The sequence below is a fragment of the Hydrocarboniphaga sp. FW305-C-57 genome (genome assembly GCF_058783045.1).
In genome coordinates this window covers 28619-143961 of record NZ_JBYSYG010000008.1, presented here as the reverse complement: position 1 = coordinate 143961, position 115343 = coordinate 28619, and the positions used below count along the sequence as shown (strand labels likewise).

Below are 115343 nucleotides of genomic sequence, written 5' to 3'. Positions count from 1 at the left end.
TTCGCGCTTACGTTCGGCGGAGCAGCGGCCTCCCTGCTGTGGCGAGCTGGACTCGCGTTCGTTTCGTTTTGCCTTTGCGCATCGAGCATTTACCTGCTCAATGACCTGCTGGACCTCTCTGCTGACCGGCGTCATCCGCACAAGCGCCAACGGGCACTGGCATCCGGGCGTCTGCCGTTGTGGCATGCACTGGCGATGATTCCCCTGCTGACCTTTACGGCGCTGTTGATCGCTTGGCCCTTGAGCACGGCGTTCGTCCAGGTCTTGGCCGCATACTTCGTTCTGATGTCGATCTATTCGCTGGGATTGAAAGACATCGCGCTACTCGATGTCTTGATCCTGAGTGCCGGCTACAGTCTGCGCGTGGTCGGCGGCGCCTGGGCGGTGGGACTCGAGCCCTCGATGTGGCTCGTCGCGTCTACCATGATGTTGTTTTTCAGCTTGGCCCTGATCAAACGCTACGCCGAACTCGGCCTCATGGAATCGATGTCGGCCACCGCCGCCCGAGGCTACCGGATCGAAGAGCGTGACTTGCTTGCAGCCCAGGGTGTGGGTGCGGGGTATCTGGCCGTAATGTTGCTGGCGCTCGTCGGGCACGGTGTGGTCGATTCGACCCGTCCCGTGGATGCACATTACTTCTGGCCCTTGCTCGGGCTCTTGTTCTACTGGATCAGTTATCTGTGGTTGATGGCGCGTCGCGGCGGTCTGGCCAATGATCCGCTCGCATTCGCCGTGACCGACCGCATCAGCCTGGGCTTGCTCGCCGCAATGGGTGCGGCGACGGTGATGGCGAAATGAGCGGCAGGTCTTGGGCGTTGTCGCTGCTGTTGCTGCTCGGCTCGGCCGCGATCGCACAGGATGGACGCGAGGAACTGTCACGACAGTGGGCCGAGTATGAGAGGCCGGGCGCCAAGACGGTGCTGGAGCTTCAGCCCTATCGCAGCAGCCAGAGCCTGCAGAGCCGTGACCGAAACGGCAAGCCGCTGCACCTTGCGCTGGTGAATCTGAACCCGGCGGTGAACAGCTGGCATCTGCTGACACTGACCGACAGCGCCGGTGTCGCGAGGCAGTTCCATCTGGAAAACGCGCAGCCTGCCGCACAGCGGCTGAGGCTGATGGCTGACGCACCCGCCGGCCTGCTGCTGGAGACTGCGGAAGGTCGTCGCACATGCGCTTTGTGGGATGCGACCGACAGGCTCTCGCAGGCGCGTGCCGGCGGCTTGGCCTATGCCCCATTGTGCAAGGGCGCGCTGTTTCTGCGGAACTCGGTGCGCGGCACCTACACGCAAATCGAGAGGACCACTGATTTTCTGCGTGACTACGTCTGGGGCGGAGAACAGATCGTGGTGCTGGTCCGTGACCGCTTCTTCTCCGATGCTTATCGCCAGCAGGCCGAAGCCGGCCCGCCAACGCGCGATGGATTCGTGGCACTCCCCGATGCACCTCGCCCTGCGAAAGTGAATCCGGAAGCGGGCAAGCGTGACGTCGTTCCGCAGGGCTTGGGCCTTTCTCTGCAAGACGTCGGTACCTCCGTACACCTGGGCCATTGGTATGCGGTGCAGGAACAGCCGGGTGCGTATGCGAGCGCCATCACGCCCGAGGCGATCGGTGCGCTCGGCGATGATGCGGGCATGGCGCCGCTGGACGACATCGAAGCCTCGGCGCTCGATTATCTGGTCGCCTTCGATCTCGACACATTTGAACTCGGCTTCGCGTTGGGCACGGATCACCCACGAGTGGACTGGTCGACACGTGCTCCGAGACAGCCGCGTGATTCCGCGTTGCCGGGGCCGGACGGCATTGGCTCCATTGCTCCGCTCGTCGCCAACGGAATGGTCAGTCCGGTCGTGGCACCGCATGTGGCAGCCGCTTTCACGGGAGGCTTCAAGCGTGAACATGGAGCCTTTCGCGCCGGCGATCTCGCACGGCGCAATCATGGCAGCCATTACGGCTTCATCGAACAGGGGGTCATCCTCAGCAAGCTCCAGCCCGGCTTGTCGACGCTGTACGTGCTCGACGACGGCCACGTCGACATGAAGACCTGGGTTGAGTCCGACGAGGCACTGCTGCCTCGCATTCTTCATGCGCGTCAGAACGGGGTGGCGGTGCTGGAGTACGACGCGGACTCCGATCGCACCAGGCCGGGCCCACTGCTGACCCGATGGGAGCTGGGCAACTGGTCCGGCTCGAAGGACTCGCATCTGCGCACCTTGCGCGCCGGCGCCTGTATTCAACAAAGCGGCGCTCGACGCTTCCTGATCTATGGGTACTTCTCGAGTGCGACGCCCTCCGCGATGGCGCGTGTGTTTGAGGCTTATCACTGTCGCTACGCCATGCATCTGGACATGAATGCGCTCGAGCACACCTATCTGGCGATCTATACGCACCGCGGACGCGAATTGCAGGTGCAGCATCTCATCGAGGGCATGGCGGCCGTCGATCGCAAAGGAGGCGGCGGCATGCTGGCCCCACGCTTCATCGGCTTTCCCGACGACCGGGATTTCTTCTATCTGGTCCGGAAGCGAGTTCCGTGATCAAGCGACACCGTCATGTTCGAGGCTCCGCCCTGGGTTTGATATTGATGTCTCTGTCGTCGTGGACATCGGCGTCGCCGTTGTCGGAGCAGAACGAGCTGATGTTCGAACGGATGCAGCAGGCGCATGGCTACAGTGCAGAGCAGATGGATCGCCTGAGGCGTGTGTTCGAGCGGTCGGGTTATGCCGGGCAGGGCAATCCCGCCATCGCGCGTCATCCGATGACGCCCGGACAATGCGAGCAGGTGACGGGAGGCTCGGCGCGGTATGCCGATGCCGGCTTCCTGCGCATCTGCGGCGATGCGTTCATGGCCCCGTTGTACGACCCTGCGACCCAGACACCGGGCGACGCCACCGCCTGCATCGACCAGTTCGAGTTTCCCGACGTTCCGTGCACCTATCCGGTGGTGTGGATACGGGCCGTCGAGGCCGAGCAGGCCTGCGAGGCGCTGGGCAAGCGCCTGTGCGATGCGCATGAATGGGAAGGCGCCTGCGAAGGTGATCTGCAGCCGCCGGACTACCGTTTCGACCTGGCGCGCGGAGTCGATGCCGGAGCGGCTGTGAGCCGCATGCGCGCGGCTCATAACGCGGCGAACGAGGCGCACAAGCGCTGGAGCTACGGTCCGCAGTACCAGTATGGGATATGTGCCGCCAACAGCGAGAAGACGCCCGGCTGCGAAGGTGGAGGCTGGAACCGCTGCGGCTCCAACACCTATCCAACGGGATCCTTTCCCGAGTGCCGCAGCGCGCTCGGTGTCTACGACATCAACGGCAACGCCGCGGAGCACATGAACTTGCCGCTGTCATCGGAGCAGATGGCCAGCCGGGGCAGCCGTTCGCTTGGGGTCACTGAAATGAAAGGCAGCTGGTTCATCTTCGATCGCTATCGTGCGCACGAGGACTGGTGCCGCTGGCGTGCGCCGTACTGGCACGGCACGCGAGTCATGGATTCCCGTAGCCACGCGAACTATCACTTGGGCTTTCGCTGTTGCAAGGATCGCTGACAGGGGCGCGGGTATCGCCACAAGCCAAGGATCTACGGTGACCGCGAAGGCGGAGTGGACAGTTTCGCGATCAGTTCGCCCAGTCTGGGCAGCGGCCCTTCGTCGCTGAGCAGAGGGGCGTATGCCGGGTCCTGCAACAACCGCAGCAATGACCGGGGCTCGCCATCCACATATGCGGTTTGGCTTACCAGACGTACACCATGGCTGTAGTCGGCGTAGCGCTTGTCGTGCACGGTGCTCAGCGGCTGGATCGGCCGGCCATCAGGGCGATGCCAGCCGTAGATCGCCACCCGATCCGGCCGGCTCCAGAGCAGGCTCGTCAGCACGAGGTCCTTCTTGTCACCGGCCAATAGCGTGTCTCCTGCGGTCGTCCAGTTCGCTCGCTGCGCCTGCACCAGTTCGTTGTGGCGACGGTAATAGTGCGCCGAGCGCATCTCATCGCTCGCCGGAAGTGGTTGTGGGCTCAGCTTGATCGAGGACTGCCGGTAGATGGCATCGACGATCCGCCGAGTCGGCAGTAAAAAGCCGTAACGGCTCGCAACTTCCAGTGCCGTGGCGAGGCGCATCGGGATCAGCAACGGGTCCTCGTCGCTGCCGACGGCCAGATAGTCCGGCATGACGCACAAAGTGATCTCGTGCGCGGTGGCCGGGTCGCGCAAGCGCACGGGCTTGAGTCCGCGCAGTCCATTGGGCAGATCGCCGTCGAGCAGTGCAGCGCGGATGGCATCCTCGCGCGCGTCCTCGCCGAGGACTGAGATGGTTTGCAAGAAGACGCTACCCGAAGCGGCCGACATCGGGCGTGGAGGAATGGAGGCGGACAGTGTTTCTGCGCAGAAGGGCTCGGCCGCAATCGCTGCAAAGGTGAAAAACTGACAGCAGGCAAGCAGTAACAGACGCGCCAAACTCAGTGGAAGGTCGCGCCGAATCGTCGCGCCAGCGTGTCTTCTACTGCCTGCGCCACGCGACCGGAACCCGGTGGGCTGTGTCAATCACCGCTCCCGGAGTGGAAAGGAAATGAGGTCGGAATTGCGACATGACCGAGAAAGCATGATCGAGGGCCTGGAAACAGGAGGGGATCAGAATAGCCACTTCGCCATGGCAAGCATGCCATGCCGCCAAGGCAGGCGATGGGACACGCCGTGGCGGCCCTGATACTCCGCGTAGTGACCGAGATACCAGTCGTAGTTGTGAAGCAGCGCGACACGATTTGAGTAGCGCGGGGTGAAGTCTAATGCCTTTTCGATTTTCTCGGTCGATACCACACTCTCCTGTCCGGCTGACTCGTAAATCCAACGATAAAGCGGAGACAGGTGCAGAAATTCCAGCAGCCGCAAGATGGTGATCGCGGGGCCGAGGGGGAGCGCGATCACGTGTTTGCCGTGACCGGCCCGGTCGAGGACGGCCTGGATGTTCTCACGCATGCTTCCGAACTCGGTGGCGGCAACGTTGAAGGTTTCGTTGACATGCTCCGCGTCCTTCGTGAGGCAACGGTAGATCGCTTCGCAGAGATCTTCGACATCCAGTAGCTGATAGTGATTTTCGCCGGAGCCCAGCACGGGGAAATTGCGACCCTCCCTGGCCCAGCTGTACAGAAGCTCGAATGCGCCGAGGCGCTCGGGTCCGACGAAGCTCTTCGGCCGCAGGATGGATACGCAAAGGCCGAGTCGGCGAAAGTCGACACACAGCTTCTCGGCCTCGATCTTGGATTCGCCATAAGGCCCCACACCGCTCAGCGGGTCATCCTCCGCGATCGGATGGTGATCCGGAATGCCGTATACCGCAGTCGACGACAGGTAGACGAAACGGCCGACGTTGCCGCGCAAGGCCGCATCGAGCAGCAGCCGCGTGCCGTTGATTTCGGTCGAGAAGATTTCTTCGCGCGGGCTCAATGGCAGGGCCGCCGCCGCGTGCACGACCAGATCGATGTCGTGCATCGCCTCCTCGACCGCGACCGGATCGCGGATGTCGCCGAGAAGCGCTTCGACCCTGTCGCATTCCGGGTAGTCGAAGGGGGCGATGTCGAGCGAGCGCACGCGATGGCCGCGCGCCAGCAGATAGCGGCTCAGGTTGATGCCGAGAAATCCGGCTCCACCGGTGACCAGGATATGCATGGGGCCCTCCAGCTGCTCATGACAGGAACCCGGCATGCGCCTGGGTTCCCGTGGGTCCGTCGATATTGGGCAGCCGGGGGGCGGCATGCATTGATACTCATCAACATCCGGTCCGGTGGCTTTGCGCAGCCTGTCCTGCATCAATGCCGAACCGCGGCATTTCACATTCAATGGAGACCGGTCATCGTCGGATCACGCCATGCCACCTCGTTCCCGCTTCCACGTCCGGTACTGGATCATTGCGATCGTCGCCTTGCTGCTACTTCAGCTTTTTCTCAGCGCAAGCCGCCAGATACGCGTCGTTCCGTACAGTGAGTTCCGCCAGCTGCTGGAACAGAAGCAAATCTCCGAGGTCGCCGTATCGCCCAAAGTACTCGAAGGGCGGCTGACCCAGCCCAAGGACGGCGAACCGGCGCGGGTGTCGACACTCAGAGTGGATGCGGACGCGGCCCAATGGCTCGACAAAGCGGATGTGCGCTACTACGCGGTGCAGCAGGATGATTTCCTGTGGCAGCTGATCGGATGGGTCGCGCCCGCGGCGATCCTGTTGCTGCTGTGGCTCTACATCGCGCCCCGCATCGCGCAGCGGCAGTCGTTGGGCGGAGGGCTCATGGCCATCGGCAAGAGCAAGGCAAAGGTGTACGTCGAAACCGATACCAAGCTTACGTTCGCGGACGTTGCAGGCGTGGACGAGGTGAAGGCCGAGCTGCAGGAAGTCGTCAGCTTTCTCAAGGATCCGAAGCGCTACGGCAGGCTGGGCGCTCGATTGCCGAAGGGCATCCTGCTGGTCGGGCCGCCCGGCACCGGCAAGACGCTGCTCGCGCGTGCCGTGGCCGGCGAAGCCGGCGTACGGTTCTTCTCGATCAACGGATCGGAGTTCGTCGAAATGTTCGTCGGTGTCGGCGCCGCACGCGTACGCGATCTGTTCGAGCAGGCGCGCGCGCAATCGCCGGCGATCATCTTCATCGACGAACTGGACGCCTTGGGGCGTGCGCGCGGCGCCTATCCTTTCGGTGGGCACGACGAGAAGGAGCAGACGCTCAACCAGCTGCTGTCCGAGCTCGACGGCTTCGATCCCAGCGGTGGATTGGTGCTGCTGGCGGCGACCAACCGGCCCGAGATACTGGACCCGGCGCTGCTGCGCGCGGGCCGCTTCGATCGCCAGGTGCTGGTCGATCGGCCGGACAAGGTCGGGCGCGTGCAGATATTGAACGTGCACATGCGTAAAGTGCATCTCGACACCGGCGTCAAGGCCGAGCAGATCGCCGCGCTGACTCCGGGTTTCTCCGGTGCCGATCTCGCCAACCTGGTCAACGAAGCCGCGCTGCTGGCGACGCGTCGCGATGCCGGGGCCGTGGTGCAGGACGACTTCATCCAGGCGATCGAGCGCATCGTCGCAGGGCTCGAAAAAAAGAACCGCCTGCTGAACCCGGCGGAGCGTTCCTACGTGGCGTATCACGAGATCGGCCATGCCTTCGTCTCGCTCGCGCTCGCGAGTGGTGAGCATGTGCAGAAAGTATCGATCATTCCGCGCGGAGTCGGCTCGCTCGGCTACACCATCCGCCGGCCGACGGAAGACCGTTACCTGATGTCGCGCACCGAACTCGAGAACAAAATGGCGGTGCTGCTGGGCGGGCGGGCCGCAGAAGAGCTGGCCTTCAAGGATGTCTCGACCGGTGCGGCGGACGACCTGGTGAAGGCGACCGACATCGCACGCGCAATGGTGGCGCGGTACGGCATGGTGGAGGACATCGGGCCGGTCGTGTTCAAGGAGGAGGCGCATCCGGTACTCGACCAGCACGCCGGCCCCAGCGAAACCTACTTCGATCACGTGTCCGAGCAATCGCTGCAGAGCATCGATCGCGCCGTCAGCGTGCTGGTGAAGAGCGCGCATTCGCGAGCGGCCGAGCTGCTGAAGCAGCGTTGGCCCGCGGTCGAAGCCGCGGCTCATCGGCTTCTGGAACAGGAAACGATGAGCGAAGCCGAACTGCAAGCGCTGTTCTCCACCTCGTCCGAAAAGGCGGTTCCGTCCGGCTAGACCGAGCGCCGGCGTTCATGCCGGCCGTGGCACGCCGAGCGCGGGATTGCGCATGCAGTGGCGCTTCAGCCGCGCGCCACGCTCGCGCGAAAGCGCTGCAACGCCAGGACGTAGCAGGCAGCGCCGAGTCCGAGCAGCGTGAGCAGTTGCGGCCATACCGTGGTCCAGCCGGCACCGCGATACAGAATGGCTTGGGCGAACGAGACGAAATGCGTGGTCGGCGAGGCGAGCATGATCCGCTGGAGCAGCTCCGGCATCGATTCGCGCGGGGTGGAGCCACCCGACAGCATTTCCATCGGCAGCACGATGAGAATCATCAGCAGGCCGAGCTGCGGCATCGAGCGTGCGATGGTGGACAGCAGTATCCCCAGCGATGCCGAGGCGAACGCGTGCAGCGCGCAGCCAAACATGAACAGCGTCAGCGATCCGGTCACGGGAACCTGCAGCGCTGCGCGGATCACCAGGTTTACCGACAGCAGCACGCCGAGCAGGACCACGGCACCGCTGGCGAGCACTTTGGCCAGCATGATTTCGTTGGGACGCACCGGCATGACCAGTAGATGCTCCAGCGTGCCGTGTTCGCGCTCGCGCAGGACGGCGGCGCCGGCCAGGATGATCGACAGCAGGGTGACGTTGTTGACCAGTTCCATCACCGCAATGAATCGACCGCCGTCGAGATTGGGATTGAATTGGCTGCGAATGCGCAGGTCGACGTTCGCCCCCGCCGCGGAGCCGACGAAGCGCTTCATCTCGCGATCGACGATGCTCTGGATATAGCCCGCACCGAGCATCGTCTGCGACATCGCGGTGGCATCGAGATCGATCTGCAGGCGCGGGTCGCGGCCGTCGGCCAGATCGCGCTGGAAGCCGGCCGGAATGATCAGCACGAAGGTATAACGACCTTCCTCCATGAGGCGGTCGACCTCGTCGAAGCGAACGTAGTCGGCCGGCAGGAATTCCGGCGGAGCCAGCGCCTGTGCGATCGAGCGTGACAGCGGCGAGCGGTCTTCGTCGACGATCGCCAGGGGCGCACGTCGCATTTCCTGCCCGCCCGAGCGGCCAGCGATCCAGACGGCTCCCACCAGCGCGAACAGGACGAACGCGAGCAGGCCTTTGTCGGCCCAAAGACTGCGCCACTCCTTGAGCGTGAGCTGCCACAGCGGAAGCCAGGCGGCCCGGATCCCTTGCTGCCGATGCGAATCCAACGCGGGCTGGGCAGGGTTTCCCACGTTCAGCGCTCCTGCTTGCGCAGCAGCAGCACCGAGGCGGTGGTGATCGCCGGAATGAAAAGCGCGATCGGCAGCAACGCGGAGCGCACGTCCGCAAGCCCGAGGTTCTTGGCGAAGATGCCGCGCGAGACTTGCAGGAAGTAGGTGGTGGGAAACACTTTGGAGATCAGCGCGCCCGTGCCTTCGAGCGACGCCACCGGGTAGATCATTCCGGAGAACTGCATGGCAGGGATCATGGTTCCGATGGCGGCCGCCACCAGCGCCGCGATCTGGCTTCTGGTCAGTGTCGATACGAACAGCCCGATGCCTGTCGTGGCGATCAGATAGAGCGTCGTCGCCAGCCCCAGCGCCAGCAAATCGCCCTTGATCGGCACATGAAAGACGAAGACCGCCTGCAGGGCCAGCACGCAGGCGCTCAACAGCGATACCGCCACATAAGGCAATTGCTTGCCGATCAGGAATTCGAAACGCCGCGTGGGCGTCACGTAGAGGTTGGTGATCGAGCCGAGCTCCTTCTCGCGGACCACCGACAGCGCGATCAGAATCGCCGGAACGAATACGAGCAAGAGTGGAATCACCCCGGGCACCATCGCGTAGAGACTCTTGAACGCCTGGTTGTAGCGATAGCGCGGAGCCAGATCGCCGGTGCGGATGGAAGCGACGCCGTTCTCGGTATTCCGAGTCGCGAGCCATTTCGCATGCAAGCCCTGCAGATAGCCACGTATGACCTCTCCGCGGAAAGGCATCGCGCCATCGATGTAGGCGCCGACTTCGGTTGCACGGCCGCGACGCACGTCGCGGCCGAACCCGGACGGGATCTCGATGGCCAGGCTGATGCGTGCCGACTGCAAGGCCGCATCGAGATCGCGATTGCCGGACAGCGGAGCCTGCTCGAGGAAGTAGCGCGAGCCGGCGATCTGTTGAACGTAATCGCGGCTCTCGGGCGTGTGATCGCGATCGAGCACGGCGAAGCGCAAATCCTCCACGTCCATCGAAATGCCGTACCCGAGCACGAACATCAGCAGCACCGACCCTGCCAGGGCGAAGGTGAGACGGATGGGATCGCGCAGCAGCTCCAGCGTTTCGCGACGCGCGTGCGCCCAAAGCCGGCGCAGGCTGTTCACGGCGTCGGCACTGGTGCGCCGGCTCGCCGCCGATATGGCCGCCGCTTCCGGTGCCGTCGCCTCGCCCGCACCCGCGCTGCGAAGCCGCTGGACGAAGGCCTCCTCGAGGCTTGCCACGCCGTTGGCCTTGATCAGTGCGGCAGGCGTGTCACAGGCCAGGATGCGTCCGGCATGCATCAGGGCGACGCGGTCGCAGCGTTCGCCTTCGTTCATGAAATGGGTGGAGATGAAAATGGTCACGTGTTCTTCGCGTGCGAGCTGGCCGAGGAGCTCCCAGAAGCGATCGCGGGCGATCGGATCGACGCCGGAAGTGGGCTCGTCGAGAATCAGCACGTCCGGACGGTGGATCACCGCCACCGCGAGCGACAGGCGCTGGCGGATGCCCAGGGGCAGCGAGCCTGCGGTCGCATCGGCATGCTCCTGCAGCTCGAACTGGGCCAGCAGCTGTTCGCAGCGCTGACGGGTGGCCTCGGTATCGAGCAGAAACAAGCGCGCATGCAGGCGCAGATTCTGGCGCACCGACAGTTCGCCGTAGAGCGAGAACGATTGCGAGACATAGCCGACGCGCCGTCGCGTGCTGCGGTCGCCCGGTGCCAGCGGCTGGCCCAGCAGACGCGCCTGGCCGACGCTCGACGGAAGCAGGCCGCAGAGCATCTTGATCGTCGTCGTCTTGCCGCAGCCGTTGGAGCCGAGAAAGCCGAAGATTTCCCCACGCTCGACGCGCAGGCTGACGTCGTCCACGGCCAGGAAGCTGCCGAAGCGCTTGCTCAGCCCGCTGGCTTCGATCGCCGGCTGGTCCCCGTCCGCCGGTCTCGGCGGAATGCTGAAGCGATGATGGCGGCTGCGCACCGCCTCCGGCAGCAGAGCGATGAATGCCTCGTCGAGATTGTCCGTGCCGGTGCGGTCACACAACTCGCGCGGTGCGCCCCGAGCCAGGATGCGCCCCGCATGCAAGGCCAGGAGCTGGCCGAAGCGCTCCGCCTCGCCGATGTAGGCGGTCGAAACCAGCACGCTCATTTGCGGGCGTCTCGTGCGGATGCGCTCGATCAACTCCCAGAACTGCAGTCTCGACAGCGGATCCACTCCGGTAGTGGGTTCATCGAGGATCAGCAGGTCGGGGTCGTGTACCAGCGAGCAGCACAGACCCAGTTTCTGTTTCATGCCGCCGGAGAGCTTGCCTGCCGGGCGATCATCGAAGCCGCTCAGGTTGGTCGCCGCCAGCAACTCGTCGATGCGCCTGCGGCGCACATCCGGCGGATGCCCGAACAGGCGTGCGAAGAAGTCGATGTTGTCGCGTACCGACAGCGAGGCGTAGAGATTGCGGCCCAGGCCTTGCGGCATGTAGGCGATGCATGGCGCCACGCTACGGCGATACGACGCGGAGCGCATCGAGCCGCCGAGTACCGAGACGTCTCCGGTCTGCAGCCGCCGCGCTCCGGCGATCAGCGACAGCAAGGTCGATTTGCCGACGCCGTCCGGTCCGATCAGGCCTAGTATCTGGCCGGCCGGAAGTTCGAGGCTCACTCCCTGCAGTGCGAGCACACCGCCGTAACGGTGGGAGACCCCGTCGCAGCGAACGACGATCCCGTTCACGGAGGCAGCTTCACGGCCAGCGGTGCCGGCCACGCCGTCTCCGTGCGAGTGCGGACATAGGCCAGGCCGGGCATGCCGGGTTTGACGCGCGAGGAGTACCGCCGAAGCAGCTCGCGATCGATCTGTACCTTGACGCGGAACATCAGCTTGTCACGCTCGCTGCGGGTTTCCACTTCCTTGGGCGTGAATTGCGCTTCGGGAGAAACGAAGGACACGCGGGCCGGAAACACGTAGGCGTCGGCTGCATCGAGCACGACCCGGGCCTCGGCTCCGACCGAGAGCCGGCCGACCTGATCGGTGGGCAGGAACACGGTGATGAACACGTCGCTGAGGTCGAGTACGGTGGCCACGCGGCCACCGACGGCGAGCACTTCGCCGGGCTCGGCGAGCCGATACAGAACACGGCCGTCCACCGGGGCGCGCAGCTCCGCTTCGTCGAGATAGGTCTGGATCCGCCGTACCGTCGCGGCGCTGGCTTCCATCGTCGCCTGCGCGGCGGTGACCTGCGCCCGCGCCGCGCGAACGGCCACGCTGGCGGCGACGTCGCTGGTGCGTGCGCGATCCAGCTGCTCGGTGGAAACCGCCAACAGCTTGTGCAGACGGTCGGCACGCCCCAATTCGAGTTGCGCGAGCGCGCGTTCGGACTCGCGTTGCCGCACCATCACGCTGGCGCTTTCGGCGGCTGCGGCGGCCTGCCGCCGCTGCGCCTGTGCCTCCTCGAGCTGGGCGAGGAGTTCGGCGGTATCGATACGGCCGACGATCTGACCGGCGCGCACTTCATCGCCTTCGGTGATCGTCAGATCCGCGAGTCGCCCGGCGATACGCGTGGCGATGTCGTATTCGCGCGCTTCCAGTCGCCCGTTGCCGCTTTCGATTCCGTCCACGAGTACCGACTGCGGCTCACGCTGCCAGGCGCGAGTGACGATTCCGGCGGTGATGGCGACGACGGCGATCGCGATCGCCGCGGCGGCCAGGACCCACATCAGCAGTGCATGGCTTTTTTTGATGACACGACTCCGATCATGCGCAGTCGTAGCATCGCGTGGGCCCGTGCCGCGCTCATTGATCTCCATCAAGTCGCGCGGCCGGGCCGGAGTCGCTTCGAAGGCTCAGCTTCCCGGGCCGGCCGGATCGCCGTCTCGGGCCGCAGCGTAGAAGCGTCGCTTCGCGAGTTCGGAGGCGAGAGCGTAGAGCAGGGTGATCAGCAGCAGGGTCGCCAGCAGGGACGCGGGTAGCGGCACCAGTCCGAACCAGTCCGCCACAGGCGAGGAGTAGGGCAGGGCGATGGCCAATGCGGCGATCACCAGCGACGCCAGCGTCAGCCAGCGGCCGGCCCGGCTGCGATACAGCGGCCGATGGGTGCGCACCACGAAGATGATCAGCAGCTCGGTCAAGAGCGACTCCACGAACCAGCCGGTGCGGAACAGCTCGGGCACGTGATCGGCCATCTTCAGGAGCACGGTGAAGGTGAGCAGGTCGAACAGCGTGCTGATCAGGCCGAAAACGATCATGAAATCGCGCACCAGGCGGATGTCCCAGCGATGCGGCGTGGATTCCCACTCCGCATCGACGTTGTCGCTGGCGATGCCGATGGCGGGAATGTCGGAGAGGAAATTGTTGAGCAGGATCTGAGTGGCCAGCATCGGCAGGAACGGCAGGAACAGCGTGGCGATGGCCATGCTGATCATGTTGCCGAAGTTCGCGCTGGTGGTGATGAAAATGTACTTGAGCGTGTTCGCGAAGGTCCGCCGGCCTTCCTCGATGCCTTGGCGCAGGACGTCGAGATCGTGCTCCAGCAGCACGATGTCCGCGGCTTCCTTGGCCACGTCCACGGCGTTGTCGACGGAGACGCCGACATCCGCGGTATGCAGCGCCGGAGCGTCGTTGATTCCGTCGCCCATGTATCCGACCACCCGACCGCTACGCCGCAGGGCGAGGATGATGCGCTCCTTCTGGTTGGGGTCCACCTCGGCGAACACCGCGGTCTTCGGCGCCAGGTGCCACAGCGCCTCGTCCTTCATCTCGTCGAGCTCGCCGCCCGTGAGCACCTGCGGTTGCGTCATGCCCACGGCCTCGGCGACATGGGCGGCGACCCAGCGGTTGTCGCCGGTGATGATCTTCACCTCCACGCCCAGCGCCGAAAGCGCCGACAGGACCGGCGCAACGCCGGGCTCCGGAGGATCGAGAAACAGCAGGAAACCCGCGAAGCTCATTTCCCGCTCGTCTGCGCGGCCGTATCTGGGTTGTTCGGGCAGCGTCCGGGTTGCGATGCCGAGCACGCGATATCCCTGCAGGCTCCAGCGTGTGTAACGCTCGCGGATGGCGGCGATCCGTGAGGCATCGAGCGCTTGCGGGACATCGGCTTCCTGCACGCTGGTGCAGATGGAAAGCACATTGTCGAGCGCGCCCTTGCAGATGAGCTGTGCCTGGCCATCGGCCGTGCGCAACGCCACGCTCAAGCGCTTGCGCACGAAATCGTAGGGAATCTCGTCGAGCTTTCGCCGCGTGTCGATCTGCAAGCCACGAGCGGAGGCGGTGTCGACCACCGCCTGATCGAGCGCGTTCGGCAGGCCGGTCTGCAGGGCCGCGTTGGCCAGGGCGATCTCCAGCACGGCCGGGCTGTCGTGGCCCTGTGCGTCGAGCGTGGCGTCGAGCTGAACGATTCCGCGCGTGAGCGTGCCGGTCTTGTCGGTGCACAGAACGTTCATGGAGCCGAGGTTTTCGATGGCGTTGAGGCGGCGCACGATCACGCCTCGATGCGCCATGCGCTGCGCACCCTTGGACAAGGTCGCCGCGAGGATCGCAGGCAGCAACTCGGGCGAAAGACCGACCGCGAGCGCGACCGCGAACAGCAGCGTCTCGAAAGCGGGCCGCTCCAACAGAATGTTGACGGCCAGTACCGCCAGCACGACCAGCACCATGATCTGAAGCAACAGGTGGCCGAAACGGCGCAAGCCGAGTTCGAAGTCGGTCTCCGGTGGCGGCCGCGTCAGCTTCCGGGCGATACGACCGAGTTCGGTATCCGCTCCGCAACGCACGGCGAGCATGATCGCGGTACCGCTACGCAGCGACGTTCCGGCGTACAAGCACTGGGTTCGACCGCTCAATGCAGTCGCTGCCGCCACGGTGCCAGGCTGTTTCTCCACCGGGAAGGTTTCCCCGGTGAGCAACGCCTGCATCACGAAGCAGTCCTTGGCTTCCAGGACCACGCCGTCGGCCGGAATCAAGCTGCCTGCGGCGAGTTCCACGATGTCGCCGGGAACCACCTCATCGCTCGTGACTTCGTGCACCTGGCCCTCCCGGCGCACACGAGTTCTTGCGGCGATGCGCTGGCGCAATGCGGCAACTGCCTGGGTCGCCCGATGTTCGTGCCAGCTGCCCAACATGGTGCTTACGATGACGATGCCGAGCACGATGCCGGCATCAATCCACTCGCGCGCCAGCAGCGCGACCAGAGCGCCGAAGATCAGGATCAGCAACAAAGGGCTGGCCAGCGTCCTCAGCGTACGACCTATGAAGGCGAGCGCCGCGGCGCCATGCTGCGGCGATTCTCGGGGGCGTGCGGAACGCTTGGCGGCCGCCTGAGCCAGGCTCAGTCCACCCGGCTTGGTATCCAGTGAGGCCAGCAGTTGTTCGGCTGGCAGACTCCAGTAAGCGCCAGGACCGTCAGCCGGCTGTGCCGCTTCAGTGCGCTTCATCGCGCAACATCGTCTCAAGTTCGCCTTCGAAAGCCTCGACCACACGGTGGGGTTCGGCAATGACGTTGCGATCACAGCACAAGCCCAGCGTCAGGGCGCCCGCATAGCTCAGCAGGCTGATGCCGATGCCGACGTCTCCTGTTTGCGGAGGCCAGAACACCATCTGACGAATACGTGCCCCGCAGAACCGAAGCTCGTCCGTCGGGCCCGGAAGATTCGACACCACCGCAGCAGCCTTGCCTGCCACGAAGCGCACCAGGCGCTTCTCCAGAGCGGCCGGAAGCTGGCCGATCGCGGCGAGGCTCAGCAACATCGCACGAGCTTCGCCCGATTGCTTGAGTCGCCGCATGCGGCGACTGACTTCGGCGAGACGCTGCGCTCGATCCTTGATGCCGATAGGCAGATCCAGCAGCACCAAGCCGAAACAATTGCCCAGATGGTCGTCGTTCGCCTGCCGCAAATTGACCGGAATCGAGACGCGCAGCGTTTGATGACTCGGGATGGGGCCTCGCTCTTGAAGGTGACGGCCGATCGCGCCGGCCAATGTCGAGAGGAACACGTCGTTGACGCTCGTGCTCAACTTGTGTGCGAGGCCATGTACGGGTTGCAGCGGGATCGGCCTGCTCCAGTCGACCACGCGGCTCCCGGACAACGCGATACGGAACGCCTGTGGATTGCGGTCGGGTAATGCGAGCACGCGTCCGATAGCGAATGCTCCCTTGCCGACGTCCCGGATCAGGGGCAGGGCTTGCCAGGGTTGCTGGCGCAACAACTCGTAGGCGGCATTCCACCGCTCGGTCGTGCGATTCAGGGCTTCCAGTCGATCGATCAGTGGCCCCAGCGCTCCCGCGCGAGGCGTCCGACGCGCAGCGGCGCCGTCTAGGGATGACGTTGTAAGGGGCCCGTCTCCATCAACGATTTTCAACAGCATGCGCAGCAGTGAGATGCCATCTGCCATCGCATGATGGGCCCGGAACAGGACGCTGACACGGCTGCGGCCATGGGCGAACAGGTGCAGGCGCCACAGCGGATGCTTGCGATCGAGTGCTTTGCTCATCTCTTCGGAGATGGCGTCGAGCAGTCGGGCATGCTGGTCGCCGGAACTCATCCGATATATCGGCAGGTGATAGTCCCAGTCGAGATCCGGATGGGCTTTCCAGCGCGCCGGCGTGCAGCTGTCATCGGCGCATTGAACGAATCGTTCGTGCGCACTCAGTCGCTCGGCCAAGGTCCGACGAAGCCGACGAAGGTCGTGTACCTGATCGAGTTCGATCATGGCGCCGACGATCATCGGATTGCGCGGCGCATCCATCTCCAGCCACGCCCGGTCCGTGGCGCTCATTCTCTCGTCGGCTGCGATATGTCCGGTGCGTGATTCGTGCGCGCCGGCACGTACCTTCGGCGCAGGCAGGCTCCTGGACTGATGTGAGCGCCTGCGTCGGCCGGAGCGGTTGTCAGCGACCATGAAATTCTCCGATCGAGGGCTCCTGTCCGAGCATCTCGGGCGTCACGAGGGTGATCCCGCCTTCGCTGACTTCGAAGCGGGAACGATCGTCCGCTTCGTTGTGGCCGATGACGGTTCCCGATGGAATTTCACAACCGCTTTCGATCACCGCGCGCCGGATGCGGGAGCGTGGTCCGATGCGCACCTCTGGAAGAATCACGCATTCGTCGATCTCCGCCCCCTCTTCGACGCGAGAGAACGGAAACAGCAGCGAGCGCTCGACGAGCCCGCCGGAGATCACGCAACCACCCGCGATCATCGAATCGACGGCCATGCCGCGTCGATCGCGTTCGTTGAGGATGAATTTTGCCGGCGGTGCCTGGACCTGATAGGTCCAGATCGGCCAGTGACGATCGTAGACGTTGAGCGCGGGCGTCACCTGGGTGAGTTCGAGGTTCGCTCTCCAATAGGAATCGAGGGTCCCGACGTCTCTCCAGTATCCCAGGGCGTTGCCGGCCAGATCGCGGAATGGAAACGCATACACCGCATCGTCGTTGGACAGCGCGTCGGGTATTACATCGTGACCGAAGTCGTGACTGGATTCCGCGCGGTCGCGATCGCGCGCAAGGATGCGCAGCAAGAAGTCGGTGTTGAAGACGTACACACCCATCGAAGCGAGCGCCCGGTCTGGCCGAGCTGGAATCGGCGGTGGAACCTCCGGCTTTTCGCGAAAGTCGATGACGCGGCCGGCCCCGTCGGTATGCATCACGCCGAACGCCCGGGCTTCGGCCAGCGGCACCTCGATGCAGGCTACGGTCACGTCCGCCTGGCGATCGACGTGATATCCGAGCATAGCGCCGTAATCCATCTTGTAGACGTGGTCGCCGCCGAGTATGAGCACGAACTGAGGGGCATGCGCCTCGATGAAATCCAGGTTCTGGAAAACGGCATCCGCCGTACCTTCGTACCACCCCGGCCCGGTTCTTTGCTGGGCCGGTAGCACATCGACGAATTCGTAGAATTCGCGCGGCAGGAAGTTCCAGGCGCCGTGCAAGTGGGTGATCAGGGATTGCGCCTTGTACTGGGTGAGCACCCCGACGCGGCGGATTCCGGAATTGATGCAGTTCGACAGCGGAAAGTCGATGAGCCGGTACTTCCCACCGAATGGAACCGCAGGTTTGACGCGGTGATGCGTCAATGCACCGAGTCGCGTGCCGCGGCCTCCTGCCAGCACAAGGGCCAGGGTGTCACGCGTGAGCAGACCGGCAAATCGCGGCTGAGCTGTGAAACCCGTCGATGTCATCGCAGCCAATCCGCTCTCAGCTGTTGGCACTCCTCATACCAGCGACAAGCGTTGCTGTCACAGTAGCGTCGATCCGATGCGAAGCAGGGTTCGCCGCCGGATTGCAGTTGCTCCATCCGGATTTGCCAGCGCCGCTGCGTTCGCTGCAACGCCGACGCACAGGTCGCCGAATGCTTGATTTGAGCGTCTTGATGCTTCGTCGGCACTGGAGAACGACGTGCCGCGATGGGCGCGTTCTGCGTTGTCGAACGCTTGACGTTCGTCGATGCGACGGGCGACGGTCGCTCGATCTCGCGATAGTGGTTCAAGAATTTCTCCTTCCGGTAAAGAAAGCCGCTCCTCTCAAGATGGAAAGTTCGCGAGATTCGCGCATTGACCGGCGTCAACAGCAAGCGGCCCGGCAGTGTCGGGCCCCGTGCGATCGAGTGTCTTTGTGAGCGATCTAACACAAGCTGCCCAAACGCTGCGCTCAAGCCCCATTTCGTTGACTTGCGTCAATTTCGGCGACTTGGTTTGGCGAAAAGAATCGGTCCCCGGCGGCAGGAACGCCGCATCACGATGGAGCAGTGGGATGAAATCCGATATCGAATTGAAAAAGGACGTAGAAGCGGAACTCCAATGGGATCCGCAGATCAATGCGGCGACGGTCGGTGTCGAAGTCAAAGACGGCATCGTCACCCTGGAGGGAAAGGTGCGCAGTTATGCCGAGAAGTTCGCGGCCGAACGGGCGGCTCAGCGCATACAGGGCGTCAAGGGCATCGCACTGGAACTCCACGTCTCCGTGCCCGGCAGCAGTCGCCGCGACGATGCCGATATCGCCAAGGCGGCGCGCGACGCGCTGCATTGGAACAGTCTGGTGCCGGACGAAAGGATCAAGGTGCTCGTGGAAGACGGATTCGTAACCCTTTCGGGAGAGGTCGAGTGGCTGTACGAGAAAACGGCATCGGAAGCCGCCGTGCGCCCGTTGACGGCGGTGCGCGCCGTCATCAACAACATCGTCGTCAAGCCGAAGGCGAAACCCGAAAACGTCAAGGAAAAGATCGAAGCGGCGCTGCGTCGAATGGCCGAGAGCGAAATCAAGAACGTGCAGGTTTCCGTCGACGGCGGCAAGGTCACGCTTGACGGTCGTGTCCACTCTTACCACGAGCGGCAACTGGTGGAGGGCGCGGCCTGGGCTGCTCCGGGCGTGTTCTCGGTCGTAGACCATCTGCGCATCGGTTGATTCCCGGGCCCCGGTGGCAGAGGGGCGAAGGCGGGATTCGCTCCGCCACCTCCGCCATGCTCGGGAGGCGCGTGTTTTCTCGGTGTTCGTTCCATGCAACGGCAGCCGGAAGCTGCACGTCGACGCGGGACGGAAGCAGAAGTCCACAAGGCGTTTCGGTGCTCTATCGTACCGACCGCCTATGTGTGGTGATGCAAGCTTGGTTCATCACCATGCAGCGGATGCCGAGAGTCAATGCCGGAACTCAGGCTTTCACTTGTTCGAAGAGACGACTCATCGGACATAGCTGCGGTGTCATCGTCGATCGTGGGAGGCAGATAGATGGCGATGACGATCGTGACCGGTCCTGACTCGAACAGCTTGTTAACCAAGCTGCTGAATGTGATCGGTGTGGCGGAGATGGCGCCCAAGCTTGAGCGCGTGAGTCTGAAAAAAGGCCAAATTCTGCATGATGCGGGAGTTTCGATGTCGCATGTCTACTTCGCGACGGATGCTCTGATCTCCCTGCTGCAGGTGATGCAATGTGGGGAGGTTACGGAAACCGCATTGGTCGGCAACGACGGCATGGTGGGGGCGGAAATCATGATGGGTACGGATCTGACGCCAAACCGGGCGTTCGTGCAATGTGATGGTTTCGCGTATCGCTTGTCCATTGAATCATTCTCCTCCTACTTGCAGCGCTCGGCGAGAGCCAGGGAATTGGTTCTTGCACAGGTGAGGGCGTTGATGGTGCAAACGGCGCAGACGGTCGCATGCAACCGTCACCACACACTCAATCAACAGTTCTGCCGCTGGGTATTATTGGCTCTCGATCGGCTACCCTCCGAACAGATTCGCATGACCCACGAGAATCTCGCAAAAACGCTCGGCGTGAGGCGTGAAAGCGTGACACTGGCGGCCACCAGGTTCCGGGACGATGGCGCTATCGGGTATAGTCGCGGCCGCATCCACGTCCTTGATCGGGCCAAACTCGAACAGCACGTCTGCGAGTGTTACGGAATCGTCAGGAGGGAATGCGATCGACAGGCCGCTATGTTCGATTTAAGAGCATCGAGCTTCATGGGCTTCGGGCCATTCTTCGGAGAGCATTCGGGCTCACCAATGGCGACTCTGCCGACAGACGCCGCGCGGGCAGGTGCCCCTGCGACAGGCGCCAGCAGCAAGATCGCAGAATCTCGCAACGCAACATCACTTTCCCGGACCACAGAGGGTGTCGTGAGCGACGGGGCGAAGTCGACGGAGTCATAAGCGGTCGACGCTCGCATTGAATGAACGTGAAACGATGAGGCCCTCACGTTCTGATGGTTTTGTCCATCGCTATGTTTGGACATGGCGTCGGTTCATTTGCGGCCACCACGAGAACGATTGTGATTGACTCTGGTCAATGAAACCGTGGTTCGAGACGGCATATTGTTTAACGATGTCATCGTTGAGCACTGCAATGCGCAATCATTCGAAACCTGCGATTTGGGTTTTGGCTGCTCACCATCAGGCAGGCAGTTTTTACACGGCATCGAGCCCCTCTGCGGATCTGACGTTGTCGGAAACCATAAAGAACGACGATGCCAACGTTCGTGAGCGCGACCTGCATCGTCATGAGCCCGGCCACATGATGAACGATGCGGGGCGCAGGACGAGCCTGCAGGCACACAGCACCGCGCGATCACTGACGGCATCCGATCTGGCGCGACGGCTGGCCGAACATATCGAAAGCTTGCGGTTATCCGGTTCGGTCGAACGCATCCATCTGGTGGCAGAGCCGACCATGCTGGGCTTGCTTCGGGAACACCTCACGAAGCCGGCCGCAAAACTCATCAGCTCACAGCTGGTTCGCGACCCGGCGCACGATGATGGTGAGAGCTTGCGTCGGGTGTTGCCGAACTATCTTTGATATTCCGGTTTCGAGTGAACGCTTCGAGTGAACGCGCATCGAAGTCGTAACTCAGTTGATCAAGCAGATTCGATTCCGGGGTTTGAACGATACCGTCGGTTTGGGGCGTACAAGCGTTCGGACGCCATGGGCTCCTCCAAGCCTGATCTGTATGGGAGGGACAGGCGCTGCGTGCTCGACCAGGGACGTGAGGCGGGGCCTTGTCAGGTGTAGGGTCTGTCTTGATTTCATGACGATCCGCTCGATGGCTATCGGAATCAAAAGATCTTCACGAATGCAAAGGCATGTGGAGATCTTCGACATGAGAACACCGGCATCGGCTCACTGGGAGTAAGTGGAAACACGATGGGCGCTCGCGCAGCTTGCTCGGGTCCGGCGGTATCCGCATTGACCTTGGTCATGATGGCCAGGCCGAGGCTTCCGAGCGACGATGACGAAGGTTGGCGCTAGAGGACCTGTGGGAGAGATTCAGTCTCCGACCGTGATGTGGTTTTCGACGTGTCGGACACCCGAAGCGGACCAGGCTGCCTGTTCCACGGTGTCTCGTTCGATCAGCGTGCGCAGATGCCCGGTCAGGACGACTGTGTCGTTGGCAGCCAGGGCAATGCTGATGCGGCCGGAATCCAGGTTGGCGGCGCGTTCGAGCGCGGCACGGATATCGCGCTCCGTCCGGGCGCCATCGGCTTGAGATCCCACCGTGATGTGGTTGACTACTGCGACGACGCCTCCGAGCTTGGCGACATCGGCCTCGGCGCTATCGCGCTGGAATGCCCACCGCACTCGGCCGCCCAACTGCACGACGCCGTTTTCGACACTGACCTCGATACTGCCGGGAGGCAACCGTAAGTCCCAGTCCAGAATCCGGACCGCGCGCTGCGCGATTTCGTCGTCGCGCACATGCTTGTCGGACGGCAGGCGGACCTCCAGTTCCTGGGCGATTGCGCGCACGCCTTTCACTCTGCGAACGGCATTCAGTGCCGCTCTTTTCTGTGCGTAATCGTCCACGTAACCGGTCAGCGTGACGACGCCATGGTGCACGAATACGGCAATATGAGCCGCGTCCAGTTCGGGTTCGAATTCCAGTTCGTCGGTGACGGCCTGCTTGAGTTGCAATGCGTTCATGGTTCCGCTCCAGTGGGATGAATCCCAATTTGCAGCGGCCCGTTTTGCTCCGCGATGACGGGCGTCAAGACGGGGCTTGAAGTCTGTATCGCGCGACGCGGAATGGAACTATAGGTAGGAGGAAAACAGCCAGAAGAATGCGTCGCGCGCACGCCTTGGAAACGATCCGCTTGCCCATTCGGCCGATGTGATCTCGCGGCATAAGGGCCGGATCTCGTCGAAATGAGCGTTGAGTTCACTCGCGACCTTTCGGCAGTAGATCTCGACGACCACCTCGAAATTCAATCGTAGGCTGCGCGGATCGAGGTTGGCCGAACCGATGACGCCGTAGTAGTCATCCATGACCAGCAGCTTGCTGTGTGCGAACGGTGGTGGCCTAAGCAGGATGCGAACGCCTCGGGCGATCAGCGGCTCAAGCCAGCGATGACTTGCCCAGTCCACCCAAGGCAGATTGCTGCGCTCAGGCAGCATCAGTTCGACGCGGATTCCGCGTAAGGCAGCCGATTCCAACGCTCTGGCGAGTTCCGCGGTTGGGATGAAGTACGGTGTCATGATGCAGACGCGTCGATGGGCGTTCGCCAGCACGCCCAGCAGCAACAGCTCGATCTTGTCGAGTTCATCGTCTGGTCCCTCGGTGATGGCGCGGCAGGCACAGCCATCGATCAGGGGGGCAGGGTAATCCCTCTCTGTCTGATGCAGGCTCGGCCCGCCGCTGAGCTCCCAATCCGACGCAAAGATGTCGGCGAGTTGCCGTGCTACCGGGCCATGCAGCCGGAAGTGCAAATCCTCGGTGCCACGCCGGTTCGATGTCAGTTGATGATTGCCGATATTCATCCCTCCCGTGAACGCCAGGTCGTCGTCGACGATCAGCAGCTTTCGGTGGTTGCGCAAGTTGAGTTGCGGCACGGGAAGTGGGCGACGAGGTAACTGGAAGCGGCGAACGCTCACCCCGAGTGCCTTCAGCCGGCGTGAGGCGCGTGGCCAGTAGTAAAGATCCCCGATGGCATCGACGAGAACCCGCACATCGACACCGCGGCTTCGTGCCGAGGCCAAGGCTTCGACAAACTGCTCTCCGACACCGTTGCCGGAGAAGATGTAACTCGATAGCCAGAGTCTCCGCCGGCAGGCTGCGATGGCATCGAGCATCAAGGGAAACGCCGCTTCACCGTTGCGCAACAGCGTAAGCCGATTGCCAGCGAGCAATTCGCGGTGCGAGAGTGCCGTTCCGAGCCTCACCAGCTCTCTTTGCTCGAGGTCGCCCACGTCAAGTGGGACTGCGTCGCCTGGAGTCGATCGGTTGCCGGCAGCTTCGATGGCGGCGTTTGCCGAGGCACGTCGGGCGCAGGATCGCACGCGGTCGTGTCCCAACAGAAGATAGAGGAGGCTGCCGGCCATCGGGGCCAGCATGCAGGCGGCGATCCAACCCCAGGCGGCGCGCGGGTCCCGCACATTGAGCAAGGCATGCATCGCAGTGCTGCTTCCTATCGCGGTATGCAGGAGCAGCACGATTTCCGCCTGTGTCACATCAACGTTCATCGCTCCCTGAGGCGAGGCAACGAAATTTCGGCCGCAACAGGCAAGTGATCCGACAAGGCGCGAGGCAAGGCCCGCAAACGCTTCAGTTCCAGGGGATGCGAGAGCAGGATATGGTCGATGCCTCGATTCGGCGCCCAGCTCGGATACGTGGCCGGCGTGGAATCCGGAATCCAAAATCCCGACGCGCGCAAGGCCGGATGCAGCCGCAGGGCGTCCGCATGCGTGTTGAGATCGCCGATGATCGCTGCCGGCGTCTCGGGCAAGACATGTTCGGCGATGTATTCCAGTTGGCGATCCTGGCAACGGCGTCCCAATGAAAGATGAGTGACGAACATTTGGAGCGTGCGCCCCGCGTCGATGGACAGGTGCAGCTCCAGAGCACGGCGCCCGGGTATACGGCCCGGCAACAGATGCACCTGCTCTTGTCTCACCGGCAGACGGCTCAGATAACCCAGCGCGTGCCGGGCGAAAGGGCGCAGGTCACGAGTAACGGTTTGGCCGTGATAGTCGAAGCCGGCTTTGTCGGCCAGATGCGCGATCTGATCGACGAAGCGTGTCCGCAGGCTACCTGCATCCGCCTCCTGAATGGCGACAAAGTCGAAGGAGCGAATTCGCTCCGCGATCATGTCCAGAGCGCGCCGGGAGTCATTGCCGGGTAGCGCATGTCGCCATGCTCTAGTTAAGTAGTGACCATAATGTTCGGTGTCCAGGCCAACCTGGATATTGAAACTGGCGAGCCGCAGCTTCGAAACGGAGCGACGACGGGCAATTTTGGGCATGAGATGCGATAGACCGGTCGGAGAGAAGGTGCTTCGCTCGATATGGAGGACGTGCGCTGATGTGGCGCAGTTCAAGCCGTGGGATGGGGAAAGGCCGGCCGGTACGTGTCAGGAGGCAATCGCTGGAGGTCGTGCAGTACGTCCTCGTCGCGAAGCTGCGCAAAATTCTCGTAATAGGCACCGACCGACCTCTCGAACCGAGCGGGAGCTTCTGCGCAGATGAACTCATCCACTTTGCGCTTGAACCGATCAACTGCTTCGACGGGCGCGACCGGAACGGCGACGATGACATGCTTCGGTCCATCGGCGAGCAAATCCTGCAGCGCGGCCTCCATGCTGAGCCCCGTAGCGATGCCGTCGTCGATAAGCACCACACGATGGCCGTTTGCGCTGCGTCGGGGCAGCGGGCCGCGGTAACGCTCGCGCCGCCTGCGCGCTTCGGCGCGTTCCTCCTGAATGCGCCGTTCCAGCCAAAGCGGGTCGAGGTGCGCGCGCTGTCGTTCGTCCACTATCGGCTTGCCGTGCTCGGTGACGGCGCAGACGGCACATTCCGGTTGCATCGGGTGGCCGATCTTGCGTGCGATCACCAGGTCGAGCGGTTGATGCAATGCAAGTGCGACTTCCACCGCGACCGGTACGCCGCCGCGCGGCAGTGCATAGATCAGCGTGGATCTGTCGACCTTCTCCTCCAATAACGCAGCCAGCAGACGCCCCGCTTCATATCGATCAGTGAAGTACATTGTCGGACTCCTGATGGCGCACGAGCTCTGCCCGTTGCGATTCTTCGTGGCGGCTTGCCATGTCTTGATCTCGGATCAATGTCGCTACCAACGCATGTTGGAGCGGGAAGCCCTGGTGTGCGTTGACGGTCGTCAACGCGCCACGCCTTGCTCGCAGGACGGCGCCGACACGCCGCACGGATTCAAGGCGGTGGGAGGGCGGCGGTTCGGAAACAAGCTAGGCGGAGCCCGGGCCGGGTTGCTGCTCGCTGCACAGAATCTGTATTCAGAGGACCTTGCCCGGCAGGCACAATGCCTATCATGTCCCTGTCCGTGAGTCAGACTTCCGCCAAGGGACTGTCGACACCGATGGCAACCATGCTGTCGTGAATCCGGGAAATCGCACGGTTCTGGATTTGCCTCACTCGCTCCATGGAGATGTCGTATTGTTCTGAAAGCTCGCGTAGCCCCGCCCTGTCGTCCTTGATCCAGCGCTGGCGCAGAATGTTCCTCGATCGTTCGTCAAGTTGCGACCAAGCGGAATACAACGCCTTTTTCTGTAATTCACTCCATTGTGCTGCGGCGGCGTTCTCCACTACATCGTCGTTGCCGGGGAATTCAAGGCTGTCATGCGTTTCATTCCCGGTTTGGTCCAGGGATAAGTCGGTGCTGTCGAAGCGCAGCTCCATGTTCAATACATCTTCCCGATCGACGTGAAGTTCGTCTGCGATGGCTGCCGCCTCTCGGTCACTCAAGGATGCGCTATCAGGCTTTCGGCTGCGCAGACTGAAGAACAGCTTTCGTTGTGCTTTTGTCGTCGCAATCTTGACGATGCGCCAGTTTCGTATGATGAAGTCATGAATCTCGCTGCGTATGTGGTAACTGGCGAAAGTGATGAGGCGCACGTCCATTCCAGGATCGAAGCGTGTCAGCGCTCGCAGTAGGCCTAGATTTCCCTGTTGAACCAGATCGGCGAGTGGCAATCCATAGCCAGCATAGTCGCAAGCGATATGCACCACGTAGCGCAGATTGGCGTGGATCAGTTCGTCCTTTGCTCCGGCATCGAAACCGTCGCGCGCGCGAAGCGCGAGTTCGAGTTCCTTGCATTTATCCAGGCGCGGAACCTTATTGACCGATCGAATATAGGAATCGAGGTTGTCGGCGCGTAGTGGCTGTATCGAACGCCGCCTCGAGCATCGCGGATCCAGGGACATGGCGCGTGATCACTTGAGTCGTTGGTCTCACCGCACGCCGACGAAGTTGTCGAGATGATGTTCTGCGCTGCGGACGTTGCGCTTGACGGCCGCAAAGCTCGATGGGCTCACGGAGATCGAGTCAATGCCGGCTCTCACCAACAACCCGGCGAAATCGGGCTGACTGCTGGGGGCCTCGCCGCATAGCCCAACCGGGATATTGACCGCATGAGCGCGGTTGATAACGTCCTTGATCAGACCGATGACGGCAGGATTGCGTTCGGAAAATAGCGGTGCCAGCTCGTCGGAGTCGCGATCGATGCCGAGTGTGAGCTGGGTCAGATCGTTGCTGCCGATCGAGAAGCCGTCGAAGCGTTTGGCGAATTCCTCGGCGAGTAACACGTTGGACGGTATCTCGCACATGACGTAGACCTTGAGGCCCGCCTGGCCGCGATGAAGACCATAGAGAGCCATGGTCGTCAGTACTTGGTCCGCTTCTTCGGGAGTGCGACAGAAGGGCACCATGACAATGACGTTTGAAAACCCGAGTGTCTCACGTAGCCGTTTGACCGCACGGCATTCGAGGGCGAAGCCGTCGCGGTAACGCGGCGAGTAGTAGCGCGAAGCGCCGCGAAAACCGATCATCGGGTTTTGCTCCGGCGGCTCGAAGTCTCGTCCTCCAAGCAGATCGGCGTATTCGTTGGTTTTGAAATCCGAGAAGCGAAGGATCATCGGCTTGGGATAGCAGCTTGCTGCAATGCGCCCCAAGGCGGCTGCCAGACGCTCGACGAAGTACTCCGTTCTGTCGGTATAGCCGCGCGTAAGCTGCTCGATCTGTCGCCGCTGGTTTGCGTCGGTGACGCGATCCAGATGTGCCAGCGCCATCGGGTGAACCTTGATGGTGTTGCTGATGGCGAATTCCATGCGAGCCAATCCGACACCATCTGCGGGTAAGCGCCAGGAGCGAAGCGCTGAGGCGGGATTGGCGATGTTGAGCATCACCTTGGTGCGAGTAATGGGAATCTCGTCGAGCACAGTATGATCGATCTGGATTTTGGATTGCCCTTCGTAAACGTGGCCGATGTCGCCTTCTGCGCAGCTGACGGTGACGTCCTGGCCGTCATGAAGCAGGCGAGTGGCCTCGCTGGTACCGATGAGAGCGGGAACTCCCAACTCGCGACTCACGATGGCCGCATGTGAAGTTCGCCCGCCATGATCAGTTACGATCGCGGCCGCCTTGCGCATAAGCGGAACCCAGTCCGGATCGGTGTTCTCTGCGACCAGGATCGACCCGGCGGGAAACTCCTCAACCGCCCGGGGATCGGTGACCAGACGCACTCTTCCCGCTGCAGCGGCCTCGCCGATCGCCAAGCCCGATAGCAGGAGGCGACCAGGCGCCGCCACTCGATGCGTTTCGAGGGCGAACCCATGCTTGCGTTGCGATTGGGCCGTCTCGGGGCGGGCTTGCACGATGTAGAGCTGCCCCGTATCACCGTCCTTTGCCCACTCCATGTCCATGGCAAGGCCATAGTGCTTCTCGATGATGCAGGCCCAGCGTGCGAGTTGCAGGATTTCGCTGTCGCTAAGGACGCTGCCTTCGCGTTCCGCCACCGAAGTCGCCACGGTACGCGTCGTCGCTCCCGTCTCCGCGGAGTAGATCATCTTCAAGGCTTTGCCACCGATTTTGCGTTCGATGATCGGAGACAGTTTCGTATCAACAAGCAGAGGTTTGAAGATCAGGTATTCATCGGGATCGACGCGTCCTTGCACAATGGTTTCGCCCAAACCCCAAGAAGCATTGATGACCACCACGCGATCACAACCGGTCTCAGTATCGATCGAGAACATCACGCCCGAACCGCTACGATCCGCGCGCACCATGAGTTGGACTCCAACGGACAGCGCGACCGACTGATGATCGAAGCCACGGGCCTGTCGGTAGCTGATCGCCCGGTCGGTATAGAGAGAAGCGAAGCAATTGCGGCAGGCGTTCAGGAGAGCGGCTTCGCCGACGACGTTGAGATAGGTTTCCTGTTGGCCGGCAAAGCTTGCGTCGGGCAAATCTTCCGCGGTTGCGCTAGACCGCACGGCCACCGCCACGCGCGTGTTGTTGGTTTGCTGGCAGAGTCGCTGATACTCGCTGCGGACGGTCGCCGCCAAGTCATCCGACCAGATGGATCTCGAGAATGCGGTACGGATGCGCTCACCGGCTTGTGCAAGAGTAAGCGTCCCCGATGAAAGCGCCGACAGCGCTTCGTCGATCTCCGGGGCCAGCCGATTGGTTTCGACGAATCGTCGATAAGCGTGAGCGGTGAGCGCAAAGCCACCTGGAACGCGCACGCCTTGATCTGCGAGCTTGCGGATCATTTCACCGAGTGACGCGTTTTTTCCGCCCACCAAAGGCACGTCTTCGCGGCCGACCGACTCGAGAGGAACAACTTCAGGCGGGGACTGGCTCATGTAGATAACCTTTTCGCTTCAGTTGAGTAAAGGAATGTTGAGGTTGTGCGATCAGGCATGGCCCAGGTCGAGGACGGCTCGCCCCTTGATCCGGCCGGATTCGACATCGGCAAGTACGCTGTTAATTTCAGGGAGTGGCTTTCGACGGATCGTCGGGCGCACTTTCCCTTCAGCCGGGCCAGGAGTCGGGACCGGAGCCTCCTCGATGTTCAGCCGTGTTCCGAAGTGACGTACTACGTCGGCGCGCATGATTTGAAGCATAAAATCCCAACGAGCTTTGGACGGTGAGCTAGAAATAGTGCCTGGTCGAGCCTGACGCCATGACCCACGTCAATGGCGATGCCGTCGAGTCCTGGGGTGAAGCTGTGCTGTCGAAATCGAAAAGTCGGAAGAGGAGTGCAGGGCTGCTCGCTTATCGCAGGCGTGCTGGCTTGATCGAGGTCTTCCTGGTTCATCCCGGCGGACCGTTCTGGGCAGGGAAAGACGATGGATCTTGGAGCATTCCCAAAGGAGAGTGCTCGGAAGGAGAGGGGGGAATTGATGCCGCAGTGCGTGAGTTCCGCGAGGAAACCGGCTTTTATGCTGATGCCGGCCCCTTCATTCCTTTGGGCGTGGTGCGGCAGTCCGGAGGAAAACTCGTTGAAGCCTGGGCGGTCGAGTTCGACCTGGACGAAAGGAAGCTCATCAGCAACACCTTTGTGATCGAGTGGCCTCCGAGATCGGGGAGGCAGCGCAGGTTCCCAGAGGTGGATCGCGGAGCTTGGTTCAGCATCGAAGGCGCGAGGGCAAAGCTGCTTAAGGGGCAGCACCGCTTTCTAGATCAACTCATGAAGGCAGTTCGAGCGTGATCGCGAACGAAGACGCCAGTGCATTCGAAGCGCTTTCAGAGAAAGTCATGCATAAGAACCATCGCGACTTGAATGGCTGACCCGGGGTCGGGCCGTCCGTGCGGACATACTTCACTGCTTATCGTGATTCTGCTGCGCCAGCAGCTGCCTGGAAAAGAACAGCCCGGGGATCATCGGAAGCCAAAAACTCAGTCCCCTGAACAGCAGCGTGGCCGAGAGTGCGGCAGCTGCGGAAGCGCCGGTCCATTGCAGGGTCGCGTATGAAGCGGCTTCGAAGGCGCCGATACCACCCGGCATGAAGCTAAGGCTGCGGACGACGGATGAGATGACGAAGCTGGCGAATACCTGGGCGGGTGATGACGATGCACCGAGCGATCGGAGTAGGGACCACAGGGTCAAGGCATCAAGCAAGACGATAGACAGTTGCAGGGCGATTGCCTTCAGCAATATTCCCGGCTCCCGGAGAAGCTCTCGATCGGCTTCTTTGAAACTCTCAAGGCTTCTATCGAGCCAAGCGATCTTCTTCAAGGCGGGCGAAAGCGGAATGTCTCTGCCGACGAACATCCACGTCAACGCGATTAAGCCAATGCTGGCCAGGGTAAATAATACCGAGATCATCATGACAGGTCTGACTATCTGACCGGTGCCATACGCAATCAGCATCGCGGTAGCCAGGACAATCAAATACGCGGTGAAGTAGGACACGATGCTGACTCCAACGCCGCCCATGACCATCGATGCGGTAAGCCCCCGGTTTTTTAGAACGGAAGCCATCATCGTAGTCCCTCCGATCCCCATGAGTGGAATCGTCTGATCGATGAATAGCTTTGCAAAGCTCAGTTGAAGAGCGAGCCCCAGTGAAAGTCGATGTCCGGCGTGCCGAGCTAGATCGCGCCAGATTTGGCCTTGTGAGCAATAGGTTCCCGCCTGTAGTAGAACCGTCAGGATCAGCCACTCAGGACGCACTTCCGCGATGAGTCGAATGAACGCCTTCTCCTCCGACTTATGAAGCACGACTCCAATCAAAGTCGCCAGAATGCCAAGTCCCAGCAGCCACGAGAGTTGCGACAGCCTCTGATGTTGCTTGTTCGGCGCAGGGTGTTCAGTCGTCTTTTTCAGGACTCCCTCCGTGAGGTGCGCATGCTCGATGGTGTCTTGGCGTTACTGCGTACCGGCTATCGCGCATTGCCGGAATGGAGGCGTCCTGCGTGATTCTTCATCGCAGCGGAATCGGTAGCTCGGAAGCCAACTTGCGGTCAGTGAGGTGATGAGTGTCAGGACTTGCCGGTTCTCCATAAGGCGGCAACGACGAGTGCCACTATCAACACATAAATCATCAGTCCATATGTATAGAGTGGGTAGCCAAGGAAAATCTCGGCTTGTGCAATCGCCGCACAGTCCTTCGATGCTTCGGAGGTCAGTCCGCGCCACGTCCAGTATCCAGAAAGTGCGACTCCGGATACTGCGAAGAGCAAAATGAGCTGAAGTATCGTGTTCATTGGTCTCCCCATTGACATGGAACAGACTCATCAACTTCACAGATGGTCGCAATGACCTAGATCATCGGTTTGGGAGTGGGCGCAGCGAACGTTTCGGCTGGCAAGCGTTCGATATCTAACGCACCAGATACAGAACCTTTGATCCGCGTCAACGCATCGGCAAGACGTTTGGCGAATATCAATGTGGCGCCGGGGCAGGCTCGCCGCGGTTGGGGCGAGGCTGACCCTCTTCTCAGTGCTAGGCCGTTGAGTGATCTCCGGGGCAGGTTGAGGCTGCATCCTCCCGACGTTCACCAATAGCTGTCTCGTAGTCCGAGTCGAAAAGCGACTCGATTGACTATGAGATCAGCGACGAAACTCGTTGCTAAGACGATGAGGACGTCAGAAAAGCTCAGCTTTATCCAGAAAGAGAGCGCAAGTAGTCCACCGATAACGAAGTCCAGTTGATCTGCGGGAACCCAGCGGCTGCCGGGCTTCTTTCCAAGGCGTCGCTTCACAAAGCTTTTCGCGCAGTCCCCCAGCATGGCCCCAGTGCCGCAGCACACGCCTATTGCCGGCCAAGCGTCGTAATTCAGTAGGCTGCCTCCCCAGTCCAGCCAATGCTGAGTTGCAGTCGTCGTCGTGGCCCCAATCAGTCCGAAGAGGAAGCCGATGACGGTCTTATGATCTCCGAGCGTCTGTCGGTGGATCGGTTGGTTCCACCAGGGCCAGAACTTCACGAGTGGAGGCGCCATGTTCGAAAAGTAAACGGGCGCCATCAGATAGACCAGTTCGACTAGGCGGTGCATGCGGCGAAGGATTCTTGATCCATGAAGAAACTGCTTTGACCTAAGTCATCAAGGCGCCGCGCCGAGGGTCAGAGATCGAGAGCCGCAACTCCAGCGTCACTTCGCCGTCCTCGAGTTGATTGGTCTCGGACTTCCGGTGCGCCGCAGCTGATTCAAGCGTACGCGCGAGGCGATGCTGGAGCTGCGTGCTCGAAAAAAATTGCAGTCCCTGCTGGGCGAGGACGAGAAGTGATCGAAGCGATCCGCCAGGGACTCAAAGCCGATGGCTTCGAGGTGTCGATCAGCCAGCTGTGCCGCTGGTTCGGGTTCTCACGGCGAACGATCTACTACCGATCGCAAGAGGCGGCGCCGAAGCTGCAGGCCTGCTTCGCCGAGCCGATCAAAGCCTTGATCGAGCAGGCACCGTCCTTCTGCTATCGCACGGTGGCCGCGCTTTTGGGCTTCAACAAAAACACGGTGCAGCGGGTACGCTGGGGTCCATCGCAAGATACGTCTGATTCACTCAAATGCCTTCCTTTATTCTAGTATCTGTGATTCATGCTCATCATGAATAAAATGTATCGTATAGTTTACATTTTGTAAATCTAACGATACTTTTGTGTCAATTAAGAGACGCCATGATTAGGATTCTGTTCAGGCAGCAACTAGACGAGAAGGCGTTTCGAGAGCGGCGTCGAATCTCCCTTAATGATGTGTGCGAAGAAACGGGGCTCTCTCGGCCCACGGTTTCGCGGTTGGCTAACGTGCCTGGGTACATAACGAACACCGATACGCTGGACGTTCTGTGCCGTTACTTTCAGTGCCAACCGGGCAGTTTGCTCACATGGGTGGATGAGCAGCCCGACGGTCAAAAAAGTGGACGGTAAAGTCCCTGAGCCAGATGGGCTACTGATGGGACATGGGTGGGCCACGCGCTGTATTCGCGTCAAAAAATAATTCGTGCAACTTGGAATTCATGTGCCTATAATCGCCGCCCCGGCTGCCTCAGACGCGACCGGGAGGTTTGGAGTTTCACCAGTTTCATCAAGGACGTAGCAAGTATTTCCTTGAAGCGGTGACCTTCAGTCCTATATACTGATCGTCTGTCTGGTGCGGGGTGGAGCAGTCTGGCAGCTCGTCGGGCTCATAACCCGAAGGTCGTAGGTTCGAATCCTGCCCCCGCTACCAATTTTATCTGCGCTAGCAGTTGGACCAGGCCCCTCGAGGGCCTTTTTTGTTGCAAATGCGCTGATGACGCTTTGGAGGCTGTATTGCTGCGAGATCGACTGCAAGAATTGCTGGAGCCCGTGATCGAAGATTTGGGCTATGAGCTGGTGTTGTTGGAGTTCGCTCCCCAGGCCGGCTCGGCATTGTTGCGTCTGTTCATCGACAGTGAAGAGGGCATCACGCTCGAGGATTGCGAAACCGTCAGCCGCGAAGTGGCCGGCGTGCTCGATGTGAACGATCCGATCACTTCCGCTTATCAGCTCGAGGTGTCGTCTCCGGGCCTCGATCGTCCTCTCACCAAGCCGCAGCATTTCCTGCGTTTCATGGGCGAGGACGCCCGCATCCAGCTGCTCGCTCCGCGTAACGGCCGCAAGCGTTTTTCCGGACGCATCGACGCGGCGACCGATTCCAGCGTGACTTTATTTACCGACCTTGGCGTCGTCGAACTCGAATATTCGACGATAGAACGAGCCCGACTGATCCCGGATTTCGATAAGGGGAAGCCGTGAACAAAAACATCCTGCTGATGGCAGACGTCGTTTCCAACGAGAAGGGCGTCGACAAGGACACCATCTTCGCGGCCCTGGAGGCGGCGCTGGCCTCGGCGACCAAGGAACGCTACGGCGACGAAGCCGATGTGCGCGTTTCGATCGATCAGAACACTGGCGATTACGAGTCCTATCGTCGCTGGACCGTATACGAAGACGACAGTGAAGAGTTCGAGTTCCCCGAGCGCCAGATCAAGCTGACCTACGCGCGCAAGAATTATCCGGACATCGAGCCGGGCGAAGTGATCGAGCAGAAGATCGAGTCGATCGACTTCGGCCGCATCGGCGCGCAGCGCGCGAAGCAGGTCATCGTGCAGAAGGTGCGCGAGGCCGAGCGTGCGCAGGTGGTCGAAGCCTACAAGCATCGCATTGGCGAGCTGCTCACCGGTCTGGTCAAGCGCCTCGAGCGCGGCGCGGTGATCGTCGATCTGGGCGGTACGGCAGAGGCCATCATTCCACGCGAGCACATGATCCCGCGTGAGCCGGCGCGTCCGGGCGATCGCATCCGCGGTTATTTGTTCGAAGTCGGTCCGCAGGTTCGCGGTCCGCAGCTGTTCATGTCGCGCACGCTGCCGCAGTTTCTGATGGAACTGTTCAAGCTCGAGGTGCCGGAAATCGCCCAGGGTCTCATCGAGCTCAAGGGCGCGGCGCGTGATCCGGGCTTGCGCGCGAAGATCGCGGTTCAGGCCAAGGACAAGCGCATCGATCCGGTTGGCGCTTGTGTCGGCATGCGGGGATCGCGCGTGCAGAGCGTGAGCAACGAACTCGCGGGTGAGCGCGTCGACATCGTGCCGTGGGACGAGAATCCCGCCCAGTTCGTCATCAATGCGATGGCGCCGGCCGAAGTCGAGAACGTGGTCATCGACGAAGATGCGCACAGCATGTCGATCGGTGTCATCGAAGAAAAGCTCGCGCAGGCGATCGGTCGCGGCGGCCAGAACGTGCGCTTGGCGTCCGAGCTCACCGGCTGGACGCTCAACGTGATGACGACGAGCGAGCTCGAGTCCAAGAAGGACGAAGAGAACAAGGGCATCCTCGAAATCTTCATGAAGGAGCTCGACGTCGACGAGGAGCTCGCTGGCGTGCTCGTGGACGAAGGCTTCACGAGCCTCGAAGAAGTGGCCTACGTGCCGACCGAGGAACTGCTGCAGATCGAAGAGTTCGACGAATCCATCGTCGAGGAGCTGCGCAATCGCGCTCGCGACGTGCTGCTCACCAAGGCGATCGCCAAGGCGGAACAGGCTGCGTCGGTCAAGCCTGGAGACGACCTGCTGTCCGTCGATGGAATGGATGAAGAGACGGCCTACCGTCTCGCCGAGGCGGGCATCCTGACCGCCGAAAATCTTGCTGACCTGGCAACCGATGAACTGCTCGAAACGGTGGAGCTCGATGAAGCTCGCGCCCAGGCGCTCATCATGGCGGCCCGCCAGAAGCTTTACGCCTGATCGGATATCGATAAGGCGCACACCACAAAACGAGTCGATTCATGTCCATGGTTACCGTTCAAGATTTCGCCGACGAGCTGAAGAGGCCGGTGGTTGAAATTCTGGCTCAGTTCAAGGAGGCCGGCGTCTCGGTCGAAAACGCTCGTTCGCAGATCAGCGCCTCCGACAAGGTCTCACTGCTCAACTACCTGCGTACCAAGACGCGCGCGCCGGTGACGGCGCCCACCGCGGCCCCGTCCAACCGCGGTTCGATCACGCTCAAGCGCAAGGAAACCACCGAGCTGCGTCTCGGCGGCGCTCGCGGCGCGCCGACCAAGACGGTCAGCATCGAAGTGCGCAAGAAGCGCACGTTCGTGAAGTCGGAACTCGAAGAAACAGCTGCGGCGGCGACCAGCGCCGTCGCCCAGGCGGCCGAAGAAGCAGCGGCGCTCGACGAAGAGGCTTTGGCCCTGCAGGCCGAGGCCTCCGAGCGTGCTCGCCTCGAACTTGAAGAAGCAAAAGCCAAGGCGGAAGCCGAGGCCGAAGCCGTGCGCTTGCGGGAAGAAGCCAAGCTTCAGGAACAAGAGGCCGAGCTCGCGCGTCAGCGCGAAGTCGCCGAAGAAGCCGAGCGTCAGCGCAAGCAGCACGAGGACAGGCTCAAGACCGATCCGATCTACCGCGCGAAGATGGAAGCCGAGTCGGCTCGCCGTCGCGCGCAGGAAAACATCGCGCGTGCGGCCGAAGCCGCGCGCCTGCTGCGTGAAAGCCCGCCGCCTGCGGCTCCGGCTGCGCCCGCCGCTGCGGCTGCTGCAGCCAAGAAGCCTCCCGCTGCGGCGGACACGCGCGGCAACAGCAACGACCGCGATCGCGGTCGTGGCGGTCGCGCCGAATTGCATATTGCCGAAGGCAAGGGCGGCAAGCGCGACAAGAAAAAGCGCAAGCCCACCGGACAGGTGCGCGTCGAGAACGCGCATATGTTCGAGCGCCCGGTCGCGCCGATCGTGCGCGAAGTCGACGTGCCCGAGGCCATCTCGGTCGGCGAACTCGCCAACCGCATGGCGGTGAAGGCGACCGAGCTGATCAAGATCATGATGAAGAACGGCATCATGGCCACGATCAACCAGACGCTCGATCAGGACACGGCGGCGCTGATGGTCGAGGAGCTCGGCCACAAGGCGCGCCTGTCCAAGGCCACCGACGCCGAAGACAGCCTCGTGCAGGCCGTCGAAGGCGCCAAGCAGGATGGTCCGCAGGAACAGCGCCCGCCGGTGGTCACGATCATGGGCCACGTCGATCACGGCAAGACCTCGCTGCTCGACTACATTCGCAAGACCCGTGTCGCCGCAGGCGAAGCCGGCGGCATCACCCAGCACATCGGCGCGTATCACGTGAAGACGGCCAAGGGTGTCGTCACGTTCCTCGATACGCCGGGCCATGCGGCGTTCACGCGCATGCGTGCCCGGGGTGCGCAGATCACCGACATCGTCATCCTCGTGGTTGCGGCGGACGACAGCGTGATGCCGCAGACGCGCGAGGCCATCCAGCACGCCAAGGCGGCCGGCGCGCCGCTGGTGGTGGCGATCACCAAGATCGACAAGCACGACGCCAAGGCCGATCGCGTCAAGAACGATCTGCTCCAGGAAGAAGTGGTCGCCGAAGATTTCGGCGGCGACGTGCAGATGGTGGGCGTCTCGTCGGTCACCGGCCAGGGCATCGACGAGCTGCTCGACGCCGTGCTGCTGCAGGCCGAAGTGCTCGAACTCAAGGCGCCGATCGATGTTCCGGCGCGTGGCAGCATCGTCGAATCCTCGCTCGAGAAGGGCCGCGGCCCGGTGGCGACGGTGCTGGTTCGCGCCGGTACCTTGCGCCAGGGCGACGTGATTCTGACCGGTCCGCATTTCGGTCGCGTCCGTGCGATGTTCGACGAAGCCGGCCGTCCGGTGAAGGAAGCCGGTCCGTCGATTCCGGTGGCCGTGCTCGGTCTGTCGGGCGTGCCCGATGCGGGCGACGACGTGGTCGTGGTCGCCGACGAGCGCAAGGCGCGCGAACTCGCCTTGCTGCGTGAGACCAAGCTGCGCGATCAGAAGCTCGCGGCTTCGCAGGCCGTTCGCATGGATCAGATCTTCGCGCAGATGGGCGACGGCAGCAGCGGCGACGCCAAGCAGCTGAACCTGATGATCAAGACCGACGTGCAGGGTTCGGCCGAAGCGCTTGCCGATGCGCTGCGCAAGCTGCCCAGCGCCGAGGTCAAGGTCAACGTGCTGGTGTCGAGCATCGGTGGCATCAGCGAATCCGACGTCGATCTGGCGCTCGCATCGAAGGCCATCATCATCGGCTTCAACGTGCGTGCGGACAGCCAGGCGCGCAAGCGCATCCAGGATTCCGGTGTCGACGTGCGCTACTACTCGATCATCTACGAGGTGATCGACGACGTCGCGGCGGCCATCGGCGGCTTGCTCGGAACCGAGACGCGCGAGCAGATCGTCGGCATCGCCCAGGTGCGGGACGTGTTCCGCAGCTCGCTGCTCGGCAACATCGCCGGCTGCCTGGTCATCGAGGGCTCGGTGCAGAAGAACCTGCCGATTCGCGTGCTGCGCAACCAGACCGTGATTTACGAAGGCGTGCTCGAATCGCTGCGTCGCTTCAAGGACGACGTCGCCAAGGTCGAGGCCGGAACCGAGTGCGGTATCGGCGTGAAGAACTATAACGACGTCAAGCCGGGCGACCAGATCGAGTGCTTCCAGCGCGTCGAAGTGCGTCGCACGGTGAAGTCCGAGGCCTAAGGCTTTGCCGAAGGACTACTCACGCACGTCGCGGATCAATGTTCAGCTGCAGCGCGAGCTCGGCGAGCTGATCCGCGATGAGCTGACCGATCCGCGCGTGACCAACACCACGGTCACGCGCGTCGACGTTTCGCCCGACCTGCGCAATGCGCGCGTCTTCATCAGCGTGATGGGCGACGACGCGCGCGCGGAGCCCGCGGCCAAGGCGCTCAACCATGCGGCCGGCAAGCTGCGCCACGGGCTGGGCGTGCGGCTCAGCCTCCGGCACCTGCCGCAGCTGCATTTCGTCGTCGATGCCCAGCTTGTTCAGGCGAGCAAGCTCAACTACCTGATCCGCGATGCCGTTCGCAGCGACGAGGCGAATCACGCCACGGAGCCGAAGGACGACGGCAAGCCGTCGGACGACCAGGACGCATGACCCAGCGCGGTGAACGTCGTCCGCCGCTGCGGCCGGTGGACGGCATCGTGCTGCTCGACAAGCCTTTGGGCCTCAGTTCCAACGATGCCTTGCAGCGGGTCAAGCGGGTGTTCCGCGCCCAGAAGGCCGGCCATACCGGCAGCCTCGATCCGCTCGCGACCGGCCTGCTGCCGATCTGTCTCGGCGAGGCCACCAAGCTTTGCGGCCTGCTGCTCGACGGTGACAAGCACTATCGGGCCCGCGTCCACGTCGGTGCGAGCACCACCACGGGCGACGCCGAGGGCGACATCGAGCACCGGTCCGACTGCAGCCTGCTCGATCGCGCGGCGCTGCTGGCCGCGATCGATCGCTTTCATGGAGACATCGAGCAGATTCCGCCGATGCACTCCGCGCTAAAGCACCAGGGCAGAGCGCTCTACGAGCTGGCGAGGGAGGGACAGACGATCGCTCGTGCGCCTCGCCGCGTGACGATTCGCCGGCTGTCCTTGCTGGAAGCCCGGCCGGACGAGATCGACATCGAAGTCCTTTGCTCCAAGGGCACCTACATCCGCACGCTAGCCGAAGACCTGCTCGCGAGCGTCGGCCAACGCGCCCATCTGCTGGAGCTGCGGCGCCTCGGCGCTGCGCCGTTCGCTCATCCAGCCGGCATGTTCACGATCGAGCAGCTCGGCGAACTGGCCGAGCGCGGCTTGCCGAGCATCGACGGGATCCTGCTGCCTCCGGTCGCCGGCATCGCGGACTGGCCGCGTGTGCTGGCCGATGCCACCGAAATCCAGCGGCTGAACAACGGTCAGCGCATCCGTCTGCAGGCTGCGGTCGCCCATAGCCGCCTGGCCGTACTGGACCGGTCGGGCAGGCTGCGCTTTCTCGGCCAGGTGGACGCCGCCGGTGTTTTCCACCCCGAACGGCTGTTGCACGTTCGCGACTAGCTTGCGGCCCGACTGGATTTACTTGTGACACCCTTTGCAAGGGCGCTAGAATGACGGACTTTGGTGCCGAAATCAGGCACGTCACACGACGCATTCGGGGCATTCGAATCCCTGGAGCGTTCGTCTTTTGGAGCTTGTAAGCATGACCCTCAGTGTTGAACAAAAGCGCGAAGTGGTTGAGAAGTATGCGCGTGGCAAGAGCGATACCGGTTCGCCGGAAGTCCAGGTTGCCCTGATCTCCGCCCGTATCGCCGATCTGTCCGGCCACTTCGAGAAGCACTCGAAGGATCACCACTCCCGCCGTGGCCTGCTCAAGCTGGTCAATCAGCGTCGTAGCCTGCTCGACTACCTCAAGCGTAAGGACGAAGCGCGCTACACCAAGCTGATCGCCGATCTGGGCCTGCGCCGCTAAAGGCGCGCCAATCAATCAGCACCAGATGGGGTCATGAGGTGCCTGGAATCGCGGCCAAAAGCCGGGGTTCCGGGTACGGCATGACCCCATTGTCGTTGGCGCCGACTGGCCCAACGGCTCCGAAACATTAAAAAAGCGAGCAAAAACATGGCAATTCCTGCCACCCCAGCACCCGTCATCAAGAAGAGCTTCCAGTACGGCGACAAGACCGTCACGTTCGAGACCGGTCACATGGTCCGCCAGGCGACCGCCGCGGTCATGGTGACGGTCGACCAGACCGTCGTCATGGTCACCGTCGTCGCCAAGAAGGAGGCCAAGGCCGGCCAGGACTTCTTCCCGCTGACGGTCGACTACATGGAGCGCACCTACGCCGGTGGCCGCATCCCGGGCGGTTTCTTCAAGCGCGAAGGCCGCCCGACCGAAAAGGAGACGCTGACCTCGCGTCTGATCGATCGTCCGGTCCGTCCGTTGTTCCCGGAAGGCTTCTATAACGAGATTCAGCTCGTCGCGACCGTGGTCTCGCTGAATCCGGAAGTCGACGGCGACATTCCGGCCATGCTCGGCGCCTCCGCCGCGCTCGCGCTCTCGGGCGTCCCGTTCCAGGGGCCGATCGGCGCCGCCAAGGTCGGTTATGCCAACGGCCAGTACATCCTCAACCCGAGCAAGACGCAGCTGGCGACTTCGCAGCTCGACCTCGTCGTCGCCGGCACCGCCGACGCGGTGATGATGGTGGAGTCGGAAGCCAAGGAGCTCTCCGAAGACGTCATGCTCGGCGCCGTGCTCTACGGTCACACCCAGATGCAGGCCGCGATCAAGGCCATCAACGAACTCGTCGCCGAAGCCGGTCGTCCGCGCTGGGACTGGCAAGCGACCGCCGAAGCCGCCGACCTCACGGCCGCAGTCGGCGCCTACGAGGCCCGAGTGGTCGACGCCTACGCGATCACCGACAAGGGCGAGCGCTACGGCGCGCTCGACGCGATCCGCAAGGACGCCGTCGCCGCGCTGGCGGCCGGTGAAGCGGCCCGCTTCGACGACGGCAGCGTCAAGGACGCGTTCTTCAACCTCGAATCGCGCGTCGTGCGCAACCGCATCATCGAAGGCCAGCCGCGCATCGACGGCCGCGATACGCGCACCGTGCGCCCGATCAGCATCGACGTCGGCGTGCTGCCGCGCACCCATGGTTCGGCGCTGTTCACGCGCGGCGAAACCCAGGTGCTCGCGGTGGCCACGCTTGGCACCGGCAAGGACGCGCAGCTCATCGATGCCGTCGGCGGCGAGTACCGCGACACCTTCATGCTGCACTACAACTTCCCGCCGTACTCGGTCGGTGAAACGGGTCGCCTGAACGCGCCGAAGCGCCGTGAAATCGGCCACGGCCGCCTCGCCAAGCGCGGCGTCGCCGGCGTGCTGCCGGACCTCGAGAAGGATTTCCCGTACGTCGTGCGCGTGGTTTCGGAAGTCACCGAATCGAACGGCTCGTCGTCGATGGCCTCGGTCTGCGGATCGTGCCTCGCGCTGATGGACGCCGGCGTGCCGGTCAAGACGCCGGTCGCCGGCGTGGCCATGGGCCTGATCCTCGAAGGCAACCGCTACGCGGTGCTCACCGACATCCTCGGCGACGAGGATCACCTCGGCGACATGGACTTCAAGGTGGCCGGTTCGCGCAACGGCATCACCGCGCTGCAGATGGACATCAAGATCACCGGCGTCAACGGCGAGATCATGAAGCAGGCGCTGGCCCAGGCCCTTGAAGCGCGCTTGCACATCCTCGACCAGATGGACCAGGTGCTGCCGGCTCCGCGCAAGGAAATGTCGAGCTGGGCGCCGCGCATCACCACGATCAAGATCCATCCGGACAAGATTCGCGAAGTCATCGGCAAGGGCGGCGTCACCATCCGCAGCATCACCGAAGAAACCGGCACCACGATCGACATCGACGACGACGGAACGGTCAAGGTCGCCGCGGTCGACAAGTCGGCCGCCGATGCTGCGATCGCTCGCATCCTGTCGCTCACGCGTGATGTCGAAGTCGGCACCATCTATGAGGGCAAGGTCGCCAAGCTCATGGATTTCGGCGCGTTCGTCACGATCCTGCCCGGCAAGGACGGCCTGGTTCACATCTCGCAGCTCGCCGACAAGCGCGTCGAGAAGGTCGAGGACGTGGTCAAGGAAGGCCAGGCCGTGCGTGTGAAGGTTCTCGAGGTGGACAAGCAGGGCCGCATCCGCCTCTCGATGAAGGCAGTCGATCTGGGCGAGTGATCGCCTCGCGGTACAAAAAAGCCCCGACCCGTTCGGGGCTTTTTGTTGGCCCTCCGGAAGATTCGTGCACAACGTCCCATTGTGCGGCGCAACAAGGCACAACTGACTCGCATGTCAATTAATGCTTTCCGACTCAAAGATTTGCGCTAGCAGTACCGCTTGTCGTCTACGCGAATGCAGACGGTAAAAATGCTTGCTTCACGCTGGGCGAGGGAGCAAAATCGTCTTAGCTTATCGCGGGGATTAACTAAACCAATGTGTCAGCACGATTGACACACCCGCAAAAAAGAACCCCCGGATTAACCGGGGGCAAGGTGCGAGAAAGGCGCTTGGCCTTTCTGGAGGAGACCCTAAGCCCGGCAACGTCGCCCGATGTTGTCGGGTTTTTGCGTTGGGGCTTCGATGAAGCGACTCTACTGACTAACTTACCTTTATGTCAATTATCTGAGTCGAAGCTCGGATTGCGGAGTAGAGTTAAGCACGGCTCATGCCAATCATTCCCCGGGTTTGGCTCGGCTCAGGCTTTTGAGAAATTCCTTGCGAACCGTGCGCCAAATCGGCACCTGACGATCGGCCAGTTCCTTGAGCGCCGCCAGCGGCTGCTGGGCCTGGCCCAACATCTGGCGCAACTGCTCGGTGAAATTGCCCTGCTGGTCGAGGAACAGCCGCATCGACAGTTCGAGATAGCGGCTGAAGCTGTTCTGCATCGGGTCGCCATAGAAACGGATGATGAAAGTCAGCAAATCGCTCGTGAAGATCGGGTCGCCCCCTTCTTCCTGTTCCGCGATGACCTGCAGCAGGATGCTGCGCGTGATGTCTTCGTGTGAGCGCTTGTCCTCGACCTTGAACCGCACGTTCTGCAGCACGAGCTGCCGCACTTCTTCCAGGGTGATGTATCGGCTGATCTCGGTGTCGTACAGCCGCCGGTTCGGGTACTTCTTGATGATTCTGACGTCGCTCATGGGCTCCACTGCTTATGTTGCAGTGCATTAAGAATAGCCCGCCGAGCCGCTCCTACAAAGTATTGATCACCAACATGGGGCGTCGCGGGACGTTTTCGACGCGCCAGTGCGCCCGCGCCCAGTCGAGCAGATCGAAAACGCTCGCGCGTCGCAGCGCCGGGGCCGGGTTCTGTCCGAGCAGATCGAGGCACAGATGCAGATTTTCGGCTGCGTGGGCCTCGTCGATCGCACGCGCATGATTCTGTTTGCTGAGCTTGCGCTCGCCGGCGCTCGCGAGCACCGGCAAATGCCGATAGCGCGGGACCTGCAACCTGAGTTCGTGCATGAGATGAATCTGGAAGAACGTGGAGGACAGCAGGTCGGCTCCGCGGACGACCTCGGTGATCCGCTGGGCATGCTCGTCGACCGCGCAGGCAAGCTGGTAGCCGAAAATGCCATCGCGGCGGCGCAGCACGAAGTCCCCGAGATCGATGGCGAGCCGTCGGCTCTGAGCTCCCTGGCTCGCATCGACGAATTGCAGGCTCTGGTCGGGCATGCGCAGGCGCAGCGAACGCCCCTCGGCTGCCAGATTCCGCTGCCGGCAGGCGCCGTTGTAGACGGAGCCCTCGGGGCCCGGCAGTGAGTTCTGCGCCAGAACGGCGCGCGTGCATTCGCAGGCGTATACGAGCTGGCGGCGATCGAGCGAACTCAAGGCGGCGGCATATTCGTCGCGATGCTCGCTTTGTCGCCTCGGAGCTTCGTCCCAGAACAGGCCGTGAGCTTCCAGCTGCCCTTGGATGCGGGCTTCGGAGGCGGCATCGACCCGCGTGGTGTCGAGATCGTCGATGCGCAGCAGCCAGCTGCCCGCCTGACGGCGCGCTTCGAGGAAGCTCGCCAGCGCCGTGAGCAGGGAGCCGAGATGCAGGGGCCCCGAAGGCGTCGGGGCGAAGCGACCCCGATACCGGACCGCGCCCGGGCTGCTGAAAGGTGAGGCTGGGTTCATGAACGGCGATGCGTCGACGGCAAATATTCAGTCCGCTTCTTTACACTAGCCGATCAGAAAAATCTGACTTCATTCTCATGGACGTAAAGGTAGCCGACGACTCGGACCCGCAAGCGGCCCGATCCCGGTCTTCGATATGACGCTCAGGGCGCTGTTGCTCGACGTCGACGGTACGGTCGCCGATACCGAAACCTTCGGTCATCGGCCGGCTTACAACCGTGCCTTCCGCAAGCTCGGCCTGCAGTTTCGCTGGGGCCCCAAGCTTTATCGCAAGCTGCTGTCGCAGCCCGGCGGACGCGAACGCCTGCTGCACTATCTGCGCCGCTACGCGCCGCAGCTCGGTGAACAGCAGCAGCGCTATGACGAAGACCCCGGCCGCTGGGTCGACGAAGTCCACGAACTCAAGAGCCGCTACTTCCGCAGCTACTTGCGCAAGGGCCGGGTGCCGATGCGTCCGGGAGTCGCGCGGCTGATTCGCGAAGCCAAGGCCTCCGGCATCAAGGTCGCACTGGTGACCAATGCCAGCCCCGCGAGCCTCAAGGCGATGCTGCGCCACGGGCTCGACAAGAGTCTGGCCGAGCAGATCGACTTGATCGTCGGCAGCGGCGACGTGCCGCGCAAGAAGCCGGCGCCGGACAGTTACCTGCACGCGATGAACAAGCTCGGCCTGCAGCCCTGGCAGTGCGTGGCGGTCGAAGATTCCGCGACCGGGCTCAAGGCGGCGACCGCGGCCGGCATTCCGACCATCATCACGCTGAATCCGAATACCGAGGCCGACGATTTTTCGCATGCGGCGCTCGTACTCGATGGCCTGGGCGAGCCCGATGCGCCCGCCACCGTGATCACCGGCCAATTGCGGCATCAATACCTGACGCTCGAAGACATCGAGCAGATGCTCGAGGCCAGGCTCAAGGCCGCGTGATCGCGGCCTTGCAGCGGCCGATCAGTCGGCTGCTTACTGCTTGATCCATTCGCCGGGCGGCAGGATCACCGGCTCGGCCGGCTTCCAGCTCGCGGCGCGATGTTCGGCGACCACGTTGGTGAAAATGCCGCCGCGCACGCCGAAATCGGCGGTCAGGCGGGCGAAGCGCGGCTGCATGAGCGCGACCAGATCGTCGAGAATCTTGTTGGTCACGGCTTCGTGAAACGCACCCTGATCGCGGAACGCCCAGATGTAGAGCTTGAGCGACTTGAGCTCCACGCAAAGCGCTTCCGGGATGTATTCCAGGTACAGCGTCGCGAAGTCCGGCTGGCCGGTCTTGGGGCAGAGGCAGGTGAATTCCGGAATCCGCATGCGGATCACGAAATCGCGGCCCGGATTCGGATTGGGGAAGGTTTCGAGATCGGTGCTGGGCTTGGTGGTCATCGACAAATCCGGCGCGGTGGATGCGCCGTAGCAAAGATGGCCGCGTAATTTACACTATGGCCTTGGACGCCGAGGCCTGACCGGCGCCACAACCCGGACCCTCGAACTTCTTCTAAATGCGTCTATCCGGAATCAAGCTGGCCGGTTTCAAGTCTTTCGTCGATCCCACCCAGCTCCCGCTGCCCGCGAACCTGACCGGCGTCGTCGGTCCCAACGGCTGCGGAAAATCCAACATCATCGACGCGGTTCGCTGGGTGCTCGGCGAAGCCAGCCAGAAGCAGCTGCGCACGCAGGATTCCGAGGACGTCATCTTCAACGGCTCCAAATCGCGCAAGCCGGTCGGGCGCGCGATGGTGGAACTGACCTTCGACAACAGCGACGGCCAGATCACCGGCCCCTACGCGGCCTACAGCGAGATCGCGGTGCGCCGCGAACTGCTGCGCGACGGCAATTCGCAGTACTACCTGAACGGCCGCAAGTGCCTCAAGCGCGACGTCACCGACCTGTTCCTCGGCACCGGCCTGGGCGGCAAGAACCAGTACGCGATCATCGAGCAGGGCATGGTTTCGCGCATGGTCGAGGCCAAGCCCGAGGAACTGCGCACCTGGCTCGAGGAGGCCGCCGGCATCTCCAAGTACAAGGAGCGCCGCAAGGAAACCGAGAGCCGCATCCGCCAGACGCGCGAAAACCTCTCGCGCCTTTCGGACCTGCGCGGTGAGCTGCAATCGCGCCTGGATGTGCTGCGCAAGCAGGCGGCGAATGCCGAGAAGTACAAGGAATTCAAGCAGCAAGAGCGCGTTCTGAAAGCCGAGATCCTGGTTCTGCGCGAACGCCTGCTGGTCGAGCAGAGCCGCGGGCACGAACAGGGCATCGCCGATCTCCAGGCGACCCTCGAAGCGCGTCGCGAGGCGCTCGCCGAGGCCGAGGAAAAGCGCAGCCAGTCCGAGGTCTTGCAGCGCGAACTTCAGGCCCGGCTTTCGGACGAGCAGACACTCGTCTACGAAGCCGAAGCCAGGCTCGCGCGCCAGGAGCAGGGGCTGCAGCACGCCCGCGAGCTCAAGAACCTCAAGCTGCGCGAGATCGAGCAGATCACGCGTCAGCTGTCCGACGTCGAGCGCCGCCGCCAGAGCGAGCAGGCCCGGCTCGAAAGCCTGAGCCGCGAGATCCAGTCGCTCGAAGCCCAGGCCGAGCAGGCCGAGCGCAACGTCGCCGAAACCCAGGAACACCTCGTCCGCATCGAGGACGAGGCGCAGGAACAGCAGCAGCGCTGGGACGAATTCCAGACGCGCTCCGAGGAACCGTTGTTCCAGACCGAGGGCGAGCGCGTGCGCTTGCAGGGCCTCGAACGCGCGCAGTTCCAGATCGACGAGCGCGTCAAGCGGCTCGTCAACGAGCAGGGCGCGCTGAACGCCGGGCCGATCCAGATTTCGCTCGAAGAGGCCGATCTCGATCTCGAACAGCTGTCCGCCGAACAGGCCGAAATGCAGGACCGGCTGCAGGTTCTCGATCGCGATCTGCAGGCCCAGCGCGAGCAGCGCTCGGCGCTCGAAAGCTCGCTGCACGAAACCCGGCAGCAGCTGCAATCCGCGCGCGGTCGCCTGGCTTCGCTCGAAACCTTGCAGCAGGCGGCGCTGCGCCAGGACGACGCGGACCTCGCGAACTGGCTCAAGTCACGCGGCCATCAGCAGGTGCAGCGGCTCGCGCAGGTACTCAACGTCGAGCCGGGCTGGGAGGCGGCGGTCGAGCAGGTGCTCGAAGGCTGGCTGCAGGCGCCGCTGCTCGGCTTCGCTCCGGAGACTTTCGAAGCGGCCGGCGCGCTGCCCAAGACCGGCGCGGCGCTGATCTTCGATCGCGCGGCGACCGGCGATCGCGGCGGCGATCGGCTCGCGGCCAAGCTGCAGGGGCCGGCCGCGCTGACCGATCTGCTGCACGGCATCTACGCGATCGAAGACGAGGAGCTCCATTCCACGCGGCTCGCGGCCTTGATCGCGGGCGAATCGGTGGTGACGCGCTCGGGCGTCTGGGCCGGGCAGGGCTGGGTGCGCTATCCGCGTCGCGATTCCGATCGCAGCGGCGTGCTCGCGCGCGAGCAGCTGCTCAAGCAGCTGCGCTCGCAGGTCGACGAGCACCAGGAGCGCGTGAGCGAAGGCGAGCAGGCGCTGGCCGAACTGCGCGAGCGCCAGCAGAAGCAGGAATCCGAGCGCCGCGAACTCGCGCCGCGCTTCGAAGGTGTGCGCAGCCGTCATGCGCAGCGGCTCGCGTTTCGCCAGGCGCAGGCCGTGCGGCTCGAACAGACGCTCGGCCGGATCGACGCGCTCGGCAAGGAAATCGACGGCCTGCGCGCGCAGCGCGAGCAGGGCGCTCAGGAACTCGAAGCGTCCCGCGCCAAGCTCAGCGAGCTCGAAGCGATCGCCCAACGCCTGCGCGATGAGCGTATCCAGCTGCAGCAGAACCTCGCCAGGACGCGCGATTCCGCGAACCGGGCGCGCGCCGCGGTGACGCAGGCGCAGCAGTCGCGCAACCAGGTGCAGGTGGCGCTCGCCGGCAAGCGCAGCGCCGTCGGCGCGCTGACCCAGACACTGCATGACTTGGCCGAGAGCCACGAGATCGTCGCCCACGAGCGCGAAGGCCGGCTGCGCGAGGCCGAGGAACTCGAAACGCCGCTCGAAGAGCAATCCGGCGAACTCGAGGCCGCTCGCGTCGCCGTACAGCAGGCGCGCGAATCGCAGCGCGCGGTGCGCGAAAAACTCGCCGTCGCCGATGCGGCGATGCAGGCCGTGCATCAGGCCCTGCGCATGGCCGAGCAGAACAAGGACGCTTCGCAGGAGGCGCTGCAGCAGGCGCGCCTGGAGTTCGAAAACCTGCGCGCGCGTCGCGAAGGACTCGATCAGCAGATCGCCGAAGCCTGCGAGGAGAGTGGCCTGGAGCGCGAGGCGATCGTCGCCGGCGTGGCCGAAGACGCCAGGCTCGACGCCTGGGAAGAAAAACTCGCCTCGACGCTGCGCCGCATCGACCGCCTCGGCGCGATCAACCTCGCCGCGATCCAGGAACTCGAGGAGGCCGATGCGCGCGAGAAATATCTGTCCGACCAGAACGCCGACCTGAGCGGCGCGCTCGACACGCTCGAAGAGGCGATCCGCAAGATCGACCTCGAAACCAAGGAGCGTTTCAAGCAGACCTTCGACCAGGTCAACGGCATCTTCATGGATCGCTTCCCGAAGCTGTTCGGCGGCGGCGAGGCCTATCTCGAACTGACCGGCGACGACCTGCTCGACACCGGCGTGCGCGTGATGGCGCGGCCTCCGGGCAAGCGCAATTCGTCGATCCAGATGCTCTCGGGTGGCGAAAAGGCGATGACCGCGGTGGCGCTGCTGCTCGCGCTGTTCCAGCTCAACCCGGCGCCGTTCTGCCTGATGGACGAAGTCGACGCGCCGCTCGACGACGCCAACGTGGTCCGTTTCTGCGGCATCGTCCGCGAAATGGCACAAAACGTTCAGTTCATTATCATCACGCACAACAAGATCACGATGGAGCTCGCGGCGCATCTGCACGGCGTGACCATGCAGGAGCCGGGCGTGTCGCGCCTGGTCAGCGTGGACGTGCAGCAGGCGGTCGATCTCGTCGGTGATGTCCCGCCGCGCCCGCTCGCGGCCGAAGTCCAACCGTTCCAGACCTGATGACGACCCTCCAGCAGCCAAGGACCAGCGCATGACCGCATTGCAGTGGGCATTGCTCATTCTGAGTGTCGCGATCGTCCTCGCGGTGGTGGTGATCAGCCGTCGCGAACGCCCGCAGCGCGCCTCGCGGCGCTCGTCGCGGTCGTCGTCGTCCGGCAGCCGTCGCGCCAGCGCGCCGCCGCCTGCGCCGGTCGAGCAGGAAGAAGTGCGCGAGCAGCTCGACATCTTCGATCCGCCGCGTCAGCCGCCCGAAGAAGAGGAGCCGTTCGAAGACGAGGTGGTGTCGGCCCCGCGGCCGTCCGCCGCGCCGCCGCGCCGCGCGCCCGAGCCGGTCGACGAACTGCCGCCCGAGACGATTCCGGTGGCCAGCCCGCTCGCATCGCCGCAGTACGACGAATACGGCGTCGGCCGTCCGCGCCGCCGCGTGATGCCCTCGCTCGACTCCGAGTTCTCGCAGCCGGCCGCCGCCGCAGAACCCGCAGCCCCGGATGCGCCGATCGCGCCGTGGCTCAAGAACGGCGCGCCGGCGACGCCGGTGGTCCCGCCGCCGCCGGCTCCGGTCGTGCCGCCCGCTGCGTCCAAACCCGCGGTTCCACGCGTCGAGCCGAAGTCCGAGCCGCGTCTCGAACCCAAGCCGGCGCCGCCGGCCGCCGCAGCGGTTCCGCAGAAGATCGTTTCGCTGCTGCTCGTCGAGCGCGACGGTGGGGCGATCGCCGGCGCCAAGCTGCATCCGGCGCTCAATGCGCAGGGCCTGCAGTTCGGCGCCAAGCAGATCTATCACCGGCTCGCGCGCAACGAGGCCGTGTTCTCGGTCGCGAGCCTGGTCAAGCCCGGCGTGCTGCTGCCCGAGGCGGCCGATCAGTTTTCGACGCGCGGCTTGCAGGTGTTCATGGTGCTTCCGGGTCCGGTGAAGCCGCTGACCGCGCTGCACGACATGCTCGCGACCACGCAGTCGCTCGCGCGCGCGCTCAACGCCGACGTGTTCGACGGCAGCAAGCAGCCGCTGAGCTCCGAGGCCATGCGCGCGCTGCAGGCCGATGTCGAGGGATGGGCGAAGACGGCTGGGCTTTAGAGGTCGGTGACGGTGGCCAGCGTCGAAAAACGCATCGCCGAGCTGCGACAAGCGCTCGAAGAGCATAACTATCGCTACTACGTGCTCGACGATCCGGAAGTTTCGGACGCCGAGTACGACCGCCTGTTCGAGGCGCTGCAAAAGCTCGAAGCCGAGCATCCCGAACTGCTCACGCCCGATTCGCCGACGCAGCGCGTCGGCGGTGCTCCGCGACCGGGTTTCGAGGAAGTGCAGCACCGGTTGCCGATGCAATCGCTGCGCAAGTGCGCGGACGAAGGCGAGCTGCGCGATTTCGATCGCCGCGTGCGCGAGACGCTCAACGTGGAAGCCGCGCACTACGTCGCCGAACCCAAGCTCGACGGCCTCGCGGTTTCGCTGAGCTACGAGAACGGCGTGTTCGTGCGCGGGGCCACGCGCGGCGACGGCACGACCGGCGAAGACATCACCGAAAACCTGCGCACGATCCGGCGCATTCCGCTGCGCCTGCGCGGCGATGCGCCGCCCGTGATCGAAGTGCGGGGCGAGGTCTATCTGCCGCTCGCGGGCTTCAAGCGCATGGTCGAGGAAGCCACCGCCAGCGGCGACAAGGTGCCGGTGAATCCGCGCAACGCCGCGGCCGGCAGCCTGCGCCAGCTCGATTCGCGCATCACGGCCAAGCGGCCGCTCGCGTTCTATGCCTACGGCATCGGCTACAGCGAAGGCTGGAAGGCGCCGAAGCTGCATTCGCAGGCGCTCGAACAATTGCGCGGCTGGGGTTTTCCGGTTTCGGAATACGTGAAGACGGTGCAGGGCGTCGAAGCCTGCATCGCGTTCTTCGAGGACATCGGTCGCAAGCGCGCTGCTCTGGGTTTCGATATCGACGGCGTCGTCTTCAAGCTCGACGATCTTGCGGGCCGCGAGGAGCTCGGCAGCGTCTCGCGCGAACCGCGCTGGGCCTGCGCCTATAAGTTCGCGGCCGAAGAAGCGCAGACGCTGCTCGAAGGCATCGAATTCCAGGTCGGCCGTACCGGCGCGATCACGCCGGTCGCGCGGCTCAAGCCGGTGTTCGTCGGCGGCGCCAACGTCAGCAACGCGACCCTGCACAACATGGACGAGGTCCGGCGCAAGGACGTGCGCGTGGGCGACACCGTGCTCGTTCGGCGCGCAGGCGACGTCATTCCCGAAGTGATCGGTGCGGTGCTCGAAGACGAGGCCGCTCGCGAGGCGCACGAGCAGCGCCCCGAGCCCGAGATGCTCACGCAATGCCCGGTTTGCAGCGGGGCGATCGAACGCGTCGAAGGCGAGGTCGTCGCGCGTTGCACGAACGGTTTGTCGTGCCGCGCGCAGCTGCACGGCTCGCTGATCCACTTCGTGTCGCGCAAGGCGATGGACGTCGAAAAGCTCGGCGAGAAACTGCTCGCCCAGCTGATCGACCAGAACATCGTCAAATCGCCGGCCGACATCTACGACACGAGCAAGGTCAATGCGGGCGTGCTGACCGATCTCGAACGCATGGCCGAGAAATCCGCCTCGAACGTGATCGCGGCGATCGAAGACAGCAAGAGCACCACGTTCCAGCGCTTTCTGTATTCGCTCGGCTGCCCGCAGGTCGGCGAAACCACCGCGCGCGATCTGGCTCGCCACTTCGGCACGCTGGACGCGCTTTACGCCGCGACCGAGGCCGACGCACCGACCGAGCACGACGAGGCGCTCAAGGACAAGGACCGCTTTCCACAGCTGCGTGCGGTGCCCGATGTCGGCCCGACCGTGGCCGCGCACGTCGTGCACTTCTTCAACGAGCCGCGCAATCGCGAGGTGATCGCCAAGCTCGTCGAAGCCGGCGTGCACTGGCCAGCGCCGAAAGCCGCGGCGACCGGCCATCTGTCCGGCAAGACCTTCGTCATCACCGGCACGCTGCCGGGCGTTTCGCGTGAAGAAGCGTCCGCGCTGATCGAAGCCAATGGCGGCAAGGTTTCGGGTAGCGTGTCGAAGAACACCGACTTCCTGCTCGCGGGCGAGGCCGCTGGCTCCAAGCTCGCCAAGGCCGAGAAGCTCGGTGTCGCCGTGCTCGATTGGGGGGCGCTGCAAAACCTCATCGAGAACGGCCTGTGATCGTGCAGCCTCGCGCCCGTGCCGATGCATGGCCGGTTCGAGGCGTTTACGGCAGAGTGCCGGAATGATCGCCTGGTTCTCCCTGCTCAGTTCGATTGCGCGCATCGCCCTCGCGGTCACGCTGACCTGGCTGTGCGCGCAGGCGCTGCCGATCTGGGACGCCTGGCAGGCCTTCGACGCGCTGCCCGACTACGACTACGCGCTGCAGGCCGACAGCCTGCGCAGCCAGCAGCGTTATTCCGAAGCCCTGCTCGTCGCCGATGCCGGACTTTCGGCTTCAAGCGACAGTTTCAGGCACGAGCAGCTCGGCGAGTTGCGCCAGCGCATCGTCGACGAGCGCGACGACTGGCGTCGCAGGCTAGCCGACGCTGGCACCGGCGCGCTGACCGGAACCGGCAGCACGCCCGAGGCGCTCGCCGGCGCGGTGGTCGCGGACCTGTTCGTGTTCGGAGACATTCGCGACCTCGTCGTGCAGGGCAGCAAAGGGTTGCAGGGCCAGGACGTCGACGAGGTGATCGTCGGCCTGTCGGCGGTCGGCATCGCGCTGACGGCGGCGCCGGCCTTCGATCTCGGCACCGCGCTGCTCAAGTTCGCGCGCCGGGTCGGGGCGATGACCGATGCCTTCGCGCATCAGGTCGCGAGCTTGGCGCGCCAAGCGATGGGCAGCCGCAGCGTGCTGCCGCTCGCCGACGTCGCCGAGGACGCAGCCAGACTCGGCAAGCGCGCCGAGCCCGCGGCGACGATCGCGATCCTCAAGAACGTCGATGACGCCGCGGCCCTGAAGTCGGCGGCGCGCGTTTCGGAACAGCAGGGCGGCGCTTTCGCGCTCTGGGTCGGCGAGCGGCCCGCGATCGAACTCGCCCAGGCCGGCGCCGACGGCGAAGCCTGGCTACTGCGCTCGGCACGCAAGGGCAAGGCCGGCATCGAATATGCCGCGCGCGAGCTGTCCGTGCTGACTCGCGTGCATCCGCTGCTTGGACTCGCGAAGGGCGTCTACAAGGGCAACGTCCCGCGCCTGCTCGACGAAACGCTCAAGCGCCACACGCCGCAGCTGCTCGGTTTTCTGTTCGGCTGGGTGGTGTTCGAGGGCTTGCTGCTGATGTGGCGGATCAATCGCTTCGACGATCCGGCGCCGGCGTCGAAATCGTCATCCGACGACGACGGCGAGGAACCGCCGAGGAAGCGCGCCGAGCCGTCGATGCGGGCCGAGTCGAGTGCGCCGACGGCGCGGCCCTCGCGCAAAGAGCCCAGCCTTTGACGAGCTGTGCATCCCTCCTGCCGCCAGGAGAGGGATGCACAGCTCAAACCCTCAGGTCACCACGTCCGGCGCCTTGCGCCCGGTGATCTCGCCGATTTTGATGAGCTGATCGGCGATCGCGGCCAGCGGGCCGAGCGCCTCGTTGGTCTTGTAGCCGAGCTTGTCGCTCGCCGTCTCGTAGCGCTCCAGGTACAGGCGCAGCGTCGCGCCCTTGGTGCCGGTGCCGGACAGGCGCAGGATCAGGCGCGCGGCCTCGCCGAAGACGATGCGGATGCCCTGCGATTTCGCCACGCTGCCATCGACCGGATCCTCGTAGCCGAATTCGTCGGCCTGGCTGACGGTCCATGCTCCGAAAGTCTGCCCGGCGAGCTTCGGCAGCGAGGCGATCAGTGTCTCCATGACCTGGTTGGCGACGGCCGTGGGCAGCTCGTCGTAGTCGTGGCGCGCGTAGTAGTGGCGGCCGTACTGCTTCCAGTGCGCGTCGGCGATCTGCTGCACCGACAGTCCGGTTTCGGCCAGCACGTTGAGCCAGGCCAGCACGGCCCAGACGCCGTCTTTCTCGCGCACGTGGTTCGAGCTGGTGCCGAAGCTCTCTTCGCCGCAGAGCGTGATGCGGCCCGAGTCGAGCAGGTTGGCGAAGAACTTCCAGCCGGTCGGCGTCTCGTAGCAGGCCAGGCCGCGGCCCTTGGCGACCATGTCGAGCGCACGGCAGGTCGGCATCGAACGCGCGACGCCGGCCAGGCCCTGCTTGTAGCCCGGCAGCTTGTCGAGGTGAGCTGCGAGCATCGCGAGCGAATCACCCGGCGAGATGAAGATGCCGCGGCCGAGGATCATGTTGCGGTCGCCGTCGCCGTCCGAGGCGCCGCCGAGGTCGGGCGCGGACTCCGAGTACATCAGGTCGACGAGCGGTTTGGCGTAGATCAGGTTCGGGTCCGGATGGCCGCCGCCGAAGTCCTCGAGCGGCGAGGCGTTGAGCACCGATTTCTGCGGAGCCCCGAGCAGGTCGACGAAGATGCGCTGCGCGTACGGGCCGGTGACCGCGTGCATGGCGTCGAAGGCCAGCGAATGGCCCTTCTTGAACCAGTCGCGGATGCGGTCGAAATCGAACAGGGTCTGCATCAGCGCGGCGTAGTCGTCCACGCAGTCGACGACCTCGATCTCCATCTCGCCGAGCTTCTGGCTGCCGCGACGGTCGAGGTCGACCCAGACGTTCTCCTCGATCCGGTAGCGCGAGATGCTCTTGCTGGCCTCGTAGATGCGGTTGGTCAGCGTCTCACTGGCCTGACCACCGCCCGCGATGTTGAACTTGAGCCCAAAATCGCCGTCTTCGCCGGCCGGATTGTGACTGGCGGTGAAGACGAGGCCGCCTGCGGCCCCGCTGATGCGGATCATGTGGCTCGACGCCGGGGTCGACAGGATGCCGCCCTGGCCGACGATGACCTTGGCGACGCCGTTGGCGGCCGCCATCGCGATCGCGGTCTGGATCGCCGTGCGATTGTGGTAGCGGCCGTCGCCGCCCATGACCAGGGCCTGGCCGCGCAGCGAGGTTTCGACGTCGAAGATCGACTGCAGGAAGTTTTCGAGATAGTGCGGCTGCTGGAACACCGCCACCTTCTTGCGAAGCCCCGCCGTGCCGGATTTCTGGTCGGAGAAGGGTTTTGTGGCGATTTCGCGAACGGGCATGGCGTTACGTGGTCCTATCGAAGTTGTGGGAGCGAGGCACTTTATTTCCAGTCACCTGACTCTAGCCCGCGTATGGGCCGACGGGAAGTTTGTTTTCCGCCTGTTGTGCCCTGAAGACGGTGCCCTTCTCCGCAATCGCCCCAGCCCTTGAATCAGCCCAGACAACCCTTATAGTCGGCCAATGCCTGCGATCTCTACTTCAAACCCTGCCGTCGTGGGTGGACAGACCCGGCGGCTCGCCCAGCTCCTCGACCTCTATGAGCGCAATTACAAGCTCATCGAGCGGCTGATTCCCGAGCTGGACCTGCCGTTCCAGGACGCGGTGTCGAATTCGAAATCCGACCTGCCGTTGCACCTGTCGGTGCAGGAGCGCGATCGCTATACGGTCACCTTCAAGCTGACCTATGAGTTCATCGACGCCGACGGCGTGCGCCGCCATCCGGACATCTGGGTGCGGGTCTACCGCGACGCGGCGATGGCCGAGGCGCTCGAATGCAGCCACCGCCCGCCGTGGCAGGCCGAGGACGACGCCGATCCGAGCGCCTGGCGCTTCTTGAGCGAGCAGTGGAGGCGCAACCTAATGCTCGGCAAGTGGCTCGAATACCTGCTCGAGCACGGCCACGGCTTCACGCTCACGGCCCGTCCGCGCTCACGCTCGAAGTCCTCGGCGGCCTCGTCGGCGGCCTGAGCTTGTTTGCTTCCCTCTTCCTGCGGGAGAGGGATCGAGGGAGAGGGATTCTCAGTGCCAGCGACCCTGGCTCTCGGCGAATCCCTCATCCGGCGCTTCGCGCCACCTTCTCCCGGGGGGAGAAGGCAAAAAACTAGAACTGCTGCCCCGACAGCCCGCGGCTGTCCGGCCCCAGCAGCCAGAGCAGCTGCGGCACCACCTTTTCGGGGAAATCGACCGGCGTCAGCGATTCGCTCGCATAGCCTTTGCCGCGCAGCAGCGTGCGCATCGGCCCCGGGTGCCAGCTGTTGAAGCGCAGGCCGCTGGCGGATTGGGCTTCGTTGCCGAGTTCGAGCGCCCAGGTCTTGAACATCGCCTCGGCGGCCGCCTTGGTCACGCCGTAGGCGCCCTGGTAGGGCTTGGGCGCGCGCCCGGCGTCGTCGGTCACGAACACCACCGAGGCATCCTTCGAGGCCCTCAGCATCGGCAGGCACAGGCGCGTCAGCGTGTACGGGGCGGTCAGGTTGATCTGCAGCGTATCGAGCCAGTCGCGCGGGGGCAGGTCTTCGAGCCGGATGAAGCTCTTGAAATGCGCAGCCGCATGGACGATGCCGTCGAGCCGGCCGAAGGTCTGCTCGATGGTCTGCGCGAGGTTTTCGTACTCGGCCCAGGTGGCGGTCATGAAATTGAGCGGCACGATCGCGGGCTGCGGGCCGCCGGCGGCCTCGAGCTCGTCGTAGAGCTTCTCGAGCTTGGGCACGGTGCGGCCGACCAGGATCACGGTCGCGCCGAGTCGGGCAAGCGCGAGCGAGGTGGCCGAGCCGAGGCCGCCGGTGGCCCCGGTGACCAGGATCACGCGGTCGCGAAAACTGTCGGGCTGCGGCGCGAAGCCGGCTGGTATGACGTTGATGGACAAAGAAAAATCCTTAGGAAAGTAGGGCGCCGAGCTCGGCCACGGTAGCGGCGATCACATCCGCGCCCCAGTGCTCGATCGGCGTGCCGGGGCTGATGTAGCCCCAGCCTGCAGCAATGCTTCGCATGCCGGCGGCCTGGGCCGCCTCGATGTCGCGCAGGTCGTCGCCGACGTAGATCGCGCGCCCGGCCGCGATGCCGGTGCGCTGCAGCGCGAGATTCAGCGAATCGGGTGCCGGCTTCGGCGCGGGTACGTGATCGGCGCTGATCACGCAGGCCGCGCGATCGTAGAGCTTGAGCTCGCGCATCAGCGGGTCGGTCAAGAAGCTCGGCTTGTTCGTCACTACGCCCCAGCGCCGGCCGCGCAGCTCCTGCGCCAGCAGCATCTGCGCGATGCCTGGAAACGGGGCCGAACGCCGGGTCAGCCGGGCGCGGTAATAGGCCAGGAAGGCATCGCGGCGCACCGCGAATTCCGGGTGATCGGGCGTCAGGTCGAGCGCGACCTTGAGCAGCCCGCGCGCACCGGCCGAGGCGACCGGCCGATACAGCGCGTCGGCGAGTGGCGGCTGGCCGAGGTCGGCGCGGACCTGGTTGGCGGCGCCGCCGAGGTCCGGCGCGGTGTCGACGAGCGTGCCGTCGAGGTCGAACAGCACGAGGTCGATGTCGGCGACCGGCGTCATGCGGCGGGCTTGCGGCAATGGAGCAGATAGTTCACGTCGATGTCGTCGCCGACCGTGGCCGATTTGAGCAGTGGGTTGTAGCGCAGGCCCTTGAGTTCGACCGAGGTCAGTCCAGCCTCGCGGCACCAGGTTTCGAGCTCGGACGGCTTGATGAACTTGGCGTAGTCGTGCGTGCCCTTCGGAATCAGCCCGGCGATCAGCTCGGCGCCGACGATGGCGAGCGCGTAGGCCTTCGGGTTGCGGTTGATGGTCGAGAACACCACGTCGCCGCCGGGCTTGACGAGCGTGGCGACGGCGCGGATCACCGAGGCCGGATCGGGCACGTGCTCGAGCATTTCGAGGCAGCAGACCAAGTCGAAAGCGCCCGGCATTTCGGCGGCGAGCGCTTCGGCTGCGATGCAACGGTAGTCGGCCTTGATGCCCGACTCGAGCCCATGCAGCCGGCCGATTTCGAGCGAGGCTTCGGCCATGTCGATGCCGAGCGCGCTCGCACCCTTGGCGGCGAGCGCCTCGGTCAGGATGCCGGCGCCGCAGCCGACGTCGAGCGCGCGCTTGCCGCGCAGGCCGCCCGCGACGCGCTCGATGTAGCGCACGCGCGCCGGGTTGATGTGATGCAGGGCGGCCATCTCGCCGCGCGGATCCCACCAGCGCGAGGCGAGGGCGGAGAAGCGGCGGATTTCGCCTTCGTCGACGTTGCTCATGCGGCTATTGTCCCAGATGCAAAGGGTCCGGTGCATCGACTCTCAAGAACCCTCTCCCGCGTGCGGGAGAGGGGCAGGGGTGAGGGAACGCGGCTCGACAAATCTGCGCCGTCACCGGTGGGGACTCCCTCACCCGGCGCTTCGCGCCACCCTCTACCGCAAGGCGGGAGAGGGCAAGCGTTTCAAGGGCGAATCTTCGCGCGCCACTCGCGCGCCTTGGCCAGCAGCTCGTCCTCGACGAGCGTCTGCAGGCGCCCTTCGGACAGCAGCGCGCGGCCCGCGACGTAGACGTGATCGACCTGGCGGCTGTTGACCGCGTAGGCCAGGTGCGAGAGCACGTTGTAGAGCGGCTGCGTGTTGACCGCGCCCATGTCGACGGCGATGAAATCGGCCGCCTTGCCGGGCTTCAGCGAGCCGATGGTGTCGTCCCATCCGAGCGCGCGGGCGCCGTTGATCGTCGCGAGTTCGAGCGCGGTCGCGGCCGGCAGGGCGCGCGCATCGCCCGCGACGGCCTTGGCGAGCAGGCTCGCGGTGCGCAGCTCGCCGAACAGGTCGAGATCGTTGTTGCTCGCGGCCCCGTCGGTGCCGATGCCGACGTTGGCGCCGGCTTCGAGCAGCTTGTGCACCGGGCAGAAGCCGCTCGCGAGCTTCAGGTTGGATTCCGGGCAGTGCGCGATGTGCACCTTGTACTGGCCGGCCTCGGCGATCTCCTCGTCGGTCAGCTGGGTCATGTGCACGGCGATCAGGTCGGGCCCGAGCAGGTCGAGTTCCTTGAGCCGCTGCCAGGGCCGCTTGCCGCTTTGCGCGACCGCCATTTCCACCTCGCCCGCGGTCTCGTGCACGTGCATGTGAATGCCGATGTTGAGCTCGGTCGCGTACTGGCGAATCTGTCGCAGCGGCTCGTCCGACACCGTGTACGGCGCATGCGGGGCGAACACGGTCTTGACGAGCGGCTCCTTGAGCAGCTTGTCGCGCAGGTCGAGGCCCTTGTGGATGTACTCGCCGGGCTGAGCCCAGGCGGTCGGGAAGTCGATGACGATGAGCCCGACGGCCGTGCGCATGCCGGCCGCGATCGCGGCCTCGGCGGTCGCTTCGGGGAAGAAATACATGTCCGAGAACGTGGTCTGGCCGCTGCGGATCATCTCGGCCATCGCCAGCCGCACGCCGTCGCCGCAGAACGCGCGGTTCATGTGCTGGCCTTCGGCCGGCCAGATGTGCTGCTGCAGCCAGTCCATCAGCGGCAGATCGTCAGCCAGACCGCGCATGAGGCTCATCGCCGAATGCGTGTGCAGGTTCACCAGCCCCGGCATCACCGCGTGTTCGGGCAGCTCGAGCACCTGCCTGGCCTTGTATTTCAGGCGCGCTTCGTCGGCCGGCAGGATCGAGACGATCTTGCCGCCGCTCACGGCCAGCGCGTGATCGAGCAGCACGCTGCCCGCGGGCTTGATCGGCACCAGGTAGCCCGGGGTGACGAGAAGGTCGATGGATTCGACTTGGCCGACGATGTCAGGCGATTGCATGAGGTTCACGGGCTCGGAGGTAGAATGCGCCCCCAAATTCTAGCGACTCTGGCGACTGGTCTTACGGCTGGGCGCGGGAATCCAAGCTTAGGAAAACTTCATGACCGCGAGCAGTTCCGCGACGGGCATCCGCCCGATCATCTGGGCCGACGACCACTTGAAGCTCATCGACCAGCGCGTGCTGCCGCACGAAGAACGCTGGGTCGACTGTCGTAGCGCCGCCGAAGTCGCCGACGCCATCCACGGCATGGCCGTGCGCGGCGCGCCGGCGATCGGCATCGCCGCCGCCTACGGCCTCGTGCTCGACGCGCTCGCCGGCCGCGACTACGACATCGCCGACCGCGTGCTGATGGAATCGCGCCCGACCGCCGTGAACCTGCGCTGGGCGCTGCTGCGCATGCGCGAGCTCAAGAGCCGGGGCGCGAACGCGCAGGCGCTGCTTGCCGAGGCGATCCGCATCCACGAGGAAGACCTCGCGCAGAACCTCGCGATGGGCGAAGCCGGCGCCGCGCTGCTGCCGCCGGATGCGGTGGTCATCACCCATTGCAACACCGGAGCGCTCGCCACCGGCGGCCACGGCACCGCGCTCGGCGTGATCCGCAGCGCCTGGTCCCAGGGCCGACTGTCGCAGGTCTACAACGGCGAAACGCGTCCGTGGCTGCAGGGCGCGCGGCTGACCGCCTGGGAGCTGCTCCACGAGAAGATTCCGGCGCGTTTGATCGCCGACGGTGCGGCTGCGCACCTCATGCAGCGCGAGAAGATCGACTGGGTCATCGTCGGCGCCGACCGCATCGCCGTGAACGGCGATACCGCGAACAAGATCGGAACCTATGCGCTCGCGGTCGCGGCCAAGCACCACGGCGTCAGGTTCATGGTCGTCGCCCCGAGCGGCACCTTCGATCTCAATTGCCCGAACGGCGCGGCGATTCCGATCGAGGAGCGCCCGCCGAACGAGCTGACCGAATTCCGCGGCAGCCGCGTCGCCCCCGAGGCCATGCAGGCCTGGAACCCGGTCTTCGACGTCACGCCCGCGAGCCTGATCGACGCGATCGTCTGCGAACGCGGCGTGATCGAACAGCCGACCGAGCAGAAGATTCGGGCGCTGCTGGGGTGAGAGGTCTACGGCGTCGCGAGTCAGGCCTGGCCGATTACAAGATCGAGAACGATCGCACGTGATGCGGCCATAGGATGGTGTAGTCGCTGCCGCTTTCCTTGCGATACGCAGCGGTAACCGCAGCGAGTAAACCCAGCTCATTCAAAACCGCTTTCGCCCGCTCAAAAGTCTTTTCCGGATTGGGCGTGATGATGAAGATATCGGCCTGGCCGGAGCCGATGTCATGTCCGTCGACATCCGCCGCATCCTCAAGCTCCTCGATCAAGGCGTCCTCCAGCGAGATCAGTTCCTCATGGCTGCTGAGCGATTCTTCGCCGAACTGGAGGACGAGCTGGTAAAGCATCTGCATACCTACCGCCGCTCCCGCGCATACGGGTTGTAATTGCGCGGCAGCGCTTCGCGCACCTCCGCGCGCCGGGCCGCCATGCGCGCCCGGTCCTGCTGCGACAGGCTGTCGAGGCGCAGGCCGGCGTCTAGCTGGGCCAGCGCGCCGCCGTAGTCGCCGCGGTAGTAGAGATAGTTCGCCATCTCGTAGCTCGCGGCGCCGGTGTCCTTCATGTCGCGCGCGGCGTTCGACAGCAGCCGGTAGGTTTCCATGCGCGTGCCGAAGGATTGCTCGGTCGACAACAGCAGCTGGCGCGCTTCGGCCGGCTTGCCGGCCTGGAGCAGCGCCGAGGCGTAGCCGAGGATGGTCGGGGTGCTGCGCGGGTAGAGCTCCTGCGCCTTTTTGGCTAGCGCCAGGCCTTCGGCCTGCTGGCCCGCGTAGAGCTTCAGTTCGCTCATGAGCAGCAGCAGGTTGACCTGTCGCGGGTTGGCATCGAGCACCGGCTTGAGCGCGGCGATGCCGCCCGCGAAGTCGCCGCTTTCGCGCAGCGACAGCGCCAGGCCGTAGCGATTGCCCGGGGTGTCGCGGCCGGCCTTGAGCTCGGCCGCGTAGAGCTCGATGCCGTCAGCCGGGCGGCCGAAGGTCAGCACGCGGGCGCGCTCGCGCATGAGCCCGTATTCGAAGGAGTTCTCGACCTTGCGCGTCTTCATCGAGGCCGCGCGCGCACGCGCCTCGGAGATGCGCACGGTGTTGACCGGGTGGGTCAGCAGGATGTCCGGCACGCCCGAGCCGTAGAGGCGCGACTGCTGGGCCAGGCGCTGGAAGAAGCTCGCCATGCCCTCGGGGTCGAAGCCCGCTTCGGCCATGGTCTGGATGCCGATGCGGTCGGCCTCGAGCTCGTTGGCGCGCGTGAAGTTGACCTGCTTCTGGTACAGCGAGCCCTGGCCGACGGCCAGCGCAGCGAGGATCACGTCCGGGTTGGCCGAGCCGGCGATGATCGCGGCGAGCACCGCGGCCCAGGTGGCGAAGGTGCCGACGCCGCCCTGGTCCGCCTGCGAACGCGCGATATGACGCTGGATCACGTGCGTGAGTTCGTGGCCCATGACGCCGGCGACTTCGCTCTCGGTGGAGCTCGCGATCAGCAGGCCGGCGTTGAAGCCGATGTAGCCGCCCGGCATCGCGAAGGCGTTGATGCGCGGGTCCTTGACGACGAAGAACTCGACGTGCGGCGGCTGCTGCGCGGCCGCGGCGACCAGCCGGTAGCCGATCGTGGTCAGGTAATCGGTCAGCTCGGTGTCTTCGAGGATGTATTCGTACTGATACAGCTGCGACATCACGCTCGCGCCGATCTGGGCCTCCTGCGTCGGCGACAGCGCGGCGTCGGCCGGCTCGCCCATCTGCGGCAGGTTCAGCGGCGGCTGGGCCCCGCTGCCGAGACCGTCCGAGGGCACCATGTCGATCATCTGCGCCGAGGCGCTGATCGAGAGGCTGACCGAGACGGTCAGCGCCGCGGCCAGGCCGGCGGATACGAGGGAGGCGATGGGGCGCATGCGGCTGGCGGGTCGGGACGGCCTGGGTTCGGTGAGATCGGTGGGTCCACCGTCTCTTATGGTAACGCCGCTTGGAAACCGGACGGAGCCCGAAGTTCGGTTCGGCGTGAAACTGCTTACGAACCGTTACGCGGGGCGCTCGCCGCCAGCGCCGCCAGTTCGGCTCCGGTGATGCGGAACATCGTCCAGTCGTCCAGCGGGCGCGCCCCGAGCCGGCGATAGAAGCCGATCGCCGGCTCGTTCCAGTCGAGCACCGACCATTCGAAGCGCCCGCAGCCGCGCGCCACCGCCAGCGCCGCGACGCTGGCCAGCAGGGCCTTGCCGATGCCGAGCCCGCGAAACGCCGGGCGCACGAACAGGTCTTCGAGGTAGATGCCGGGCCTGGCCAGGAAGGTCGAGTAATTCGGGAAGAACAGCGCGAAGCCGGCCGGCTCGCCGCCGCAACGGGCGATCAGCACCTCGGCGGCCGGGTGCGCTCCGAACAGGCTTTCGCGCAAGGCGGCTTCGGTGGCGCTGACCTGGTCGGACAGCTGCTCGTAGTCGGCGAGTTCGCGGATCAGGGCCAGGATCAGCGGCACCTCATCCGCGGTCGCGGGCGCGATGGTCAGCGCTGCGGGGCCGCTCATGCGAGCCCGGGCCCGAGCTTGCGGCCGATCGGCCGGCCCATGGTCAGCGGCAGCGCCGGACGCAGCTCGGCGTTCCATTCGAGCGTGCCGCGCGGCGCGAGCAGGATCACCGTCGAGCCCATGTTGAAGCGGCCCATTTCGGCGCCGCGGGCCAGCGCCACGGGCTGCGCCGGCTGGTGGCGCGAGACCGTATTGCCGCGCCGGTGCGGCGGGGTGACCAGGCCCGACCAGACAGTTTCGATCGAGCCGACGAAGAACGCGCCGACCAGCACCATCGCGAAGGGTCCGAGCTCGGTATCGAAGATCGCCACCACGCGCTCGTTGCGCGCGAACAGTCGCGGCATCGCGCGCGCCGTGGCCGGGTTGACGCTGAACAGCCGGCCCGGCACGTAGACCCATTCGCGCAGCGTGCCGGCGAGTGGCATGTGCAGGCGGTGATAGTTGTTCGGGGCCAGGTAGATCGTGCAGAACTCGCCGTTCTCGAACGGCTTCGCGAGATCGTCCGCGCCGAGCAGTTCGGCGGCCGTGTAGCTTTGGCCCTTAGCCTGGAAGATGCGCCCGCCTTCGATCCTGCCGAACTGGCTCACGGCGCCGTCGACCGGCGAAATCAGCGCCGACAGGTCCTCGTGCAGCGGCCGCGCGCCGTGCTTGAGCGCGCGCGTGAAAAATTCGTTGAAGCTGCCGAAGCGCTCCACCTGCTCGATCTCGGCTTCGGCCAGACTGATGCGAAAGCGCGACATGAAGAAGCGGATGAACGCGTTCTTGAACGCCGGGTTGCGGATGCGCGTGAGCTTGAAGATCAGCCAGGACAGGAAGCGCGTCGGCAGCACGCGCTGCAACGCGGAAAACAGCAGATCGCCGGTACTGGCGTCGGTTGCGGCCATGGGGAGGTCGTGTCTCGGGTCGAAGCTTAGTTGGAGCCCGGAGGCTGGTACTTGAGCACCTGCGGTGGACGCACGGGGAACTTCACCACCGCGCTGGTGGTGTCGCAGCGCAGCTCGATCAGGCTCTCGTCGCCGCTCGCGAGCGGGCGCGAGGCCTGCATGAGCATCAGGTGATAGCTGCCCGGTTCGAGCCGCACGACCTGGCCCGGATCGAGCGTCAGCGTCTCGACGCGGCGCATGCGCGCCTGGCCGGCTTCGAGCGAGCTCTGGTGCAGCTCCACGCTGCCGAAATCGGGGCTGCTCGCGCCCGTGATCGTCAGCGGCGTCGCGCCTTTGTTGGAGAGTTGCGCGAAACCGACCATGGTCATTGCGCCCGGCGGCGCCTCGCGTATCCACGGGTCTTCGACCTTGAGGTTGGCGCAATTGGCCCAGGCGGCGGCCGGCAGAGCCAGCGAGAGCAGGGCGGTCGAGACGCGTTTGATCATGGCGAGCCTCCTTTGATGACTTTGGTCAGGTCGCGCGTGAGCGCGTCGATGCGGTGCGGCGGCAGGAAGTAACCGGCCACCTGCGCCTGCGGATTGACGAGCACGAGCGCGGCGGAATGATCCATCGTGTAGTTCTCCGGCGTGCTGCCGGGCACCTTGGCGTAGATCAGGCTCAGGCTGCGCGTGAGCGAATCGAGATTATCGCCGTTGCCGGTCACGCCGATGAATTCCGGGCTGAAGTAATGCGTGTAGAGCCCGAGCTTCTCGGGCGTGTCGCGCTCCGGGTCCACCGAAACGAACACCACCTGCAGCGGCGCGCCGGCTGCGTCGAGCTGGGCCTTGACGGTCTTGAGCACGGCGAGCGTGTTCGGGCAGACGTCCGGGCAATACGTGAAGCCCGTGAAGATCAGGCTCCACTGGCCCTCGAGCCTTGCGAGGCCGAAAGTCTTGCCGCTGCTGTCGACGAGCTGGAACGGGGCGATGGCGCGCGGCTTTTCGAGCAGCGTGCCCGATTCGATTTCGATGCTGCGCGGGGCGAACGCGAACTGCGCCGCCACCAGGCCCGCCACTGCGGCGACTGCCGCGACCACGCCGATCAAGATGGATTTGGAAGCCGACATGAGAGTCCTGAGTCGAGAAGCTGCGTCATCCCGGCGGCTGCGGGCACGTGGCGGCCGAGAACAGTTTAAAATTGCGGACTTATCTTCAGTCCGTGACCTCTTTTGTCCGCCGATTATTCCATAGCGATGGTGCCCGCATGATTTCTGACGAGACCACTGCGCTCGAGACGGTGCGCGATCTCGTGCGCTGGGGCGCCAGCGAGTTCGCCCGACAAGGCCTGATTTTCGGCCACGGCACCGACAACGCGCTCGACGAGTCGTTTCACCTCGTGCTGCATGCGCTCAAGCTGCCGGCCGATCTGCCCACGCTCTACCTCGAATCGCGCGTCACCGCGAGCGAGCGCGCCGCTGTCGTCGAGCTGCTGCGCAAGCGCGTCGACACGCGCCAGCCGGCGGCCTACCTGATCGGCGAGATCCAGTTCTGCGGGCTGCCGTTCTACGTCGACGAGCGCGTGCTGGTGCCGCGTTCGCCGATCGCCGAGCTCATCGAGGCCCAGTTCGAACCCTGGGTCACGCAGACGCCGACGCGCATTCTCGACCTCTGCACGGGCAGCGGCTGCATCGGCATCGCCTGCGCGGCCGCGATCGAGGACGCCGAGGTCGATCTCGTCGACATCGACGCCGGGGCTCTGGAAGTGGCGCAGCGCAATATCGATCGTCACGGGCTCGGCGACCGCGTCAAGGCGATACACTCGGACCTGTTCGCGGGCCTCGGCAAGCGCCAGTACGAGCTCATCGTCAGCAATCCGCCGTACGTGCCGACCGCCGAATGGCAGGCGCTCGGCCGCGAATTCCACGAGGAACCCAAGCTCGCGCTCGAAGCGGGCGCGGATGGCATGGACATCGTCGATCGCATCCTGCGCGAAGCGCCGAAGTACCTGTCGGCCAAGGGCCTGCTGGTCTGTGAAGTCGGCGGCTCGGTGCCCGAATTCGAAGCGCGCTGGCCCGACATTCCGGTGAGCTGGCCCGATTTCGAACGCGGCGGCGACGGCGTGTTCGCGATCTCCAGGTCCGATCTCGTCGCCTGGCTCAAAGGTCGCTGAGCGCGGATAGAGCCCTATGTATCAGCCGCGCCACTTCGAGGTTCATGATCGTGAGGCGATGCTCGCGCTCGTGGCCGCGTATCCGCTGGCGACGCTGGTGATGTCCACGGCCGATGGGCTGCAGGCCAATCACATTCCGCTGTATGCGCACATCGACGACGCCGGCGATCTGCAGCTGCACGGACACGTCGCTCGCGCCAATCCACTGTGGCGCGATGGGCTTGCCGATCGCGAAGTGCTGGCGGTGTTCAACGGCCCGCAGGCCTACGTCACGCCGAGCTGGTATCCAAGCAAGCGCGAGCACGGCAAGGCGGTTCCGACCTGGAATTACACCGTCGTTCATGCGCGCGGATCGCTGCGCGTGCATGACGACAAGAACTGGCTGCGCGCCCAGATCGGTGAACTCACGAAGCGTCACGAACAAACGCGCGATCCGGCCTGGTCGATCGACGATGCGCCGGCCGATTATCTCGACGCCATGCTGGGCGCCATCGTCGGCATCGAACTGCGCGTGAGCCGGCTCGAAGGCAAGTTCAAGCTCAGCCAGAACCAATCGGCTGCCAACCAGGCCGGTGTGTTGGCAGGCCTGTCCGCCGAGGCCGCACCCCAAGCACGAGCCGTCGCCGACGCCATGCGCTCGATCACTCCGAATTCAATGCTGTCGTAGCCGAGATTGCGATGTCCGGAAACACGTTTGGCAAGTCGTTCTGCGTCACCAGCTTCGGCGAAAGCCACGGCCCTGCGATCGGCTGCGTCGTCGACGGCTGCCCGCCGGGGCTGGAACTGTCCGAAGCCGACATCCAGCCCGATCTCGATCGCCGCAAGCCCGGAACGAGCAAGTACGTCACCCAGCGCAAGGAAGAGGACAAGGTCCGCATCCTGTCGGGCGTGTTCGAAGGCAAGACCACCGGCACGCCGATCGCGCTGCTGATCGAGAACACCGACCAGCGCAGCTACGACTACGCCAAGATTTCGCAGGTGTTCCGGCCGAACCACGCCGACTACGCCTACATCCAGAAATACGGCATTCGCGATCATCGCGGCGGCGGGCGCAGCTCGGCGCGCGAGACCGCGGTGCGCGTCGCGGCCGGCGCGATCGCCAAGAAACTGCTGCTCGAGAAGTTCGGCACCCAGGTGCGCGGCTATCTATCGCGGATGGGCGACATCGAGATCGCATTCAAGTCCTGGGACGAGATCAACCAGAACGCCTTCTTCGCGCCCGATGCGGCGCGCGTGCCGGAGCTCGAAGCGCTCATCGACGCGCTGCGCAGCGAAGGCGATTCGGTCGGCGCGCGCATCGAAGTGGTCGCGACGAACGTGCCGCCGGGCCTCGGCGAGCCCGTGTTCGACAGGCTCGACGCCGATCTGGCGCATGCGCTCATGGGCATCAACGCGGTCAAGGGCGTCGAAATCGGCGACGGCATGAAGGTGGCCGCAATGCGTGGCACCGAGCATCGCGACGAGATGACGCCCGCCGGCTTTCTGTCGAATCACTCGGGCGGTGTCGCGGGCGGTATCAGCACCGGCCAGGACATCGTCTGCGCGATCGCGATCAAGCCGACCTCGAGCATCACCACGCCGGGCAAGTCGATCGACAGCGAGGGCAAGGCCGTCGACATGCGCACGACCGGCCGTCACGACCCCTGCGTGGGCGTGCGCGCGACGCCGATCGCCGAGGCGATGGTCGCGCTCGTGCTGGTCGATCACTGGCTGCGCAATCGCGCCCAGTGCGGCGACGTGGTGCCCGGAACGCCGCGCATCACCGGCTGATCGCGGCAGGCGCTGATCGGCTTAGAAGCGATCGCTGTCGACGGCCCGAGCTGGAAGCCCGTGCTTTCAGTGGCCGTCGAAACTCCGGCGAAGCAGCTCGGCGGCGGCCGACTGGTCGCGCAGGAAGGCGAGGTGTTGCAAGGCCTCGGCTTCCCACGGGCGACTCTGGCCGTTCACGGTCTGCTGCCAGAGATCGAACGATCCGCGCGGAGTCAGCCGGCGCGAGACCGGATCGGGCAGCGCCGGCTTGCTCGGGTCGCCGCCCCAGTTGACGGTGTGCGCGAACTCCGGACGCAGTACCAGCAGCAGCTGCCGCCGGGCCCGCGAGAGCACCAGCCAGGCGGCGCCGGCCGCTTCGGACAGCGCTGGAGCCGAGTCGAAGCGCTGGCTCACGTGCGCGGTGGCGCCCAGGTCTTCACTCTGCGCAAGTACCGAATCGATGAGACCCCTGGCGCCGTCGGGTACCTGGCCGAAAGTCCTCAGGCGCGGGCCGTCGCAGAGCAGCGCGCCGCTCGCATCGAGCGACTGTAGCAGCAGACCGACGGTGGCTTCGGTCGGACCCGCCAGGCTGTCGACGAGCCGCGCGCGCGCCAGCGTGTAGCGGTGTTCGCGCGCCTGGCGTTCGCGTACGCGATGCTCGGCGATCACCGCCGCCGCCTCGGCTGTGAAGCTGCGCATGCGCTCGTGCGCGTACCACGGGAACGGATAGCGGCTGCGGTGATGGCAGGAGATCAGGCCCCAGAGCTCGCCTTCGGTGACCAGCGAGGTCACCAGCGTGGCCCCGGTTCCCATGTTGCGCAGGTACTGGATATGCACGGGCGAGACGCTGCGCAGCACGCTGTGCGACAGGTCGAGCTGCGGCTCGCCGACGAGCGGGTCGGCGTCGAGCAGGATGGCGTCGCGCGAATAGACGTCGGCGATCACGCGCGCAGGCACGGCCAGATAGAGCTGGCGCGCCTGCGCCGGAATGTCGGAGGCCGGATAGTGCAGGCCCCGGTACGGCGACAGCTCGGGCTGCACCGATTCGGCGACGACCTCGCCATGCCAGTCCGGATGGAAGCGGTAGACCATCACGCGATCGATGCCGGTGGCCGCGGCGACGCCTTCGGCGATGTACTGCAGGGCCGCATTCATTTCGCCTGCGCCGCGCGCACGGGCCATCGCACCCGACAGCGCGCGTTCCATCGCATCGGGCGCGGGCACGCGGTGCTCGGTGTCGGGCAGCCATTCGACGAGGTCGTGGTCGTCGTAGCGATGCGCGATCACGGTGCCGGCGTCGCCGCTGTCGAGCACGAAGCGGGCGCTGCGCGGGCTGGCCGGCGGCAGGGCCGCAAGGGTTTGCGCGACCCAGCCCGCAGGCTGGGAGCCGAGCGCGTCGTGCAACGGCTTTTCGAGCAGATCGTGGGCCGCCACGCCGAGCAGCAGGCGCGTATTGCTGCTGGCTCGCAGGATATTGCCTTCGCCGGACACCTCGAACAGGCAGCCATGCGACTGGATGGCGCCCGGAATGTGGATGGGCTCGTCTTCGCAGCGCATCAGGTCGACGGTGGTCGGCGGCGCAAAGTTGCGCAGCTCTGCGCTGAAAGCTCCGGATTGGCTCATGCCGGTGTCAGGGTCATGCGTGCTGGCTGTCTTGTTCCGGCAAGCCTAGCATCGAAGCCGCAGCCGGGCGGTAGACAGTTTGACGGATGGCGTCCAGAGGGTTTTCCGACGTTGCGCCGCGCGCCGCGGACTGCTGCAGTAGCTCCACGACTCAGGACAGAACCGCGGGAGAGTTGCATGTCCGAATGGCATTTGCGCCCCGGCCGGCTACGGCTGCGGGAGCTGCGGCACCTGCTCAATGGCCAGGCCCGGCTGTCGATCGAGCCCGACGCCTGGGGCGCGGTCGAAGCTTCCGCCGCGGCCGTGCAGGCGGCGGTCGCGCGTGGCGAGCCGGCTTACGGCATCAACACCGGCTTCGGCAAGCTCGCCAGGACGCATATCGCTGCCGACCAGCTCCGGCAGTTGCAGGCCAACCTCGTGCGCTCGCATGCGGTCGGTACCGGGCCGCTGCTCGACGACGAAACCGTGCGCCTCATGCTCGTGCTCAAGGCCGCGAGCCTCGCGCGCGGGGCCTCGGGCGTGCGCAGGCTGGTCATCGAATCGCTGCTCGCGCTCTGCAACGCGGGCGTGCTGCCCTGCATTCCGGCCAAGGGCTCGGTCGGTGCCTCGGGCGACCTGGCGCCGCTCGCGCACATGACGCTCGCGCTGATGGGCGAGGGCGAGGTGCGCGTGGACGGCGCGGTCGTGCCGGCGGGCGAGGCCTTGCAGCGCGCCGGCATCAGCCCCTTGCAGCTCGAAGCCAAGGAAGGCCTCGCGCTGCTCAACGGAACCCAGGCTTCGACCGCGCTCGCGCTGCGCGGCCTGCTCGAAGCCGAGGACCTGTTCGCCGCCGCGGTCGTCACCGGCGCTATTTCAGTCGATGCGGCGCGCGGCTCCGATGCGCCGTTCGACGAGCGCATCCACCTCGTGCGCGGCCAGCCCGGCCAGATCGCGGTGGCCGCGGCGTATCGTCGGCTGCTCGAAGGCAGTCAGATCCGGCGTTCGCACCTCGTCAACGACGATCGCGTGCAGGATCCGTACAGCCTGCGCTGCCAGCCGCAGGTCATGGGCGCCTGCCTCGACCTGCTGCACAACGCAGCGCGCACGCTGACCATCGAGGCCAACGCGGTCAGCGACAACCCGCTCGTGTTCGGCGCCGAGGTGATTTCGGGCGGCAACTTCCACGCCGAACCGGTCGCGCTCGCGGCCGACACGCTGGCGCTCGCGATCGCCGAGATCGGTGCGTTGTCCGAGCGCCGCATCGCCCTGCTGATCGACGCGAGCCTGTCGGGCCTGCCACCGTTTCTCGTGCGCGAGCCGGGCCTGAACTCGGGTTTCATGATGGCGCACGTGACCGCCGCGGCGCTGGCGTCCGAGAACAAGTCGCTCGCGCATCCGGCCAGCGTCGACAGCCTGCCGACTTCGGCGAATCAGGAGGACCACGTCAGCATGGCCACCTTCGCCGCGCGCCGGCTGCTCGAGATGGCGGCGAACACGCGCGACATCGTCGGCATCGAGCTGCTCGCGGCCGTGCAGGGCATCGATCTCCACGCGCCGCTGAAAACTTCCGAGCCCCTGCAACACGTGCGCGAAACGGTCCGCGAGCGCGTCGCCTTCTACGATCGCGATCGCTACTTCGCTCCGGACATCGCGGCCGTGCGCGGCCTGCTGTGCGAGGAGACGCTGACGCCGATGGTGTCGGAGCTGCTGCCGAGCTGGGCGCCGGCCTGATGCGCACGGCGCCGGCGCAGCGGCGTCAGTGGAAGTCGCGGGACAGCGACGGAATTTCGGAGAGCAGATAGGTCACGTCGTGGAACTTCTCGACCATCACATGGATGACGCCGCTGGTCGACTGCACCTCGCCCGTGACGACGGCGACGCGCGCGCCGAGCACTTCGGCGCGATGGTTCTCGACGAACTGTGGCCGCAGGATCAGGTTCACGCTGCCGGTTTCGTCTTCGATGGTCATGAACATCACGCCCTTGGCGGTCGGCGGGCGCTGGCGAAACATCACCATGCCGGCGACGCGCAGCTTGCTGCGGTCCCTGGCGTCGACGACATCCTTGGCGGTGCTGACCTTGCGGGCGCTCAGGCGCTCGCGCAGCAGCGCGAGCGGATGCTGGCGCAACGAAAGGCCCAGGCTGCGGTAGTCGTTGAGCACGTCTTCGCCGGGCGTCGGCGCGCGCAGCTCGCTGGTGTCTTCGAGCTGCCGGTCCAGGTGCAGCGTGGTGTCGGCCTGATGCGCCGCGACGTTCCAGCGCGCCGCATGCCGATGGCCGCTGAGGCTTTCGAGCGCGCCGGCATTGGCGAGCGTGAGCAGTTCGCGACGCGAAAGACCGGCCCTGCGCGCGAGGTCGTCGGTGCTCTTGAACGGGCCCTGCCGGCGCGCCTGCGCGATCGCGGAGCCCGCGGTTTGCGACAAGCCTTCCACCTGCAGCAGGCCGAGTCGCAATGCCGGATCCTGGCTGCCTTCGACGCGTTCGAGCGTGCATTCGTAATCGCTGTGCTGCACGTCGACGGCGCGTACCTCGACGCCCGAGCGTCGCGCCTCGGCGACGAGCATCGACGGCGGATAGAAACCCATCGGCTGGCTGTTCAGCAGTGCGCCGATGAAGGCCGCCGGGTGATGGCACTTGAGATACGAGGACGCATACGCGAGCAGGGCGAAGCTCACCGAATGCGATTCGGGGAAGCCGTAGGAACCGAAGCCGAGGATGCGCTGGTAGATTTCGTTGGCGAAGTCGAGCGGGTAGCCGTTCTTGAGCATGCCGCCGATGAGCCGCTCTTTCAGGTGTTCGAGTCCGCCATGCCTTTTCCAGGCCGCCATCGAGCGACGCATGTTGTCGGCTTCGCCGGGCGTGAACTTCGCCGCGGTGATCGCGATCTGCATGACCTGTTCCTGGAAGATCGGCACGCCGAGCGTGCGTTTCAGAATGTCCTGCAGTTGAGGTGGGTAGTAATGGTCGAAATTCGTTTCCGGTGGGAGCCCTAGTTCCTTGCGCTTGCGTTGCTCGGCCCTTCTCTGCAAATACGGATGCACCATGCCGCCGGTGATCGGACCGGGACGCACGATCGCGATCTGAACGACCAGATCGTAGAACTCCTCCGGCAGCAGGCGAGGCAGCATGCTTTGCTGTGCGCGCGATTCGATCTGGAATACGCCGATCGTCTTCGCCTGCCGAATCATCGCGTAGGTTTTGGCATCGTCCTTCGGCAGATTCGCGAGCGTGTAGCGCGTTTGTGGTTCGACGCTCTCGATCAGCTTGAAGCACTTGCGCAGTGCCGTGAGCATGCCGAGCGCGAGCACGTCGACCTTGAGCAGGCCCAGCGATTCGAGATCGTCCTTGTCCCACTGGATGACCTGACGCTCTGGCATCGCGGCGTTTTCGATCGGCACGAGCTCGGCTAGCGGGCGCTGTGTAATCACGAAGCCGCCGACGTGTTGCGACAGGTGGCGCGGAAAGCCGGTGAGTTCCGAAGTCAGCCTGAGCCAATGCTGCAGGCGTGGCGCTTCGGGATCGAAGCCTTGTTCGACGAGGCGATTCGCGAGCTCTTCCTTCTTGTCCCACCAGGCCAGCGCCTTGCTGACACGGTCGACGTCTTCGGGCTCCATGCCGAGCGCACGGCCCACGTCGCGCAAGGCCGAACGCGTGCGATAGCTGATGACGGTTGCCGCGAGCGCACAGCGATGGCGCCCGTACTTTTCGAACACGTACTGGATGATCTCTTCGCGCCGCTCGTGCTCGAAATCGACGTCGATGTCGGGCGGCTCGTTGCGCTCCTTCGACAGAAAACGCTCGAACAGCAGATTCTCTTTGCTCGGATCGACCGCGGTGACGCCGATCGTGTAGCAAACCGCCGAGTTCGCAGCGCTGCCGCGGCCCTGGCACAGAATGCCGCGCTGCTTGGCTTCGCGGACGATGTCCTGCACGGTCAGAAAGAAAGCTTCGTATTTCAGATCGGCGATCAGATCGAGTTCTTTCTTGACCTGATCGCGCACTTTCTGCGGAGCACCTTCGGGCCAGTACTCCCGCATGCCCTGCTCGGTCAGGAAGCGCAGATAGGACGTCGCATCGTAGCCTTGCGGCACGAGTTCGGCGGGGTAGTCGTACTTGATCTGCTCGAGGTTGAAGTGGCAACGCTCGGCGATGCGCAGCGTCTCATCGAGCATCGCCCGCGGATACAGCGTCAGCAGCTCGTCGATGCTGCGCAAGCGCCGCTCCGCGTTCGGCAGCAGCGCCTTGCCGCATTCGGACACCGGCTTGCCGATGCGAACGGCGGTCAGCACGTCGTGCAGCATCTTGCGCGAGCGATCGTGGAACAGCACGCCTCCGGTGGCGACGCAGCGCAGCCCGCTGGCCTGCGCGAGTTGTTGTCGATGCGCGAGCAGGGCCGCATCGTCGTGGCCGCGATGCAGTTCGACGGCGAGCCAGGTTTGCGCGGTGCGCCCGGCGAGCCAGTGTCCGTGCTCGCTCGAGCTGTGCTCGTCGGCGAGCCAGAGCGCGAGGCAGCGATCGAGCGCATCGCAATCTCGCCGATGCAGTTCGTAGCGGCCCTTGGGCTGCGTTTGCCGGCCGCGCGTGATGAGCCGGCTGATCTGCGAATAGGCTTCTATATCGGGCGCGAGCAGCACGAACGACGGGCCATCGCGCAAATGAAATTCGGCACCGACGATCAGCGCGGGCTCCGGCGGCCATTCGCGATGCAGTTCATCGAGCGTGGAGGGAGTCGCTTCGCTGAGGGCTTTTTCGCGTTGTTCCACGTAGGACTTGATCGCGTCGCGTGCGCGCACGATGCCGGCGAGCGAGCACTCGTCGGTGATCGCGATCGCCGCATAGCCGAGCCTGGCCGCGCGCACGACGAGCTCATCCGCATGCGAGGCGCCGCGCTGAAAGCTGAAATTGCTCAGGCAGTGCAGTTCGGCATAGGCGGCGGGCGAGCTCATGAGGCCATTGTCCGTCAGCCGTGCATCCGAGTGGGATGCCGAAGCCGTATGATCGCGCGTCTTCAATGCCGTCGACATCGACCGAGGTTCGCCATGGCTGTTTCCGCAATGTTGGGTGTGCGCCGCATCGCCGCGGCGGTTCTGCTGACCGGCTGCGTCGCGCTGCCGGCCTGGGCCAGCCTCGAGATCGGCGCCTCCGCGCCGGATTTCACGACCGAAGCGTCGCTGAACGGCCAGCTGTTCAAGTTCTCGCTCGCCGATGCGCTCAAGCAGGGGCCGGTGGTGGTGTATTTCTACCCGGCCGCGTTCACCAAGGGCTGCAACATCGAGGCGCGCAAGTTCGCCGAGGCGATCGACCAGTTCAAGGCGCTCGGCGCACAGGTGATCGGGGTTTCGAAGGACAACATCGAGACGCTGCACAAGTTCGCGGCGAGCCCGAGCGAATGCAACGGCAAGTTCGCGGTGGCGGCCGATCCGGGACTCAAGATCGCGCGGAGCTACGACGCGACCTTGCTGATCTATCCGGGGCATGCGGACCGCACCTCGTATGTGATCACGCCTGATGGAAAGGTGCTGTATGCCTATTCGGCCTTGAGTCCGGACAAGCATGTGGAGAATACGTTGAAGGCCTTGCGGGAGTGGAAGGCCGCGCAGCCGGGGGGCTGATGGTTTTGGTCTTTCCGGCCGGGCTACTTTCTTTCGCCACTCCAGCCGGCGCTGCCAGGGGTTGAACATCTGTGTCTAGCGGCCGCTACGCCTCGCCGCTGATTTTCGGAGTCGAGCTGTCTTGTTTGTCCTCTCTCCCGCTTGCGGGAGAGAGTCCCGCCGAAGGCGGGGAGAGAGGGTTCATCGGCAAAGTGAGCACACTTTTCGAGCTTCCCCTCTCCCGGTCCTTCGGACCACCCTCTCCCGCAAGCGGGAGAGGGGACAATCAACAGCGGCTGCAGCTTTGCTGGTGCTTTGCTTTGGATTTATCGATCCCAGGATGAGCCCTCAAAAACTCTCAGCTCGCAGCTGAACCAGCGCAAAGCCTAACGAACACTCACGTCGCCGGCAGCATCACCAAACTCCAGACCCTGCAAATACCATTTCCCATCGCGCCGGTCCTGATAAACCCACAGGCTTTCGCCGTCAGCTCCGGCACTACGGTAGTAATCGCGCTCCACCGGATCGCCATCCCACCATCCGCCACTGATGCGCTCGGGCGCCGCCAAGGGCGCATGCGGCGTCCACGGACGCGGATGTCGCAAAAGCCATAGCGGCCTCGGCGGCAAGGCCCCGGCAGCCGCCGGCTTGAGCGACCCGTCCGGCGACCAGGCCCGCTCGGGCCGATGATCGTCGGCCAGCCCGGGCTGCCAGATCGCGGTGTCGCCGAGGCGTGCGCGCAGGCGGTCGATCAGCCCGTTCCAGGCTTCGCCTCCACGGGTTTCGTCATCGTCGAACAGCCCGGCCTGCGGCGGCGCGAGTGGGGAAAAACGATCGGCGCTCAGGCGCAGTTCGGTGGCGGCGGCGCTCGGACCGCGCGCGGTCCAGCGTTCGCGCAACAGCCGGTGGAAGATGGCCGCGCTCTGCGTCGGCGCGGTGGTGCGCAGCACGAAGCGTTCGCCTTCGCTGCGCCGGCGCGCGAGCGTCAGCGTGAGCTGGCTCGTGGTGACCTGGCGGGCGCGCAGATAGGCTTCGAATTCGTCGAACAGCCGGCGCAGCGGAAACAGCAGGGCCTGCCAATCGTCGATCTCGGCATCGAGGTCGAAGCGGCGCCGGTAACGCGCTGGCGGCACGAACCATGGACGCGGATCGGGCAACTGGCCGAACAGGCGCTGCAGGGCGCGCGGGAATTCCTGGCCCAGACGCGCCGCGAGCGCGGACGCGCCGTGGCGATGCACGTCGGCGAGCGTCTGGTGGCCCGAGCCGGCGAGTACCGATTCGGCGGCCAGCGGCCAGCGCAGCATGGTGATCGGCAGCGCCGACAGATGCCGCGTCCAGTCGCCGTCGCCCTCTTCGACGATCGGCGCGAGCCCCGCGCGTGCGGCGACCGCGGCGGCCTCGAAGCTCGGCGCGACCCCGATGCGGGTGGTGTAGGGCAGCGGCGCCAGCAGCGCTTGCGCCCGATCCATCAGCCCGTCGATGCCGCCGAACAGTTTCAAACTCGGCCCGACATCGACGCTGACCGCGAGCCAGGGCGTGTCGAACAGCCCGCGCGGGGCTTCGCTGACGATGGCGATGCGATCGCCGAGCCCATAGGCGGCGAAGGCCACGGCCTGCAGCGCCGCCGCTTCGGCCGCGGTGTCGCGCGGCAGCACGCGCAGATCGGGAAAGCGCGCCTGCACGCTGCCGAGCGCTTCGCCGAGGCCGATGCGCGCCTGCGTGCCGCCGACCACCCAGCGCCGCGAGCCGTGCTGGGCGTAGACCACGCTGCGGCTCGCGTCGGCGTTCAAGGCCTCGAGCGGCAGCTGTGGCAGCTGGATGCACAGCCAGAGGCTCATGCGGCCTGCCCGCCGAGCTTGAGGCTGTGGCCGCTGCGTCCGCCGCGGGCCTTCAGAATGTCGATGCGCGGCCCGCCCGCTTCGGGACTCAGGCTCAGGCGCAGGGCCGAGACCGAGGGCTGCCGATGCGCGCCGGGCGGACGCAGCAACAGGCCCAGCGGACCGCTGCCGGCCTGCTCGGCCGCGAGTTGCAGGCGCCGCTGGACGCGCTCGTCGGCCGTCTCGCACCAGCCCACCACGGCGCCGAGCGCGCTGCTGCGCAGCAGCTGTTCGATGGCCCAGACGCCGTCGGCGGCCGACTCGGGCTGCACGATCCAGCAGCACTCGAGCGCGATGCCCGCGCTGGCGAGCGCGGGCGCATACGGCAGATGCGGCGGGGCGACCAGGGCAATGCGTTTTCCAGCCTGGGACAGGCGCACGAGCGCCGGCAGCAGCAGCTTCCATTCGCCGACACCCGGCCGCGGCAGCAGGATTTCGCTGATCGCCCCGCGCGGCCAGCCACCGCCGGGCAGCAGCGCATCGAGCGCCGCATGGCCGGTGGGCTCGGCCGAGATGCGCTGGGCCTTGTGCCCGAGCCAGAGGTCGGAGCGCTGCAGCAGGCTGTCGGGAAGCGGGCGCGAGGACACGGCGGGCGAGACGGACGGCGACCACGAAGGGTCATGGACGGATACGGTAGCGCCGCCGGAGCGCGACGCAAACCGGGGCCTGCGCAGCTTCGGTGGAAGTCTCGGAATCGCTTCGAAAATTAGTTCGAACTGATCCAACGGCACGCCGAAGTGCTTGATCCGGCTCGCGTTTGTGACTTTTTGTAGAAAAGCGCCCCCGCATGGGGTGGGTGGCGAGCAGCCCGTCGGGCCTGGGTCCGCCGCCGGCTGCCAGCTTGTTGACGCCCGGCCGCCGCCCGCCGGCGACAACACTTCGTCACCTTCGCCGCGGTGACAAAAAACCGCTGTCCGCACGGCGGTGAATCCGCTGTGAACCCCTGGAACGGCGGTTGCACCTGCCGCCCGCCCGAAGGAATCGGTCCTTCGCGGCGGACACAACGGGTGTTGCCAACGCGTATGAAGATCAAACGATTCCAGGCCACCACCATGCGCGAAGCGATGCGCCTGGTGCGCGAGGAGCAGGGAGGCGATGCGGTCATCCTGTCGAGCCGCCGCGTTCCGGGCGGCGTCGAGGTGGTGGCGGCGACCGACTACGACGCCGCGCTCATGCACAGCGCGGCGCGCCAGCGCAGCGAAGCCGGCCCCGACGGCGATCCGACGCCGCCAGCGACGCAGGCGATTCCGCCGCCGCTGCGCACGAAGACGCAAGTCGTCGCCTCGCGGCCCGCGCCGCAGACCTCACACGCCGACGGCCCGGCGCATGCGCAGGCCGAAGCCCATGCGCCGGCGCAAGCGCCGCAGGACTCCCCGGTCACCGCGATGGCGGCCGCCGCCGGCATCGAAGCCGCCGAGCAGCTCAACCGCGAAATCCAGACGCTGCGCTCGCTGCTCGAAGAGCAGCTCGCCGGTCTGCGCTGGGGCGACATGCAGAAGCATCGTCCGCGTCAGGCCGCGGCGCTGCGCGCGCTCGCCAACCTCGGGCTCGAACCCGAGCTCGCGCGCTCGATCGCCGAAGAGTTGCCCGAAGGCTCCGACCCCGAACGTGCCCGCTTCCTGCCGCTGGGCCTGCTGTCGCGACGGCTCGCGGTCGATGCGAGCGATCCGGTCATGCAGGGCGGGGTGATCGCCCTCGTCGGCCCGACCGGCGTCGGCAAGACCACCACCATCGCCAAGCTCGCGGCGCGCTATGCGAGCGAGCACGGTGTGCGCGAGATCGCGCTGGTGACCGCCGACCAATATCGAGTCGGCGCGCAGGAGCAGCTGTTCACGTATGGCCGTCTGCTCGGCGTGCCGGTGCACGCGGTGACGGCGCAGGACACGCTGTCCGCGGTGCTTTCTCGCGTGGCCGATCGCGGCCTCGTGCTGATCGACACCGCCGGGCTTTCGCAGCGCGACAAGGCGCTCGTCGCCCAGAGCCAGCAGCTGAAGATGGCCGGGCGCGGGCTCAAGATCTGGCTGGTGCTCGCCGCGAATGCGCAGCCCGGCGCGCAGCACGACATCGTCGAGCGCTTCGGCGCGCTGACGCTCGACGGCTGCGTGCTGACCAAGCTCGACGAGGCACACCGGCTCGGTGGCGCGCTGTCGGTGACGATGCGCCATGGCCTGCGCGTGAACTATCTCGCCAATGGCCAGCGCGTTCCCGAAGATCTGCAGCCGGCGCGCGCCGACCGGCTCGTGTTGCACGCCACCCAGCTCGCTCGCCAGAGCGAGTCCCCGGTGGACGAATCCTTCCTCATCTCCAGCTTCAGCCAGGCGGCGCAGGCCCATGCCCTCTAACTTTCATGATGCACCCGCTCACGATGCACAAGACCAGGCCGCGGGATTGCGGCGACTGCGTCCTCTCAAGCCGGTGCAGGTTCTGGCCGTCACCAGCGGCAAGGGCGGCGTCGGCAAGACCAACGTCTCGGTGAACCTGTCGATGGCCATGGCGATGGCCGGCAAGAAAGTGGTGCTGCTCGACGGCGACCTCGGGCTTGCGAACGTCGACGTCATGCTCGGCCTGCAGCCGAGCTACAACCTCGCCAACGTACTCGCGGGCGAATGCACGCTCGACGACACGCTCGTCGAAGCCGCGCACGGCCTCTGCGTGGTGCCCGCATCGAGCGGCAAGCGCCACATGGCCGAGCTGTCGTCGCTGCAGCATGCGGGCATCGTGCAGGCGTTCTCGGAACTGCGCCGTCCGCTCGACGTGCTCGTCGTCGACACCGCGGCCGGCATCGCCGATTCGGTCATCACGCTGAGCCAGGCCAGCCAGCAGGTGATCGTGGTGGTGACGCAGGATCCGTCGTCGATCACCGATGCCTACGCGCTGATCAAGGTGCTCAACAAGGGCCACGGCGTGCAGCGCGTGCAGGTGCTCGCGAACATGGTCGCCAACGATGCCGAGGCGCGCGAGATCTTCGAGTCCCTGCGCCGCGTCGCCGAGCGCTTTCTCGACATCACGCTGAGCTATCTCGGCTCGGTGCCGCAGGACGAATGGCTGCGCCGCGCGGTTCGCCGCCAGCGCGCGGTCGTCGACGTCTATCCCAACTGCCCGTCGTCCGCGGCGTTTCACCAGCTCGCCAAGAAGGCGCTGACGTGGAGCTCGCCGACCGGCGCGCGCGGCAACCTCGAATTCTTCGTCGAACGTCTCGTTCAAAGGAGCGCGGGATGAGTCTCGCCACCGCCTACACCAACCTGAAACCGGCTCGCGACGCTTCGGCCGAAGCCATGCTGCTGCAGCAGCACGCGGACCTGGTCAAGCGCATCGCCTATCACGTCGCGGCGCGCCTGCCTCCGAGCGTCGACATCGACGACCTGATCCAGGCCGGCGTGATCGGGCTCATCGAAGCCTCGCGTCACTACAACGGCGAGCGCGGCGCTTCGTTCGAAACCTATGCGGGCATCCGCATTCGCGGGGCGATGATGGACGAGCTGCGCCGGGGCGACTGGGCGCCGCGCTCGGTGCACCGCCGCCATCGCGAAATCTCCGGCGCGATGAAGACGATCGAGCAGCGCGAAGGCCGCGAGGCGCGCGAAGACGAGATCATCGCCGCGCTCGACCTGACGCCCGAAGCCTATCGCGCCGCGATCCAGGACGCGGTGCAATGCCAGGTGCTCTCGCTAGACGAGCCGCCCGAAGGCAGCGACGACCCGTTCGAAGCGCCCGATCCGAATTCGTCGCCGCTCGAGGCGATCGAGCGCGACGAATTCCAGAGCCGACTGGCGCAGGCGATCGCCGCATTGCCCGAACGCGAACGCATGGTGCTGTCGCTGTACTACGACGAAGAGCTCAACCTGCGCGAAATCGGCGCGGTGCTCGACGTCACCGAAAGCCGCGTCTGCCAGATCCACGGCCAGGCGCTGCTGCGCGTGCGCTCGCAGCTGCAGGAATGGGCCGGCGCCACCGCCTCGACCCCGATCAAGAAGGCCGGCCGTCCGCGCAAGAACGCGGCCGTCGGCGTCTCGGCTCGCGCCGCCTGATCCCTCATCCAACACTCCATCGATTCCAGAACCTCATGGACAAGAACGCCAAGATTCTCATCGTCGACGACTACTCCACGATGCGCCGCATCGTGAAGAACCTGTTGCACGACCTGGGCTATACCAACACCACCGAGGCCGACGACGGCCGCACCGCCTGGCCGATGCTGCAGGCCGGTGATTTCGAATTCGTCGTCACCGACTGGAACATGCCCGGCATGACCGGCATCGAGCTGCTGCGCGCGATCCGCGGCGACGCGCGGCTCGCCAGGCTGCCGGTGCTGATGGTCACCGCCGAAGCGCAGCGCGACCAGATCATCGAGGCGGCGCAGGCTGGCGTGAACGGCTACATCATCAAGCCGTTCACCGCGGTGACGCTCAAGGAGAAGATCGACAAGATCTTCCAGCGCGCTGCCGCTGCGGCCTGAGCCTGACCATGAGTTCGAACGATCAGCAGCCGCGAGCCGCAGTCGCGCTCGCAGCCGGCTTGCGTGCGGCGCTTGCCGCGCTCGAAGCCGGCGACGAAGAATCCGCGCATGCCTTGCTGAGCGAGCTGGGCCACGCGGAGCGGCATCCGCTGGCCCAGGGCGTGGTGCGGCTCGCGCACGAAGTCAGCGCCGCGATGCGCGAACTCGATCTCGACAGCCGCATCGCCGGGCTCGCCCAGGGCGAGATCAAGGACGCCTGCACGCACCTCGATCACGTGGTGCGCATGACCGAAGACGCTGCGCATCGCACGCTCGACCTCGTCGAAGACAGCCGGCGCATCGTCGACGAGCTGCACGACGCGGGCGGCCAGCCCGTGGCCGATGCGGTGGAGCGCCTGCGCAGCAATCTGCTGTCGCTCGCACTCGCGCAGGAATACCAGGACTTGTCGGGCCAGCTGATCCGCCGCGTGATCGCGCTCGTGCGGCAGGTCGAGAGCGCGCTCGTCGATCTGGTTCGCGTGGCCGGGCCGATGCTCGCATCGGCCGGCGAGGCCGGCCTAAAGGATGAAGCCCGGCGGCCGATAGAGACGCATCAGCCTTCGCTCGTCTCCGACCTCAAGGGGCCGGCGGCGGCGAACGCGGCGAGCCAGCAGGATGCCGATGCCTTGCTCGCGGATCTCGGCTTCTAGATCGGCGGCGCACAAGGCTATACAGGCGACACGGGCGACATGGCCATCGAAATCGACAACGAGCTCAAGACCGACTTTCTGAACGAAAGCCTCGATCTGATCGAGCGTGTGTCGGAGCAGCTCGTCGGCCTGGAGCGCAAGCCCGACGATCGCGAACTGCTCAATGCGATCTTTCGCGGCTTTCATACGATCAAGGGTAGCGCCGGGTTCTTCGAGCTCGATGCGGTGGTCGAGCTCGCGCACGCGGCCGAGGATGTCTTCGGCTTGCTGCGGGCGGGTACTCGCACGCTGACCCCCGATCTGCTCGACGCGATTCTGGAATCGCTGGACAAGCTGCGCGGCATGCTCGAGTTGGTGGCGATGGATGGGGTGCCGGCGCGTTGCGACGAGCTGGTGATGGCGTTGCGGCAGATGGCGCAGATGTCGAACGCCGTGAGTAGTCGTTCCTCTCTCCCGCTTGCGGGAGAGAGTCCCTCGCGTAGCGAGGGGAGAGAGGGGCTTTCTGAAAAGGGAGCGCTCCTTCCGAGCTTTCCCTCTCTCGGCTCTTCGAGCCACCCTCTCCCGCAAGCGGGAGAGGGGACAAGCAACAGCGATCCGTTCTCCGATGACGAGTTCGAGGCGCTGCTCGATCAGCTGCAGGGCAAGCCAGCGTCGGTTTCTGCAACGCACACCAACAGTACGCAACCGGCCTGTCTTTCCTCTCTCCCGCTTGCGGGAGAGAGTCCCCGCGCAGCGGGGGAGAGAGGGAATCTCGATTCGTCGAGCATGGCTCATTTTCCAGGCAGCCCCTCTCCCGGCGCTGCGCGCCACCCTCTCCCGCAAGCGGGAGAGGGGAACGGCGCAGCTCACTTGGCCGCCGCTGGACAAGCCGACCCCGAGCGCCTCGAAATCCGCGTCGACACCCAGCGCCTCGACCACGTGATGGACCTGATCGGCGAGCTCGTGCTCGTGCGCAATCGCATCAAGCGTCTCGGCGCGACTCCGGGGACTGCGATCGGCGAGCTGCGCAAGACGTTCTCCGAACTCGACGTCATCACCTCCGGCCTGCAGGCGCAGGTCACGCGCATGCGCATGCAGCCGATCCGCAAGCTGTTCGCCAAGTTCCCGAAGCTCGCTCGCGACACCGCGCGCAAGCTCGGCAAGCAGGTCGAGGTCGAGCGCATCGGTGAGGACACCGAGCTCGACAAGACGCTCGTCGAAGCGCTCGGCGATCCGCTCATGCACATGGTGCGCAATGCGGTCGATCACGGGCTCGAAATGCCCGAGGCGCGCATCGCGGCGGGCAAGCCGGCCTGCGGCCGCATCGTGCTGTCGGCCGAGCAGTGCGGTGGCCAGATCGTCGTCACCGTGAGCGACGACGGCGCCGGCATGAACGCCGATCGGCTGCGCGCCAAGGCGCTCGAGCGTGGACTCATCGGCGAGGCCGAGGCCGCGCGCATGACACGCGAGGAGTGTCTGCAGCTGGTGTTTCTGCCAGGTTTCTCGACCAAGGAGCAGATCAGCGATCTGTCCGGGCGCGGCGTCGGCATGGACGTGGTGCGCTCCAACATCGTTGCGCTCGGTGGCGTGGTCGTCATCGAATCCGAACCCGGCCGCGGCAGCACCATTCGCATTCGCCTGCCGCTCACGCTGGCGATCCAGCCCGTGCTGATGATCGAGCGCGCCTCGCGCCTGTTCGCCTTGCCGCTGCAAGCGGTGCAGGACGTGTTCACGCTCGATGCCTCGCTCGTCGGTGAGGGCGACGCGGGCTGGGAGCGCGTGCCGTATCGCGACCAGTCGCTGCGCCTGCTGCGGCTGTCGCGCTGGACCGGTGACGAGCACGACGGCGAGCGCGAGCACGTGGTCGTCGTCAACATCGGCAGCGAACGCTACGGGCTCGTCGCCGGCAGCGTGCGCGGCCGCGAGGAGATCGTCGTCAAGCCGCTCGGACGCCTGCTCAAGGGTCTGTCGGGCATCGCCGGCGGCACCGTGACGAGCGAGGGCCGCGTCGCCCTCATCGTCGAACTTCCCGGCCTGGTGGCCGCCTACGAACGCGATCTGTCGAGGACTCGCTGATGGACATCCTGAGTCTGGTCGCCGCGATCCTCGCCTTCGTCGTGCTGATCGTCGGCACGATCCTGAAGGGCGCCAACCCGCTCGCGCTGCTGTCGCCCGCGGCCTTCGTCATCGTCATCGTCGGCACCTTGTCGGCGGTGATGATGCAGATGCCGCTGAAGACCTTCCTGCACGGACTCAAGCTCGGCAAGTGGATTTTCAAGCCGCCGCAGCAGCAGCCGAATGACCTCATCGCGAAGATCGTCGAATGGAGCAACGCGGCGCGCAAGCAGGGCCTGCTCGCGCTCGAGCCCAGCGTCGAGAGCGAATCCGATCATTTCACCAAGAAGGGCCTGCAGATGCTCGTCGACGGTGCCGAGCCCGACGTCATCCGCGGCACGCTCGAAGTGGAGCTGTCGGTATCCGAGCATCACGACCTGGCCGGGGCGAAAGTGTTCGAAGCCTTCGGCATCTATGCGCCGACGCTCGGCATCATCGGCGCGGTGATGGGCCTGATGGCGGTGATGGCGAACCTCGCCGATCCGTCCAAGCTCGGCCACGGCATCGCCGCCGCCTTCGTCGCCACGATCTACGGCATCGGCTCGGCGAACCTGTTCTTCCTGCCGATGGCGGCCAAGCTCAAGTCCGTCATCAGCGACCAGACGCGCGTGCGCGAAATGATCATCGAAGGGCTGATCGGCATCAGCCAGGGCGACAACCCGCGCAATATCGAAGTGCGCCTGCAGGGCTACGTGCACTGAGCCGACCGGATGACGGGGCTTCAGGGGGCGGCTTCACGAAGCGGATCGGTGAAGGCCGCCGGGTCTACTTCGCACGCAATACCAGCGACACCAGCTCCGCCTGCCGGCGAACGCCCGTCTTCTGGAAGCAGCGGCGAAGCTGAGACCGAACGGTTTCGTAGCTGACATCGTTGCGGCTGGCGAACTCCTTCAATGTTTCACCGCCTGCGAGCGCCTGTACCAACTGGGCTTCGCCAGGGCTGAGCTTGTAGGCCTTGCGAAGGGCGGCACTACGATCCGCCGGGCGCGCATCGGGGTTCGCGATGAACAGCAGGGCGATGGCGTTGAAAGCGCCAGACAGTTCCTTGGGCAGCGGTTGCAGGGTCAGGATCAGCGGACGCCCCAGCGGTCTTGGAACGGCGATGCGCACGGGCGGCATGACGCCAGCGCCAGGAGTCCACAGCAAAGGGCTCGCGCACTGGGCAAGCGCAGCCGCCAATGCCGTTCGCGCCGGGCTCGTGGAAAGAACCAGCCGTCCGTCCGCCGCTCTGTCCATGCCGCCCGCATGACGGATGACGGCTTCCGCCGCCCGGTTGGCCCGCACGACCCTGCCGCTGCGATCCAGCAGTGCCACGGCGTCCGCCACGTTGTCGAGGGCCTCGGCGAGTGCCTCCCTTTCCTGGCGAACGCTCTGTAGGCGGGTCTCGGCGGTAATGGCTCGACGAACATGCGGGAGCAGCATTCCGAGCCGCTCGCGCACCTCCGCCTGCTGCGGACCCCTGCTGCGGAAATGAGGAGCCAGGTAAGCCCAGGGTTCGTCCGCGGTCTTGCTCACGCATCCCATGAGGCATTCGCCGCACTGAACGAGAGGGTGGTAATACTCCTGGAAGAACATCATCCGCTTGCGTGCCGGCGCGTCCCAGAAGTCGATATCGGCGACGACCTGTCCCTGCCGCATTCCCAAGGCGATCGGAACGCGCGGCTGGACCTCCGCCCAGTTCGCCGCCATGTAGGTCCTGGTGTATTCCTCGACGGTCTGCGTATCGAGCCGGGCCTGTTCCCAGCGCGTGAGCTGCTGCAGGACAGGATCGGAGAACGTCAGGTCCGCGCACTCCGCTCCCAGGTAATCCGCGATAGCGGTGAGTGCCGATGCCCAGGTGGATTCGCCGAATGGCACTTGATGGATGCTTTCGAGAACGAACGACAGCTGCTGTTCGAAGCGACGCGGCCCGCCGACCATCTTTCGTTCCCCCGGAATCCCCTGCGGTAAACGTTATCACCGGACCGGCGATCAGCGCACTGCGTTCCGCCTACGGCGCTGGGCTCGGCCGTCTTGAAATGGTCTGCGCAACCGGTGGAAGAATCCGGCAGCGTCGAGAAGCGACGATTGGCGCAATGGAGCTCAAGATCGGGCGGAATCGGCCGAAAAGCGTCAAGCGATTGCCGATTCCCGCCCCATGGCCCGCAAGAAACCCCACGAAGACCACGTCAATCACGAAGCCTGGGCCATTCCGTATGGCGACATGCTCGTGCTGCTGCTCGCCCTGTTCGTGGTCATGTACGCGGTGTCGTCGGTCAACGAGGGCAAGTACCGCGTGCTCGCGGATTCGCTGCAGGCCGAGTTCAGCGGGGCTCCGAAATCGATCAATCCGATCCAGTTCGGCGAGAAGCAGCGTGGCTCGGAGCCCGACAGCCAGTCGAGCATGATGCGCCAGAAGGCGGCGATGACGGCCGGCGGCCCGGTGGCGAAGAAGCCCGACGTCGCGCAGATGATCCAGGCGCGCCTGCCGATGCCGCTGCGCGCCTCGCCGGACACCATGACGGGCCGTGGCAGCGGGCGTGCGGTTTCCGAGCGCCAGGCGCTCGAGAAGATGGGGCAGGACATCGAGAACGCGCTCGGCGATCTGGTTCAGAAGAAACTCGTGCGCATTCGTTCATCGGAGCAGACGCTCGAAGTGGAGATTCGCGCGGACATCCTGTTTCCGAGCGGCTCGGCCGCGTTGTCGAACGAGGCCAGGCCGGTGCTCGGCACCGTGGCCGGCATCCTCGCCCGATTCCCGAACCCGATGCGGGTCGAAGGGCATACCGATTCGATGCCGATCAGTACGCCGGTCTATCCGAGCAACTGGGAGCTTTCGGCCGCGCGTGCGGCGAGCGTGCTGCATCTGTTCGTCGCCAAGGGCATCAAACCTTCGCGGCTGAGCGTGGCGGGTTTCGGCGAGTTTCGTCCGGTGGCCGACAACGCGGCGCAGGAAGGGCGCAATCGCAACCGTCGCGTGCTGATCGTGGTACTCGCCCGCGGCGGCGAGAGTGTGCCGATGATGCCGACGGCCGAAGCGGGCCGGCCCGAGGAAAAAGACAAGATCGCCGCGACGACACCAGGCATCGGCCAAGCCGAGCTGATGCCTTAGTCGTTCGCTTTTTCCCCTCTCCCGCACTGCGGGAGAGGGGCTTGCCGCATCACGATTAGGTATCAGCGACCGGTCGCGCTGACCTGTCCGTTCTGATGCGGCTCCGCGGAACCCACCAGCTGGTTGCTGCCATTCTCGATCACGAGCGCGACGCGACGATTGGCCTGGCCGCGTTCGCCCCAGGCGCCCGGCGCGAGCTGCTTGTCCTTGTCGTCGCCGTAGCTCACGGCGGTGACCTTGTCGGCCGGCAGGCCGCTGGCGACCAGATGATCGCGCACGGCCTCGGCGCGGCGCTGGCCGAGCTGCTTGTTGTACGCGGCCGAGCCGGCGGGATCGGCATAGCCTTCGACCGTCACCTTCATGTCGGGGCGCTTGTTCACTACGCTGGCCACGTCGTCGAGCGCCTTTTCGTCCTTGGCGCGCAAGTCGGCCTTGTCGAAATCGAAGTGCGCCGTCATGTTCAGGATCAGCTTGTCCTGCAGATCGTTGATGGCGACTTCCTGGTTCTTGAGCTTGCCTTCGAGATCGCGGCCCAGCGCGGCGATCTGTTCGCGGTTCTCGGCGCGAGCGGTTTCGATGTTGCCGCGCAGCTCGGCGACGGTGGAGTTGAACTCGTCGCGTTTGACGTAGTTGTGGCAACCGGCAAGGCTCAGTGCGGCCAGTCCGAGGGCCACGCTGCCGGCCCGTGCGTGCATCTTCATCGTGCGATCTCCTTCGCTTATGTGTGACTTCCTTGTTGCGTTCACCCGAAGGCCGCGCAAGGCGGCTTCCTGACGCGCCATCGGTCGCCGGGCTCTGTGCGAGGCGATCGATGTCGGTAAACGCCTGTACCAACAGCAGACCCGACCGTAGGTTTCGGCAGATTAAGTTCGGCTGAATCCAAAAGCTCCGCGCGGTGCTCAAGTTTTCCGCAAGCGGACCGTTAAGCGCTTGAGACCGCATGCGCGAAACGGCGCCGGGGAGGGATCCATGCAGCTGCAGACGAGGCGTCACGACGATGGCGACATCAGTCGCTGGGTCGGATTCTCGATCGGCGAGCAGTCGTTCGCGCTGCCGATCCACTGCGTGCGCGAAGTGAATCCGTCCGCGCGCTACGAAGCGGTGCCGGGGGCTCCGCGCTTCGTGCTCGGCGTCGCCGCGCTGCGCGGACGCATCGTCACCGTGATCGACCTGCATGGCCGCTTGCAGATCGAGCGGCCGGCCGACCGCGCACGCGACCCGGCGCACTGTCTGATCGTCGTCGAATCGGCCGGCGAGATGCTGGCCCTGCGCGTCGACGCGATCGGCGAGCTCTATTCGCTGCCCTCGTCGCTGATCAAGAAGCCGCCGGCGGTTGCCATGCCAGGCACCGATGATGCGGTCTGCGGATTCGTGAGCCGCGCGGCCGGCGAGCGCCACATGCTGAGCCTGCTCGCGCTCGATCCGCTGATCGATGCCGTGGTGCCCGCATGCGTGCACTGAAACTCAGCACCGCGCCATCGGCGACGAGTTTCCGCCGAATGCGGCCGGGCACGGCGCTTGCCCTTGCCGCAGGCCCTCGTTCGCTGATCGGAGAATCCTCATGAGCCAATCCCAGCTCGACACCGGTATCGAAAGCACCGTCATCAAGCTCGATGCGAATCTCGGCATCGAACAGGCCGCCGCGCTGCACGAAACGCTCAAGCAACGGGTCGACGATGCCGATCTCGTGCAGTTCGATGCGTCGGAGCTGCAGCGCATCCACACCGCGGCGCTGCAACTGTTCTGCCTGTTCTGCCGCGACCGCCGCAGTGCGGGACACAGCGTCGAATTCCTGCGGCCCTCGGAAAGCCTGCGCAAGGCCGCGGCTTTGCTGGGCGCCACCACTCTGCTCCAACTCGCCAAGGCCCATCCATGAGCGACGCCTCGAATCGCATTCTCGCCGTCGACGATTCCAATTCCATGCGACAGATGGTCGCCTTCACCTTGAGCTCGGCCGGCTTCGACGTGACCGAAGCCGAGGACGGCGCGGTGGCCCTGTCGATGGCGCAGACGCAGAAGTTCGGCCTGGTGCTCGCCGACGTCAACATGCCCAACATGGACGGCCTGTCGCTCGTGCGCGCCCTGCGCGGCATGGCGGACTACAAGTTCACGCCGATGCTGATGCTGACCACCGAATCGACGCCCGAGAAAAAGGCCGAAGGCAAGGCCGCGGGTGCGACGGGCTGGATCGTCAAGCCCTTCAACCCCGATCAGCTGATCGCGACGATCAAGCGGGTTCTCGCCTGAGGCGATCCCCATGGCCATCGATCTCGCCCGTTTCCACCAAGCCTTCTTCGAAGAAAGCTTCGAGCGCGCCGATGCGATGGAGCAGGCGCTGTTGCAGCTCGATGTGCAGGCCGACAATGGCGAGGTCGTCAACGACATTTTCCGCGCCGCGCATTCGATCAAGGGTGGTGCGGCGACCTTCGGATTCGCAGCGGTCGCCGGCTTCACGCATCACCTCGAAACGCTGCTCGACAGCTTGCGCTCGGGGCAGCGCGGCGTGGATGCGGCGCTCGTCGAACTGATGCTGCGCGCAGCCGATCACGTGCGCGGCCTGCTCGTCGTCGCCCGCGACGGCGGCGCGCACGACGAGGCGCTCGGCGCCTCGCTGCAATCGGCCTTGCAGGCTGCGCTCGGAGCCCCTTCGGTTGCGGCCGACACGCCGGCCGCCGAGCCCGCGAAGGCCAGCACTGGCTGGGCGATCCGCTTCGTGCCGATGGCCGATCTGTTCCGCAGCGGCAACGATCCGCTGCGCATCCTGCGCGAGCTCGCCGAACTCGGAAGCCTGCATTCGGAGCTCGAATTCGCCGACGGCATTCCGGGCTTCGGTGCGCTCGACGCCGAGTCCTGCTATCTGCGCTGGAACCTGCGTCTCGAAACGCTTGCGAGCGAGAGCGAAGTGCGCGAGCTGTTCGCCTGGGTCGAGGACGAATGCGAGTTGCATCTCGAGCCGCTGTCCGCGGCGATCGCCGTCGCCGAGCCGGTCGTGGCCGCGCCCGAAGCCGCGCCGCCCGCGGCCGCGAACGGCGAAGACAAGGTCGTGCCGATCGGCGCTGCGGCTCCGGCGCGTCCGCAGCCGCAGCGCAATCCGGCCGCCGCGCTCGAAAGCTCGATCCGCGTATCGACGAACAAGATCGACGGGCTCATCAACCTCGTCGGCGAACTCGTGATCACGCAGGCGAGCCTGTCGCAGTACGCGCAAGGGCTCGATCCGCTCGGACACGAGCGCCTGCTGTCGGCCGTGCAGCAGCTCGAGCACACGACGCGCCGCCTGCAGGAATCGGTGATGTCGACGCGCATGCTGCCGATCGATGCGGTGTTCAGCCGCTTTCCGCGCATGGTGCACGACCTCGCGACGCGGCTCGGCAAGCAGGTGCGCCTGCAGACGGTCGGCGAGGGCACCGAGCTCGACAAGAGCGTGATCGAGCGCATCGGCGATCCGCTCACGCATCTGGTGCGCAACGCCATCGATCACGGCATCGAATCGACTGACGATCGCGTGCGCGCAGGCAAGCCCGCGCAGGGCACGGTGACCTTGCGCGCCGCGCACCAGGCCGGGCAGATCGTCATCGAGATCGCCGACGACGGGCGCGGGCTGTCGCGCACGCGCATTCTCGACAAGGCGCGCAGCAACGGCATCACGGTCGCCGACAATGCGAGCGACGCGGATGTCTGGAACCTGATCTTCGCGCCCGGATTCTCGACGGCTTCAGAAGTCACCGACGTCTCGGGCCGTGGCGTCGGCATGGACGTGGTCAAGCGCAACATCCTGAGTCTCGGCGGTCAGGTCGAGCTGTCTTCGACCGAAGGCCAGGGCGCGACCGTGCGCATCCGTTTGCCGCTGACGCTCGCGATCGTCGACGGCATGAGCATCGCGGTCGGCGAAGACACCTACATCGTGCCGCTATCGACGGTCGTCGAATGCCTGCAGCCGACGGCTTCGCAGATCAAGCGCGTCGGCAATGAAGCGACGCTCGTCGCGGTGCGATCGGAATATCTGCCGCTGATCGACCTGCACACCGAGTTCGGCCTGCGCGGCGCAGCGCGGGCCGCGCACGAATCGATCCTCGTGATCGTCGAGGCGGAAGGCCGGAAGGTGGCCTTGCAGCTCGACGAACTGCTCGGCCAGCAGCAAGTGGTGATCAAGAGCCTGGAAGCCAATTACCGACGCCTGCCGGCGTTCTCGGGCGCGACCATTCTCGGCGACGGTCGCGTCGCGCTGATTCTCGATGTCGTCGAGCTCGTCCGCGGCGCGGGCCGCGCGGCGGCGGCCTGAAATCGCTTCGATTCCGCAGGAGACCTAACCATGTTGCCAACAGTGGGTGCGCGGCTGCTGCCGCTGGTGCAGACGGTGTTGAGCCGGCTGTTCGACGCTTTCGATTTCATCGGCCGCCTGCTCAGCAGCGAGATGCTGCTGCCGCTCGGATCGAGCCTGGACATGGAGCGGGCCCGCTGTTCGCTGCGCGGCGGCGCCGACGGCCGGACCCTGCAGGAGAGCGCCCGATGAGCCTTCCGAATCCGGCCCGGCAGGGCGAGCGCTCCCCGGCGGTGGAGGAGCCGCGCGAGTTCCTCACCTTCACGCTCGGCAGCGAGGAATACGGCGTCGACATCCTCAAGGTGCAGGAGATCCGCGGCTACGACACGGTGACGCGCATTCCCGATACCCCGGCTTTCATCAAGGGCGTCATCAACCTGCGCGGCACCATCGTGCCGGTGGTCGACATGCGCCTCAAGTTCAAGCTCGACCAGGCCGACTACAACGTGTTCACGGTGATGATCATTCTCAACGTGGCGCAGCGCGTGGTTGGCATGGTGGTCGACGGTGTCTCCGACGTGCTGCAGCTCTCGGCCGAGCGGATCTGCCCGGCGCCCGAACTCGCGGGCCAGGTCGGCAGCCGTTTCGTCACCGGCATCGGCACGCTCGACCAACGCATGCTGATCCTCGTCGACATCGAGAAGCTCATGAGCAGCCCCGAGATGGCGCTCGTCGACGCGGCCACCGTGCATTGATCCGTCGCCCGGTGCAGCGAATCCAGAACCAAGGAATCCCAACATGAAGAAGAAACCCTCCGCAGCGGCCAAAGCCTCTTCCAAAGCCAAGCCGAAAGCCGCCACCAAGTCCACCAGCAAGCCGAAGCAGAAGGCGCCGATGCGCCCGGCGGCGCTGGTGGTGTCGCGATCCAAGCCGGTCAGCAGCGCGAGCGCCAAGTCGGCGCGCAACGCGGGTGCTGGACGCACGGCGGAACTCGAGCGCGAAGTCGCCGAGCTGCGTGCGCATATCGTCGCCATCCGCAGGCTACGGGCTTACGCCGAGCTCAGCATGATCGGTGAGATCGTCGATCTGAACGACAACTTCGCGCAGCTGATGGGGCATGCGCGGGGCGATCTGCTCGGCCGCAACATCACCAGCTTCATGGACGCGAACTGGCAGCGCAGCGAGGCGCGCGGTTTCTGGGACCAGCTCGCACGCGGAGAATCGGTGGCCGGGCGCTATTTGTTGCAGGTCGCCGGCGGTCGCGAGATCTGCATGCAGGCCAATTTCAATCCGGTCGTCGCATCGGGCGAGCTGCTGCATATCGCGCTCTACGCGACCGACGTCACCGACCAGGCCCGGCAGATGGCGGACTACGCCGGACAGGTGCAGGCCATCGGCCGTTCGCAGGCGGTCATCCACTTCACGCTCGACGGGCACATCCTCGAAGCCAACGACAACTTTCTGGCCGCGACCGGCTACAGTCTGGACGAGATCGTCGGACAGCATCACCGCATGTTCGTCGATCCGGTCGAGCGCTCGAGTGCCGAATACAAGACCTTCTGGGAAAAGCTCGGCCGCGGTGAATACGACGCCGGTCAGTATCGTCGTGTCGCCAAGGGAGGGCGCGAGCTCTGGCTGCAGGCTTCGTACAACGCCATTCTCGATTCGTCAGGAAAGCCGGTGAGGGTCGTCAAGTACGCCAGCGACATCACCGCGCAATGGCAGGCGAATCAGGCGCTGACCGCCGCCGTGCAGCAGACGCAGGGAGTGGTCACGGCGGCCGGCACGGGCGACCTGACGCAGCGCATTCCGCTCGAAGACAAGAACGGCATGATCCGTTCGCTCTGCGAAGGTGTGAACACGATGCTCGACGGCATCGAGGCGGCGACGCGGCGCGAGCGCGTCCAGGCGGCCGAGATGACGCGCATCAAGCAGGGCCTCGACGTGGTGGCGACCAATGTGATGGTGGCCGACGCCGGTCTCGACGTGGTCTACGTCAACGAGTCGATCAAGAAGATGCTCGCCGAGGCCGAGGCCGACATCCGCAAGGACGTGCCGACGTTCGTGTCCGCCACCGTGGTGGGTACCAACATCGACGTCTTCCACAAGAATCCGGCGCATCAGCGCGGCATGCTCGCCAGGCTGCGCGACACCCACAGCGCCAAGCTCGTGCTGGGCGGCCGCCACTTCTCGCTGCTGGTGAGCCCGATCGACGGCGCCGATGGCCAGCGCCTGGGCTACGTGGTCGAATGGAAAGACCAGACCGCCGAGCTCGCCGCCGCGCAGCGCGAACGGCAGCTGGCCGCCGAGATGGCGCGCATCAAGCAGGGCCTCGACGTGGTGGCGACCAACGTGATGGTGGCCGACGCCAATCTCGACGTGGTCTACGTCAACGAGTCGATCAAGAAGATGCTCGCCGAGGCCGAGGCCGACATCCGCAAGGACGTGCCGGCATTCAGCGCCGCGAGCGTGGTCGGCACCAACATCGACCGTTTCCACAAGACGCCTTCGCGTCAGCGCGAAATGCTCGCGCGGCTCGACAGCAGTTTCAACACGCGGCTCAACCTCGGCGGACGCTCGTTCTCGCTGATCGTCAATCCGATCCGCAGCGAGGCCGGCGAGCGCCTGGGCTTCGTGGTCGAGTGGAAGGACATCACCGCCGAACTCGCGCAGCGCGAGATCGACGCCGAGAACGAGGGCCGCATGGCGGCGATCAGCAAGGTGCAGGCGATCATCGAGTTCGAGATGGACGGCACGATTCGCGACGCCAACGAGAACTTCCTGTCGGCGACCGGCTACACGCTCGCCGACATCAAGGGCCGCCATCACAGCCTGTTCGTCGAGCCGGCCTATCGAGAGAGCGCCGAATACCGCCAGTTCTGGGAACGCCTGCGCCGTGGCGAGTACGACACCGCGCAATACCGCCGGCTGGGCCGGGAGGGCCGCGAGATCTACCTGCAGGCCAGCTACAACCCGATCCTCGATGCCCATGGCAAGCCGCGCAAGGTCGTGAAGTACGCCACCGACGTCACCGCGCAGGTGCTGGCCGCGCGGGCGCTGCAGCTGGCGGTCGACCAGACCGGCGACGTGGTGGCGGCGGCACGCGACGGCGACCTCGCTCGCCGCGTGCCGCTCGACGGCAAGAGCGGCGCGATTCGTGACCTCTGCGACGGCATCAATACGCTCGTCGACAACATGAGCGGCGTGATCGGCGAGGTCGGCCGTGTGCTTGGCGCGCTCGCCGAGGGCGACCTGACGCAGACCATCGACGCCGACTTCCAGGGTGCGTTCAAAGTCATCAAGGACGACAGCAACCGCAGCGTCGAGCAACTGGCGCTGGCGGTGTCGCAGATCAAGACCGCCACCGACACCATCAACGTCGCCGCCCGCGAGATCGCCAACGGCAACAACGACCTGTCGGCGCGTACCGAGCAGCAGGCCGCGTCGCTCGAGGAAACCGCTTCGTCGATGGAGGAGCTGACCAGCACGGTCAAGCAGAACGCCGAGAACGCCAAGCAGGCGAACCAGCTCGCGATGGGAGCCGCCGACGTCGCCCGCCGCGGCGGCCAGGTCGTCAGCGAAGTGGTGACGACGATGAGCGCGATCAACGAATCGAGCAAGAAGATCGTCGACATCATCAGCGTGATCGACGGCATCGCGTTCCAGACCAACATCCTCGCGCTCAACGCGGCGGTGGAGGCGGCGCGGGCGGGAGAGCAGGGACGTGGCTTCGCGGTGGTCGCCGCCGAAGTGCGCAGCCTCGCGCAGCGCAGCGCGGCGGCGGCCAAGGAAATCAAGGGCCTCATCGGCGATTCGGTCGAGAAGGTCGGCAACGGATCCAAGCTCGTCGAGCAGGCCGGCCGCACGATGGACGAGATCGTGACGAGCGTGAAGCGCGTGACCGACATCATGTCCGAAATCAGCGCGGCTTCGCAGGAGCAGAGTCAGGGCATCGAGCAGGTCAACCAGACCATCACGCAGATGGACGAAGTGACACAGCAGAACGCGGCGCTCGTCGAAGAAGCCTCGGCGGCGGCGCGCTCGCTCGAAGAACAGGCCGCCGGGCTCGCGGAATCGGTCAGCCAGTTCCGGCTCGAAGAAGGGGGCGCCGCGGCCGCCAAGCCGCAGCCGCGGGTGGTGGCGAGCGCCGCCGCGCCGAAGCCGGCCGTGCGTCCGCCTGCGGGCAAGCCGGCGGTGGCCAAGCCTGCGCCGGCACGTTCGAACGCCGCGCACTCGGCCAATGGCAAGTCCAGCGGCAAGGCCAATGGCAAGGCGCAGGCACCCGCGGCGAACGGGGCCGAGCAGTGGACGGAGTTTTGAGTCGATAGGTCTTGCTTCCCGCTTTTACATGCGCGCAGCAGCTGTTGTTTGTCCCCTCTCCCGCTTGCGGGAGAGGGTGGTCCGAAGGACCAGGAGAGGGGAAGCCCGGAAAGTGCGTTCACTTTCGAAGGAACCCTCTCTCCCCTCGCTCACGCGAGGGACTCTCTCCCGCAAGCGGGAGAGAGGACAGGCTTTCGATGTGCGCCACTCAATCAGGACCACCGCCATGACCCTCACGCTCGACCGCGAATTCGATTTCACCGGACGTGATTTCGAGCGCATCCGCAAGCTCATCCACGGCCGCGCCGGCATCGCGCTCGCCGACGGCAAGGAAGAGATGGTTTACAGCCGTGTCGTGCGCCGCCTGCGTTCGCTCGGGCTCGATTCGTTTCGCGGTTATCTCGACCGGCTCGAAGGCAGCGACGACGAAGAGGAATGGCAGGCGTTCACCAATGCGCTGACCACCAACCTGACCTCGTTCTTTCGCGAGGCCCATCACTTCACGGCCCTGCGGCGTTTGCTGGAGCGCCGTCCGCGCGGGCACAAGGCGCGCATCTGGTGCGCGGCGGCGAGCACCGGAGAAGAGCCTTACTCGCTCGCGATCACGGCCTGCGAAGCCTATGGTTCGATGACGCCGCCGGTGGCGATCCTGGCCACCGACATCGATACGCAGGTGCTCGCGACGGCCGAGCGCGGCGTGTATCCGATCGAGCGCATCGAAAAGCTCAGCGACGAGCAGCGCAAGCGCTTTTTCCTCAAAGGGGCGGGCACGGCTGCGGGACAGTGTCGCGTCGTCGAACCCTTGCGTCAGCTGCTCACGTTCCGGCCATTGAACCTGCTCGATGCGCGCTATCCGATGCGCGGGCCCTTCGATGCGATCTTCTGCCGCAACGTGATGATCTATTTCGACAAGCCCACGCAGCTGATGGTGCTTCGACGCATGATTCCGCTGCTCTGCGACGATGGCTTGTTCTTCGCCGGGCATTCGGAGAGCTTCTTCCATGCTGGCGATCTGATTCAGTCGGTCGGCCGCACGGTCTACAGAAAAGCGGGTGCACGCTGATGAGTTCCATGCCCCGCGCCCGCAGCGAGCAAGCGCCGGCGACGCCCACGCGCTACTACGACAACCGCTTCGACGCGCAGGCGCTCAAGGTGCTGCCGGGCGAGTATCTGGTCACCGCCGAAGACGTGATGCTCGTGACCGTGCTCGGCTCCTGCGTCTCGGCCTGCATCCGCGATCCGCTCGCCCGCGTCGGCGGCATGAACCACTTCATGCTGCCGCAGAGCGAGTCCGACGTCGGCAACTGGGCCACCGAATCGGCGCGCTACGGCGGCTACGCGATGGAAATGCTCATCAACGAACTGCTCAAGCGTGGGGCCGCGCGCAGCCGACTCGAAGCCAAGGTCTTCGGCGGCGGTTCGGTGCTGCCGGGCATGACGATCAGCAATGTCGGCGATCGCAACGGCGAATTCGTGTTGCGCTACCTGCAGGCCGAAGGCATCCGGCTCGTCGCGCAGGACCTGTTCGAAACCTGCCCGCGCCGCGTGCACTACTTCCCGCTGTCGGGACGCGCGATGGTCAAGCGCCTGCCGACGGCCAATGACAGCGAGGTGCTGGCCAGCGAACGCCTGTACCGCTCGCGACTGAAGGCCGAGCCCACGCAAGGCTCGGTCGAACTGTTTTGAGGAGAAAGCATGAGCGACCGGATCAAGGTTCTCGTGGTCGACGATTCCGCGCTCATGCGCAAGCTGCTGAGCGAATTCCTGGCGCGCGATCCGCAGATCGAAGTGGTCGGCGCGGCGCCCGATCCGTTCGTCGCGCGCGACAAGATCAAGGCGCTCAATCCGGACGTGCTCACGCTCGACGTCGAGATGCCGCGCATGGACGGGCTCACGTTTCTCGAGAACCTCATGCGCCTGCGGCCGATGCCGGTGGTGATGGTGTCCTCGCTGACCGAGCGCGGAGCCGAGACCACGCTGCAGGCGCTCGAACTCGGCGCAGTTGATTTCGTCACCAAGCCCAGGATCGATCTCGAGGCCGGCTTGCGCGAATACGCCGACGAGCTCGTCGCCAAGATCAAATCCGCCGCCAGGGCGCGCGTGCGTAGCAGCATCGGCGCACCGGCCCTCGCGCGTCCACCGCTGCGCCGCAAGCTGCTGCGCACCACCGAGAAGATCATCGCGATCGGCGCTTCGACCGGCGGCACCGAGGCGATCAAGCAGGTGCTCGAATGCATGCCGGCCGATGCGCCCGCGATCGTCATCACCCAGCACATCCCGGCCGCGTTCTCGGGGCCGTTCGCGCAGCGCATGAACCGCAGCTCGGCGATGAGCGTCTGCGAAGCCCGCGACGGCGAGCAGATCGTGCCGGGTCATGTCTACATCGCGCCGGGAGACTGGCATCTGCGGCTCGCGCGCGATGGCGCGCGCTACGTCTGCAGGCTCGACCAGGGTGCGCCCGAGAACCGCCATCGCCCGAGCGTGGACCTGCTGTTCAAGTCGGTGGCCCAGCAGGCCGGCGCGAACGCGGTGGGCGCGATCCTGACCGGCATGGGCGAGGACGGAGCGCGCGGGCTGCTCGCGATGCGGGAGGCCGGAGCGCGCTGCATCGTGCAGGACGAGGCGAGTTCGGTGGTCTGGGGCATGCCGGGTGTCGCGTTCAAGCTCGGCGCGGCCGAGCAGGCGCTCGACATCGCGCTGATCGCCGATCGCCTGCTGGCGCTGTGCAGCGGCGAGCGCGCGGCGGCTTGAGATGAGTATTGCCCTCTCCCGCGTGTGGGAGGGGGGAACAAGCCGAGCTGCAATTCATCCATTCAAGCTCCGCAGCGCGCGGCCGATAAACCACCCAGCCGTAGCCGCAGATCCCCCGGTCTCGAGGACCGTACGAATGACCAAGATCGACTCCATCCCCTCCGTCATGGCCCAGCTGCACATGCCGGCCCTCGCGGGCTCGCTGGCGCTCGCCGTCGCGGCGATGACGAGCCTGCCGCCGTTCGCGGACGGGCTTTGCGTGGCGGCCGCTGCGGCCGGCTGGGGCTACTTCTTCTGGCGCCGGAATCGCGAGCAGAGCGAACGCGCGCAACAGCACAGCGCGCTGAGCCGGCAGCAGCAGGACCATGATCGGCGGCTCGCGGAGATTCGCGAAGGACTGGCCGGTGAAGTCGGCGGGCTGGCGCATGAGATCACGCGCGTACGCGCCCTCGTGCAGTCCGCGATTCGCCAGCTGACGACGAGCTTCGAGGCGATGAACCAGCACGCGCGCCAGCAGAACGCGGTGGTCGCGCGCATTCTCGACCAGGCCGATGCCGATGGCGCGCAGAACGTCGGCGTTCGCCACTTCGCCGAACTCGCGGGCCGCTTGACCGGCGATCTCGTCGACACGCTCGCCGAAGCCGGCCAGCAGAGCCTGGCCAGCGTGCAGCAGATCGACACCATGGTTCAGCACCTCGACGCGATTTTCGAACTGCTCGGCGACGTGCGCTCGATCGCCGATCAGACCAATCTGCTCGCGCTCAACGCGGCGATCGAAGCCGCGCGCGCCGGCGAGGCGGGCCGCGGCTTCGCGGTCGTCGCCGAAGAGGTGCGCAATCTGTCGGAGCGCTCGAACAACTTCAACGAGCAGATTCGCAAGCGCGTCGCGAGTTCCAAGGAAGCGGTCGCCAAGGTGCGCGAATCGGTCGGCGGCATGGCGTCCAGGCACCAGGACCGTAGCCAGCAGGCGCGCAGCGAGGTCAACCGCCTGCTCGAGCGGATCAAAGACATCAACCAGTCGCTCGGCGACGGCGTGCGCGAGGTTTCGACCAGCTCGGAGCGCATCGGCAAGGCGGTTTCCGAAGCCGTGCGCTCGCTGCAGTTCGAAGATATCGCCACGCAGGCGCTCGCGGCCGCGGATGCGCACCTGACGCGGCTTTCATCGATCCACGACGAAGCCGGCAGCCTGCCGCTCGTGCGCGGAGCCGACGCGGTGCATGTGCCGAAGGCCTCTGCCCAACCGGCGCCGGTGATCGCGCCAGCCGCGGCCAACGCGGCGATCGCCACCGGCATCAACGGCAATCTCGCGGTCGCCGACTGGCGCCAGCCGCAGCACAAGCCGGTGGCGCAGGTGTCGATGGATTCGGGGGCGGTGGAGCTGTTCTGAGCCGCGCGTTCGGGACTCGCGCGTTTCGCGGTTACACACACCATGGCGACGCTTGATCGGTGACAGGGACTCACCGGCGTTCGCAGCGGATGGCCTCGCGGTTGTCGTGCGACAGCCGTCGGAGACACAGCATGAAGAACTATTCGGTTTCCGAAGTCGTCCATGGCCTGCGCCACCATCAAATCCGTCTGGCGCTGGAGCCCCAGGTCAATCTCAAGACCGGCGAAATCGTGGGGATGGAGTGCCTGGTGCGCTGGCACCATCCCGAGTGCGGCGTCGTCTCGCCCGCCGCGTTCCTGCCGCAACTGGAGATCAGTGGACTGCTGACTCCGCTGACCTTCGAAGTGCTGACGCGCATGCTGTCGGTACGCAAGCAGCTCCGGGCCGTCGGCTACACCGGCCGCTTCTCGATCAACGTATCCAACAAGACCCTGCTCGACTGGACGTTCGCGCGCGACGTCAGGCAGATCGCGCACGACACTGGCGAGACGCTGGGCGGCGTCACCTTCGAGATCACCGAGTCGTCTTCGATCGCTGACGACAATCTCTGCAGCGAGTCCCTGCAGGAGCTCGCCAAACTCGGGATCGCGCTGAGCCTGGATGATTTCTGGACCGGATATTCCTCGCTCAACAAGCCCGATCTGGATCTCTTCGGCGAGGTCAAGATCGACTACAACCTGACGTCGAAGATTCACGATGATCGTGTCGCGCTCGCCGGCGTCGCCTCGATCGTGACGTTCGCGAAGAACTTGAACTGGCATTGCGTGATCGAGGGCATCGAAAGAGCCGACACGATCCACCGGCTGCTGGAATTCGGCTGCGAGATCGGGCAAGGGTACTTTCTGTCGCGCCCGATTCCCGAGGCTGAAGTCGTCGAATGGTTCATCTCCAACACCGTGGACCAGCGGCTGTGCAGGTCGTCGTGGACGCAGCTGCCGACGTCGCCAACCAGTGCGCTGCCGCTGCTGGACGAGTCGCTGATGACGACGGTCGGCGCGATGAAGATGCCGGTCTGGTGTTTCAACGTCGAAAAGATGCAGATGGAATGGGCCAACGGGCCCGCGGTGGCGTTCTGGCGGGCCGATGATCTGCAGGAACTGCTGAATCGCAACTTCAGCGCGGACCTCAGCACCACGGCGCGCGAGCGGATCGGAAACTTCCGCGACCGGCTCAAGGACGGCAGTCAGTTCGCCGAGCAGTGGACGGTGTTCCCCAAGGGCGTTCCGACCCCGGTGTACTGCGTGTTCTCACTGATCGTCTCGCCCTGCGGCGACGAGTTGCTGCTGATCAAGGGATTCGAGGGCTTCCTTTCCGTTCCGAAGTCGGTCGACCACAGCCAGTTCGCGGAAGCGGCGAACATTCCAGCCGTCGCCATGACGCTCGACGCGCGCATCTACTGGCGCAACATCGCGGCCGCGCATCAGTTCGGATCGCAGACCCAATTCCTGGTCGAGGTGGCGACGCAGGTGATCGACGGCAGCTCGCTGCTGGAACGCGTACTGGCCTGCGGAGCGGTCATCAAGGATCTGCTGATCCAGACCGGACATTGCAACAGCTGGTTCCGGGTCAACGCCCGCACGATCCGGGACGAGAACAGCGGTGACTGGTCCATCCTGCTTTACCTGACGTCGATCTGCGATCTGCGCGGCTGTTCGCTGAGCGCAGCGGCGGCACCGTCGAGCAGTCCCGTCGCTCACGTCCTGGCGCTCGATACCCTGAAGCGGGTGGCCAGCCCTCGAGCCGGACGGTCCGATCAGACGTCGTCCGTCGTTTCCGGCGGCAGAGCCGGATCGGCCTTGCCGACCAGCTCGTCATAGATCGGCCGCATGCGGTTGACGAGCAGGCAGAACAGCTCGGCGGTGCGCTCGGCGTCGTAGATGGCCGAATGCGCTTCGCGGTTGTCGTAGGGCAGGCCGGCGCTCACGAGCGCCTTGGCGAGCACGGTCTGGCCCAGCGCGACGCCGCCGAGGGTCACGGTGTCGAAGGCCGAGAACGGGTGGAACGGGCTGCGCTTGATGCCGGTGCGCGCGATCGCGGCGTTCAGGAAACCGAGGTCGAAATGGGCGTTGTGCCCGACCAGCACGGCCCGCGTGCAGCCCTGTTCGGAAACCGCCTGGCGGATCGGCTTGAAGATGTGGCCGAGCGCATCGGATTCGTTGCGGGCCAGCCGCAGCGGATTGTCGATCTTGATGCCGTTGACCTCCATCGAGGCCTTTTCCATGTTCGCGCCCGGAAACGGCTCCACGTGGCTGAACACGGTCTGCTTCGGCACCAGCCTGCCGCTCTCGTCCACGCCCAGGATCACCGCCGCGATTTCGAGCAGGGCATCGGTGTGGGAGTTGAAGCCCCCGGTCTCGACATCGACGACCACGGGCAAGAAGCCGCGGAACCGATGGCCGACGCGGGGCAGGGCGGGAGACTGGGGCATGGGCAGCAAGCGAAGAGGTCGGGCCGGATGATAGCGCTACCGACATGGGGACGACTCGCGGGTGCACAAGCGCGATTTCGGTATTCGCACGGCAAACGCGATGCCCGTAGCGCCATCGCAGGACGATATAATCCGCCCCCGCTTTTGCCGTACGCCTACCTCCACCGTCGTTTTCCACCGGTTTTCTCATGAGCAAGCCCCGCAAAGTCGCGCTCGCCTACTCGGGCGGCCTGGACACCTCCGTCATCCTCAAGTGGCTGCAGGACACCTACCAGTGCGAGGTCGTGACGTTCACGGCCGACATCGGCCAGGGCGAGGAGCTCGACCACGTGCGTCCCAAGGCGCAGCAGTTCGGGGTCAAGGAAATCTTCATCGACGACCTGCGCGAAGAATTCGTGCGCGATTTCGTCTTCCCGATGTTCCGCGCCAACGCGATCTACGAGGGCGAATACCTGCTCGGCACCTCGATCGCGCGTCCGCTGATCGCCAAGCGCCTCGTCGAGATCGCCCGCGCCACCGGCTGCGACGCGATCAGCCACGGCGCCACCGGCAAGGGCAACGACCAGGTCCGCTTCGAGCTCGGCGCCTATGCGCTGTGGCCGGAAGCCAAGGTCATCGCGCCGTGGCGCGAGTGGGACCTCAACTCGCGCGAGAAGCTGCTGGCCTACGCGGCCGAAGCCGGCATCCCGATCGCCAAGAAGAAGGATGGCGGCTCGCCGTACTCGATGGACGCCAACGCGCTGCACATTTCGTACGAAGGCGGCGGCCTGGAAGATCCGTGGTGGACGCCGGACGACAGCATCTGGCGCCTGACGACGAACCCTGAAGAAGCCCCGAACGAGGCCGAGTACGTCACCATCGAGTTCGACAAGGGCGACGCCATCGCCGTCAACGGCAACAAGGGCACGCCGTACGAGATTCTCGAGACGCTCAACGCGCTCGGTGGCAAGCACGGCATCGGCCGCCTCGACCTCGTCGAGAACCGCTACGTCGGCATCAAGAGCCGCGGCTGCTACGAAACCCCGGGCGGCACCATCCTGCTCAAGGCGCATCGCGCGATCGAGTCGCTGTGCCTCGACCGCGAGCAGGCGCATCTGAAGGACGAGATGATGCCGCGCTACGCCAAGCTCATCTACAACGGCTACTGGTTCTCGCCGGAGCGCCGCGCCCTGCAGGCGCTGATCGACGACACCCAGGTCCGTGTCAACGGCGAGGTGCGCCTGAAGCTCTACAAGGGTGCCGTCTACAACGCCGGCCGCCGGTCGAAGGACACGCTGTTCGACGCCACGCTGTCGACCTTCGAGGACGATCGCGGCGCGTACAACCAGAAGGATGCCGAGGGCTTCATCAGGCTCAACGGCCTGCGCTTGCGCACCGGCGCCAAGCGCGACGCGCGCTGAGAATCGCTAGGCTGGATTGCTGAAGCGCCGGTGTGGCGCAAGACGGAAAAGCCCCTCGGTACGCCGGTACCGAGGGGCTTCGTTTTGAGGCGACGACTGCTTGCTGCCGCCGGGCGCCGTCGGCGGCCAGGAGTTCAGCGCGTCTGCGAGAACGAGGGCGTCGATTCGGGCGCGACGGCTTTCTTGAGTTCGTCCCAGCTCGGATCGCTGAGCTTGGGCTCGCCGGGGTCGCGATAGCTCGAGGCGGCCACGAGCGCCTTGCGGCGCAGCGCCGCGGACTCTTCCCAGCGATTGTGGGTCTCGCGGCGCGCGGCCATGTCCTCGCGCAGCTGCTGCTTGGCGTCGGGCGTCTTCGCGGTGGCAACCACGAGCGGCAGCTGCTCCTCGAAGGTCTTGATGTAGTACTCGCGCCGCGCCCGCTCGCGGTCGATCCACTGGATCTCGTAGGCCCGGCTCTCCTCGACCGGCAGGGTGCCGTCGTTGTCGTAGGCGGGCAAGACGCCGATGCGATCGTAGGTCTGCTTCGACAGCTTGTAAGGTTCGGCCTGGCAAAGAGCGGGCAGCAACAGCGCCGGGAAAAGCAGCGCAAAACCACGTAAGTGCTGGAAAGCCATCATCTAAATCCGAGCGCGGATGAGGCTTCCGACGGTAGTCACTGCCGTCTGAACTGTCTATGACGGTGAGGGGATTTCCGCTCGAATTGGCTACTCTTATCTACGGAGCCTGCCGTCAGATTCAGGAGCCTTGTTCGCCGACGACGGCGTGGGCCCGATCGGCAGGCGGACGCCGCGTCCGGCCGAAGCCGAGCGCGGCGAACGAGCGGTTTCAGCCTGCCGCGGTCGGCCTGCGCTTCACGGCTCGTTCCCGAGCGGCCCGAACGCGGGTGGCGGGTGGCGCGCCCGCGTCGCCGATTCGAAGGCGCTAGCGATCTTGAGCAGCAGCGGCTCCGAGAACGGACGTCCCGCGAAGTCGATGCCGACCGGCAGGCTGGCCCGCACCGGGCCGACCAGCCGCGTGCGATCGTCACCGGCGAGCCGGCTTTCGCCCCCGCCGCCGCCCGCGCCGCTACGCCCCCAGGCCTCTTCAGGGGTGGGCGGAGCGTTCGGGTCGCGGATCAGGTCGTAGACCTCGGTGGTGAAGCCGGCCGGCACGGTGATGACCGGAAAGCCCTGCGCGCCCATGAAAGTCCAGACGCCACTCGCGCTGCGTCCGTTGACCGGCGGGCCTCCCGGAGCACCGAGCTTGGTCGGCGGCAGGTTGCTGGTCGGGTAGACCAGGGCGTCGAGCTGCTGCTCGGCCATGCAGGCGAGCAGGGTCTGCTGCACCGAAAAGCGCAGCAGCAGGCGCTCGCCCATGTCGAGTTCCTTGGCCTTCTGCACGTTCTCGCGGCCCTTCAGGCGATCCGGGAAGGTGGGGTCCTGGTGAAAGCGCGCGTAGGTGATCAGGTCCGCATTGGTCTTGATGCGGGCGTCGCCGCGCTCGCGCAGGTAGAGGTCGATGAAGTACTTGCTCTGGCCGTCGCCGGTCGAGCTGCCGAACTCGCGCAGCGTGAGCTGCTGCGGCACCTGATCGGGGTTCATCTTGAAGTCGATGAGCCTGGCGGTGTGATCGGCCGTCGGCTTGCCGTGCTCGTCGACCGGGAACAGCTCCGGAAAGCGCTTGGTGAACAGCTTGTTACTGTCCTGCGGCGCGTACTTGCGGATGCAGGCGCTCAGCAGATCGCCCTGCGGGCCCGGATCGACCACGGTGGCGCCGAGCTTCGACAGCTGGGCGATGCCGGCGTCGACGATGTCGATGGTCTGCTCGTCGGCCTTGGTGAACAGCGACTTGTTCATGTACTCGCGCAGCACGCCGATGCGCAGTCCGTCGAGCCGCTGCGGCTGCGCGTAGCTGACGTAAGACTGCGCCGGCATGCGACCGACCGTGAAAGCCGTGAGCTCGTCCTTGGGGTCGTAGCCGGCGATCACGTCGAGCACGCGCGCCGCGTCCGCGACCGTGCGGCAGATCGGTCCGACGCGCGTGTTGATGCCGATCTGCACCATGCCGTCGCGGCTCACGAGCTCTTCGGTCGCGGCGATGCCGACCGCGCTCGCGGCGCTGGCCGGGCCGCGGATCGACGAGCCCGATTCCTCGGCGATGGCGCACATCACCAGGTTCGCGCCGACCGCCGAGCCGGAGCCCGAGCTCGATCCGCGCGGGCTGCGCTCGGTGTCGTAGGGGTTGCAGAAGGTGCCGCCGTAGGAGCTGCGCGGAATGCCCGAGGCGTATTCGCCGAGGTTCGACTTGGCGATCACGATCGCGCCGGCCTCACGCAGGCGCTTGACGAAGGTGGCGTCGTCCGGCGGACGATCGTTGGCGTAGTCGACGTCCGCGCCCGAGGTGGTGCGCATGTCGAAGGTGTCGTACTGATCCTTGATCGCCATCACCACGCCGTGCAGCGGGCCGACGAGCTTGCCGGTGCGGGCGAACGCGGCGTCCTGCGCGGCGGCGATTTCGAAGGCGTCGGGCATCGCCGCGTCGGCGTCCTTTTTGTCGGTCAGGCTGCGCGCCTTGCGCTTGTCGAAGCCCCATTTCTTCAGCGCGGCCGGGCGCAGGTTCAGGGTCACCAGCGAATTGATCTGCCCGGCATTCGCGATCGTCGTGATCGGGCCGAGCACGCCCTTGGGCTGGCTGACGCAGACGCCGTCATAGGCCTTGATGCGCTTGAGGTAGAGCGTGACGAGTTCGGTGGAGGTGATCTGCTTGTCGAGGATCGCCTGCTGCACCTGCGGGATCGTCGCTTCCTCGAGATGAAAGCGCGGCTTGTCCGCCGCTTGCGCCGAGGCCGCGCCCGCAGCGAAACAGAATGCGAGCAGCCAGTGCCGGCGAGTGCGAGGCGATGCGGGATGCGCTGCTCGTAGGGGACGACACGCGATTCGATGCCGAATGCTCATGGGCCATGTCCGATTGATTGATGAGATCGCTCGCGGCCGTCGTCAGAATGGCCGTCCGTGCTGTTGCAGACGCGAGATCGGTGCTCGTCCCCTACCGCGGGTGGGGTTCGCGCGATCGCTGCCGTCATCAGCAACAGACGACACGAACCCAGGGGAAACACACGATGAGCACGAGCGGACGGACTCCGCGACTCCTTGCGCGCTGCGCCGCGTGGGTGTGGATCGGCTTTGCCGGAGCGGCGGCGGCCTTCGACATCGAAGAGTCGACGATCGACGGCCTGCACAAGGCGATCAAAAGCGGCGAGACCAGCTGCTACGCCGCTACGCTGGCTTACGTCGAGCGTGCGCGTGCCTACAACGGGGTCTGCACCGCGCTCGTCACTGCCGATGGTGCCGCGATCGCCGATGCCGGCGGCACGCTGCGCGCGCGCGGCAAGCTCGCGTTTCCGGTGCAGACCGTGAAGGCCTCGAGCATCCTGCCAGACCTCGATCAGTTCAAGGGCAAAGTCGAATACGGTCACATGCAGGCGACGCTCTCGGAGCCGGCTGCGCAGCAGCAGTACGGCATGGTCGTCGGCATTCCGGGCAGCAACCAGGTCAGCGCGCTGTCGACGCTGAACCTGCGCGGCGAGCGTTCCACGACCTGCCCGGCCGAATGCGATACGCCGCCGAGCAGCGGCGCGCTGCCGGCGAGTTGCCCGCGTGCCTGCGAGGCCCTGCGCACGCAGCCCGATGCGCTCGAGACCGCGCGCTCGCTCGATGCGCGCTACGGCCGCAAGCCCGATCTCGCGAAGATGCCGATGTACTGCGTGTCGTTTTCGTTCAAGGACGTCTACGACACCAAGGACATGCGCTCCACGGGCGGCGCCGACGTGGCCTATGCGATGGACGTGCCGCGCGCCGATTCCACCGTCGTTTCCGAACTCCGCAGCAAGGGCGCGATCATCCTGGCCAAGGCCAATCTGGCCGAATACAACGGCGGTGCCGGCGACCCGGGCGGCGACGCCAAGGCGGCGACCAAGTCATACGGCGCCGGTGCGCGATCCACCTGGGGTGGAACCTCGTGCAATCCGTTCGATCCGACGCGCGAAACCGGCGGATCGAGCGCGGGTTCGGCCGCCTCGGTCGGCGCCAATCTGGTCGCCTGTTCGATCTGCGAGGAAACCGGTGGATCGTGTCGCCAGCCGGCCTGGCGCAACGGCGTCACCGGCCTGGTCACCACCAAGGGCCTGATCGGCTACGGCGGCGCGATCGGCGCCGATCCGTATCTCGATCGCGCGGGCATCAACTGCCGCAGCGTGCGCGATACCGCGCAGGTGCTCGACGCGCTCAAGAGTCCGCACCGCGGCTACTTCGATCCGCGCGACATCTACAGCGCGCTGCCGAGCGGCACCGCATCGGAAAAGCCCTATGCCGACGCGACCAGGCCCAGCGGCAAGGCCAAGCCACTCGCCGGCATGCGCATCGGCATCGTGCGCGAATACATGGTCAAGCACAGCGCCAACGATGCGGCGATCAGCGATGCGCTCAACGATGAAATCAAGCGCGTGCTCGGTGACGAACTCGGGGCCACGCTCGTCGAATCCTACGATCCGAAGTATCCGGATGATCCGAAGATTCCGAACATGCCGTACAACTTCCAGCACGCGCTCGCCGAAGTGCTGCCGCCGCTGATGCCCGAGCTGCTCGCGAAGAAGGACAAGCAGGGCAAGCCGCTGTTCTCGCTGCCCGGTTACGACCTGACGTCGCGCGACTACATGGTCAAGGCCGCCGAAGGCCGCGCGCCCTGGCCCGAAAATCTCAATCTGCGCAGCATCAACGACTCCGACTCGAGCTACGCCTTCAGCTATCACTTCGCGCAATACCTCATGCGCCGCGCCGACGATCGCGTGATCGACTGGGCCAGCCTCAACGCCAACGCGAGCTACTACGTGGAGACGCGCAAGGCGGCGATGAAGAATTGGGAGAACAAGATCGACATCGTCTCGCTCGGCAACACGCAGGACATCAAGATGCGCGAAGTCGGCCGCCTGGCCGTGCTCAAGGTCCTGCGCCAGAACGACATCACGGTGTTCGTGAATCCGACCACCACGATTCCAGCAGCGAAGATCGGCTACGCGAGCCAGCCGAGCGTGAACAGCCGGCCGATCGGCCGTTTCCCGACGAGCGCGAATCTGGGCATTCCCGAAATCACCGTGCCGGCGGGCTTCAACAGCACGGTCTACGAACCGGGCTTCGCGCTCAAGGCCGACAAGAGCGACTACGAATCCATCGCCAACGAAACCCAGGCCAGCACGAGCGCGCAGCCGATGCCGATCGGCCTGTCGTTCTGGGCGGGGCCGGGAGACGAAGCCGTGATCCTCAAGGTCGCCGCGGCTTACGAGCAGGCGACGCAGCATCGCAAGGCGCCGCCGCTGCTGCCGAAGCTCGCGAAGAAGAACTGAGGCTCGCCGATCGCTTCGGACAACAAGCCCAGGCCGCAAGCCTGGGCTTTTTTCTTGCGCGGCGCCGGCGCTGCGTAGGGCTCGCGGACGCTCGCGCGTCTGACTGCATATCTGCCGCGATGGAAGTTCCCTCATGCGCCTGCCTCATTCGAAGCGGATCGTCCGCCTGTTCGCCGTTTGCCTCGCGATGTCGTCACTCGGTGTTGCCCACGCCGAGTTCGCGGTGGAAGAAGCCACGATCGAACAGATCCACGCGGCTTACCTGAAAGGCACGACCACGGCGCGCGAAGTCACCGCGGCCTATCTCGCGCGCATCGAGGCCTACGATCAGCAGGGGCCGATGCTCAACGCCATCATCACCGTCAACGAGCAGGCGCTCGCGCAGGCCGATGCGCTCGATGCGCAGCTCAAGAAGACCGGCAAGCTCAGCGGCCCGCTGCACGGTATTCCGTTCGTCGCCAAGGACAACATCGACAGCGGCGATCTGCCGACCTCGGGCGGCTCGGCGTCGCTTGCGCACTTCCAACCCGAGCGTGATGCGACTTCGATCGAGCGCATCCGCAAGGCCGGCGGCATCCTGATCGCCAAGGCCTCGCTCGCGGAATTCGCCAATGGGGGCTTCGACAGCATCAACTCGCGCTCGCCAGGCTACATCCGCAATCCGTACAACACCGCGTACGCATCGGGCGGATCGTCCGGCGGAACCGGCGTCGCGATGGCGGCGAATTTCGCGGTGGTGGGGCTTGGAACCGATACCGGCATTTCGGTGCGCGCTCCGGCGTCGATCAATAGCGTCGTCGGCCTGCGGGTTTCGCATGGACTCGTGAGTCTCGACGGCGTGATGCCGCTCAATGTGTTCTGGGACACCGTGGGCCCGATGGCGCGCACCGTGCGCGATACCGCGATCCTGCTCGAAGCGATCGCAGGACCGGACGCGCGCGATCCGATCAGCCAGAAGAGCAAGGGCCATGTGCCGAAGCGCTACACCGCCGGACTCAAACCCGGCTCGCTCAAGGGCAAGCGGCTCGGCGTATTGCGACAGATCGTGCCGGCCGACAATTCCGACCCGCGCGTCGTCGCGCTGATGGATCAGGCGATCGCGGATCTGCGCCAGGCGGGCGCGGAGATCGTCGATCCTTTCGCGATGCCCGAGCTGCCCGAGCTCACCAAGGGCTGGACCAACTTCATGCGCCTGCGCGACGACTTCGACGGCTATCTCGCGAAGCATCCGAACGCGCCGTACAAGTCGTTCAAGGACATCGTCGCCTCCAGGCAATATCTCGCGCCGCGATTCGAGGCCTCGTTCACCGCGCAGGCGAACTATCCGTACAAGGCCGACGAAGATCCGACGACGCCCGAGAAACAGCAGCGCAGCGAGGAGATTCGCCAGGCGTTCCTGAAAGCCTTCGATGTGGCGAGGCTCGATGCGATCGTCTATCCGCAATTCAATTTCCCGCCGAAGAAGAACGGCGACACCTATACGCCGCTGGGCCGCGACCAGAACCTGTATTCGTCGGTGACCGGCTTCCCGGCGCTCGTGGTGCCGATGGGCTTCGTCGCTCCGGGCCTGCCGATCGGCCTGCAGTTCTTCGGCCGGCCCTGGAGCGAAGCGACGCTGTTCGAGATCGGCTACGGCTATGAGCAGGCCACGCATCACCGCGTGCCGCCACCGACCACGCCACCGCTGGCGGACAGCTTCGCAAGCAAATTCATCGGCACCTGGAAGCTCATCGCGATCGCCGATCGCGATCCGAAGACGGGTGCGCAAACGCCCGCCGAACGCGGCGCCGCCGACGGCCAACTCGTCTACGCGCCGAACGGACGCCTGTCGGTGCAGATCGTGCGTACTGGGCGCGACAAGATTCCGGTGGGTTCAGCCGATGGCTTCAGCAGCTATTTCGGTCGCTGGGAACTGCTGGCGGCCGAGGGCTGCATGGTGCATCACCAGGATGGCAACCTGAATCAATCGCGCATCGGCGAAGCGGGCAAGCGTTACTACGGATTCGATGCGCAAGGCCATTTGTCACTGACCACGCCGCCGAGCCAGCGGCCCGATGGCAGGACGCTGTCCTCGGTCTTCATTTGGGAGCGCATTCCGTGAAGCGGTCTGCGCAGCCCCGCTCGTGACGGCTTGCCCCTCTCCCTCCGGGAGAGAGGCAGGGTGAGGGACTCTCAGGAATAGCCAAGTCCGGCTATCACAACGAATCCCTGATCCGCCCTGCGGGGCTCCTTCTCCCGGACGGAAAAGGCAAGGCCCCTGTTAACGTGCTCAGCTCGATGCTCTCGCAAGCCCCTCGTGACCGCGAGGGGCTTTTCGACGCTATGGACGGCAGACTCAGTATTCGAAACGCTCCCCGGCCAGCGCCGGCGTCGTCGCCGGCGGCACGAGGTGATGCGTGGCCTGTTCGTAGCTGTAGGCGTAGCTCAGCAGGCGCGGCTCGCTCCAGGCCGGGCCGAAGAAGCTGATCGTCACCGGCATCTTCTCGTTGGTGAGGCCGGCCGGCACGATCACGTCCGGGAACTGGGTGACGTTGGCGATGCTCGTGAGCGAAGGTGCGCCAGGGCGATCGACCACGTTGGCGACGTTCGGATCGATGATCTCGGGCTGGCGCGAGCGCGTGGGATAGACGATCGCGTCGAGCTGGTGTTGCTCGATGAGCCCGAGCACCGCGCCTTGCACGGCCTTCATGCCGTAGAGCTTGGCCGAGGTGTAGCTGATGTCGGTGATCGGCTCGCGCTCGCCGAGCGCCTTGAAGCGCGTGAACACCGAGGGATGCGGCATGAACTCGCCCTTGGGCTGCGTGAGCTTCATGCCGAGCGCGGCGAGTTCGGTGACCGTCTTCGGCAGGCCGGGCCTGAGCGTGCCGAGATAGGCGACGTAGTTGTCCTTGACCTCGGCGCGCATCGGCTCCATCACGTTGGCGCGGTTGTTGAGCGCCATCGCCGGATAGTGCAGGCCATCGACGATGATCGCGCCTTGCGCCTTGAGTTCGGCGAGTGCCGCATCGTACACACGATCGACTTCCGCATCGGTGCCCTGATGATCGCGGATCGCACCGAGCCGCACGCCCTTGAGCGCGTCTTTCTTGAGGAACTGCGTGTAGTCCTTGTAGAACAGCCCGGCGCTCGTCGAGGTCAGCGGATCCTTCGCGTCGACGCCGGTCATGTAGCCGAGCGCGAGCGCGGCGTCGTAGACGCTGCGCGCCATCGGTCCGCCGGTGTCGAAGCTCAGCACGCAGGGCATGATGCCGCTGCGCGAGATCAGGCCGTTGGTGGGCTTGATGCCGACGATGCCGTTGGCCGACGACGGTCCGCGGATCGAGCCACCGGTGTCCGAACCCAGGCCGAGCGGCGAGAACCAGGCCGCAAGGCCGGCGCCGGTGCCGCCCGAAGAACCGGACGGAGTGCGTCGCGGATCGTGCGGGTTGTGCGTCTGTCCGAGGCGCGACGAATAGCCGATGCCGCCATGTGCGAACTCGTCCATGTTGACCTTGGCGATGATGATCGCACCGGCGTCGCGCAGCTGCCGGATGCTCGGCGCATCCTCGTACGGCAGCGAATTGGCGAGCACGAAGCTGCCGCCGCTGGTCGGCATGTCGGCGGTGTCGTAGTTGTCCTTGGCGAGGATCGGAATGCCCATCAGCGGAGAGCGCAGGCCCTTGCTCCTGCGCTCCTGATCGAGTGCGCGCGCGGTGGCGATCGCGTTCTTGTTGAGCGTGATGACGGTGTTGAGCGCAGGCCCTTTCTTGTCGTACGCGGCGATGCGGGCCAGATAGAGCGTGACGAGCTTTTCGTAGCTCAGCGCGCCCGCATCGACCGCGGCCTGGATATCTTCGATGCCGGCGGTCTGCAGATCGAAGGTCTTGGCTTGCGCGACTGATGGGAACGCGAACGCGATCGCGGCGCTGATCAGCAGGGGCTTGAAGCTGGAGTGCCGCCGGGATTTGCGGCGGACATTTCGCGGAATCGGATGGACGAGTCGCATGGCAATGTTCTCAAGTGGTCAGAGATCAGAACTCGATCCGGTCGCTCGGCAGCGAGGGCGTGTGCTTGGGCAGCACGCGCGCATGCGTGGCCTGCTCGAAGTCGTAGCCGTAGCCGAGCAGCTTGGGTTCGCTCCAGGCCGGGCCGAAGAAGCTGATCGTCACGGGCAGTCCGTCCTTGGTGATGCCCGCCGGCACGATCAGATCGGGATAGCCGGTCTGGTTGGCGATGTTGGTCGGGCTGTTGGCCGCGCCGGGCGGAGCCGCCGCCGGATCAATCGGCTGCGCCGGACGCGGGTTGGTCGCGTAGACGATCGCGTCGAGCTTGTTCGAACTCAGCACCGCATCGACCGAGGCCTTGACCAGGGCCAGGCCTTCGTTCTTCGCGACGAGATAGATCGGATCGTCGAGATCGAGCGCCTGCGTCGCCGTGTAGGTCAGCGCGTAGGCTTTTTCGGGCTGGCGATACTTCGTCTTCGGATCGTTCGAGAGCCTGACGACGTCGTCGAAGGTCTTCGGGAAGCCGGGCTTGAGTGTTCCGAGATAATCGGTCACCTGCGCCTTGAACTCGCTCGCCATGATCAGCGAGTAGCCCGGCTGGCGCATCGCGAGCATGTAGCTCGGATAGCGCACATCGATCACCGTCGCGCCGAGCTTCCTGAGCGTGGCGATCGAGGCTTCCATCACGCGATCGACTTCGGCGTCCTGGCCGAAGAAATCGCGTGCCACGCCGATGCGCGCGCCCTTGAGCGAGCCGGTCTTCAGATACGGCGTGTAGTCGGTCTTGAACTGGCCGGCGCTCGGCTGCGTGGCGGCGTCGGCCGTATCGACGCCGGTCATCGCGCCGAGCGAGATCGCGACGTCGGTGACGCTGCGCGCCATCGGTCCGCCGGTGTCGAAGGAGAGCGCGAGCGGAATGATGCCGTCGCGGCTCAACAGGCCGCGTGTCGGCTTGAGGCCCGCGATGCCGTTGACCGACGAAGGGCTGCGGATCGAGCCGCCGGTATCGGTGCCGAGTCCGAATTGCGCGAATGCGGCCGCGAGGCCCGCGCCAGTGCCGCCCGACGAGCCCGCGGGGCCGCGCGACAAGTCATGCGGATTGCGCGTTTGCCCGCCAGCGGTCGAAGAGCCGTTCGGCACCGCGCCGCGCTTGAGCACGAGCGGATCGGTCGCGCCGCTGACGCTGCCGCCACCACCGGCCCATTCGGACAAGTTCACCTTGGCGACGATGATCGCGCCCGCCTCGCGCAGCTTCTTGACGACGAAGGCGTCGTCGGGCGGAACGCTGCCGAGCAGCAACTGCGAACCGCCGGTGGTCTGCAAGTCGAAGGTGTCGTAGTTGTCCTTGAGAATCACCGGAATGCCGTGCAGCGGGCCGCGAATCTTGCCGGCCTTGCGTTCGGCATCGAGCTTCTTGGCTTCGGCCCTGGCTTTTGGATTGAGCAGGATCACCGCGTTGATCGTCGGCCCTTTCTTGTCATAGGCCTCGATGCGCTTGAGATAGGCGTCGAGCAGCTTTTGCGACGTCAGGCCTTGCGAAAAAGCGGCTTGTACTTCGGTGATGCTCGCGGTGCTGATGTCGAGTGTCGCTGCGTTGGCGGCGTGAAAGCTCAGCGCCAGTGCGCAGGCGAGGGCGGTAGAGGCGAACAGACGCTTGGCGAGCATGGCGGCACCGGTTGCGGGAATGTATCCATGCAGACGCGGTGTCGGATGAAGCACCCTACGTGAGCGATGCGGGCTTCGATCGGCATGGGTGTCGCAGCGATGCCTGGTGCTACAAGTGCGAGCGCAGCCGCTGTTCCTCTCTCCCGCGTGCGGGAGAGAGTCCCTCGCGAATGCGAGGGGAGAGAGGGTTCGCCGGATGAAGTGAGCGCACTTTCCGGGCTCCCCCTCTCCCGGTCCTTCGGACCACCCTCTCCCACGAGTGGGAGAGGGGAACAGCCCGTGATGTCGCGCTGA

The 115343-nt window shown here is 65.2% G+C and carries 95 protein-coding genes, 1 tRNA gene and 1 pseudogene (1 of these 97 cut by a window edge); 54 read left to right on the top strand and 43 right to left on the bottom strand.

Annotation, left to right across the window (positions count from 1 at the left end):
* The 3 genes in view from AC3WUM_RS16940 to AC3WUM_RS16930 are tightly spaced (at most 47 nt apart) and all read left to right on the top strand, a layout consistent with a single transcriptional unit that may run on beyond the window.
* Positions 1-798, top strand: the 3' portion of a protein-coding gene (locus tag AC3WUM_RS16940; protein ID WP_492411587.1) for a UbiA family prenyltransferase. It extends 699 nt beyond the left edge of the window; only the last 798 of its 1497 coding nucleotides appear in the window; its start codon lies beyond the left edge, outside the window; the stop codon is at positions 796-798.
* 17 nt (positions 799-815) lie between these two features.
* Positions 816-2534 (top strand): hypothetical protein, encoded by a 1719-nt coding sequence (locus AC3WUM_RS16935; RefSeq protein ID WP_492411586.1) that lies wholly within the window; start codon positions 816-818, stop codon positions 2532-2534.
* 47 nt (positions 2535-2581) lie between these two features.
* Complete coding sequence (locus AC3WUM_RS16930) at positions 2582-3538, top strand: SUMF1/EgtB/PvdO family nonheme iron enzyme (protein WP_492411584.1); 957 nt, start codon at positions 2582-2584, stop codon at positions 3536-3538.
* Positions 3539-3570: 32 nt separating this feature from the next.
* Here the strand turns inward: AC3WUM_RS16930 and AC3WUM_RS16925 are convergent, their stop codons facing one another.
* Both AC3WUM_RS16925 and AC3WUM_RS16920 read right to left on the bottom strand, forming a co-directional pair.
* Positions 3571-4527 carry a hypothetical protein gene (locus AC3WUM_RS16925; protein WP_492411583.1) on the bottom strand — a complete coding sequence of 319 codons (957 nt, stop codon included), beginning with the start codon at positions 4525-4527 and terminating at the stop codon, positions 3571-3573.
* Positions 4528-4614: 87 nt separating this feature from the next.
* Positions 4615-5649 carry an NAD-dependent epimerase/dehydratase family protein gene (locus AC3WUM_RS16920; protein ID WP_492411581.1) on the bottom strand — a complete coding sequence of 345 codons (1035 nt, stop codon included), beginning with the start codon at positions 5647-5649 and terminating at the stop codon, positions 4615-4617.
* 199 nt (positions 5650-5848) lie between these two features.
* Between AC3WUM_RS16920 and ftsH the strand changes: the two genes are divergently transcribed.
* Positions 5849-7687, top strand: coding sequence for an ATP-dependent zinc metalloprotease FtsH (gene ftsH, locus AC3WUM_RS16915; protein WP_492411580.1), 1839 nt, complete (start codon positions 5849-5851; stop codon positions 7685-7687).
* A 65-nt stretch (positions 7688-7752) separates the two neighbouring features.
* On the opposite strand, the gene AC3WUM_RS16910 is transcribed toward ftsH, so the two are convergent.
* The 7 genes from AC3WUM_RS16910 to AC3WUM_RS16880 all read right to left on the bottom strand — a co-directional run bounded on the left by AC3WUM_RS16910 (position 7753) and on the right by AC3WUM_RS16880 (position 18386).
* Positions 7753-8868, bottom strand: a complete 1116-nt coding sequence (locus AC3WUM_RS16910; protein ID WP_492411721.1) for an ABC transporter permease — start codon at positions 8866-8868, stop codon at positions 7753-7755.
* 50 nt (positions 8869-8918) lie between these two features.
* On the bottom strand, positions 8919-11633 hold the full coding sequence (gene rbbA / locus AC3WUM_RS16905) for a ribosome-associated ATPase/putative transporter RbbA (protein WP_492411578.1): 2715 nt from the start codon (positions 11631-11633) through the stop codon (positions 8919-8921).
* The gene (locus AC3WUM_RS16900) at positions 11630-12616 is read right to left on the bottom strand and encodes an HlyD family secretion protein (protein WP_492411577.1); all 987 of its coding nucleotides are present in this window, start codon (positions 12614-12616) and stop codon (positions 11630-11632) included. Before AC3WUM_RS16900 ends, rbbA begins: the two co-directional genes overlap by 4 nt.
* 126 nt (positions 12617-12742) lie before the next feature.
* Positions 12743-15376: a magnesium-translocating P-type ATPase gene (gene mgtA / locus AC3WUM_RS16895; RefSeq protein WP_492411720.1), complete on the bottom strand. Its 2634-nt coding sequence runs from the start codon at positions 15374-15376 to the stop codon at positions 12743-12745.
* The gene (locus AC3WUM_RS16890) at positions 15318-16796 is read right to left on the bottom strand and encodes a WS/DGAT domain-containing protein (protein ID WP_492411575.1); all 1479 of its coding nucleotides are present in this window, start codon (positions 16794-16796) and stop codon (positions 15318-15320) included. The genes mgtA and AC3WUM_RS16890 overlap by 59 nt, the downstream gene beginning before the upstream one ends.
* Positions 16786-18078 (bottom strand): glucose-1-phosphate adenylyltransferase, encoded by a 1293-nt coding sequence (gene glgC, locus AC3WUM_RS16885; RefSeq protein ID WP_492411574.1) that lies wholly within the window; start codon positions 18076-18078, stop codon positions 16786-16788. Before glgC ends, AC3WUM_RS16890 begins: the two co-directional genes overlap by 11 nt.
* A complete protein-coding gene (locus tag AC3WUM_RS16880; protein WP_492411572.1) occupies positions 18075-18386 on the bottom strand; it encodes a hypothetical protein in 312 nt (103 codons plus the stop codon). Before AC3WUM_RS16880 ends, glgC begins: the two co-directional genes overlap by 4 nt.
* Before the next feature lie 263 nt (positions 18387-18649).
* Here AC3WUM_RS16880 and AC3WUM_RS16875 point away from each other — a divergent pair, with 263 nt between their 5' ends.
* From AC3WUM_RS16875 to AC3WUM_RS16865, 3 genes are all read left to right on the top strand, one after another.
* Complete coding sequence (locus AC3WUM_RS16875) at positions 18650-19300, top strand: BON domain-containing protein (protein WP_492411570.1); 651 nt, start codon at positions 18650-18652, stop codon at positions 19298-19300.
* Between the two features lie 321 nt (positions 19301-19621).
* Positions 19622-20548 (top strand): Crp/Fnr family transcriptional regulator, encoded by a 927-nt coding sequence (locus tag AC3WUM_RS16870; RefSeq protein ID WP_492411569.1) that lies wholly within the window; start codon positions 19622-19624, stop codon positions 20546-20548.
* A gap of 181 nt (positions 20549-20729) precedes the next feature.
* Positions 20730-21191, top strand: coding sequence for a host attachment protein (locus tag AC3WUM_RS16865; protein ID WP_492411568.1), 462 nt, complete (start codon positions 20730-20732; stop codon positions 21189-21191).
* A gap of 468 nt (positions 21192-21659) precedes the next feature.
* Here AC3WUM_RS16865 and AC3WUM_RS16860 read toward each other — a convergent pair whose 3' ends face one another.
* From AC3WUM_RS16860 to ppsA, 6 genes are all read right to left on the bottom strand, one after another.
* A complete protein-coding gene (locus tag AC3WUM_RS16860; RefSeq protein WP_492411567.1) occupies positions 21660-22313 on the bottom strand; it encodes a BON domain-containing protein in 654 nt (217 codons plus the stop codon).
* 108 nt (positions 22314-22421) lie between these two features.
* A complete protein-coding gene (locus tag AC3WUM_RS16855) occupies positions 22422-23849 on the bottom strand; it encodes a phospholipase D-like domain-containing protein (protein ID WP_492411565.1) in 1428 nt (475 codons plus the stop codon).
* Entirely contained in the window at positions 23846-24628 is a 783-nt protein-coding gene (locus AC3WUM_RS16850) for an endonuclease/exonuclease/phosphatase family protein (RefSeq protein ID WP_492411564.1), read from the bottom strand. The genes AC3WUM_RS16855 and AC3WUM_RS16850 overlap by 4 nt, the downstream gene beginning before the upstream one ends.
* A gap of 71 nt (positions 24629-24699) precedes the next feature.
* Positions 24700-25368 carry a phosphoribosyltransferase gene (locus tag AC3WUM_RS16845; RefSeq protein ID WP_492411562.1) on the bottom strand — a complete coding sequence of 223 codons (669 nt, stop codon included), beginning with the start codon at positions 25366-25368 and terminating at the stop codon, positions 24700-24702.
* Between the two features lie 317 nt (positions 25369-25685).
* Entirely contained in the window at positions 25686-26561 is an 876-nt protein-coding gene (locus AC3WUM_RS16840; RefSeq protein ID WP_492411560.1) for an RNA polymerase factor sigma-32, read from the bottom strand.
* 27 nt (positions 26562-26588) lie between these two features.
* Positions 26589-29000 carry a phosphoenolpyruvate synthase gene (gene ppsA / locus AC3WUM_RS16835; protein WP_492411559.1) on the bottom strand — a complete coding sequence of 804 codons (2412 nt, stop codon included), beginning with the start codon at positions 28998-29000 and terminating at the stop codon, positions 26589-26591.
* Between the two features lie 320 nt (positions 29001-29320).
* On the opposite strand from ppsA, the gene AC3WUM_RS16830 reads away from it, so the two are divergent.
* Positions 29321-29848, top strand: a complete 528-nt coding sequence (locus AC3WUM_RS16830; RefSeq protein ID WP_492411557.1) for an NUDIX hydrolase — start codon at positions 29321-29323, stop codon at positions 29846-29848.
* A 111-nt stretch (positions 29849-29959) separates the two neighbouring features.
* On the opposite strand, the gene AC3WUM_RS16825 is transcribed toward AC3WUM_RS16830, so the two are convergent.
* The 3 genes from AC3WUM_RS16825 to AC3WUM_RS16815 form a co-directional block, all read right to left on the bottom strand.
* Positions 29960-30898 carry a lysylphosphatidylglycerol synthase transmembrane domain-containing protein gene (locus AC3WUM_RS16825; protein WP_492411718.1) on the bottom strand — a complete coding sequence of 313 codons (939 nt, stop codon included), beginning with the start codon at positions 30896-30898 and terminating at the stop codon, positions 29960-29962.
* Between the two features lie 224 nt (positions 30899-31122).
* On the bottom strand, positions 31123-31347 hold the full coding sequence (locus AC3WUM_RS16820) for a hypothetical protein (protein WP_492411555.1): 225 nt from the start codon (positions 31345-31347) through the stop codon (positions 31123-31125).
* A 290-nt stretch (positions 31348-31637) separates the two neighbouring features.
* Complete coding sequence (locus AC3WUM_RS16815; RefSeq protein ID WP_492411554.1) at positions 31638-32135, bottom strand: CDP-archaeol synthase; 498 nt, start codon at positions 32133-32135, stop codon at positions 31638-31640.
* Between the two features lie 166 nt (positions 32136-32301).
* On the opposite strand from AC3WUM_RS16815, the pseudogene AC3WUM_RS16810 reads away from it, so the two are divergent.
* The 11 genes and pseudogenes from AC3WUM_RS16810 to pnp form a co-directional block, all read left to right on the top strand.
* Positions 32302-32367, top strand: a pseudogene (locus AC3WUM_RS16810) (DUF1153 domain-containing protein); the annotation flags it as partial.
* On the top strand, positions 32364-32660 hold the full coding sequence (locus AC3WUM_RS16805) for a hypothetical protein (protein WP_492411552.1): 297 nt from the start codon (positions 32364-32366) through the stop codon (positions 32658-32660). The pseudogene AC3WUM_RS16810 and the gene AC3WUM_RS16805, both read left to right, overlap by 4 nt.
* Before the next feature lie 92 nt (positions 32661-32752).
* A complete protein-coding gene (locus AC3WUM_RS16800; protein ID WP_492411551.1) occupies positions 32753-33001 on the top strand; it encodes a helix-turn-helix domain-containing protein in 249 nt (82 codons plus the stop codon).
* A gap of 224 nt (positions 33002-33225) precedes the next feature.
* Positions 33226-33302, top strand: a tRNA-Met gene (locus AC3WUM_RS16795).
* 107 nt (positions 33303-33409) lie between these two features.
* Positions 33410-33850 carry a ribosome maturation factor RimP gene (gene rimP, locus AC3WUM_RS16790; RefSeq protein ID WP_492411550.1) on the top strand — a complete coding sequence of 147 codons (441 nt, stop codon included), beginning with the start codon at positions 33410-33412 and terminating at the stop codon, positions 33848-33850.
* The gene (gene nusA, locus AC3WUM_RS16785; RefSeq protein ID WP_492411548.1) at positions 33847-35334 is read left to right on the top strand and encodes a transcription termination factor NusA; all 1488 of its coding nucleotides are present in this window, start codon (positions 33847-33849) and stop codon (positions 35332-35334) included. Before rimP ends, nusA begins: the two co-directional genes overlap by 4 nt.
* Before the next feature lie 41 nt (positions 35335-35375).
* On the top strand, positions 35376-38096 hold the full coding sequence (infB, locus tag AC3WUM_RS16780) for a translation initiation factor IF-2 (protein WP_492411547.1): 2721 nt from the start codon (positions 35376-35378) through the stop codon (positions 38094-38096).
* Between the two features lie 4 nt (positions 38097-38100).
* Positions 38101-38514 (top strand): 30S ribosome-binding factor RbfA, encoded by a 414-nt coding sequence (rbfA, locus tag AC3WUM_RS16775; RefSeq protein ID WP_492411545.1) that lies wholly within the window; start codon positions 38101-38103, stop codon positions 38512-38514.
* Positions 38511-39443 carry a tRNA pseudouridine(55) synthase TruB gene (truB, locus tag AC3WUM_RS16770; protein ID WP_492411543.1) on the top strand — a complete coding sequence of 311 codons (933 nt, stop codon included), beginning with the start codon at positions 38511-38513 and terminating at the stop codon, positions 39441-39443. The genes rbfA and truB overlap by 4 nt, the downstream gene beginning before the upstream one ends.
* A 142-nt stretch (positions 39444-39585) precedes the next feature.
* Entirely contained in the window at positions 39586-39855 is a 270-nt protein-coding gene (rpsO, locus tag AC3WUM_RS16765; RefSeq protein ID WP_492411542.1) for a 30S ribosomal protein S15, read from the top strand.
* Positions 39856-40002: 147 nt separating this feature from the next.
* Positions 40003-42114 (top strand): polyribonucleotide nucleotidyltransferase, encoded by a 2112-nt coding sequence (pnp, locus tag AC3WUM_RS16760; protein WP_492411540.1) that lies wholly within the window; start codon positions 40003-40005, stop codon positions 42112-42114.
* Between the two features lie 494 nt (positions 42115-42608).
* Here pnp and phaR read toward each other — a convergent pair whose 3' ends face one another.
* Positions 42609-43076, bottom strand: a complete 468-nt coding sequence (phaR, locus tag AC3WUM_RS16755) for a polyhydroxyalkanoate synthesis repressor PhaR (protein ID WP_492411538.1) — start codon at positions 43074-43076, stop codon at positions 42609-42611.
* A gap of 52 nt (positions 43077-43128) precedes the next feature.
* Entirely contained in the window at positions 43129-44058 is a 930-nt protein-coding gene (gene gluQRS / locus AC3WUM_RS16750) for a tRNA glutamyl-Q(34) synthetase GluQRS (protein ID WP_492411536.1), read from the bottom strand.
* 136 nt (positions 44059-44194) lie between these two features.
* On the opposite strand from gluQRS, the gene AC3WUM_RS16745 reads away from it, so the two are divergent.
* On the top strand, positions 44195-44980 hold the full coding sequence (locus AC3WUM_RS16745; protein WP_492411534.1) for an HAD-IA family hydrolase: 786 nt from the start codon (positions 44195-44197) through the stop codon (positions 44978-44980).
* A gap of 33 nt (positions 44981-45013) precedes the next feature.
* On the opposite strand, the gene queF is transcribed toward AC3WUM_RS16745, so the two are convergent.
* The gene (gene queF / locus AC3WUM_RS16740; RefSeq protein ID WP_492411533.1) at positions 45014-45424 is read right to left on the bottom strand and encodes a preQ(1) synthase; all 411 of its coding nucleotides are present in this window, start codon (positions 45422-45424) and stop codon (positions 45014-45016) included.
* 116 nt (positions 45425-45540) lie between these two features.
* Between queF and smc the strand changes: the two genes are divergently transcribed.
* From smc to AC3WUM_RS16720, 4 genes are all read left to right on the top strand, one after another.
* Entirely contained in the window at positions 45541-49101 is a 3561-nt protein-coding gene (smc, locus tag AC3WUM_RS16735) for a chromosome segregation protein SMC (protein WP_492411531.1), read from the top strand.
* 31 nt (positions 49102-49132) lie between these two features.
* A complete protein-coding gene (locus AC3WUM_RS16730; RefSeq protein WP_492411530.1) occupies positions 49133-50173 on the top strand; it encodes a cell division protein ZipA C-terminal FtsZ-binding domain-containing protein in 1041 nt (346 codons plus the stop codon).
* A gap of 6 nt (positions 50174-50179) precedes the next feature.
* The gene (ligA, locus tag AC3WUM_RS16725; protein ID WP_492411529.1) at positions 50180-52264 is read left to right on the top strand and encodes an NAD-dependent DNA ligase LigA; all 2085 of its coding nucleotides are present in this window, start codon (positions 50180-50182) and stop codon (positions 52262-52264) included.
* A gap of 64 nt (positions 52265-52328) precedes the next feature.
* Complete coding sequence (locus AC3WUM_RS16720) at positions 52329-53522, top strand: hypothetical protein (RefSeq protein ID WP_492411528.1); 1194 nt, start codon at positions 52329-52331, stop codon at positions 53520-53522.
* A gap of 51 nt (positions 53523-53573) precedes the next feature.
* Here the strand turns inward: AC3WUM_RS16720 and AC3WUM_RS16715 are convergent, their stop codons facing one another.
* The gene (locus tag AC3WUM_RS16715; RefSeq protein WP_492411527.1) at positions 53574-55205 is read right to left on the bottom strand and encodes an alpha-D-glucose phosphate-specific phosphoglucomutase; all 1632 of its coding nucleotides are present in this window, start codon (positions 55203-55205) and stop codon (positions 53574-53576) included.
* A 214-nt stretch (positions 55206-55419) separates the two neighbouring features.
* Here AC3WUM_RS16715 and AC3WUM_RS16710 point away from each other — a divergent pair, with 214 nt between their 5' ends.
* Positions 55420-55893, top strand: coding sequence for a DUF1249 domain-containing protein (locus AC3WUM_RS16710; RefSeq protein ID WP_007186564.1), 474 nt, complete (start codon positions 55420-55422; stop codon positions 55891-55893).
* 133 nt (positions 55894-56026) lie between these two features.
* On the opposite strand, the gene AC3WUM_RS16705 is transcribed toward AC3WUM_RS16710, so the two are convergent.
* From AC3WUM_RS16705 to AC3WUM_RS16690, 4 genes are all read right to left on the bottom strand, one after another.
* Positions 56027-56788 carry an SDR family NAD(P)-dependent oxidoreductase gene (locus tag AC3WUM_RS16705; protein ID WP_492411526.1) on the bottom strand — a complete coding sequence of 254 codons (762 nt, stop codon included), beginning with the start codon at positions 56786-56788 and terminating at the stop codon, positions 56027-56029.
* 10 nt (positions 56789-56798) lie between these two features.
* A complete protein-coding gene (locus AC3WUM_RS16700) occupies positions 56799-57464 on the bottom strand; it encodes an HAD family hydrolase (protein ID WP_492411525.1) in 666 nt (221 codons plus the stop codon).
* On the bottom strand, positions 57461-58165 hold the full coding sequence (gene ubiG / locus AC3WUM_RS16695; RefSeq protein WP_492411523.1) for a bifunctional 2-polyprenyl-6-hydroxyphenol methylase/3-demethylubiquinol 3-O-methyltransferase UbiG: 705 nt from the start codon (positions 58163-58165) through the stop codon (positions 57461-57463). The genes AC3WUM_RS16700 and ubiG overlap by 4 nt, the downstream gene beginning before the upstream one ends.
* Positions 58166-58347: 182 nt before the next feature.
* Positions 58348-59685, bottom strand: a complete 1338-nt coding sequence (locus tag AC3WUM_RS16690; protein ID WP_492411521.1) for a TRZ/ATZ family hydrolase — start codon at positions 59683-59685, stop codon at positions 58348-58350.
* A 100-nt stretch (positions 59686-59785) separates the two neighbouring features.
* On the opposite strand from AC3WUM_RS16690, the gene mtnA reads away from it, so the two are divergent.
* Complete coding sequence (mtnA, locus tag AC3WUM_RS16685) at positions 59786-60799, top strand: S-methyl-5-thioribose-1-phosphate isomerase (RefSeq protein WP_492411519.1); 1014 nt, start codon at positions 59786-59788, stop codon at positions 60797-60799.
* 34 nt (positions 60800-60833) lie between these two features.
* Here mtnA and AC3WUM_RS16680 read toward each other — a convergent pair whose 3' ends face one another.
* The 6 genes from AC3WUM_RS16680 to AC3WUM_RS16655 form a co-directional block, all read right to left on the bottom strand.
* Complete coding sequence (locus AC3WUM_RS16680; RefSeq protein ID WP_492411518.1) at positions 60834-61148, bottom strand: ABC transporter; 315 nt, start codon at positions 61146-61148, stop codon at positions 60834-60836.
* Positions 61149-61150: 2 nt separating this feature from the next.
* The gene (locus AC3WUM_RS16675; protein WP_492411517.1) at positions 61151-62674 is read right to left on the bottom strand and encodes a M48 family metalloprotease; all 1524 of its coding nucleotides are present in this window, start codon (positions 62672-62674) and stop codon (positions 61151-61153) included.
* 116 nt (positions 62675-62790) lie between these two features.
* Entirely contained in the window at positions 62791-63300 is a 510-nt protein-coding gene (locus AC3WUM_RS16670) for a GNAT family N-acetyltransferase (RefSeq protein ID WP_492411516.1), read from the bottom strand.
* Positions 63297-64184 carry an archaetidylserine decarboxylase gene (gene asd / locus AC3WUM_RS16665; RefSeq protein WP_492411515.1) on the bottom strand — a complete coding sequence of 296 codons (888 nt, stop codon included), beginning with the start codon at positions 64182-64184 and terminating at the stop codon, positions 63297-63299. Before asd ends, AC3WUM_RS16670 begins: the two co-directional genes overlap by 4 nt.
* Positions 64185-64210: 26 nt before the next feature.
* Positions 64211-64669 carry a copper chaperone PCu(A)C gene (locus AC3WUM_RS16660; RefSeq protein WP_492411514.1) on the bottom strand — a complete coding sequence of 153 codons (459 nt, stop codon included), beginning with the start codon at positions 64667-64669 and terminating at the stop codon, positions 64211-64213.
* Complete coding sequence (locus AC3WUM_RS16655; protein WP_492411513.1) at positions 64666-65289, bottom strand: SCO family protein; 624 nt, start codon at positions 65287-65289, stop codon at positions 64666-64668. Before AC3WUM_RS16655 ends, AC3WUM_RS16660 begins: the two co-directional genes overlap by 4 nt.
* Positions 65290-65426: 137 nt before the next feature.
* Here AC3WUM_RS16655 and prmB point away from each other — a divergent pair, with 137 nt between their 5' ends.
* From prmB to aroC, 3 genes are read left to right on the top strand one after another with little or no spacing between them, the layout of a single operon-like run.
* Complete coding sequence (prmB, locus tag AC3WUM_RS16650; RefSeq protein WP_492411512.1) at positions 65427-66332, top strand: 50S ribosomal protein L3 N(5)-glutamine methyltransferase; 906 nt, start codon at positions 65427-65429, stop codon at positions 66330-66332.
* Between the two features lie 16 nt (positions 66333-66348).
* A complete protein-coding gene (locus AC3WUM_RS16645; protein WP_492411510.1) occupies positions 66349-66999 on the top strand; it encodes an FMN-binding negative transcriptional regulator in 651 nt (216 codons plus the stop codon).
* 11 nt (positions 67000-67010) lie between these two features.
* Positions 67011-68102, top strand: a complete 1092-nt coding sequence (gene aroC, locus AC3WUM_RS16640) for a chorismate synthase (RefSeq protein WP_492411508.1) — start codon at positions 67011-67013, stop codon at positions 68100-68102.
* A gap of 66 nt (positions 68103-68168) precedes the next feature.
* Here the strand turns inward: aroC and AC3WUM_RS16635 are convergent, their stop codons facing one another.
* The gene (locus AC3WUM_RS16635) at positions 68169-69704 is read right to left on the bottom strand and encodes a GAF domain-containing protein (RefSeq protein WP_492411507.1); all 1536 of its coding nucleotides are present in this window, start codon (positions 69702-69704) and stop codon (positions 68169-68171) included.
* Positions 69705-69881: 177 nt separating this feature from the next.
* Between AC3WUM_RS16635 and hutH the strand changes: the two genes are divergently transcribed.
* Positions 69882-71414, top strand: coding sequence for a histidine ammonia-lyase (gene hutH, locus AC3WUM_RS16630; RefSeq protein WP_492411505.1), 1533 nt, complete (start codon positions 69882-69884; stop codon positions 71412-71414).
* 25 nt (positions 71415-71439) lie between these two features.
* On the opposite strand, the gene AC3WUM_RS16625 is transcribed toward hutH, so the two are convergent.
* On the bottom strand, positions 71440-74628 hold the full coding sequence (locus AC3WUM_RS16625; RefSeq protein WP_492411504.1) for an error-prone DNA polymerase: 3189 nt from the start codon (positions 74626-74628) through the stop codon (positions 71440-71442).
* 93 nt (positions 74629-74721) lie between these two features.
* Here AC3WUM_RS16625 and AC3WUM_RS16620 point away from each other — a divergent pair, with 93 nt between their 5' ends.
* Positions 74722-75294: a peroxiredoxin gene (locus AC3WUM_RS16620; RefSeq protein WP_492411502.1), complete on the top strand. Its 573-nt coding sequence runs from the start codon at positions 74722-74724 to the stop codon at positions 75292-75294.
* 365 nt (positions 75295-75659) lie between these two features.
* Here the strand turns inward: AC3WUM_RS16620 and AC3WUM_RS16615 are convergent, their stop codons facing one another.
* Complete coding sequence (locus tag AC3WUM_RS16615) at positions 75660-77111, bottom strand: Y-family DNA polymerase (RefSeq protein ID WP_492411500.1); 1452 nt, start codon at positions 77109-77111, stop codon at positions 75660-75662.
* Complete coding sequence (gene imuA / locus AC3WUM_RS16610) at positions 77108-77737, bottom strand: translesion DNA synthesis-associated protein ImuA (RefSeq protein WP_492411498.1); 630 nt, start codon at positions 77735-77737, stop codon at positions 77108-77110. Before imuA ends, AC3WUM_RS16615 begins: the two co-directional genes overlap by 4 nt.
* A gap of 435 nt (positions 77738-78172) precedes the next feature.
* On the opposite strand from imuA, the gene flhF reads away from it, so the two are divergent.
* The 7 genes from flhF to AC3WUM_RS16575 are packed head-to-tail and all read left to right on the top strand — an operon-like array spanning position 78173 to position 85090.
* Positions 78173-79492: a flagellar biosynthesis GTPase FlhF gene (flhF, locus tag AC3WUM_RS16605; protein WP_492411497.1), complete on the top strand. Its 1320-nt coding sequence runs from the start codon at positions 78173-78175 to the stop codon at positions 79490-79492.
* A complete protein-coding gene (locus AC3WUM_RS16600) occupies positions 79482-80369 on the top strand; it encodes a MinD/ParA family protein (protein ID WP_492411495.1) in 888 nt (295 codons plus the stop codon). The genes flhF and AC3WUM_RS16600 overlap by 11 nt, the downstream gene beginning before the upstream one ends.
* The gene (locus tag AC3WUM_RS16595) at positions 80366-81178 is read left to right on the top strand and encodes an RNA polymerase sigma factor FliA (protein WP_492411494.1); all 813 of its coding nucleotides are present in this window, start codon (positions 80366-80368) and stop codon (positions 81176-81178) included. Before AC3WUM_RS16600 ends, AC3WUM_RS16595 begins: the two co-directional genes overlap by 4 nt.
* A 35-nt stretch (positions 81179-81213) precedes the next feature.
* Positions 81214-81606, top strand: a complete 393-nt coding sequence (locus AC3WUM_RS16590; RefSeq protein ID WP_492411492.1) for a chemotaxis response regulator CheY — start codon at positions 81214-81216, stop codon at positions 81604-81606.
* 8 nt (positions 81607-81614) lie between these two features.
* A complete protein-coding gene (locus tag AC3WUM_RS16585) occupies positions 81615-82295 on the top strand; it encodes a protein phosphatase CheZ (RefSeq protein WP_492411490.1) in 681 nt (226 codons plus the stop codon).
* A gap of 39 nt (positions 82296-82334) precedes the next feature.
* Entirely contained in the window at positions 82335-84350 is a 2016-nt protein-coding gene (locus tag AC3WUM_RS16580) for a chemotaxis protein CheA (protein WP_492411488.1), read from the top strand.
* Positions 84350-85090 carry a flagellar motor protein gene (locus AC3WUM_RS16575; protein ID WP_492411487.1) on the top strand — a complete coding sequence of 247 codons (741 nt, stop codon included), beginning with the start codon at positions 84350-84352 and terminating at the stop codon, positions 85088-85090. The genes AC3WUM_RS16580 and AC3WUM_RS16575 overlap by 1 nt, the downstream gene beginning before the upstream one ends.
* 64 nt (positions 85091-85154) lie before the next feature.
* Here AC3WUM_RS16575 and AC3WUM_RS16570 read toward each other — a convergent pair whose 3' ends face one another.
* A complete protein-coding gene (locus AC3WUM_RS16570; protein WP_492411485.1) occupies positions 85155-86309 on the bottom strand; it encodes a helix-turn-helix transcriptional regulator in 1155 nt (384 codons plus the stop codon).
* Positions 86310-86526: 217 nt separating this feature from the next.
* On the opposite strand from AC3WUM_RS16570, the gene motD reads away from it, so the two are divergent.
* A complete protein-coding gene (gene motD / locus AC3WUM_RS16565; RefSeq protein WP_492411483.1) occupies positions 86527-87480 on the top strand; it encodes a flagellar motor protein MotD in 954 nt (317 codons plus the stop codon).
* Between the two features lie 62 nt (positions 87481-87542).
* On the opposite strand, the gene AC3WUM_RS16560 is transcribed toward motD, so the two are convergent.
* On the bottom strand, positions 87543-88181 hold the full coding sequence (locus tag AC3WUM_RS16560; protein WP_492411482.1) for an OmpA family protein: 639 nt from the start codon (positions 88179-88181) through the stop codon (positions 87543-87545).
* A 268-nt stretch (positions 88182-88449) separates the two neighbouring features.
* Between AC3WUM_RS16560 and AC3WUM_RS16555 the strand changes: the two genes are divergently transcribed.
* The 12 genes from AC3WUM_RS16555 to AC3WUM_RS16500 all read left to right on the top strand — a co-directional run bounded on the left by AC3WUM_RS16555 (position 88450) and on the right by AC3WUM_RS16500 (position 102013).
* Positions 88450-88941 (top strand): chemotaxis protein CheW, encoded by a 492-nt coding sequence (locus AC3WUM_RS16555; RefSeq protein ID WP_492411481.1) that lies wholly within the window; start codon positions 88450-88452, stop codon positions 88939-88941.
* A gap of 100 nt (positions 88942-89041) precedes the next feature.
* Positions 89042-89356, top strand: a complete 315-nt coding sequence (locus AC3WUM_RS16550) for an STAS domain-containing protein (protein ID WP_492411479.1) — start codon at positions 89042-89044, stop codon at positions 89354-89356.
* Positions 89353-89727, top strand: coding sequence for a response regulator (locus AC3WUM_RS16545; RefSeq protein WP_322266291.1), 375 nt, complete (start codon positions 89353-89355; stop codon positions 89725-89727). The genes AC3WUM_RS16550 and AC3WUM_RS16545 overlap by 4 nt, the downstream gene beginning before the upstream one ends.
* 10 nt (positions 89728-89737) lie before the next feature.
* Positions 89738-91759, top strand: a complete 2022-nt coding sequence (locus AC3WUM_RS16540) for a chemotaxis protein CheA (protein ID WP_492411477.1) — start codon at positions 89738-89740, stop codon at positions 91757-91759.
* A 30-nt stretch (positions 91760-91789) separates the two neighbouring features.
* On the top strand, positions 91790-91990 hold the full coding sequence (locus AC3WUM_RS16535) for a hypothetical protein (protein ID WP_492411475.1): 201 nt from the start codon (positions 91790-91792) through the stop codon (positions 91988-91990).
* On the top strand, positions 91987-92493 hold the full coding sequence (locus tag AC3WUM_RS16530) for a chemotaxis protein CheW (RefSeq protein ID WP_492411474.1): 507 nt from the start codon (positions 91987-91989) through the stop codon (positions 92491-92493). Before AC3WUM_RS16535 ends, AC3WUM_RS16530 begins: the two co-directional genes overlap by 4 nt.
* A 43-nt stretch (positions 92494-92536) precedes the next feature.
* Positions 92537-96058 carry a methyl-accepting chemotaxis protein gene (locus AC3WUM_RS16525; protein WP_492411473.1) on the top strand — a complete coding sequence of 1174 codons (3522 nt, stop codon included), beginning with the start codon at positions 92537-92539 and terminating at the stop codon, positions 96056-96058.
* A 226-nt stretch (positions 96059-96284) separates the two neighbouring features.
* The gene (locus tag AC3WUM_RS16520) at positions 96285-97121 is read left to right on the top strand and encodes a CheR family methyltransferase (RefSeq protein ID WP_492411471.1); all 837 of its coding nucleotides are present in this window, start codon (positions 96285-96287) and stop codon (positions 97119-97121) included.
* 8 nt (positions 97122-97129) lie between these two features.
* Entirely contained in the window at positions 97130-97744 is a 615-nt protein-coding gene (gene cheD, locus AC3WUM_RS16515) for a chemoreceptor glutamine deamidase CheD (protein ID WP_492411717.1), read from the top strand.
* Positions 97745-97753: 9 nt separating this feature from the next.
* Positions 97754-98809, top strand: coding sequence for a protein-glutamate methylesterase/protein-glutamine glutaminase (locus AC3WUM_RS16510; protein ID WP_492411470.1), 1056 nt, complete (start codon positions 97754-97756; stop codon positions 98807-98809).
* 136 nt (positions 98810-98945) lie between these two features.
* Complete coding sequence (locus AC3WUM_RS16505) at positions 98946-100196, top strand: methyl-accepting chemotaxis protein (protein WP_492411469.1); 1251 nt, start codon at positions 98946-98948, stop codon at positions 100194-100196.
* Between the two features lie 131 nt (positions 100197-100327).
* Complete coding sequence (locus AC3WUM_RS16500; RefSeq protein WP_492411467.1) at positions 100328-102013, top strand: EAL domain-containing protein; 1686 nt, start codon at positions 100328-100330, stop codon at positions 102011-102013.
* Here AC3WUM_RS16500 and rnt read toward each other — a convergent pair.
* Positions 101950-102624 carry a ribonuclease T gene (rnt, locus tag AC3WUM_RS16495; protein WP_492411466.1) on the bottom strand — a complete coding sequence of 225 codons (675 nt, stop codon included), beginning with the start codon at positions 102622-102624 and terminating at the stop codon, positions 101950-101952. The genes AC3WUM_RS16500 and rnt overlap by 64 nt on opposite strands.
* A 188-nt stretch (positions 102625-102812) precedes the next feature.
* On the opposite strand from rnt, the gene AC3WUM_RS16490 reads away from it, so the two are divergent.
* Positions 102813-104024 (top strand): argininosuccinate synthase, encoded by a 1212-nt coding sequence (locus tag AC3WUM_RS16490; RefSeq protein WP_492411465.1) that lies wholly within the window; start codon positions 102813-102815, stop codon positions 104022-104024.
* A gap of 134 nt (positions 104025-104158) precedes the next feature.
* Here the strand turns inward: AC3WUM_RS16490 and AC3WUM_RS16485 are convergent, their stop codons facing one another.
* Both AC3WUM_RS16485 and AC3WUM_RS16480 read right to left on the bottom strand, forming a co-directional pair.
* Positions 104159-104638: a hypothetical protein gene (locus AC3WUM_RS16485; protein WP_492411464.1), complete on the bottom strand. Its 480-nt coding sequence runs from the start codon at positions 104636-104638 to the stop codon at positions 104159-104161.
* Positions 104639-104875: 237 nt separating this feature from the next.
* The gene (locus AC3WUM_RS16480) at positions 104876-106789 is read right to left on the bottom strand and encodes an amidase (RefSeq protein ID WP_492411463.1); all 1914 of its coding nucleotides are present in this window, start codon (positions 106787-106789) and stop codon (positions 104876-104878) included.
* A gap of 332 nt (positions 106790-107121) precedes the next feature.
* Here AC3WUM_RS16480 and AC3WUM_RS16475 point away from each other — a divergent pair, with 332 nt between their 5' ends.
* Together AC3WUM_RS16475 and AC3WUM_RS16470 are read left to right on the top strand one after the other, a co-directional pair.
* Positions 107122-109401 carry an amidase family protein gene (locus AC3WUM_RS16475; protein ID WP_492411462.1) on the top strand — a complete coding sequence of 760 codons (2280 nt, stop codon included), beginning with the start codon at positions 107122-107124 and terminating at the stop codon, positions 109399-109401.
* A gap of 133 nt (positions 109402-109534) precedes the next feature.
* Positions 109535-111502: an amidase family protein gene (locus tag AC3WUM_RS16470; RefSeq protein ID WP_492411460.1), complete on the top strand. Its 1968-nt coding sequence runs from the start codon at positions 109535-109537 to the stop codon at positions 111500-111502.
* Positions 111503-111736: 234 nt separating this feature from the next.
* Here AC3WUM_RS16470 and AC3WUM_RS16465 read toward each other — a convergent pair whose 3' ends face one another.
* Together AC3WUM_RS16465 and AC3WUM_RS16460 are read right to left on the bottom strand one after the other, a co-directional pair.
* Entirely contained in the window at positions 111737-113386 is a 1650-nt protein-coding gene (locus AC3WUM_RS16465) for an amidase family protein (RefSeq protein ID WP_492411459.1), read from the bottom strand.
* A gap of 25 nt (positions 113387-113411) precedes the next feature.
* On the bottom strand, positions 113412-115049 hold the full coding sequence (locus AC3WUM_RS16460) for an amidase family protein (protein WP_492411457.1): 1638 nt from the start codon (positions 115047-115049) through the stop codon (positions 113412-113414).
* Between the last annotated feature and the right edge of the window lie 294 nt (positions 115050-115343).

What these genes read in the sequence shown, in the direction of transcription:
- AC3WUM_RS16920 (WP_492411581.1), bottom strand. Translation starts at nt 5,649, where the DNA reads ATGCATATCCTGGTCACCGGTGGAGCCGGATTTCTCGGCATCAACCTG.
- AC3WUM_RS16535 (WP_492411475.1), top strand. Translation starts at nt 91,790, where the DNA reads ATGTTGCCAACAGTGGGTGCGCGGCTGCTGCCGCTGGTGCAGACGGTG.
- cheD (WP_492411717.1), top strand. Translation starts at nt 97,130, where the DNA reads ATGCCCCGCGCCCGCAGCGAGCAAGCGCCGGCGACGCCCACGCGCTAC.
- AC3WUM_RS16485 (WP_492411464.1), bottom strand. Translation starts at nt 104,638, where the DNA reads ATGGCTTTCCAGCACTTACGTGGTTTTGCGCTGCTTTTCCCGGCGCTG.
- AC3WUM_RS16715 (WP_492411527.1), bottom strand. Translation starts at nt 55,205, where the DNA reads ATGCCCGTTCGCGAAATCGCCACAAAACCCTTCTCCGACCAGAAATCC.
- AC3WUM_RS16525 (WP_492411473.1), top strand. Translation starts at nt 92,537, where the DNA reads ATGAAGAAGAAACCCTCCGCAGCGGCCAAAGCCTCTTCCAAAGCCAAG.
- hutH (WP_492411505.1), top strand. Translation starts at nt 69,882, where the DNA reads ATGTCCGAATGGCATTTGCGCCCCGGCCGGCTACGGCTGCGGGAGCTG.
- AC3WUM_RS16520 (WP_492411471.1), top strand. Translation starts at nt 96,285, where the DNA reads ATGACCCTCACGCTCGACCGCGAATTCGATTTCACCGGACGTGATTTC.
- AC3WUM_RS16690 (WP_492411521.1), bottom strand. Translation starts at nt 59,685, where the DNA reads ATGCAATCGCCTGACATCGTCGGCCAAGTCGAATCCATCGACCTTCTC.
- phaR (WP_492411538.1), bottom strand. Translation starts at nt 43,076, where the DNA reads ATGAGCGACGTCAGAATCATCAAGAAGTACCCGAACCGGCGGCTGTAC.
- AC3WUM_RS16800 (WP_492411551.1), top strand. Translation starts at nt 32,753, where the DNA reads ATGATTAGGATTCTGTTCAGGCAGCAACTAGACGAGAAGGCGTTTCGA.
- AC3WUM_RS16930 (WP_492411584.1), top strand. Translation starts at nt 2,582, where the DNA reads ATGTCTCTGTCGTCGTGGACATCGGCGTCGCCGTTGTCGGAGCAGAAC.
- AC3WUM_RS16745 (WP_492411534.1), top strand. Translation starts at nt 44,195, where the DNA reads ATGACGCTCAGGGCGCTGTTGCTCGACGTCGACGGTACGGTCGCCGAT.
- AC3WUM_RS16680 (WP_492411518.1), bottom strand. Translation starts at nt 61,148, where the DNA reads ATGCAGATGCTTTACCAGCTCGTCCTCCAGTTCGGCGAAGAATCGCTC.
- AC3WUM_RS16475 (WP_492411462.1), top strand. Translation starts at nt 107,122, where the DNA reads ATGAGCACGAGCGGACGGACTCCGCGACTCCTTGCGCGCTGCGCCGCG.
- AC3WUM_RS16575 (WP_492411487.1), top strand. Translation starts at nt 84,350, where the DNA reads ATGGACATCCTGAGTCTGGTCGCCGCGATCCTCGCCTTCGTCGTGCTG.
- AC3WUM_RS16660 (WP_492411514.1), bottom strand. Translation starts at nt 64,669, where the DNA reads ATGATCAAACGCGTCTCGACCGCCCTGCTCTCGCTGGCTCTGCCGGCC.
- ftsH (WP_492411580.1), top strand. Translation starts at nt 5,849, where the DNA reads ATGCCACCTCGTTCCCGCTTCCACGTCCGGTACTGGATCATTGCGATC.
- AC3WUM_RS16615 (WP_492411500.1), bottom strand. Translation starts at nt 77,111, where the DNA reads ATGAGCCTCTGGCTGTGCATCCAGCTGCCACAGCTGCCGCTCGAGGCC.
- AC3WUM_RS16840 (WP_492411560.1), bottom strand. Translation starts at nt 26,561, where the DNA reads ATGTCCCTGGATCCGCGATGCTCGAGGCGGCGTTCGATACAGCCACTA.
- mtnA (WP_492411519.1), top strand. Translation starts at nt 59,786, where the DNA reads ATGACCGCGAGCAGTTCCGCGACGGGCATCCGCCCGATCATCTGGGCC.
- AC3WUM_RS16550 (WP_492411479.1), top strand. Translation starts at nt 89,042, where the DNA reads ATGAGCCAATCCCAGCTCGACACCGGTATCGAAAGCACCGTCATCAAG.
- AC3WUM_RS16700 (WP_492411525.1), bottom strand. Translation starts at nt 57,464, where the DNA reads ATGACGCCGGTCGCCGACATCGACCTCGTGCTGTTCGACCTCGACGGC.
- gluQRS (WP_492411536.1), bottom strand. Translation starts at nt 44,058, where the DNA reads ATGAACCCAGCCTCACCTTTCAGCAGCCCGGGCGCGGTCCGGTATCGG.
- truB (WP_492411543.1), top strand. Translation starts at nt 38,511, where the DNA reads ATGACCCAGCGCGGTGAACGTCGTCCGCCGCTGCGGCCGGTGGACGGC.
- AC3WUM_RS16570 (WP_492411485.1), bottom strand. Translation starts at nt 86,309, where the DNA reads ATGGTCGGCGGGCCGCGTCGCTTCGAACAGCAGCTGTCGTTCGTTCTC.
- AC3WUM_RS16560 (WP_492411482.1), bottom strand. Translation starts at nt 88,181, where the DNA reads ATGAAGATGCACGCACGGGCCGGCAGCGTGGCCCTCGGACTGGCCGCA.
- glgC (WP_492411574.1), bottom strand. Translation starts at nt 18,078, where the DNA reads ATGACATCGACGGGTTTCACAGCTCAGCCGCGATTTGCCGGTCTGCTC.
- AC3WUM_RS16500 (WP_492411467.1), top strand. Translation starts at nt 100,328, where the DNA reads ATGAAGAACTATTCGGTTTCCGAAGTCGTCCATGGCCTGCGCCACCAT.
- AC3WUM_RS16860 (WP_492411567.1), bottom strand. Translation starts at nt 22,313, where the DNA reads ATGAACGCATTGCAACTCAAGCAGGCCGTCACCGACGAACTGGAATTC.
- prmB (WP_492411512.1), top strand. Translation starts at nt 65,427, where the DNA reads ATGATTTCTGACGAGACCACTGCGCTCGAGACGGTGCGCGATCTCGTG.
- AC3WUM_RS16730 (WP_492411530.1), top strand. Translation starts at nt 49,133, where the DNA reads ATGACCGCATTGCAGTGGGCATTGCTCATTCTGAGTGTCGCGATCGTC.
- pnp (WP_492411540.1), top strand. Translation starts at nt 40,003, where the DNA reads ATGGCAATTCCTGCCACCCCAGCACCCGTCATCAAGAAGAGCTTCCAG.
- AC3WUM_RS16675 (WP_492411517.1), bottom strand. Translation starts at nt 62,674, where the DNA reads ATGCGCCCCATCGCCTCCCTCGTATCCGCCGGCCTGGCCGCGGCGCTG.
- motD (WP_492411483.1), top strand. Translation starts at nt 86,527, where the DNA reads ATGGCCCGCAAGAAACCCCACGAAGACCACGTCAATCACGAAGCCTGG.
- ubiG (WP_492411523.1), bottom strand. Translation starts at nt 58,165, where the DNA reads ATGAGCAACGTCGACGAAGGCGAAATCCGCCGCTTCTCCGCCCTCGCC.
- AC3WUM_RS16820 (WP_492411555.1), bottom strand. Translation starts at nt 31,347, where the DNA reads ATGAACACGATACTTCAGCTCATTTTGCTCTTCGCAGTATCCGGAGTC.
- AC3WUM_RS16510 (WP_492411470.1), top strand. Translation starts at nt 97,754, where the DNA reads ATGAGCGACCGGATCAAGGTTCTCGTGGTCGACGATTCCGCGCTCATG.
- rpsO (WP_492411542.1), top strand. Translation starts at nt 39,586, where the DNA reads ATGACCCTCAGTGTTGAACAAAAGCGCGAAGTGGTTGAGAAGTATGCG.
- AC3WUM_RS16465 (WP_492411459.1), bottom strand. Translation starts at nt 113,386, where the DNA reads ATGCGACTCGTCCATCCGATTCCGCGAAATGTCCGCCGCAAATCCCGG.
- AC3WUM_RS16655 (WP_492411513.1), bottom strand. Translation starts at nt 65,289, where the DNA reads ATGTCGGCTTCCAAATCCATCTTGATCGGCGTGGTCGCGGCAGTCGCC.
- AC3WUM_RS16460 (WP_492411457.1), bottom strand. Translation starts at nt 115,049, where the DNA reads ATGCTCGCCAAGCGTCTGTTCGCCTCTACCGCCCTCGCCTGCGCACTG.
- rnt (WP_492411466.1), bottom strand. Translation starts at nt 102,624, where the DNA reads ATGCCCCAGTCTCCCGCCCTGCCCCGCGTCGGCCATCGGTTCCGCGGC.
- AC3WUM_RS16540 (WP_492411477.1), top strand. Translation starts at nt 89,738, where the DNA reads ATGGCCATCGATCTCGCCCGTTTCCACCAAGCCTTCTTCGAAGAAAGC.
- AC3WUM_RS16530 (WP_492411474.1), top strand. Translation starts at nt 91,987, where the DNA reads ATGAGCCTTCCGAATCCGGCCCGGCAGGGCGAGCGCTCCCCGGCGGTG.
- smc (WP_492411531.1), top strand. Translation starts at nt 45,541, where the DNA reads ATGCGTCTATCCGGAATCAAGCTGGCCGGTTTCAAGTCTTTCGTCGAT.
- AC3WUM_RS16815 (WP_492411554.1), bottom strand. Translation starts at nt 32,135, where the DNA reads ATGCACCGCCTAGTCGAACTGGTCTATCTGATGGCGCCCGTTTACTTT.
- AC3WUM_RS16625 (WP_492411504.1), bottom strand. Translation starts at nt 74,628, where the DNA reads ATGAGCTCGCCCGCCGCCTATGCCGAACTGCACTGCCTGAGCAATTTC.
- AC3WUM_RS16555 (WP_492411481.1), top strand. Translation starts at nt 88,450, where the DNA reads ATGCAGCTGCAGACGAGGCGTCACGACGATGGCGACATCAGTCGCTGG.
- AC3WUM_RS16875 (WP_492411570.1), top strand. Translation starts at nt 18,650, where the DNA reads ATGAAATCCGATATCGAATTGAAAAAGGACGTAGAAGCGGAACTCCAA.
- aroC (WP_492411508.1), top strand. Translation starts at nt 67,011, where the DNA reads ATGTCCGGAAACACGTTTGGCAAGTCGTTCTGCGTCACCAGCTTCGGC.
- AC3WUM_RS16470 (WP_492411460.1), top strand. Translation starts at nt 109,535, where the DNA reads ATGCGCCTGCCTCATTCGAAGCGGATCGTCCGCCTGTTCGCCGTTTGC.
- AC3WUM_RS16720 (WP_492411528.1), top strand. Translation starts at nt 52,329, where the DNA reads ATGATCGCCTGGTTCTCCCTGCTCAGTTCGATTGCGCGCATCGCCCTC.
- AC3WUM_RS16870 (WP_492411569.1), top strand. Translation starts at nt 19,622, where the DNA reads ATGGCGATGACGATCGTGACCGGTCCTGACTCGAACAGCTTGTTAACC.
- AC3WUM_RS16645 (WP_492411510.1), top strand. Translation starts at nt 66,349, where the DNA reads ATGTATCAGCCGCGCCACTTCGAGGTTCATGATCGTGAGGCGATGCTC.
- infB (WP_492411547.1), top strand. Translation starts at nt 35,376, where the DNA reads ATGTCCATGGTTACCGTTCAAGATTTCGCCGACGAGCTGAAGAGGCCG.
- AC3WUM_RS16830 (WP_492411557.1), top strand. Translation starts at nt 29,321, where the DNA reads ATGACCCACGTCAATGGCGATGCCGTCGAGTCCTGGGGTGAAGCTGTG.
- asd (WP_492411515.1), bottom strand. Translation starts at nt 64,184, where the DNA reads ATGGCCGCAACCGACGCCAGTACCGGCGATCTGCTGTTTTCCGCGTTG.
- AC3WUM_RS16545 (WP_322266291.1), top strand. Translation starts at nt 89,353, where the DNA reads ATGAGCGACGCCTCGAATCGCATTCTCGCCGTCGACGATTCCAATTCC.
- AC3WUM_RS16585 (WP_492411490.1), top strand. Translation starts at nt 81,615, where the DNA reads ATGAGTTCGAACGATCAGCAGCCGCGAGCCGCAGTCGCGCTCGCAGCC.
- AC3WUM_RS16490 (WP_492411465.1), top strand. Translation starts at nt 102,813, where the DNA reads ATGAGCAAGCCCCGCAAAGTCGCGCTCGCCTACTCGGGCGGCCTGGAC.
- AC3WUM_RS16505 (WP_492411469.1), top strand. Translation starts at nt 98,946, where the DNA reads ATGACCAAGATCGACTCCATCCCCTCCGTCATGGCCCAGCTGCACATG.
- AC3WUM_RS16600 (WP_492411495.1), top strand. Translation starts at nt 79,482, where the DNA reads ATGCCCTCTAACTTTCATGATGCACCCGCTCACGATGCACAAGACCAG.
- AC3WUM_RS16850 (WP_492411564.1), bottom strand. Translation starts at nt 24,628, where the DNA reads ATGCCCAAAATTGCCCGTCGTCGCTCCGTTTCGAAGCTGCGGCTCGCC.
- ppsA (WP_492411559.1), bottom strand. Translation starts at nt 29,000, where the DNA reads ATGAGCCAGTCCCCGCCTGAAGTTGTTCCTCTCGAGTCGGTCGGCCGC.
- AC3WUM_RS16670 (WP_492411516.1), bottom strand. Translation starts at nt 63,300, where the DNA reads ATGAGCGGCCCCGCAGCGCTGACCATCGCGCCCGCGACCGCGGATGAG.
- AC3WUM_RS16620 (WP_492411502.1), top strand. Translation starts at nt 74,722, where the DNA reads ATGGCTGTTTCCGCAATGTTGGGTGTGCGCCGCATCGCCGCGGCGGTT.
- flhF (WP_492411497.1), top strand. Translation starts at nt 78,173, where the DNA reads ATGAAGATCAAACGATTCCAGGCCACCACCATGCGCGAAGCGATGCGC.
- AC3WUM_RS16635 (WP_492411507.1), bottom strand. Translation starts at nt 69,704, where the DNA reads ATGAGCCAATCCGGAGCTTTCAGCGCAGAGCTGCGCAACTTTGCGCCG.
- AC3WUM_RS16590 (WP_492411492.1), top strand. Translation starts at nt 81,214, where the DNA reads ATGGACAAGAACGCCAAGATTCTCATCGTCGACGACTACTCCACGATG.
- queF (WP_492411533.1), bottom strand. Translation starts at nt 45,424, where the DNA reads ATGACCACCAAGCCCAGCACCGATCTCGAAACCTTCCCCAATCCGAAT.
- AC3WUM_RS16595 (WP_492411494.1), top strand. Translation starts at nt 80,366, where the DNA reads ATGAGTCTCGCCACCGCCTACACCAACCTGAAACCGGCTCGCGACGCT.
- AC3WUM_RS16580 (WP_492411488.1), top strand. Translation starts at nt 82,335, where the DNA reads ATGGCCATCGAAATCGACAACGAGCTCAAGACCGACTTTCTGAACGAA.
- AC3WUM_RS16890 (WP_492411575.1), bottom strand. Translation starts at nt 16,796, where the DNA reads ATGGTCGCTGACAACCGCTCCGGCCGACGCAGGCGCTCACATCAGTCC.
- AC3WUM_RS16845 (WP_492411562.1), bottom strand. Translation starts at nt 25,368, where the DNA reads ATGTACTTCACTGATCGATATGAAGCGGGGCGTCTGCTGGCTGCGTTA.
- AC3WUM_RS16900 (WP_492411577.1), bottom strand. Translation starts at nt 12,616, where the DNA reads ATGTGGGTCCTGGCCGCCGCGGCGATCGCGATCGCCGTCGTCGCCATC.
- AC3WUM_RS16855 (WP_492411565.1), bottom strand. Translation starts at nt 23,849, where the DNA reads ATGAACGTTGATGTGACACAGGCGGAAATCGTGCTGCTCCTGCATACC.